Raw genomic sequence first — 115,343 nt, 5'->3', positions numbered from 1 at the left:
CCGAGCGGTTCAAGGGTGCGACGGGGTCCCGGACGGAATGCCTCGATACGCCCGGCCTCGTCCGTCGCGTAGAGCACTCCGTCCGATCCGGCGGCAAGGAACGAGGGTGAGGAGGTCGGTGTCGTATCGAGAACCTCGAGACCCGCGCCATCCGGATTCCAGCGGAGCAGCCCGATGCCAACGGCATCGCCGCCCATCGTGGCTGTATAGCCACCGACCCAGATATCGACGGTGGTCAATAGCCCGCTCGAGGGTCGACGACCCCGATGAAACGACCGTCGCCGACGAAAGCGGCAACGTTGTCGCGAATACGATCGGCGAGCAGTGGCGCGGTCATCGCTGGCGTGTCCGCACTGTGCGGAGTGATGAGGATGTTCGGCGCCGTCCAGAGCGGATGGCCATCCGGCAGCGGCTCCGGATCGGTGACGTCGAGGCCCGCACCCGCGATCTCTCCCGTCGCGAGCGCCGCGACCAGGGCATCAGAGTCGACAAGGTCACCGCGCGCGATGTTCACGAGCACGGACGACCGCTTCATCACCGCGAATTCCGTGCTGCTGAACATGCGACGGGTGCCCGCCGTGGATGCCGCGGCGATCACCACCACGTCGGCGTCCGGCAGCACCTCTCGCAGTCGGTCAGAGGTGACAGTCCGCTCTGCACCGGCGACTTCGCTGGCACTCCGACGCACGATCGTGACATGCGCTCCGAACGGCTCGAGCAGGCGAATGAGTTCCACCGCGATGCCGCCAGCTCCCACAATCACAATCGAGACCCCGAAAAGCGATGAGCCCGTCTTGGGTCCCATCGGCCAGCTCGTTGCCCGAGCCCGCTCGGGGATCACTCGAAGCAGAGCAAGTGTCAAAGTGAGGGCGTGCTCGGCAACAGGCTGGGAGTAGGCGCCTTTCGCGCTCGTCCAGAGCGGCAGCGGGCGATCCGCATAGGACGCCAGCAGTCCGGCGAATGCGTCGACGCCGGCATAGGGAAGCTGCACCCAGTCAATCGACGGGTGCGACTCGAGAGTGGCCGCGAGCGCATCAGCCCCACCGTAGGAGAGCCAGATGAGACCGCGAGTTCGCGGACCGAACGCTGCGAGTTCCGCCCCGCTCGAGAGAACCGCCTCGACAAAATCCGCTTCGGACGCGGTGTGCGTGGCGGTGGCCGGAACGATCGTGATCGGTCCGCGACGGGGTCGCCGATCCGCGCTGAGTGTGTTCGCGATCACAGCGTTGACACCTCGGTGCTGCGGAGTTGTCACGGGGTGTGGTCCGATCCCGGCAGTCGACTCGTCCGGTTGGGAGTATCGCCCAGCGCAGCGCGCGAGCGCGCCAGGCCCTTGAGATAGTCGTTTTCCGGTGCCCTCGTGAGCGAATCGATGTCTCCGAGACCCACGATGATTCCCTGTTGCATCACCGCGATCCTCGGCGCGATTCGTGTCAATACCGCGAGGTCGCTGCTGATAACGACCGCCGTGATTCCGCGATCTCTCTGCAGGTCTCGAATTGCTTCGAGCACCCCGTCGCGCACTGTCGCGTCGACACCCCGGGTGGGCTCGTCGGCCACCAGGAGGGTCGGTTCGAGCACGAGAGCCCGCGCGAGAGCCACGCGCTGGCGCTGACCACTGCTCAGTTGGTAGGGCAGCCGATTCATCAGGCTGAGAGGCAGGCGCACCGCATCGATGACGGTCGCCACGGCATCCGCTGCCTCGCTCACGCTGAACCGGCGGTCACGCTGGTAGATCGGCTCAGCCACATTCTCGGCAACCGTGAGCAGCGGGCTGAGCCGTTCGGCGGCATCCTGCCTCAGGAACCCCACCCGTAGGGTGAGTCGATCGCGGCTGCGGCGCCCGATACGGCGCACGCGCGTGCCGAGCACCTCGAGCTGTCCACCACAGATACGGGGTATCGCCTCGCCCCCACTTCCGGCGAGGCCGGCGATCGCGAGTGCAAGTGTGGACTTTCCTGACCCCGACTCCCCCGTGATACCGAGCAGGTCCCCCGCAGCCACCTCAAAACTAACTCCACGAACCGCCAGATACGGGCGTGCATGATTTGATCGATACATCATCGAGACATCCCGGGCGGAGATAACGAGGTCTGCCGAATTCGCTGAGGTCACGGTCACGCCTCGGCGCGGAGCATCCGCAGTTCTTCGCGGCGGGTCGCCTGCTCGGCCGGGTTCGGCACCGGCAGTGATGCGATCAGTCGGCGGGTATACGGATGCTTCGGAGCACCGAGCACTTCTGCTCCGCTGCCCTCTTCGTAACGCAGTCTCGACGGGCCATTCTGGTCAGCGATCAGTGCCTGGCGATCGAACGGAAAAGTCACATCGGAAGGGGTGAGCCTGTCGTCGTTGGCAGAGGTGAGCCCCTTCTTCAGCACCACGATGAACTGAGTCGGGGAGGCGACCTTCGCTGAATCTGCGATGGAGGAGGGGCCGTTGTCTAACGTTTCAGCCCGATTGAGCGAGGTCATCTCATCGATGACGCGGACCGTGAGTGTTGTCAGGGTTAAATCGCCGTTGATTGATCTGCCGCCAGCGTCACAGCCGGACACGGCCGGCATCGTGCTCACGGGGCCTCCCAGCACGGCAAGCGACCGCTTGCGAACCGTGGATACGGATGTCATATCCGTGTGCCTCTCTGTCGAGGAAAACGCGAGGATGACACGAAAGCGCTCGGGCTGCCTACTTTATCTGTCCTTGCTCGCACAAATGACCTATTCGGAACGAAGCGCCCGGCGTTCGGCCTCGATGCGCACCAGTTCGACCTGGAGGGCACGATATTTCTCCGGCTCGGCCGCCGCATCCGTACGCTGGGACTGGCCGAGCAGTTCGGCCTTGCGGCGCAACAGGTCGCGCGCGATCAGGTCGGTGGTGACGGCCTGGCAGTACAGGGTGAGCTCGCGGTTCTCGCGCTCGGGGAGAGGGGCGAGTCCCAGTTCTTTCACGAGCATCGCGAACGGAGCGGGCACCTCGTCGATCACGCGGGCCAGCCAGCCGACGGAGTCGAAATCGTCCATGCTCGCCATCACACCGTCGCGCACAACAGCGAGAGAGGCGTTCGCGAAGTCGACCTGGCTCGCGCGCTCCAGCAGACCGCGGCCGATGAGTGCTGGCTGCTGCAGCATGGCCATGAGGGCATCCCGTTCCAGGCGGGTCGACGGATCGATCGGCAGGTGCACGAGGGACGGCCCCTGCTCAACGGCGGGAACCGGAGTCTCCGGCTCGCCGAATGTGCGCACCTCCCGTGCGATTTCGGGCGTGCGGGCGCGGACGGCTCTGACCGCCCGTGTTACCTCTTCGGGGTCCATGCCGAGCCAGCCAGCGAGATTGCGCACGTAGCCGACGTTGAGGGCCTGGTCGCGGATACCGGCCACAACCGGTGCGGATGCCCGCAACGCGGCGACCCGGCCCTCGACAGTGTCGAGGTTGTGCCCGGCAAGCACACGGCGGATCATGAATTCAAACATCGGCTTCTTTGACTGGATGAGGCGCCGCACGGCGTCGTCGCCGCGCTCGAGTCGCAGGTCGCAGGGGTCGAGCCCATCGGGAGCAACTGCCACGAAGGTCTGTGCGGCAAAGCGCTGCTCCTCGGTGAAAGCGCGGCTCGCCGCTTTCTGGCCAGCCTCATCCGGGTCGAAAGTGAAGACAACCTCGCCGGTGCCGGTCGTATCGGAGTTTTCGACATCGCCGAGCACGCGACGCACGACCTTGATGTGGTCGACGCCGAAGGCGGTTCCACAGGTGGCGACCGCGGTGGTGACGCCGGCGAGGTGGCAGGCCATCACATCGGTGTACCCCTCGACGACCACGACCTGTCGGCCGCGGGAGATCTCCCGCTTGGCGAGGTCGAGCCCGTAGAGCACCTGCGACTTGTGATAAACGGCAGTCTCGGGGGTGTTGAGGTATTTGGGGCCCTGGTCGTCATCCAACAGCTTGCGGGCGCCGAAGCCGAGGGTCTGCCCGGTGACATCGCGGATCGGCCAGACCAGCCGCCCTCGGAAGCGGTCGTAGGTGCCGCGGTCGCCCTGGCCGACGAGACCGGATGCCACGAGCTCTGCTTCGCTGTAACCGAGGGCCCTGAGGTGTTTCGTCAGCCCGGCCTTCGGCGCGAACCCGACGCCGAAGCGCTGGGCTGCGGACGGGTCGAAACCGCGCTGGCCGAGGAACGCCCGCGCCGGTTCGGCATCGGGGGTGGTGAGCTGAGCGACGAAGTACTCGGCGGCGGCCTGGTTGGCGGCGAGGATGCGGGCGCGGTTGCCGTGGTCGCTGTTGGCTTGGCCTCCGTCTTCGTAGTGGAGTTCGTAGCCGACCCGCGCCGCCATCCGCTCCACCGCCTCGGTGAAGCTCGTGTGATCCATCTTCTGCAGGAAGCTGAAGACGTCTCCGTCTTCACCGCAGCCGAAGCAGTGGTATCGACCGACCTGGGGACGCACATGAAAACTCGGGCTGCGCTCGTCGTGGAAAGGGCAGAGGCCCTTGAGCGAACCGACGCCCGCGCCCTTGAGCGTCACGTAGTCTCCGACGATGTCGGCGATGTTGATGCGCGATCGCACCTCGTCGATGTCGTTTCGTCGTATGAGGCCGGGCACCTGACGATTCTACGGTCGCCCGCCGACGCACCTGCTGTCGTGGCTCGGTGGCGCGGCTCCGTGGCCCGGCTCGGCGGCGCGGCTCGGCACGGTGGCGCGGCTCGGCGGCGACACAACTGCGCGGCCGCGAGTGACACGCGCGCCCAAATGTTCGGGCGCGAGTGTCACCCAGAGGCGCGGAAGCTGGCACAAGTGGGGCGGCACCGCAGGGGCTCCGCGGCGCGGCTCCGTGGCCCGGCTCGGCGGCGCGGCTCGGCGGCGCGGTGGCGACACAACTGCGCGGCCGCGAGTGACACGCGTGCCCAAATGTTCGGGCGCGAGTGTCACCCAGAGGCGCGGAGGCACGGCACCGTGGCGCGGCACCGCAGGGGCTCGGTGGCGCGGCGCGGTGGCGCGGCACCGCAGGGGCTCGGTGGCGCGGCGCGGTGGCGCGGCACCGCAGGGGCTCGGTGGCGCGGCGCGGTGGCGACACAACTGCGCGGCTGCGAGTGACACGCGCGCCCAAATGTTCGGGCGCGAGTGTCACCCAGCGGCGCGGAGGCTGGCACCAGCGGCGCGGAGGCTGGCACCAGCGGCGCGGACGCTGGCACCAAGCGGCGCGGAAGCTGGCACCAGCGGCGCACAAGCCCGACTAACCGACGATGCGCTCGTGCCAGGCCATTGCGGACTGGTCGGTCAGGCTCGCCACCTGGTCGACAACCGCACGCTTCTGACCGGCATCTGTCGTCGCGGACCGCCAGTCCGCCGCAAATCCCGGATCGAGCGAGGCCGCGCCCCGGTGCATCAGCGTCGTGGCGAGTTCGGTGAGCACCGCGCGCTGCTGCGTGTAGATGGGCTGGCGGGTATTCTTCGACATCACGAAGGCGGCGACAATGCCCTTGAGCACGGCGATCTCCGCCCGGATTTCGCGCGGCACGATGATGTCAGCGCCGAAGCGGATGAGGCTCCCACCGTCCTGGGTGCGCGTGGCCTGCACCGCCGCGGCGGCGAATCGACCGATCAGCTGGCTGGTGAGGTTCTTGAGGCGACCCTGCGCCATGCGGCTGCCATCCCAGTCTTCCAGCCAGACGTCGAGGGAATCGAGACGGTCGAAAGCGGCAATGAGCTCGTCGTGGTCGAGCTCCCCGCCGATCCAGGCGAACATCGAATCGACGAGGGCATCGTGGTTGACCCGCGCTCCGAGCGCCTTCACGTCGATGTAGCCGCTCACCACGGCATCCTCGAAGTCGTGAACGGAATAGGCGATGTCATCGGAAAGATCCATCACCTGGGCCTCGATGCACAGGCGACGATTCGGGGCGCCGGCACGCAACCAGTGGAATGCCTCGACATCGTCCGCGTAGAAGCCGAACTTTGCCCGACCGCTCGGATCCCCCACCGAGGAGCTCTCGGGCCACGGATACTTGCAGCTCGCGTCGAGGCTCGCCCGGGTGAGGTTGAGGCCATAGGAGCGGCCGTCCGGGCCGAAGACCTTCGGTTCGATACGGGTGAGCAGGCGGAGGGTCTGCGCGTTACCCTCGAAACCGCCGATGTCGGCGGCCCAGGTATTGAGGGCACGCTCCCCGTTGTGGCCGAAGGGCGGATGCCCGAGGTCGTGGGCCAGACACGCCGTGTCGACGACATCCGGGTCCAGCCCGAGGCTCGTGGCAAGTTCGCGACCGACCTGGGCGACCTCGAGTGAATGGGTGAGCCGGTTTCGGGCGAAATCGAGTCCGGCGGCCGGGCTCAGTACCTGGGTCTTCGCGGCCAGTCGTCGCAGCGCACTCGAGTGCAGGAGGCGGGCACGGTCGCGGGCGAAGTCGCTTCGGCGGCTTGAGTGTTCTTCCGGAAACCAGCGCGCGGTGTCGTGCTCCGAGTAGGTCTCAACCACCGCTGTTGTGAATCTCTGCTTCGGCGACCTCGGCGCGCTGGGTGTCGGCAAGCTCTCGGCTGTCGAGCCATCCGTTCGGAAGCGAGGTGCGCTTCGGCGTTCCAGCCCGGCCACGCGGGCCTTCCGCATCGGCACCGGGATACGGCAGTGTCCAGTCGAGACGGCCGAGAAGGTCATCCATCTGCTGAAGGCTCTCCACCGTGGCGAGCGAGGAGCGGATATCGCCGCCCACCGGGTAGCCCTTGAAGTACCAGCCGATGTGCTTGCGGATGTCACGGCAGGCGTGGTCCTCGTCGCCATCGAAGAAGTCCACGAGGAGTTCGGTGTGGCGGCGCAGGGTCTCGGCAACGGTGCCGAGAGGGGGCTGGGGGATGTCGGATTCTCCGGCGAAGGCCGAGGCGAGTTCACCGAACAGCCATGGGCGACCGAGGCAGCCGCGGCCGACCACGACCCCGTCGCATCCGGTCTCGTCCATCATCCGGATCGCGTCGGCGCCCGACCAGATGTCGCCGTTGCCGAGGATCGGAACGCCGCCGATCGCCTCTTTCAATTGGGCGATCGCCGACCAGTCGGCGTGACCGCTGTAGAACTCTGATGCTGTGCGCGCGTGAAGGGCAATGCTCGCCACTCCGACGCCCTCGGCGATGCGCCCGGCCTCCAGGTAGGTGAGATGGGTGGAGTCGATGCCCTTTCGCATCTTGATGGTGAGCGGGAGTGCGCCGGCGGCTTTCACCGCACCCTCGACGATGTCCCGGAAGAGGTCGAGCTTCCACGGGAGCGCTGCTCCCCCGCCCTTGCGGGTGACCTTCGGAACGGGGCATCCGAAGTTCAGGTCGATGTGGTCGGCGCGGTCTTCGGCGACGAGCATGGTGACCGCTTCGGATACGGTCTTCGGGTCGACGCCGTAGAGCTGGATGCTGCGCGGCGTCTCGGACTCGTGGTGCCTGATGAGTCGCATCGAACCCTCCGTGCGCTCGACCAGGGCGCGGCTCGTAATCATCTCGGAGACGTAGAGACCGGCTCCGAATTCGCGGCAGAGCCGACGGAACGCGGTGTTGGTGATGCCAGCCATCGGAGCGAGCACGACCGGCACCGCGAGCGCGAGCGGCCCGATCTGCAGGCTCTTCTGTACGCTCTTTTCGGGAGCGGCTGTCATGGTCATCCCTCAATTCTCTCAGGCAAAGGGGAACCCGACGTAACTGCCCTCACCGGACGAGCACGAGTGCTGGCGGATGCCACGGCACGTGGCCTCGAAATCGAGATGGTCATGCGGCCCGCCGCCGACTCGGCGCTCGAGGCGACCGGATTCGAGCGCGGCACGATCACGCCGCTCGGCAGTTCTACCACCTGGCCCGTCTTCGCCGACGTCTCGATGGTCGGAGGGCGGGTCGCTATGGGGGCAGGAGAGGCCGGCTACAGCTCGTTCGTGGAGGCCGATGGACTCACCGCGGCCTCCGGCGCGACCGGCGCCGACATCACCGGTTGAGTGGCCCAAGCCCGCGTCATGTCCCCTGCCTGAAACGTCACGAACGGTCTTCTGCGTTCGGCGAGACAACAGTTTGTGACGGTTAGCTGCGGTCGACCGAGCCCCGAATAGGGGGCTCGCGAGCTTCGCTCACGTCTCTTTAGACTCAGGGAGATCCCAGCGAAAGGCAGTCCCGTGTCCGAGACAGTGACAATGGCAGGCGGGCCGGCGGCAGGCTGGTACCTCGATCCCGCGGGGTCCGGTGCACTTCGCTGGTGGTCAGGCGCCTCCTGGACAGAGCATTTCACTCCGGTGCCTGAGCAACCTGCGCTCATCGGCGACATAACCTCGACACCCGAGCGAGTCGGAAACCTCTTTGCTCCCATTGCTCCGCGGGTCCTCGAGGCGGCACCGCCGGCATATAGGGTTCAGCCAACGAACCCGAGCGCTCACACCTGGGGTGTGTGGCTGATCGCAAGCGTTGTCGCAGTTGCGGTCGGAGTGCGAACAGCCTCAGGCACGCTGCTCTCCATGGCTTCCCCGCTCGTTGCCCTGGTGACCTTTTTCGCACTCTTCGCGCTCGTGGCATGCCTCGCGATCTGGGACAGCACGGTGCTCCGGGCCCGGGGACTCAATGCTGCCTCCGCGTGGTGGATACTGCTGCTTCCTCCGATCGCCTATTTTGTCGCGCGCCGAGTGGTCCTGAAGAAGCAGGGTATTCGAGCGAATTCTCCCGGCAACGTCTATGTGCTTACGGCCTTCACGGCAGCGGCACTCACCTTCCTCGCGCTCACGCCGATCGCCAACGCCCGGATGGATACCGCGTCGCTCCGCCTGCTCGAACGGCAGGCATCCACCGAACTTCATCGGCAGACTTCGGTGTCTTGGACGGTCAGCTGTCCAGACGGAGCTCCGGTGACGATCGTCGGCTCGAGCTTCGACTGTGCCGCTAGCGACGCCACCGGCCGGGCGGTGCGGTTTACCGCGCACGTGCTGGAGCCGCGGCGGTTTGCGGTCGATGCCCCGGTGCAGCAATAGATGATCGCTCGGGCAGATTTCGCGCAGCCTCCACGCCGATAAATCGCTAGGAACGGACTACAACAGGTCTTCGTCGAGTCGGTGGTTCACCACGGCCTGCTCGTGGTGGCCGGGAACCGCACAGAAATCGCCCTCGCAGGCAGCGGCCGCCGGATCGCCAAGGGGGGTGAGCGGCATACGTGCGGGGATCGTCACTGGCGTGGTCACGGCATCCGTCACTTGATTGCCTCCCGTTCGGTTCGTACCTGTTCGAGCACCTTAGTGAAGGTTGCCGCATCCTGTGCCCCAGAGACCCCATAAGTGCCGTCGATCACAAAAAATGGCACGCCCTGGATGCCGTACGCGACTGCCTGGGCGACGTCGGCCTTCACATCCGCCAGATACGTTTCGTCGGTGAGCACCCGCACAACCTCGGAACGGTCGAGACCGATTTCGGCCGCGAGGTCTGCGAGATCCTCAATACGACCCACATGGCGGCCATCCACGAAGTATGCCTTGAGTAGCCGCTCCTTCATCTCGAGCTGCCGGCCCTCTGACTTCGCGTAATGAATCAGCTCGTGAGCCTTCACCGTGTTGGTCTGGTGCACATGGTCGTAGTCGTAGTCGAGCCCAACCGAAGCCGCAATCCCGGTGACGTTCGCGAGCATCAGGGTGACCTGCTCCACCGGCATGCCCTTGCGCTGGCTCAAGTAGTCGACCGGGCTGCCGTCGAAGTCGACGGGAGTGTCGGGAGCCAGCTCGAAGGAGTGGTACTCGATCTCGACCACACCACCAAAGGCGGCAGCACCCGCCTCGAATTTGCGCTTGCCGATGTAGCACCAGGGGCACTGCACGTCGGACCAGATATCGACCTTGATCGGGGAAGTGGATGCATGAGTCACGCTGGGTGCAACATCAGGCCGGGCGACCTATTCCTTCACCCGGTGAAAAATAAGCCCCCGGGTACCCGTACCCGGGGGCTCACAGCCATTGCTGGCAACGCAGGCAGGAGCGGTCGTCCCGAACGCCCGACCTCCGGCCAGTTCCGAACATATGGGCAGACAGGACCGTCTCTCGCATCAGACGCGCCGATAGATCGACGCTTTTTCTGGTGGCGGTGACTACGCCCCTACGAGTTGCTCGGCGAGATATGCCACGACACGGTCGAGTGAGATGCGCTCCTGGGCCATGGAATCCCGTTCGCGCACCGTAACCGCGTTGTCTTCGAGGGTGTCGAAGTCGATGGTGATGCAGAACGGGGTGCCGATTTCATCCTGGCGGCGATAGCGGCGCCCGATTGCGCCGGCGTCATCGAACTCGATATTCCAATACTTGCGCAGGTCGGCCGCAAGTGCGCGGGCGACGGGCGATAGCTGCTCGTTGCGCGACAGCGGGAGCACAGCGACCTTCACCGGAGAGAGTCGTCGATCGAGGCGTAAAACGGTGCGCTTGTCGACTCCGCCCTTCGTATTAGGCGCCTCGTCCTCGTGATACGCGTCGGCGAGGAAGGCCATGAGCGCGCGGGTGAGGCCAAAAGCCGGCTCGATCACGAAGGGAATCCAGCGCTCGTTCTTGGTCTGGTCGAAGTAGGACAGGTCGACCCCCGAGCCCTCGGAGTGTGTCTTGAGATCGAAGTCGGTTCGGTTGGCAACGCCCATGAGCTCGCCCCACTCGCTGCCGGCGAACCGGAAACGGTATTCGAGGTCGACGGTGCGCTTTGAATAGTGCGAGAGCTTCTCCTTCGGGTGCTCGAAGCGACGAATGTTGCCCGGGGTGATACCGAGGTCGGTGAACCACGCCTCGCAGGCGTCGATCCAGTACTCGAACCATTCGTCGTCGGTGCCGGGCTCGACGAAAAACTCCATCTCCATCTGCTCGAACTCGCGCGTGCGGAAGATGAAGTTTCCGGGGGTGATCTCGTTGCGGAAACTCTTGCCGACCTGCGCGATACCGAAGGGTGGCTTCAGGCGTGAGGTGGCGAGCACATTGGCGAAGTTGGTGAAGATCCCCTGGGCGGTCTCTGGGCGCAAATAGTGCATCCCCTCCTCGTTGTCGACCGGGCCGAGAAAAGTCTTGAGCAGTCCGGAGAAGTTCTGCGGCTCGGTCCACGAGCCCGGCTGCCCGGTGTCGGGATCTTTAATGTCGGCCAAGCCGTTGACCGGCGGGTGACCGTGCTTCTCCTCGTAGGCCTCGAGCAGGTGATCGGCACGGTAGCGCTTGTGCGTGTGTAGTGATTCCACCAGCGGGTCGCTGAACACGTCGACGTGACCGGAGACCTCCCACACGCGCCGGGGAAGGATGACGGCGGAGTCGAGCCCCACGATATCGTCCCGACCCTGCACCATGAACTGCCACCACTGGCGCTTGATGTTCTCTTTGAGCGCCGTACCGAGAGGCCCGTAGTCCCAGGCGGAACGCGATCCCCCATAGATCTCGCCCGACTGAAAGACGAATCCTCGACGCTTGGCGAGATTGATTACGGGATCGAGCGGGGAGGCGTTGGCCACAGGAAACTCCAAATCTCAGCCGCGCTGGATGCGCGGTCGCAGGGCAAAGCACAAGCCTAGTTTGTGCGGCCCGCTCCGACTGCGGCCACCGCGCGCGGCAACTCCCTCGCGACGACGGCCAAATCATCGATTCCGAGGGCCTCGGTGAAGCTGAAACGTACGGCCGTGTGGGCGACCTCCGGGGTGATTCCGATCGCGAGAAGCACTGCCGATGGTTCGTCGCTGCCGGCCGCGCAGGCGGACCCACTCGCACAGATGATGCCTCGCCGCTCGAGTTCGACCACGATCGACTCCCCACTGGTTCCCGCGAAGGTAAACGAGGCATTGCCCGGCAGCCGCGAGGAGGCCGAGCCGGTGAGCCGCGCGCTCGGAACCGCGCAGAGGATGTCGCGGATGAAGCGGTCGCGCGCTTCGGCGAGGCCGACAGTGTTCGCCATACGCGCCTGTTCCGCCAGCTCCAGCGCGACCGCGAGTCCGGCGGCGCCCGCCACATTCTCGGTGCCTGACCGCCGGCCACGTTCCTGTCCACCACCGCGGATGAGCGGTTCGATCGCGATCCGCGACGCGAGGAAGACCGCCCCGACACCCTTCGGGGCTCCGAACTTGTGACCGGAGATGCTGAGGGCATCGACGCCGAGTTTGCGCACATCGAGAGGGAGCGATCCGGGGGCCTGCACCGCATCGGTGTGCATCGCCGCTCCGACCGCGTGGGCGGCTCGCGCGACGGCGGCGATGGCTTGCACGGTGCCGATCTCGTTATTGGCATACATCACGCTCACGAGCGTGGTACCGCTCCGCAGCGCGTCGGTGAGCTCGCGCAGGTCGACCAGTCCGTCGCTGTGCACCGCGAGACGGGTGATCTCGAATGCGTGGAACCGCTCGAGGTAGTCGCAACTCTCAAGCACGGCCGGATGCTCAATCGCGGTCGTCACGATGTGGCGACCACGCGGAGTGGCGAGCGCGATTCCGGTGACCGCAAGATTCGCCCCCTCCGTGCCGCCCGAGGTAAACACGACCTCTGAGCCCCGGCAGCCGAGGACCGCCGCGACCCTGGCCCGGGCATCCGCGAGCGCTGCGGAGGCGGATACCCCTGGCTCGTTGTGACTCGAGGGGTTACCGAACTCCGCGGTGAGGTGGGGCCACATCGCCTCGAGCACCTCGCGGCGAACCGCCGTCGTCGCGGCGGAGTCGAGGTAGATCACGGCTGATCGGGCCAAGGGCCGACCGCGATATCGAGACCGAGATCGAGAGAGTGCACGCTGTGGGTGAGGGCTCCGACCGAGATGATGTCGACCCCACTGCGGGCGATCGCCCCGACGGTGTCAAGGTTCACCGAGCCGCTCGCCTCGATGAGCGCCCGACCAGCGATCAGGGTGACTCCCTCTCGCAGCTGCTCGAGGCTGAAATTGTCGAGCATGATGGTGTCGACGCCCGCGGCGAGCACCGACTCGATCTGGTCGAGACGATCCACTTCCACCTCGAGGTGAACGGTGTGCCCAAGGCGGGTGCGCACCTCGCGCAGAGCCTGGGTGAGATCCCGCCCACCAGCGGTGAGCACCGCAAGGTGATTGTCTTTCGCCATTACCGCGTCCGACAGCGAGAACCGGTGGTTGAATCCGCCGCCAGAGCGCACAGCGTGGCGTTCGAAGGCCCGGAGGCCCGGCGTGGTCTTGCGGGTGTCGACGATGCGCGCGGCCGTGCCGGCCGTCTCGGTGACGTAGCGAGCGGTGAGTGTGGCGATACCGGACATCCGCTGCACGAAATTGAGGCCGACCCGTTCGGCCTGCAGCACAGCGCGCGCCGGGCCGGTCACCGTAGCAAGCACCGCACCGGTTTCGAAGCGCGCGCCATCGTCGACCAATTCAGCCACTCGGATGCGAGCATCCGAGAGTCTCATTGCGGCCGTGAAGACTTCTCCCCCACTGAACACTCCCGGTTCACGCGCGATGAGGCTGGCCGTGGCAAGGGCGCCCTCCGGGATCAGTGACTCCGAGGTGATATCCCCCCACGGGGCATCCTCGGCGAGCGCCATCCGCACGACCGGTTCGATCTGGCTAGACGAGAGCATGACTGGTCTCCTTCGTTGCATGGGGTCCCGGGGCGATGGGGGTGACCTGCACGGTCGAGTGCCGGGCGAAGCGCGGATCCGCCTCTGGATAGTCGTCGCGGAAGTGGGCGCCTCGCGATTCCCGGCGGGCCAGCGCCGCCCCCACCAGGAGACCGGCGAGTTCGAGAAGGTTGCGGTCTTCCAGCGCGGCGAACGAGAGCCCGGATGGCGCGCTCCAGCCGGCGATGCGCGAGCGGGCGGATTCCAGCGCTGGCGCCGAGCGGAACATCCCGGCGGTGTCCCAGAGCAGATGCTGCAATTCGGCCCGCACGAACGGCTCGCCGTCGCTTCCGATCGGATCGCGCAGGACGGTGTCGGGCGCCGGGTGATCCTCTGGCCACGGCTGCCCCAAAGAGTCCACCGATCGCCAGGCGAATACGAGGGACTCGAGCAGCGAATTGGAGGCAAGGCGGTTGGCGCCGTGAACTCCCGTGCTGGCGACCTCGCCAACGGCATACAGGCCAGGCAGGGAACTGCGCCCCCGGAGATCGGTCTCGATACCGCCCATCCAGTAGTGGGCGGCGGGAGTGACCGGGATCGGCTCCCGTGACCAGTCAAACCCGTGGGCCCGACTCACGCGGTCGATGCCAGGGAAGCGCGCTTCGAGGAAGGCGGCACCGAGACCGGTGGCGTCGAGCAGCACTGGCGCACCGTCCTGGACGGCCACCTGGCGAGCGATGCCGCGGGCGACCACGTCCCGCGGCGCGAGTTCGGCATCCGGATGCCAGTCCGCCATGAACCGGCGTCCGGTCGCGTCGAGAAGCAGGGCGCCCTCGCCGCGCACCGCTTCGGACACGAGGAAGTTGCCTGGCACCGCCAGCGAGGTCGGATGGAACTGGTAGAACTCGACATCGGCAAGGCGGGCACCGGCCCGGAAGGCTGCGGCAGCACCATCGCCGGTGGCAACCGCTGGGTTGGTGGTGTGGGCGTAGAGCTGCCCGGCTCCCCCACTCGCCAGGATCACGGCATCCGCTTCGAGCCGACGAATCGCGCCCGCACTATCGACGGTCTCGACTCCGCGTACCTGCCCATCGACGACGAGAAGGTCGCGAACGAAGGTGAATTCGAGGACGCTCACGTTAGAAGCCCGGACGGCCCGCACCAGGGCGCTCTCGATGCCGGCGCCGGTCGCGTCTCCGCCCGCGTGCAGGACCCGCGCGCTCGAATGGGCAGCCTCCCGTCCCCGCGCGAGCAGGCCATTTTCATGGTCGAACTCCACCCCAAGTGCCACCAGGTCGCGGATGCGATCGGGCCCTTCGGCGCAGAGGATCTCGACCGCCTCCCGCGAGTTGAGCCCTGCCCCGGCCGCCAGCGTGTCGTCGATGTGCGCGCCGACACTGTCGTCCGGGAACATCACCGCCGCGATACCGCCTTGCGCATACCGGGTGTTGCTCTCCCCCAGCTCGGCCTTGGTCACGAGGGTCACCGTGTGGGTGCGGGCGGCCCGCAGGGCGGCGACCAGTCCAGCGATTCCGGTGCCGACCACAATTACTCGGGGCGTGACCATGTCAATCCCCGATCACGTCGGCCGGAACCACGGGCGCGCCGGGCTTGGCCGCGAGCATCCGCTCGAGGGCGATCCGGGCGGGGGCGGCTACCCGCTCCGGCACTGTGATCTGGTTGAGCACCTCTCCGCGCACGAGAGCCTCGAGCACCCAGGCCAGGTAACCGGGGTGGATCCGGTACATCGTCGAACACGGGCAGACGACCGGATCGAGGCTGAAGATCGTGTGCTGGGGATGCTGCGTTGCCAACCTGTTGACCATGTTGATCTCGGTACCGATCGCAAATGTCGTCGGTTCGGACGCGCCCGCGATGGCCTTGCCGATGAAGTCGGTCGAGCCGGCGGCATCCGCGGCGTCAACGACCTCCATCGGGCACTCGGGGTGCACGAGAACAGTCACCCCGGGAAACTCGGCGCGCGCCTTCTCGATCTGGCCGACGCTGAAGCGCTTGTGTACCGAACAGAAGCCGTGCCAGAGGATGACGCGGGCATCCGCCAGCTCGGCGCGGCTGTTGCCCCCCAGCGGTTTACGCGGGTTCCACATCGGCATGCGCGTAAGCGGCACGCCCATCGCCTTCGCGGTATTGCGACCGAGGTGCTGGTCGGGGAAGAAGAGCACCCGCTGGCCACGCTCGAAGGCCCACTCGAGCACGGTCGAAGCATTGGACGAGGTGCAGACGATGCCGCCGTGGTCTCCGCAGAATCCCTTGAGGGCGGCGGAGGAATTCATGTAGGTGACCGGGATGACCGGTGCGCGGCCGTCGGCATCCGGTTGCGTTCCGTAGAGCTCGGCGAGCTGCTCCCAGCATTCCTCGACCGAGTCGATATCGGCCATGTCGGCCATCGAGCACCCCGCGGCGAGGTTTGGCAGGATCACCGACTGGTGTGGGGAAGCGAGGATGTCCGCGGTCTCGGCCATGAAGTGCACGCCGCAGAAGACGATCGCCTCCGCAGCCGGGGTGGAACGGGCGGCGTTGGCGAGTTGGAAGGAGTCGCCAATGAAGTCGGCGAACTGCACCACCTCATCCCGCTGGTAGAAATGCCCGAGCACGACAACGCGGTTGCCGAGCGTCTGCTTCGCGGCGTGGATACGGGCGGCGAGCTCGTTGTTGGAAGCGGTGCGATACTCCGCGGGCAGCTGGCCCTGGCGCGGGCTGCCGACCGGGATGATGTCTCCCATCGACGAGCCGGGACCATAGCTCGGCTCGGGCTGGCGGTCGAACACCCACGGGCCGTCGGCGAGGTCTGGGCTGCAGACGGTGCCGGGAATCGCTCCGGTGCGGATGAGCTGGATGGTGGTGTCGACAGAGGACACGGTGGCTCCTTGGGTTCTGAATCGAGGTTTGCGGCTAGGAACGCGTCAACGGCCCGCGGTCGGTGAGTTCGACCGCGCCGTTGTAGCGGTAGAGCTTCGGCGGGCGATGACGCCCACCGGAGAGGTGTTCACCGGTGGCGATGATCGCCGGCGAGGATTCCATTTGGCGCCGGAAGTTGGCGGGGTCGATGGCGCGCCGCAGCACGGCTTCATGCACGTCGCGCAACTCGGCCAGGGTGAAGGTCTCGCCGAGAAAGGCATTCGCGATCCGGCTGTACTCCACCTTGGTGCGCAGCCGCCAGAGGGCGTATTCGACGATGGCGTTGTGGTCGAAAGCGAGCGGCGGGAGGTCATCGGCCGAGAACCAGCGCACGTTCTCACCCACGGCCGCAAGCTGCGCTTCCTCCGACCGCACGAGTGCCCAATAGACGATGGAGACGACCCGATCGCCCGGCGATCGATCGATCCCGCCGAAGGCATAGAGCTGCTCGAGGTAGGTGGGGCTGAGCGCCGTGGTGTCGAGCAAATGGCGCCCGGCCGCGCGTTCGAGGCCTTCGGTCGGGTCGATCGGTCCACCGGGTAACGCCCACCGGCCAGTAAACGGTTCGCGGATGCGACGCACCAGTGGTAGTCGAAGTGACGCCGTCTCGCCCGCGCTGTCAGCCTTGAGGGCGAAGATCACCGTGGAAACGGCGAGGGAGACGAGGGCCGCGTCGTGCTGGGGTGCCCTGGCGTTCATTGTTTTCCCGCTATCCGATTAGTAAGAGTCATTTTGACTCTAACACGCGAATTTGGCGCGATCGGAGCGGTGCACCTGAGTCACTCCTGGGAGTTCGACGCGCTGGTCTGTCGACGCGCGGAACGGGACCGCCATCCGGATGGATCGACCCGGGGGGTGGTGCGAGTTAGCCGGCTGGAGGTCGCACCTGTTCCCGCTCGAACTGGGCGAGGCTGCGCTCAGGCGCGGAGCGCGGCAATCACGGCCGCGACATCCGCCTCGTCGTTCCACAGGTGGAAGGCGGCGCGCAGTCGGCCGGCCCGGCCGGAGGCCCTGATACCGGCCGCGACGAGTTTGTGCAGATCGGAGGCATCCGGATCTGCCCAGGTCACGATCGCCTGGTGCTGCTGCGGGATGCCGAGACCGTCGCAGAGCGCATCGCCGAGACCGCTCGCGTACGCCCAGACCTCCTCGATGTCGAGCTCGGAGAACATGCGGATGGCCGGCTCCGCACCGACCCAGGCCGGCCAGGCCGGCGAGACGTCGAAGGCGCGGGCGTCGGTTGCCAGCGTCATGTGCGGTCCGTAACAGGACTGCCAGACCTGGTCCCCCGCGTACCAGCCGGCCTGGAGGGGGCGCAGCTTCGCCTGGAACCCCTCGCGCAGCGTGAGGAATGCGACCCCCCGGGGAGCGCACAGCCACTTGTAGGTGTGGCAGACGGTCGCGTCGAAGAGCGTGGCGTCCACCGGATGCACCCCGGCGGATTGGGTGGTGTCGCAGAACGTGTACGCGTCGTGGATTTTCGCCGCGGCGACGATGGCCGGGACATCCGCCACCACTCCGGTGGATGACTGGATGTGCGAGAACACGACAAGCCAGGTGTCGTCGGAGATGGACGCGGCGAGGTCCGCTAGCGCAACGGTGCGCACACGGATGCTCGGACGTTGCAGCAGCGGGAACACGATCGACGAGAAGTCGCCGTCCACACTGAGAACCTCGGCACCATCGGGCACGCCCGCCGCCACGAGGCTGGTGATCACCGAGGTCTGCGAGCCGGTGGCGACGCGATCCGGGGTGACTCCAACCAGCCGCGCATAGGACCGTCGCGTGCGCTCGACGATGGCGTCGTAGTCCATCGGATCGCGACGCGCAGCGCCCCAGAGGTCGAGATCGGCCTTCTGGGCGGCGACGGTCTCCCGGGTCGGGATGCCAATCGACGCGACGGCGAGAAACCCGCTCGACGGTTCGAAGTTCGCCCGTGCCCGCTGGAGTTCGGCGGAGAGAGCGGGTCGCGTGGCGGTCGTCATCATCCCAGCATGACGACGGATCAACTATGCGACAAGAGCATACTTTTGATGGAACCAATAACATCGAGTTATGACGCTCTCTTTCGATCCGCAACTCGACCTGCAGACGATCCGGATCGTGCGTGCCATCGCCGATGCCGGCACCATCACGGGAGCCGCTCGCCTGCTCGGCTACAGCCAGCCCGCCGTGAGCCAGCACGTGCAGCGAGCCGAAGCCCGCCTCAATCTGCCGCTGGTCACGCGCGTGGGTCGCTCGGTGCGCCTCACCGAAGCGGGTACGGTGCTCGCACGCCACGCCCTTACAATCGCCTCGGCCCTCGAGGCGGCATCCGGAGACCTCGCCGACCTTGCCGGGCTGCGCACGGGAACGGTGCGCCTGGCGGCCTTTCCGACCGCGTCTTCGACGATCGTGCCCCGCCTGCTCGCGGCCATGGCCGTTGAGCACCCCGGGGTGCGGGTCAACTACGTTGAGGCGCAGCCCCCGGAGGCCGTGGCGATGCTCCGGGAGGGCAGTATCGACCTCGCGATCACCTTCAGTTATCCCGGGGACCGTTCCGACCCGCACGTCGACAGCGCCAACGGGCTCGGATCCGAGACGCTGTTCACCGAAGACACGGTGGTGGTGCTCCCGACGGGGCATCCCCTGGGCGACCAGCACGTGGTGGACCTCGCCGGGCTCTCTGACGAACGCTGGATCGCCGGATGCCCGCGCTGTCGTGGGCATCTCCTCGCCGTGTGCGAACTCGCCGGCTTCGCCCCGGCGATCGCCTTCGAGACCGACAATGCCATCGCGGTGATCAACATGGTTGCGAGCGGCCTCGGCGTGGCCATGCTCCCGCGGCTTGCGCTGGTGGCCGCGGCGGTGCCGCCGGGTGCGGTGATCCGCTCCCACACGCCGGCCAGCGCGCGGAGCATCCACCTGATCGCGAACGAAGGCGCCCGGCGGGTGCCGAGTCTCGCGGCGACCAGCCGCGTGCTGCACGGACTCAACGGAAACGACTGGGGCTTGGTCGCCGTCTAGCTACCGACGCTCGCGGGTGAAGCCGTGGACGCCTTCGATGATCCGCAGAGTTTCGAGGGCGCCTCTTGGATCGACCGGCAGCGCTGCACCGTCGCGGATCGTGGCCGCCACACCGGCATAGAACCCCGCGTAGTGCCCCCGTTCGGTCGGCACTTTCGTCAGCGGGAACTCCCCCGAACCGGTGATTCCGACAGTGCCCCAGGTGTCTTCCGGCGCGGCCCCGAATCTCTCGTCGGTGGGTGATCCCCCGGCCATGAGAGCGGGCTCCTGGGTGTCGAGCCCGTAGATCGTGAAGGCGGATCGATCGCCGAGCACCCGAAAGCGCGGCCCGTTCTGCCCGGCGAAGCGGCTGATGGTGAGGTGGGATCGCGTCCCGGAGGCGTGGAGCAGCGAGATGAAGGACTCGTCGTCGCTGACGCCGCCCTTTCTCAGGATCGAGAGCTCGGCATCCGCAATGGTCGCCGGGCCGAAGAGAAGCAGCGCCTGGTCGATGAGGTGACTGCCAAGGTCGAAGGTGATGCCCGCCCCCTGCGCGCTCGTCGTGGTGTCCTGCCAGCGGTCGCGCAGGCCGGGAGACCAGCGCTCGAAGGTCGACTCGAAGCGGTGAACGGTGCCGAGCACGCCCTCGGTGAGAAGCTTCTGCACGGTGAGGAAGTCGCCATCCCAGCGGCGGTTCTGGAAGACCATCAGCGGTCGACCGGCGGCCTCCGCCGCCGCGATGAGCTGTTCGGCCTCGGCGACGGATGCGGCAAACGGCTTATCGACGACGACCGCGGATCCGGCAGCAAGCGCGGCGAGACCCTGCTCGAGGTGGGCGTGTCCCGGGGAGGCGAGCACCACGAGGTCGAGCCCGCGCTCGATGAGTTCGCCGGGGGTGTTGACGGTATCGATGGCCGGATGCTGCGACCGGGCCACCGCCTGGCGGCCGGCGTGGCTCGTGGCGACGACCTCGAGCGAAAACCGGGGGTTCGCGGCGATGAACGGCGCATGGAAGATGCGGCCGGAGAGCCCGTAGCCGATGATTCCGGTGCGGATGGGGGTCTGGTCGAGAGGTGGCGGGTCGATGGTGCTCATGAGCCCAGAATATCGGCCGCCGGGAATGCTCCAGACGGAGGCGGGCGCCGGAGGTGGGCGCCGGAGGCGGGCGCCGGAGGTGGGCGCCGGAGGTGGGCGCCGGAGGTGGGCGCCGGAGGCGGGCGACACATCGACGGCGCGGCGGGAGATCATCACCCGCGGTATCCAGCCCGCAGACGGGACCGATGCTCTCCTTCCGCGATCCGGTCCACTGCCCCGTGCGCGTTGTGGTCGCCGGCGTGACCGGGGTCGGCAAGTCGACCCTCGCCCGCCGGATCTCGGATGCCCTCGACCTGCCCTCCCCCATCGCCGTCTCCCGGGTAGTGCGCCGAACGATCATCCGCAGCCGCACGCAGCGTGAGCTGTGGAACGGAAATACCGAGCCGGGGCTATGGCATGCACTGGTGAACCGGGAGGGAATCATCCGCTTGGCCCTGGCACACCAGCGGTCGTATCTCCGCTCCGTGCCGCTCGCGGCTCGGGAGCATCCGCACCTTCAGGTCGTGAGGCTGCGGACCCAGCGTGCGGTCGAGGCGTGGCTCGCCGGGCCGCTCGCAAAATCCTGCTAACCCACTGCACTCCGAAAACGCAGGAGATCCGCCCCCAACTGCGGGGTTTCGGGGCGAAAGCGGCCGTTTCCTGGCGAATCTCCTGCGTTTTAGGTCACCAGCAACGCGAGGCGCGGCGAGGCGGCGTGCAGGGCGCGGGTCAGGCCGAGGGCGCGTCGATCGCCCCGCCGAAGCGACGGGTGCGCTGGGCGTAGAGCACAATCGCGTCCCACAGCTGCTCGCGGGTGAAGTCCGGCCAGAGCGTGTCGAGGAACACCATCTCGGCATAGGCGCTCTGCCAGAGCATGAAATTACTGGTGCGCTGCTCGCCGGAGCTGCGCACGAAGAGGTCGACATCCGGGAGCTCGGGCGCGTAGAGCCGCTTCTGGATGGTCTTCTCCGAGATGCCGGACGGTTTGAGTCGACCGGCGGCCACATCGTCGGCGATGCCGCGCACGGCATCCGCGATCTCGGTTCGCCCCCCGTAGTTGACGCACATCGTGAGGGTCAGCACCGAATTGCCGGCCGTCAGGCGTTCGGCGAACTGCAATTCATCGATGACGGATGCCCAGAGCCTGGGCTTCCGTCCCGCCCAGCGCACCCGAACGCCCCAGTCGTTCAGCTGGTCGCGTCGACGATGCAGCACATCGCGGTTGAAGCCCATCAGGAAGCGAACCTCGTCGGGCGAGCGCTTCCAGTTCTCGGTCGAGAAGGCATAGACGCTCAGGTGCTTCACCCCGATCTGGATGGCGCCGGCCACGACATCCAACAGCGAGGCTTCCCCCGCCTTGTGGCCTTCGACCCGGGTGAGGCCCTTGCCATTGGCCCAGCGTCCGTTGCCATCCATCACGATCGCGACATGCTCGGGAACGGCGTTCCTCGGGAGCTTCGGCGGATAGAGGCCGGTCCAGTCGACGGGGGTGAAGTCGACGGCGTCGCGATGCGTCTTGCGCACTGTCATGAGGTGACCCGCCGATCCACATGCTGGAGGGAGCGCAACCCCCGGTCGAGATGAAACTGCGTGTAAGCGGCAACGACGCCACTGGCCTGGGATCGGGTGCGGTCGTCCGCCTCATCCGCCGTTTCCCACTCACCGGTGAGCAGCGAGGAGAGCAGCAGGAGGGTCTTCGCATCGAGACGGGGCGCACCGGGCGGCGCGACGGCATCCGCGACCACCCCACCGAGCTGCACGACGAAGGCGGAGTGCGGGCCAGGCACGCCGGTGATGGCACAGTCATCGAAACTCGGGCTCCAGCCCGCGATCGACAGGGCGCGGAGCAGATAGGAGTCGAGGGTGAGGCTCGATCCGTGCTCGCGGCGGGCGAGCGAACGGAGCGCGCCGACCAACAACAGGTACTGCTGGAGGCTCGGTTCGCCCTCGGTGAGCTTGTCGGCCGTCTCGACCATGGCGCTCGCGGCGGTGTAACTTCCGTAGTCCGCGGTGATGTCCGCGCCATAGGAGCCGACGGATTCGGCCTGCGTGATGATGTCGAGACTGCGCCCTTCGTAGAGCTGCACATCGGCGACCATGAAGGGTTCGAGCCGCGCCCCGAACTTGGATGCCGTACGTCGCACGCCCTTGGCCACGGCGCGCACCTTGCCATGCTGGCGGGTCAGCATGGTGACGATACGGTCGGCCTCACCCAGTTTGTGGGTGCGCAGCACGACGGCTTCGTCACGATAAAGGGGCATCTGCCAATTATCGTCGTCGCGGCTGGGGAGACCCGCGTGCCGTGCCGTGGGAGCAATGACTGTGAACGCCAGCCCTGCGATCATTCCCCTCTGCGCCGATCTACTCTGCGCCGATTTACTCTGCGCCGATCTACTCTGCGCCGATCTGCCCTGCGCCGATCTACCCTGCGCCGATCTACTCGCCATCGCGGTCGGCGGAGTGCAGGGCGCCAAGTTCGCCGCGCAGTTCCGCGATCGCCGACTCGACCTGCTCCTCAGCCTGCTGATCGCCCCGATGCACGTCGGATCACTCTATGCAATCGCCTCTGTTTCGGGCGCCGGCACGCTGGTGACACCTGTCGCCCTTGATGCGCCGATATTCGTCACTGCGGTCGTCTGCACCGCGGTCACGTTCGGGGTGAGGGTGCTCGCCGTGCTCGTCAGATGGAGCCTGCCGGAGCAGTGACGCCTGGAGCGGATGCCGAGATGGCGACGACGCTCTGCTCGCCGGTGAAGGCGACGACCGCACGATCGATGAGGCGGCTGAGCAGCTCCGTATAGCTCACGCCGACGGCCTGCCACATGCGCGGATACTGGCTGAACGCGGTCAGTCCCGGCAGTGTGTTGACCTCGTTGATCGTGATCGTGCCGTCGGCCCCGAGGAAGAAATCCACGCGCGCGAGTCCCTCGCAGTCGAGGGTGCGGAAGGCCAGTATCGCGAGCTCCCTGAGCCGCTCGGTTGCAGCATCCGGGATCTGGGCTGGCACTTCGAGAGTCGCTCCTCCCCCGACCGTGTATTTGGCGGTGTAGTCGAAGAAGGCCGTGGAGTCCTCGGTGACGATGCGCAACGGTGCGCCGACGGCGAGGCTGCCGTCGAGCTGCTGGAGCACTCCGAGAGCCACTTCATCGCCAACGATTGTGGTCTGAATCAGAGCGGTCGAATCGTGTTCCAGCGCGAGAGCGACGGCAGCGGCCAGTGACTCGGCGGACTCGACTCGGCTGGCTCCAACGCTCGACCCCGAGCGGTTCGGCTTGACGAAGACGGGATACCCCAGCGCATCAGCGAGCGAGACCGCGTCGGCCACTGTGGCTCTCGTCACGGCAGAGGTTGGGATGGTCTGGATGCCGGCCAGCTCGAGCAATCGTTGGGCGAGGAGCTTGTCCATCGCGAGCGCACTCGAGAGCACTCCGCATCCCACATACGGGATGCGGGCGAGCTCGAGGAGGCCCTGCACCGTGCCGTCCTCGCCAAACCGGCCATGCAAAGCGGGAAAGACGACGTCCACCTGGTCGAGATCAGGAAAACGGGTTCCGTCGGTGGCATCGGCGAGAGCTTCCACGGATTCGAGGCGATGCCAGCTGCCCGCGCGGTCGATGCCAATGAGCACCGCTACGAATCGCAGCGGATCAAGGTGGGATGCCACGCTACGCGCGGAGCTGCACGACACTTCGTGCTCGCTGTTCGCCCCGCCGAAGATGATGCCAATGCGCTTCACAGGGAAGTCCTTTTCTCTGATTGGTGTGGCACCGGTCCATGCGGCCCGTGCGGGCAGGGGGTGGTGTCCGAAGCGGAGTACGGAGACTCCAACCGTGTCATGCTCCCAGAATACCGACGGGCGACGGCGACGGCCTTCGCCGCCGAATACGACCTCCTGGCCGGTTTACCTCTCTGGCTGGTACGTTCGACGGATATTCCGCCGCGCAATACCATCAGGTTCGATCCCAGAGCTCGAGGTAGTACTGCTGTCGAGCGGGGTCCGGCTCCACCCCGTAGGCCTCCAGAAACAGCCGCTCCCAACCCGGACCATAGTTGAGGGCCGTGTTGCGGGCAGCGACTGCGATATCCGACCACCGGTCTGCAACTCCGAGTCGTTGCAGGTCGACATGGGCGACGGCGATTCCGTCGTCGGAGAGCAGCGTATTGGGTGCACACGGGTCGCCGTGAGCGACCACCAACCGGTCCACCGAGGGGGATGACGCGAGGCCACCGACCCCGGAGAGGCCCCTGATCCGCGTGCCAGGAGACCAGTCGAACGGGCAGTCCGCCACCGGAAGGGCATCGTGCCAGTGACGCAGGCCGATCGCGAGTGCACGCACCGCACCGGCGGGATCGGCAATCCAGCGGGCGCTTACCGCGTTCGCCGCCTCGATTGCTCGCGTCACCAACGACTCGCCCTCGGGGGTTTCTTGGTAGTCGAGTACCACCGGCACCGGGGTGTGGGCGATCGCCCACAGCATCCGGTCCCGTTCTGCGGCGAGATCGAGTCCGAACCCGATGGGCGCCCATTTGACGAAAATGGATTCTGCGCCGATTCGCCCCCGGAAGGTCAGACCGCCGAGCTCATTGCGCCACACTGGCACAAGCGTCCCCAGTGCGGCGAGGGCGGGAGGTGGCGTGACGCAGTCGAATGGCCCCGCTTGCATGGTGTCAGCGTACACATCGCGCCGGCGTCTCTCGGCCGCACATCACCCGAGCCGCGCCGAGCACCCGAGCCGCGTTTCCTCGAATCACACCGCCACTCGGGCCACACCACCACTCTGCGCGCCCGCGAGTGACACCCGCGCCCGCATGTTTCGGCGCGGGTGTCACCCAGCGCAGCGGAGATACGCGCGCCCGCATGTTTCGGCGCGGGTGTCACCCAGCGCAGCGGAGACACGCGCGCCCGCACGTTTCGGCACGGGTGTCACCCAGCGCAGCGGAGACACCGGCGGCGAGCCCTACACCGAGGCCAGCTCCCGATCGCCCGACTCCGAGCGAACGGCCCGATTGACCGCCGAGACGACCGCCTTGAGGGATGCGGTGGAGATGTCCGCATCGATGCCGACGCCCCAGAGGCGCACGCCATTCACATTCAGGTCGACGTAGGCCGCAGCCAGGGCATCACCACCACCGCTGAGGGCATGCTCGACGTAGTCGTAAAGCTTGACCTCGACGCCCTGCTCGGTCAGCACGTTGAGGAAGGCCGCAATCGGACCGTTGCCGGTCGTATCGGTCGATACGAACTGCTCTCCAACCCGCAACTCGGTGTGAAGCGAAACAGTGCCAGACATGTCGCTCTGCGTGCGGGTGGAGGAAAGTTCGAACTGGCCCCACTTGTCCTCGGCCGACGCGGCCGGGAGGTATTCGTCCTGGAATATCTCCCAGATCTGGGCGCTGGTGACCTCGCCGCCCTCGGCATCCGTCTTGGCCTGAACGACACCGGAGAACTCGATCTGGAGCTTGCGAGGCAGGTCGAGAGCATGGTCGTTTTTGAGCAGGTAGGCGACGCCACCCTTGCCCGACTGCGAGTTGACGCGGATCACGGCCTCGTAGCTGCGCCCGAGGTCCTTGGGGTCGATCGGCAGGTACGGCACCGCCCAAACGAGGTCATCGACGGTGACGCCCTTGTCGGCAGCATCCGCGGCCATCGCCTCGAAGCCCTTCTTGATCGCATCCTGGTGGGAGCCGCTGAACGCGGTGTAAACCAGGTCACCGGCCCACGGATGACGCTCGGGTACCGGCAGTTGGTTCACGTATTCGACGGTGCGCTTGACCTCGTCGAGGTCGCTGAAGTCGATCTGCGGATCGATTCCCTGCGTGAACAGGTTGATTCCGAGCGCGACGATATCGACGTTACCGGTGCGCTCACCGTTGCCGAACAGGCAGCCTTCAATGCGGTCCGCTCCCGCGAGATAACCGAGCTCGGCGGCGGCCACCGCGGTACCACGGTCATTGTGCGGATGCAGCGAGAGGATGATGTTCTCCCGCTGGTCGAGGCGGCGCGACATCCACTCGATAGAGTCCGCATACACATTGGGGGTTGCCATCTCCACGGTGGCGGGCAGGTTGATGATGACCTTGCGCTCCGGGGTCGGCTCGAAGATCGCGATCACCCTGTTGCAGACCTCGAGCGCGAACTCGAGCTCGGTGCCGGTGTAGCTCTCCGGCGAATACTCGTAGAAGATCTCTGTGCCGGCAGTGATCAATTCGGCAGCCTTGCACAGCCGGGCGCCCTCGAGGGCGATGTTGATGATGCCCTGCTTGTCGGTGCGGAACACGACGTCCCGCTGCAGCACACTCGTGGAGTTGTAGAGGTGCACGATGGCCCGCTTTGCTCCGATGAGCGACTCGTAAGTTCGGGTGATCAGCGCGTCGCGGGCCTGGGTGAGCACCTGGATAGTGACGTCATCCGGAATCAGGTCGTCGTCGATCAGGCTGCGCACGAAGTCGAAATCCGTCTGGGATGCCGACGGGAAACCGACCTCGATCTCCTTGTAGCCCATGCGCACCAGGAGATCGAACATGATGCGTTTGCGCTCGGGGCTCATCGGGTCGATGAGGGCCTGGTTGCCATCACGCAGGTCGACAGCGCACCAGCGCGGTGCAACGGTGATGCGCTTGGACGGCCAGGTGCGGTCGGGCAAGTCCACGGTGAGGGTCTCGTGGTAGGCGCGGTACTTGTGGATCGGCATTGCAGAAGCCGACTGTGTGTTCTTCATTGTCTCGTTCTTTCGCTTGGTCTGAGATGGTCAGCCAACGGCGCTGTTGCAGCACCAGTCTCCGCGACGAGGGAGGCCTGGGTTAGGACTCGTCGCGGCAGCTAAGAAGGAGCAGACCGAACAGCACATCTCGAGGATAGCACCGCCCGCACCGGCAATCAGCTATCCCCGACCCCGCAGGAACCGCACCGTCTGAGGCACGCTCAGCGACGGAAGGTAGGCCCGGCCGAGCGCGGCGCCGATGGCCGGAAGGCGAAGCGGATCGGGGTAGGCCATGAGCATCGGCTTCAGTTCCGGCTTGAATTTCTGCTTGAAGTTGAAGAGCGACTGGAATCCGTAGACCGGCTCGAGGCTGCGCGCGAGGAAGTTCAGGAGACGATCCGTGCCGCCGGATTCCTCGGAGGTCGACTCTCGGCGTGCGAGCGGAGCGGCCGAGAGGCTCATGAACTCGATTCCGCGCTGTTGCATGATCAGCGCCGCAGAGGCGATGAGGAACTCCATCACCCCGTTCATGCTGCCGGGACGGCGCCGCATGAAATCCAGGGTCCAGCCCACGATCTCCCCGTCCCGGTAGCTGGGCATCCAACTCGTGACGGCTTCGACGACGTCGTCTTCGCCGATGGCAAGAAGTACCGCGACATCCGGATCGCGCAGTTCGTCCATACCTCCGAGGGTGAACCCGAGCTCTGGCAACTTCTTATCGGCCACCCAGGATTCGGAGATCGCCTCGATCTGCGCACTATGGGCAATGGAGAGCTTGCCCCAGGTGCCCCAGACGGCGTGAACCCCCAGTCGCTCGGCCCGGTTGATCGATGAGCGCACATCCTGCCAGCTTTTACCCTGGGTCGAGAAGGTAGCCGGATGCACGATGGTCTCTTCTGCGACCACCATTGTTGACCAGCCCATCGACTGGAATTGCGCATGAAAGACATTGTCGACGCTGTAGAAAACCGGGGTCCAGCCGTTGTCATCACAAAAAACCGAGAACTGCCGCACCGCTTCGGCTGCGAATTCGGGTCGGCCGAGCGGTCCGCCGATGGTGAGTGCCACACCGGAGACCACCCGGTACGCCAGCGCCGACTGACCGTCAGCGCTAAACCAATAATCGTTGCCGTCCCACAGCGCCATGTGCCCGATGGACCCACCACCCTCGAGCAACAGAATGCGAGCCCGATCCCGCTCCGCATAGCTGTAACGGATGCGTTCGGAGAAGAACAGCGGAACGGTCGCCGCGATGAGCACCAACCAAAATGTCGGTCCGATACCCTGGTAGAGCACGCGAGTAAGCGGTGCGACCGGGATGAAGGTCACCGTCTCAAGACGCAGGAAGCCCACCGGCACGAAGCGGTCCGGCAGGTCGAACAGCAGTTGCACCATGTCGGGTGCGGGGCGGAACTGCAGACGGTCGAGCCATCCGATCCCGAGGTAGAGCACACACAGGGCCACGAAGGTGCCAACGACGGTGAAAATAAACCGCACCATGGCGGCACGAGGGATACGCACCGTGAAGTGCCGGAGATTGGCTGCGATGAGCACCGCGACCGCGAGTGGCACAAGCACTGACACCGCAATGCGCGCCACCGGCTCGACGCCAGAGGCGTAGTCGGAGATCACCTCTGTGCTGCCCAATGCCGGGAGGAATCCGTAGTAGAACGCCGCGACGAGGGCGAGGAACAGGTTGACCGCAATGGCAATCAGAGCGGCGCTCCGACGCCCTCGCAGCATGCCGAGTGCCGCAACGATCAGCACCACGAGCGGCAGCGGCGCGAGCAACACCGTGCCGGGGCCGTTGATGCTCGCGAGATCGAGCTGGAGGCGGCATCCGGGTGACGTGACGTGTCCGAGGCAGTGATGCATGACCGTTTGCATGCGGGGCAACTGGTCGCGAAACAGCATGCCGAGCGGATGAAGCGGACCGTAGCTCGCCGGAGTGAAGATGCTGACGAATGGGCCGGCCGCGGTGATCATGAGCAACACGGCGGTGAGGCTTCGTGCCTCGTAGTGTGAGCTCCTCGCCCACCGGGCAGAGGGCCGAGTGTGCGCAAGCAGCATGCCGAGCAGGAGTCCCGCAACGGCGGCGATGATCCGGAACAGGTCGGAGGGCTGCCCGGAATACAGGAATACGATGCTGAGCGCGGCGAACCCCAGCAGGCGAACGCGGCGACGCCACAGTGGCCCGGCGAAGGCGCTTGCCGTGAGGAGCGTTCCCGAGATCGCGGTGAACGGGTCGAAGATCACTACCTCTTGGATCCGCACCGCCCAGATCTCGCGAGCGAGCAGCCCCGCAGCCTGGAGCAGCATGCCGACCCCCGCACCCACATAGGCGGTGACGACAAACGCCAGCAGCGTGCGCCACCAGCCCATCAGCCTCTCGGCCGCTCCGACGAGCACGACGAGTGCCGCCACTGAGAGGAGCAGTTCGAGGAGCCCCGAGGCAAAAAACACGGAAGTTATCGGAGAAAGAAAGTTATGAGTATCGAGGAAGGCGTCAAGCCCCGTCCCCAACTTCGGCCTCAGCGTCAATCGCGGCCCATGCAGCAGTGATCCTGTCACGAACGCAAGCGTCAACATGAGAGCCGCGAGCGAAAGGCTGGCTCGCCGCTTGGCGATCCATCGCGCCACTACAGTCCCCAGCGATCGCCCAGCAGAGGCATCGCTGTCCGGATCCCAAACTGCACCGTCTTCCAATCATGCGCGGTGCCCGGCGAGACCAAATGATGCATCGTCATCCCGGCAGCCTCTGCGGCTTTTGAGACAGCGGAGGATGCCACGCCGAACCGAGCATCATTTTGACCGATCACGAAAATCCCCAGGGTGTCCGTCCACGGCGCGCCCGAGGCAAGTAAAGACAGCGGCGTGGCGGCGTGGTACTGCGCAGCCGATCCGCCGAACGCACTGGCAATCGTGGCCGGAATCGAGCCGTGGTGCGGTGCGAGCTCGCCTGCGATGTCCAGGATGCTGCCAAAAAGCCCGCGATACTTCGTGCCGAGCTGGATCGAGCACGTACCACCCTGCGAGAAGCCGCCGATGGCCCAGTTGGCTCCGCTCGGTAGTACGTGCAGGTGGTGAGTGATCCAGTTAGTGACATCCACAGTGAGGTACGTCGCGGAATTACCGAGAACCGAATCAACGCACATCGGATTGAGCTGGGGAGATCCGAGTTGATCGGGGACCACCACGATCGGGGCTAACCCGCGATGTGCCGCTGCAAACCGATCGAGAATCGACGCCATAGCACCAGAGGTGATGAGATTTGACGGCCCCCCGGGCTGACCCGAAAGTAACTCGAGCATGGGGAGGCGCGGGGCGCCTGCCACGAGAGCCGCGGGCGGCAGATAGACCACGGCGCTGCGGGCGGCGAAGTGGGACACCGTCCCGGGGATGGTGACGTAGCCGACCGTTCCCACTTTGGGCAGGTCAGCCGGAGCGTGCCAGCTCTGTGCAAGGGACTCGGGAATCGTACTCGTGGGTGTCGACTGAGCCGCGGGTAGGGCGAGCTTGCCAATGGCATTAACCCCAAGAGCCGAGCCGAGTGTCGGGAACTCCGCGACATCCACATTCACCCCGATCGCCCCCGCGAAGGCGAAGATTATGACGGACGCGCTGCCGACGACCACTCGCCAGGCGCGGGCCCGCCAGAGGCCGGCGATGGCGAAGCCGATGCCGCCGACTCCGAGAGCGAACCACATCCGGGTGATCAGGGTAAGCGCCACCCCGAAGCTGTTCCAGACATCACTCACCAGCCACGCAAGAATGAGGCCGACGCCCGCGCCAGCGAGTGCACCGAGCAACTGGATGGGCAGCCAGCGACGCACGGGACGACGGGTCGCAAGCACCACCAGGATGACGGCGGCAAGTGCGTACACGATGATCGGGAATGGCCCTGTCTCAAGACGAAGGTCGAACAGTTGATGCGACATCGGGTTCCCCTTACACAGACGCAACAATTGCGCACACTCATTATGAGCACGTGACCGGGCGCGGAAACGGGCCTGACGGCCTAACTGTGAGACCCTTCAGGGAAGTCCTGCGGTTAGCTGGTCGACTGCTGTGACCGCTGCCGACGATGTCATGCTATTGCACCGCGAGGGCCGCGACCGGCACGACGCGGGTGGCCCGGCGCGACGGTGCGACGGATGCCACGAGCGTGAGCACCGCGGCCGCCCCCGCCAGGATCGCGAGGAGTCCCACCGGGACCGAAGGGAGCACGAGGCCGGGTGACCCGGTGATCGATCCGAGCAGTGACTGGGCACCGGCCCACCCGTAGAAAGTGCCGAGTACGAGCCCGACGAGCGTGGCCGCGATCGTTAATTGGGCGCTCTCGGCGAGGATCATCTCCCGCACCTGCCGAGCGGTGAAGCCGAGCGCCCGGAGAAAGCCGAGTTCCCGCGTGCGTTGCAAGACGCTCAGTGAGATGTTATTCACCATGCCGACGGCGGCGATGAGCGCGCTGAACCCCATGAGCACTGAGAACACGACCACGGTGACCCCCAGCATCTGGTCAACCCCCTGGTACACCTCGGGGTTGGTCTTCTGGGCTTCCCGGATGATCACCTGGTAGGTCTCGACACAGACCGCAAACATCGTGACAAGAGTGATGCCGATGACCAGTCCGATCGTGGTGCGTGAACTGCGCTCGGGATAGCGCACCGCGTTCTCCGCGGCGAGCCGTGCCGGGGCGCTGCGTCCGAACATCCGCCCGGTGAGTCTCAGCGCAACCGGCATCACCAGTTGCGACCCGAGCACGACCCCGGTGAAAGAGAACAGTCCGCCGACCACGCCGACGAGCACTCCGACGGGGTTCACCATGCCGATGATCATGCCGAGCACGAGTAGAGCGCCGCCGAACGCGAAGAACACGACGGCGACGACGTTGCGACCACGATTGCCGGCCGCCTCATCGAGTGACTTTTCTACCGCTCCTCCCGTCGCCTGTATCGGAGAGACGTGCAGCACGCGCCGTGAGCCGATCCACGACGCGAGCCAGGTCGTCAGCATCACCGCGACGATCGGCAGTGCGATCACCGGCTCGATGAAGCGGTAGTTCGCCGTCGGCATGAGCCCGGTCGCGACGGACACGCTGATGAGCGCGACAGTGGTGCCGGTGCCGATGAGAGCGCCGAGCAGGGATCCGACCGCTCCAACGGCCAGGCCCTCCCGAGCGACCGCCCGCCGCTGGGCCGCCGCACTCGAGCCGATCAGGCGGTAGAGCGCGATCGTTCGGGTGCGACCGGCGATGATCGTCGCGAAGGTATTGGCGGTCACGATCGCACCGACGTACACCGCGATCGCGATGAACACCGAAGCGACGATCTGAAGCATCACCGCGACGGTGTCGCTCGATCCGGTGACGCTGTCAGCCGAGATCAGCTCGGCGAGGACGCCCGTAGTCTCGAGTAGGCAGACCCCGAACGCCGCGCTGAGGGTGACGACGAGAATACTCGGGATGTGTTCGGAGAGTGGGCGGCTCATGCGGCCGTCTCCATCGAAAGCATAAAACGGGAGATCTCGTCGGCAGTGGAGCGCGCGCGATCGTCGACGACACGTCCGTCGGCGAGGAAGAGAATGCGATCGGCGTAGCTCGCGGCGATCGGGTCATGGGTGACCATCGCGATGCTCTGGCCGTATTCGACACTCGCCGCCCCGAGCAGGGCGAGCACCTCGCGTCCGGTGCGGGAGTCGAGGTTGCCGGTCGGCTCGTCGGCGAAGACCAGATCGGGCCGGGTGCCGAGCGCCCGGGCGATGGCGACACGCTGCTGCTGCCCGCCCGAGAGCTCATGGGGGCGGTGTTTCAGGCGGTCGCCGAGACCGAGCGAGTCGATCAACCTGCCGATCCAGGCCCACTCGTCGCGAGTGGGGCGCCGTCCGTCGAGTTCGAAGGGCAGCAGGATGTTGCCTCTCACGTCGAGCGTCGGAACGGGGTTGAACGACTGGAACACGAAGCCGACCCGCCGTCGTCTCAGGATGGTGAGATCGGAATCAGCCAGTCCGGTGATCTCGGTATCGCCGAGCCACGCCGTGCCTGACGTGGCCGTGTCGAGTCCGGCCATGATGTGCATCAGCGTGGATTTACCCGATCCACTCGGACCCATGATGGCGGTGAATTCGCCAGAGCGGATACCGATGGAGACATCGTCGAGCGCGGTGACCGTGTTGGAGGCCGATCCGTAGGACTTGGTGAGGTGGGAGACCCGGGCTACGAGCCCTGCTTCGGAATGGGGGAATGACATACTTCGACGCTAGTTTCGCTGCCCGGTGAGAGCATCGGGCGCAGGTCTCGACCGCTGTACATCGAGCGGATGATCTCGCCACTGCGCAGTCAGGTGTTCAACCCGTTCTCGAAGGCGAAGACCACGAGCTGAACCCGGTCGCGCAGACTGAGTTTGCCAAGGATGCGGCTGATGTGCGTCTTCACGGTCGCCTCACTCAGGTACTCCCCCGACGCGATTTCGGCATTGCTGAGTCCCCGTGCGGCGAGTTGGAAGATGTCCCGTTCCCGCGCGGTCAGCTGGTGGAAGACCGCCGGGGCCACCGGGCGAGCACCTGCGGGTGCGAAGTGCTCGAACAGCTCCCGGGTAGCGGATGCCGCGATCACGGCATTCCCCGCGTGCACCGTTCGGATCGCCGCGAGCAGAAACTCGGGGTCGGCGTCCTTCAGCACGAATCCGCTCGCTCCCCCTCGGATCGCGCGGGTCGCCGCTTCATCGAGATCGAAGGTGGTGAGCACGATGATGCGGGGAGGACTGTCGCCGAAGGCATCTGCTCGCTTGAGCACCTCAATGGTGGCGGCGATGCCATCCATCACCGGCATCCGGATGTCCATCAGGATCACATCGGGGCGAGCTTCGGCGGCCATCGCCACGGCCTCGATGCCGTTGCCGGCCTCTCCCACGACCTCGAGATCGGCCTGAGAATTGACAAGCATGCGCACGCCGGCGCGAAAGAGGGACTGGTCATCGACGAGCCCGACGCGGATGGCGCTCATCACGCGACCTCCTCGAGGCTCAGGGGAATCATTGCGGTGACGATCCACCGCCCGTCGTCGACCCCCGCGGAGAAAGTGCCGCCGACCAGTACCGTCCGCTCACGCATTCCCGCGAGACCGTGGCCGCCAGGGTTGGCATCTTCCGCGCCCAGCGAAACGCTGATCGCACTCGAAATGACGAGGCGGAGGGTGTCGATATTCCACGAAAAGATAAGCCGCACCTCCTGCTCGGTATCGCCATGACGCAGGGCATTCGTGAGAGCCTCCTGGGTGATCCGGTAGACCGCGAGCTGCTGAGCGGTGCCAAGCGGTCGATCCTCGCCGACGGTCTCCCGGCTCACTGAGAGACCCGAGCTGCGCAGCTGATCGACCAAAGCGTCGAGATCGGCGAGCATGGGCTGCGGAGTCTCACCCTGGGTGTGCCGCAGCTGCCCCAGAAGGATGCGCACGTCGCCGAGCGCTTCCCGTGCGGTCGTCGAGATGGTCGTCAGCGCCACATCCACCGTGTCCGGATCGGATTGCCGGGCGTATCGCGCCCCATCCGCCTGCGCGATCACCACCGCGAGCGAATGCGCGACAACATCGTGCATGTCCCGGGCGATACGGTTGCGCTCCTGCTCGACGATGACATCCCGTTCGGCGACTACCTGGGCCTCGCGACTCTGCCGGGATCGGCGCACCGCCCGGGCAAGGAGACCAAGGGTCCACGACAGCCCGAGGGTGGCGAGGCAGCCGAAGAGAAGAAGCACCCCGCTCGACAGCATCGACGGCAGGCTGGACAGGTTGACACCGAGAGGATTGCGTCCCGCGTTGAAGAACACCAGGTAGAACGTTGCGATAAACGAGCCGAGGATCGCGGACGCGAGTCCCACCCAGCGCAGGACAGGACCTCCATAGGAGGCGGTGGCGAAGAGGATCGCCAGCACAGCCAGGTCGAATGGCTGCGGCGCTTCGAGCGCGGAGGCTATTTGCAGGATGGCGCCTAGCCAGGCTCCACCGAGCGCGAGACCCGGACTCAGCCGCCGAAGAGCCAAAGCTGTTGAGAAGATGAGGAGAAGAAGCGCGGAGACGTAGCCGGTCCTGGTCGTGAATTGACTCGCGAACTGCACGAGGAGGAATACGGCAGCAATCGACAGGTCGGTGGCGACCTGGTAGCGGCGGAGCGTGCGAAACATCCCTCAACCGTAGGCGGATCGTGCGACCTCCGAGGCGCTCCGGCGGGAAATCATCCTCGAGGTGTAGCCTGCCTCGGCCTCGACGGCCGAGCGCTCAGAATCCGAGTCGCCCGAGCTGTTTCGGGTCGCGCTGCCAGTCCTTGGCCACCTTCACCCGGATCGACAGGAAGACCTGTTTCCCCACGAGCGGCTCGATCTCGGCTCGGGCGCGAGCGCCGACATCCGCGAGCCTCGAACCCTGGTGTCCGATGATGATGCCCTTCTGGCTGTCGCGCTCCACGAAGAGGTTGGCATAGATTTCCAGCAGATCCTTGTCGTCCCGCTCGATGATGTCGTCGATAGTGACCGCAATCGAGTGAGGAAGCTCGTCTTCGACGCCTTCGAGCACAGCCTCGCGCACCAGCTCGCTGATCCGCGATTCGAGGCCTTCCTCGGTTACCGTATCGGCCGGATACAGAGCCGCGGAGACGGGAAGCAGCTTGATCAGTTCGGCGGCCAGTGTGTCGAGCTGGATGCGGCTGGTTGCCGAGACCGGAATGATTGCCTCCCACTCGCGCAGTTCCGACACCGCGAGTAGCTGCGCCGCTACCTGGGGCCGCGAGGTGGCGTCGATCTTCGTGACGATGGCCACCTTTTTTGCGCGGGGAAAGGAATCGAGCTGTTCGTTGATGTAGCGATCCCCCGGTCCGATCTTCTCGTCGGCTGGCATGCAGAAGGCCACGACATCCACATCGCCAAGGGTGGTCTGCACGATACTGTTCAGGCGCTCCCCGAGCAGGGTGCGCGGGCGGTGCATCCCGGGAGTGTCCACGAGGATCAGCTGCCCGTTCGGGAAGTGAGCGATGCCCCGGATGGCGCGACGAGTGGTCTGCGGCTTTGAGGAGATGATCGCCACTTTCTCACCGACCAGCGCGTTCGTGAGCGTGGACTTGCCCACGTTGGGCCGCCCGACGAAAGACACAAAACCCGCTCGAAACTCCGAAGCACTGTCATTGGTCAGCGACACGCTCAATCACCATCTTCTCTGCTCTTGGCTTCTCTGGATTTGGTTTCCCGTGACCTGGCTTCTTTGGCCTTGGCTTCTTTGGACTTGGCTTCCTTGAAGGTGGGCAGCCTGAAGGCAGCCTGCGCATCGCTGAGAGCCTGGTCGCGCTCAACCAACACTGTGCTCAGGCGCTTGCGTCGACCTTCCGTGCGTTCGGCAGTGAGGATGAGTCCAGAGTGGGTTGCGACCGATCCGGGCAGCGGGAGTCGGCCGAGGGCCTTGGTGATGAGTCCACCGACGGAATCGACATCATCATCATCGAGGTCGATCTCGAATAGCTCGCCGAGTTCGTCGACCGGTAGGCGCGCGCTCACCCGGTAGCGACCATCTCCGAGATCCTCGTATTCGATGACCTCCTGGTCGTACTCATCCGAGATGTCCCCGACCAGCTCTTCGATCAGGTCTTCGAGTGTCACGAGCCCGGCGATTCCGCCGTACTCGTCGACGACCATCGCGAGATGGTTGGACTCCAGCTGCATCTGGCGCAACGTGTCATCGGCCTTTTTAGACTCGGGGATGAACTGGGCCGGGCGCACCAGGGATTCGAGAGTCACTGAGTCGAGACCCCGGGGTCGCTCGTAGGTAAGGCGTGCGACATCGCGCAGGTAGAGCACGCCTCTCACCTCGTCGACGTCGACGCCGATCACCGGCACGCGGGAGACACCACGACTGAGGAAGAGCCCCATCGCGGCGCCGATGGACTCGTCACTATCGATTGTCACCATGTCGGTGCGCGGTATCATCACCTCGCGCACGACCGTATCGCTGAATTCGAAGATGGAGTGGATGAGCGCGCGATCGTCTTCTTCGAGCACCTCGAGTTCGGTGGCCTCGTCCACCATGCTCAGCAGTTGCTCCTCAGAGGAAAAAGTCGCGGTGCGCCCCGGGGTGACCCGGTTTCCGATAGCCACGAGAGCCGCGGCAATCGGACCGAGGAGCACCCGGATGCCGTGCACACTCCACGCGCTCGCTCGCACCACGGCCCGGGCGTGTACCCGTCCGACACTTCGCGGGCTTGACCCCACGAGCACGAAGGAGGCCAGGGTCATGATGAAGGCGGACGCGAGCAGTGCCAACCACCACTGGGAGAACAGGTAAGCGAACGCGAGGGTCACAAGCACCGCGGCGGTGGTCTCGGCAACCACGCGCATGAAATTGACGGCGTTCACATGAGCGCCGACATCCGCCGCAATCGCCGTGAGAGATTTGCGAGCACGGGATGTCGACGCGATTTCGAGAAGGTCCGCGCGCGACAGCACACCGAGGGCGGCATCGGCTGCGGCGAGATACCCGGCGAAGACAACCAGAAGAACAGCCACGCCGACGAAGAGCGCAATCATCGGGAGACTATTTCGATCGACGTTCGGCGAGGGTGAAGCCGGTGAGGATCTCACGCTGGATGCCGAACATTTCTTTCTCCTCATCCGGTTCGGCATGGTCGAACCCCAGCAGGTGAAGGATGCCGTGGGTCGTCAGCAACAGCATCTCGTCAAGCGGGCTGTGGCCGGCGGCTTCCGCCTGCGATACAGCGACCTGCGGGCAGAGCACGATGTCACCGAGCAGTCCCGCCGGCGTCATCGACTCCTCGGTACCCGGGCGCAATTCGTCCATGGGGAAGCTGAGCACGTCGGTGGGCCCCGGCTCGTCCATCCACTGGAGGTGCAGCTGCTCCATAGCGCCCTCGTCCACGAGGACGATCGCGAGTTCGGCGTCCGGGTGCACGTGCAGGAAGTCCAGGGCGTAGGTGGAGAGTCGCTGCAGGGCGACCTCATCCACCGGAATAACGGACTCGTTGTTGATCTCGATGCTCACTGACGACCCCTGTTGTCGGAATTCTGGGCGGCCTCGCGGGTGCTCAACGTGTCGAAACGCGCGGCCTGCCGCTCTGCATCGTACTTGGTGTACGCGTCGACGATGCGCCCGACGAGGTTGTGGCGTACCACATCCTCGCTGGTCAGCCGGGCGAAATGGATCTCGTCGATCCCGTCGAGCACGCGTGTGACGAGTTGCAGGCCGCTGGACCCGGCGGGTAGGTCGATCTGGGTAATGTCGCCCGTGATCACCATTTTCGAGCCGTGACCGAGCCGGGTGAGAAACATCTTCATCTGTTCGGGCGTCGTGTTCTGGGCCTCGTCGAGCACGATATAGGCGTTGTTCAGCGTGCGGCCACGCATGTACGCCAGCGGAGCGACCTCGATCGTGCCGGCGGCGAGCAGCTTGGGTACGACCTCCGGATCCATCATCTCGTTGAGAGCGTCGTAAAGGGGACGCAAGTACGGGTCGATCTTGTCGGTGAGCGAGCCGGGGAGGTAGCCGAGGCGTTCGCCAGCTTCAACCGCAGGGCGAGTGAGGATGATCCGCTCGACTTCTTTGCGCTGCAGCGCCTGCACGGCCTTCGCCATGGCGAGATAGGTCTTACCGGTGCCTGCTGGTCCGATGCCGAACACGATCGTGTTTTCGTCGATCGCGTCGACGTATTCCTTTTGGCCGAGGGTTTTCGGCCGGATGCTCTTGCCGCGGCTGGTGAGGATGGCCTGGCTGAGCAACTCCGCTGGGCTCACTCGATGGTCGGTGGCGAGAATCTTTGCAGACTCCGTGACACTGCGCTCGTCCAGCACGTTCTCGCCGTGTTCATGGTCGCTGCGCACCATCATGACCAACTCCTCGATAAGCCGCACGGCGGCGGACAGTTGACGAGCGTCGCCGTCCAGGGTGATTTCGTTGCCGCGCACGAGCACGGAGACTTGCGGATACTGGTTTTCAATCGCCTTCAAAAGCCGATCCTGCGGACCGAGCAGTCGTACCATCGCAACTCCGTCAACACGAATGACGGCGTGTTGCGCGGAGTTAGCCTCGGGAGATCGGGCAGAGGTGGAATCGCTATTGGCCAAGGGTTCCTTCGGGAAGAGGCCCACCGAGCAGGTGGGCATGAACGTGGAAGACGGTCTGCCCGGCGAGCGGGCCGGTATTGAAAACGAGGCGGTACTGCCCGCCGCAGTGATCGTCGGCGAGCTGTTGCACGATCGCTACGAGCTCGGCGAGCAGCGCCGGGGCTGCAGCTGCCAGCTCCGTCACGTTGGCGAATTCCGCAGTCTTCGGCACCACGAGCAGATGCACGGGAGCCTTCGGTGCGATGTCCCGAAACGCGATGATGCGCTCGTTTTCGAAAACGATATCCGCCGGTATCTCGCGCGCGATTATGCGCGTGAAAAGGGAGGGCTCCACTGTTATCGCCATGCCTCAAGGGTACGGGACGCCGCCGACCCGCGACCGGAATTAGCTGGGAACACTGCGACAGCGCCGTGTGGTGAGCTGCTCGTTCTGCGCTTCTGGGTCCTGCGCTTCTGGGTTCCGCGCTTCTGGGTTCCGCGCGTCTGGGCTCCGCAGTAGTGCTGCGCATCTGCCGTCGCACGCTGCGCATCTCGAGTTCTGGGCGAGATCCACAAGCCGGCTCCCAACGGCGAGAAACCCTTCTTAGCCCGCGCGCGCGGGAGGGACTTTTCAACAATCGACGTGGAAAGGAGGGAGTTTTGAGCGGATTAACTATTTTCCCCTCCCGCGGGGGTCACGTGAACACGCAGGCGCATAGGACGGCGAACGCGCAGGACCGCAGGACCGCAGGACCGCAAGACCGCAAGACCGCAAGACCGCAAGACCGCAAGACCGCAAGACCGCAAGACCGCAAGACCGCAGGACCGCAGGACCGCAGGACCGCAGGACCGCAGGACCGCAGAGCGTAAGGACGCTACCAGCGCCCGAGTCGGGCGCTCAGTACTGCGACCGCTGCAGGCCCGGCAGTCGAGGTGCGAAGAATCGTGTCCCCAAGCCGTACCGCCGTGGCGCCGGCAGTCTCGAGTCGGCTGAGCTCCGACGGCGCGATACCGCCCTCCGGTCCAACGACGATCACCACATCACGATGATCGGGCTCGAGCGCACTCAGCGTGAGTTCTGCCGTCGGCTCGAGAAGGAGCATCCGTGTCACCTTCGCCAGGGCGACGAGCACGGAGAGGGATGCGAGATCGCCGACCTCTGGAACCCACGACCGCACCGACTGCTTGCTGGCCTCGCGCACGATTGCGCTCCAGCGATCGTGCCCCTTGCGCACCTTCGCGCCCTCCCACTTGACGATCGAGCGCTGGGCAGACCAGGGGATAACGCCGTCGATACCGAGCTCCGTGGCCTGCTGTACCGCCTGCTCGTCGCGGTCGCCCTTGGCGAGAGCCTGCACGAGCCACATGGCCGGCGAGGCCGGCGGAGTCTCGACGACGGTCTCGACCGCCACGACGAACTCGGTGTGCTCGGCCGAGACCACCGTGCCCGAGACCATCAGTCCCGCGCCGTTACCGATCGAAATCGGCTCCCCTGCGGCGATCCGGCTGACGGTCACCGCGTGCCGGGCTTCGGCCCCGCCGACGGTCAATCGCTCGCCGACCACCGCCGAAACCAACCCTTCGCTCAGGTAGAAATGCGCCATGCGATCAGATGTTGAGGAAGCGGTCACGCAGCTTCTGGAACAGCCCCTGCTGGAAGTGCGTGAGAGTGGGAGCCGCGCCCTTACGGGTGGTCGCGAACTGCTTGATGAGATCCTGCTCCTTGTGGTTGAGCTTCACCGGGGTCGTCACCTGCACGCCAATCTTGAGGTCTCCGCGACCGCTGCCGCGAAGATGAGTGACTCCGCGATCCTTGATCGTGATGACCTCTGCACTTTGCGTGCCCGGCCGGATCTCCACCGAAACGTCGCCATCGAGGGTCTTGAGCGTCGTCCTGGTACCAAGGATGGCATCCGTCATCTGCACTTCGAGGGTGGCGAGGATGTCGTCGCCGTTGCGGCTGAAAACGTCGTGGTGACGTACCTTGATCTCGAGGTACAGGTCACCGGCGGTGCCTCCCGCCGGGCCGACCTCTCCCTGGTTCGGCATCTGCAGGCGAAGTCCCGTGTCGACTCCGGCCGGGATATCGACCGGGATGCTGCGGCGCGCACGCACGCGGCCCTGGCCCTGGCAGGTGGGGCAAGGGTTCGGGATGACGGTGCCGTAGCCGCGGCAGGTGCCGCAGGGACTCGATGTCATGACATTGCCAAGGAGGCTGCGAACGGTGCGCTGGATCTGGCCGCTGCCGTGGCAGATATCACACGTGACCGGAGTCGTTCCCGGCGCACAGCACGAACCGTCGCAGGTCTCGCACAGCACGGCGGTGTCCACCTCAATGTCCCTCGTCGTGCCGAAGATGATCTCGTCGAGGTCGACCTCTACGCGCACCAGCGCGTCCTGGCCGCGTTCGCGACGCGAACGCGGTCCGCGGGTCTGGCCTCCCCCAAAGAAGGACTCGAAAATATCACCGAAGCCACCGAAGCCCGCTCCGCCCTGGCCGCCGAAGCCGGTCTGCGGGCCGAGGTCGTACTGCTGCCGTTGCTGCGCATCGGAGAGTACGTCGTAGGCATGCGTCACGAGCTTGAACTGCTCTGAGGCATCCGCTCCCGGGTTTACGTCGGGATGCAGCTCCCGGGCAAGGCGACGGTACGCCTTCTTGATCTCATCGGTCGTCGCACTGCGATCGACACCGAGTACTTCGTAGTGGTCAGCCACTCAATTTCCTTCTAGTCTTTAGTCCTCGCCGAGCAGGCGGGACAGGTAGCGGGCGACAGCTCTCACGGCCGCGATGTTGTTCGAATAGTCCATGCGGGTTGGCCCGATCACGCCCAAGCGTGATACCTCTCCACCGGAGCTCGCGTAGCCCGTTGTCAGCACCGAAGTCTCCCCGAGGCCGAACGACTCATTCTCCTTGCCGATCGACACCGAGAAGCCGTTGTGATCTGGCTCCATCTCTCCGAACAGCCGCAGCAGGGTCACCTGCTCCTCGATGGCCTCGAGAACAGGGTAGATGCTGCCGCTGAAGTCTTCCTCGGTGCGCACGAGATTCGCGGTTCCGGCCATGACCAGCCTGTCCTGGCGGTTCGCCAGTACCTGCTCGATCAGCGCGGAGGCGATGCGTCCGACGGCAGTTGCCTGGTCGGGCGGAAATTGCTCGGGAAACAATGCCAGTTTCTCGGCCGCTTCTGCGAGCCCGAGTCCTCCGAGCGTGGCGTTGAGGCGAGTTCCGAGGTCCCCGAGAAATGCCTGATCCAGCTCGGCGGACACGTCGAGCAGTCGTTGTTCCACGCGACCGGTGTCGGTGATGAGCACCGTCATGACTCGGGATGACGCCAATCGCACCAGTTCGACGTGACGGATGCGCGAGCGAGAAAGCGAGGGATACTGCACGAGCGCCACCTGGTGGGTGAGCTGGGAAAGCAGCCTCACGGTGCGACCGAGCACTTGGTCGAGGTCGGCGGACGCCCCGAGAAAGGTCTCGATGGCCGTGCGCTGGGCCGGACTGAGCGGACGGAGGTCGGCGAGCTGGTTGACAAACACGCGGTACCCCTTATCGGTGGGGATGCGGCCAGAAGACGTGTGCGGCGCCGCGATAAGTTCTTCCTCTTCGAGCAGCGCCATATCGTTGCGGATGGTTGCGGCTGACACACCAAACGAATGGCGGTCGACGATCGATTTCGATCCGACCGGCTCGCGCGAGGCGACATAGTCCTGCACGATGACGCGAAGCACATCGAGGCCTCGTTCTGACACCATCCCGACCACCCTGCTCTCTCCACAACGCCGATTCCGCGCAACGGGTGGCTGGCACTCGATGCTACAGACTGCCAATTGTACCGTGACACACTATGGCCGAGGCATTGCACGCACCGTGACGAGAGCGCTACCTTATGCATGTACTCGCGCACAGCTCTCGATCGGGGGTCGTGCGAGATCATGCAGGATGTCCGTCCTGTTAGCAACCAGGATCGACCCGCTTACCGAAAGGCTCTGCACATGACCGACCCCTCCTACCAGCCAGCCGCCCCGCAACCGGCGGCTCCCTTGACCGAAGCGGATGACCGTCAATGGGCTTCGTTCGCACATCTCGGCGGAATCATCGGTTTCCTTCCCTCGCTGATCATCTGGCTCGTTTTCAAGGACCGCGGCAGCTTCACCAATAGCGAGGCGAAGGAAGCACTGAACTTCCAGATCACCGCGGCGATCGCCCAGGTGGCGATCCAGATCGTCGCCACAATCCTCGGCGTGATCACTTTCGGAATCGGCTTCCTCTTCAGCGGCCTCGCTTGGGTGGTCATCATCCTCAGCATCGTCTTCTCGATCATTGCGTTCCTGAAGGCCAAGGACGGCTTCCCCTACCGCTACCCGTTCGCCCTTCGGCTCATCAAGTAACCGCCTCTTTCAGCACGCCCGGTCGCACACGCGACCGGGCATGTTGCTTTAATGGGCGGATGTCAGAAAACACGCCGAACCCCTACCAGACAACCCAACCGCTCAGCCCGAGCGACGAGAAACTCTGGGCGACGCTCGTGCACCTCGGCGCGATCTTCTTCCACTTCCTGCCAGCCCTGATCGGTTACTTTCTGCTTCGGGACCGCGGTCCGTTCATTCGGGAGCACACCCGCGCCGCTCTCAACTTTCAGCTCACCGTATTGCTCGGCTACGTCGTCGGGTTATTCACACTCTGGATCTTTATCGGCTCCCTCGTGCTGATCGCGGTCGTCGTACTCAACATCGTGTTCAGTATCATTGCCGCGATCGCCGCCAACCGCGGGGAGCTCTACACCTACCCGGTGGCACTCACGTTCATCGCGAGTTAGTCCGGTCGCAGGGGGCGAATCTATTCGAGCAGGCGTCGAACAACGGCATCTGCGAGCAAGCGACCGCGCAGGGTGAGTACCAGCGTTCCCCGGATCGCGGACGCCCCGTCGACCAAACCGTCGCCGATCAGGCCGGCGATGGACGTGCGTGCGCCAGCGGGCAGCGTTGAAATGACCAGCCCTTCACGGATGCGGGTTCCGAGAAGCACGCTCTCCACCCGACGGGTCTCGTCATCGAGGGTTTCCCGCCCGGCTGCCGGTGACAGGCCTTCACCGATGCGGTCGCCGTAGGCGGCGGGGTGTTTCACATTCCACCAGCGCACCCCCCCGATGTGGCTGTGTGCGCCTGGTCCGATTCCCCACCAGTCGTGTCCCTGCCAGTAGGCGAGATTATGCCGGGAGCGATGTTCCGCGAAGTCCGCGGACGACTCGCGCGACCAGTTGCTCACCTCGTACCAGTCGTAGCCGGCGGCGCCAAGCAACTCATCTGCCAGCTCGTACATATCGGCCTGCAGGTCTTCGTCGGGCTGCGCCACCTCGCCTCGCCGGATCTGCCTGGCGAGTTTCGTGCCGTCCTCCACGATGAGGGAATAGGCCGAAACATGATCGGGACGCTCTGCGATGGCGTATTCGAGCGACTCACGCCAATCGGCGAGGGATTCCCCTGGCGTTCCATAGATCAGGTCGAGACTCACGCCGAGGCCGGCGTCCCGAGCCCACTGCACCACGAGCGGCACGCGCTGGGGATCGTGAGTGCGCTCGAGAGTCGCAAGCACGTGCGGCACGGCCGACTGCATGCCGAACGACACGCGAGTGAAACCCGCGCGGGCGAGCGAACGGAGGTAGTCGGCATCCACTGAGTCGGGGTTAGCCTCGGTCGTGATCTCGGCCCCGTCCACCAGTCCCCAGGTGTCTACGACCGCCGCGAGCATCGCCGCAAGATCGCTGACAGGGAGCATCGTGGGAGTTCCGCCGCCGAAGAAAACCGTGGATGCGTGCCGGTCCGGCAACTCGGCACGACTCATCACCTGACGGGCAAAAGCGAGCTCCTCGATCGCCTGGCCGGCGAAATCCGTGCGCTTCGCTCCGCGCAACTCGTCTGAGGTGTAGGTGTTGAAGTCGCAGTATCCGCAGCGAACCCGGCAGAACGGCACGTGGAGGTAGACCCCAAAGTTGCGTTCGGCCGCACCGATGGTGACGGATGACGGCAGCGCGCCGTCCGGGGGTGCGGGATCAGCGAGCGGGAGGGCGCTCGGCATCAGGCTCCGGAGGCTGGCGGAAGTACACCGGAGAGCGACTCGAAATACCGACGCGTGTAATACAGCTGGGAGAGCCGGAGCACCGGGTAGACGATCCACCAGAGGGCATTCGCGGGGCGGGAGAAGGCGCTGATCTCCAGCCAAACCGAGCCGTCTTCCGTTTGCTCGACGATGAACGATTCTTCGCCACTCTCGGGATGCCCCGGAAGCGTGCCGTAGGCGAAACCCTTGCGATTCAGGTCGTCCACGACATAGACGACGCGCGCCGGGGCGGTGACGTGGAATGGGCCGAAGGGGATCCCGAGCAGGACCGAGTCCCCCGGCACGATGAAGGGGTCGCCGTCCGGCCCGAAGACGATCTCATCGGTAGCGAGTGCCGTGGCAATCGGAGCGCCCACCTCGTCGAAGGCGACGGGTACGTAGGTCTGGTCGCTGACTGCGGCCGGGACATCCGCGACGTCGATGTGGAATCCGCTATTGCGCTGGATACCCCACGACATCACCTCGTTCCAGGCATAGTCCCACCGTGCATCGCCGTGCCCGATCCGGGTGCGCTGTCGGAACGGACGATACCCGGCGGGAGGCTTGGCTAGGAGATCGGACGACTGGGTCGCACCCACGGTCGCGTAGGTGACTGCCCGCTCCCAGAGCGGCAACTTCGCGGACATCTAGGAACGACTGATCATCGGAACGGATGGCGCGGGCATGGCCCGATTCTACCGGCGCCGCGCCCGCCTTTTCGCTTCGATCAGGACTGACTGCTAGCCGAGAGAACGGCTCGGCACCCGACCCGAACCCGCAAGCTGGTCGGCGTCGAGGGCGAAGAGGTCGCGCGCTCCCCCGGTGGCAGCGCCAAATAGGCCGGCGGACTGGGGAAGAAGCTGCTCGGCATAAAACCTCGCGAGCACAAGCTGGGTGTCCGCCAGGTCGGCATCACCCGTTGACACGCCCGCGAGAGCCGAGCGTGCCATCAGCCAGCCACCCACGGTGAGTCCCCACATGCGCAGGTACGGTGACGAGCCGGCGAGCACGGCGTTCGGGTCGGACTGGCCGGTGCGAAGCATCCATCCGGTTGCTGCCTCGAGCGAGTCAAGCTGGGTGCGCAACTGCACGCGGATGCTGGCGAAGTCATCTCCAGCTGCGGCAAGCTCCGTATCGATCTCACGCATCGTCGCGATGAACTCAAGGAAGGATGCGCCGCGGCGCACAGCGAGCTTGCGGCCCACAAGGTCGGCGGCCTGGATGCCGTTAGTGCCTTCGTAGATCGGCGTGATCCGGACATCGCGGAAATGCTGGGCCGCACCCGTCTCTTCGATGTAGCCCATGCCGCCGTAGACCTGCACGGCGAGTGAGGTGAGCTCCACCCCGAGGTCGGTGCCGAACGACTTGCTGATCGGGGTGAGCAGTCCCACGATCTCGGCCGCCCGCACTCGCGCCGCTTCATCGGTGCTGTGGGTGCTGAGGTCGATCTGAACCGCGTTGAAGAGCACGAGACGACGCAGCGCAGAGAGATAGGCCTTCTGCGTCATGAGCATGCGACGAACGTCGGGGAAGTCGATGATGGGCGAGTCAACGGTTGCACCGATCGCCTTACCCTGTTTGCGCTCCGTGGCGTAAGCGAGGGAGCCTTGATAGGCGCGCTCCCCGATCGAGAGCCCCTGAGTGCCGACCGAGAGTCGCGCGCTATTCATCATGACGAACATGATGCGCATGCCGAGGTTCTCCTCGCCGATGAGGTAGCCGGTGGCGTCTTCGTAGGAGAGCACGCAGGTGGGAGCACCGTGGATACCGAGCTTGTGCTCGATCGATAGGCAGGAGACACCGTTGTGTTCGCCAAGCGAGCCGTCTTCGCGCACGGGGAACTTGGGCACGATGAAACAGGAGATGCCGCGGGTGCCGGCCGGGGCTCCCGGAGTGCGCGCCAGCACGAGGTGAACGATCTGCTCGGTGAGGTCGTGCTCACCATAGGTGATGTAGATCTTCTGCCCGGTGATGGCGTACGTGCCGTCACCTTTGGGGACGGCGCGGGTGGTCAAGGCCCCAACGTCCGAACCCGCCTGGGGTTCGGTGAGGTTCATCGTGCCGGTCCACTCGCCGCTGATCATCTTCGGCAGGTAGGTCTTTTTCTGGGCGTCGTCGCCGTAGTGGAGGAGGGCGTCGATCGCGCCCTGGGTGAGCAGCGGGCAGAGCGCAAACGCCATGTTGGACGAACCGAGCATCTCCTGGATGGCGAGCCCAACTGACCACGGGAATCCGCCACCGTCAAACTCTTCCGGGAACGGCACGCTGCCCCAGCCGGCGTCGACGTATTGCCGATAGGCAGACTTGAAGGCCGCCGGTGTGCGCACGGTGCCGTCAGCGTCGCGCTGCGCACCCTCAACATCCCCGGGCTGGTTGGTCGGAGCCACGACCTTCACCATGAAGTCGCCACAATCCTCGAGGAGCCCGACGACGGTGTCCAGATCGGCGTGCTCGTAGCCGGGAAGTGCGGCGACCTGCGGATACCCCACCACGTGCTCGAGGACGAAGGCGAGGTCGGAAACGGGGGGACGGTAATCGCTCATGTTCGTGACCCTAGTGCCCTGCCGTCGCACGCTCACGAACGTTGTGCCGACTCACAAAGGACGGTGGGCGGGCACTCGAGTTTGTTGTCCTTGGTCTCCGTGTCGGCCGCCCGCGAGGGATGCCCGCCGACCCCCGACGCGATCTCGCCGCGCGCCGCTCGCCGCGCAGAATCAGATGTACCGAGTCAGAGGAACCGAGTCAGAGGCACCGAGTCAGAGGGGTACCCTGGGGCTTGCTGCGAGTCGCATCGCGGGTGGGGTGGTGTATTCCCGTCCGGATGGGGAGGTCCAGGTGATGTTCCCGCCGGGGTGTTGGCCCATGGTCCAGTTTGTGTGATGTTTGACGTCGTGGTGTTTGGGGCACAGTGCGGCGAGGTTCGATTCTTCGCTCAGCCCGCCGTATTGGACGTCGATCGTGTGGTCGAGGTCGAATACCCTTGCGGGTTGGTTGCAGCCGACGAATCGGCAGGTTTCGTCTCTGACGTGCAGCCATCGTCGGAGTTCTTTCGGAATCTGTCGGGACTTACCGACTCCGAGCACGATTCCGGTGTGCGGGTCGGTGAGCAGGCGGATCATCGAGGGCGCGTGTGCGGTGAGTTGTTTCGCGGTCTCCACGTCGATGGGTCCGCAGCCTTCGAGCATGACCGGTTCGTTTTCGTGGCCAAGGAGGGTGAGCACGGGAACGGTGATCATGACCTTCGCGGTGATGCCGTGCCCGTATCCCTTGCGGAACCGTGGGGTGACGAGCATTCCGCGCTCGTCGACCATCGTGTCATCGACGTAGCTGTGGTCGACGACCCCATCGGTGAGCAGCCCGACGAGAATGTCCGCCTTCAACTTGGTGATGGTGCGGGGCTCTTCGCTGCCGTCGCCATGGGGGCCGTGTTCGGTGCGGGCGATGTCGGTGAGCCGGTTGATGATCGCCATCCCTTGCTCGGCTGGCAGGTAGGCGACGAGGTACGCCATTGCGTCGCATGCCGGGTCGAGGGTCACACATCGGTTCTCGGTCGCCTGCACCGTGCGGGCGTGGATGCTGTCGGGGTGGGTGCGTTCGCGCAGGATGCGGGCTTTACGGTCGAACTTCGTGGGAGTGAGGATGCGGGCGTAGGGCAGGGCTGCAGTTTCGAACGCGGGCAACGCCTCAGCGGGCAGCGCTTGGGCGTGAGCGACCAGGACTGTCGCATGCCGGCGGGAGATCTCTCCCACCTGCAGGGCGGCGAACGTGCCCGGCAGGAGGTGGACCAACATCCGGGCTTCTTCGATCAACCGCTCGGCGGTGCGTTCCGGCAGCCGAAGTGATGCCGCGACCTCGGTGACCAGGGTGCGGCGGGCGACCGCTGAATCGCTCCACCGGTGGGTGGTGGCCTGGTCGGGATGTAGAGCTTCTGACTGTTCGAAGTGGCGCCGCAAAGCATCCAGGATTGTGAGCTGCTGCGCCTCGATCGCGGCAGCCTGGCGACGGTTTTCCTCCAACCGGGTGAGCAACTTGTCGGTATATTTCCCTACCAGCCGAGCCCCATGCTCAGCCCAGGGCTCGGGCATTCCTCCAGCGATTCCAGAGCCTCCGAAAACGCCGGGCGAGGAAACCTCGACGGGTGTTTCTTCGAACACGGGAATGCTGTTCATGTACCTGATTCTGCCCGCGACCACCGACATTCCACGGCCCCAGCGGGTATCTCTGGAGAGGCAATTCTTGATAGTCGGGGGCACCATTTCTTGACTTTGTTCTCCGCGTCAGTGACACCAGTACAGAGTCGCTGGCACGTGCCCACATATATTGCTGACATCGGTCCGTCAGGGGTGCAGTCCGACCCGATCTGAACTACCTTTTCGTCTGGATCGCGCGCACCACACGCAGACCGCTTTCCGCCGGATACGAGCATCCCCACTGGCGGATCAACCGGCGGATCACTCACTGGTGCTTCGAGTGCATCCCGCTCCTTTTTGTCATCCAGCTACACAGTCACATTCACTTCGAATGCGGCAAGCTGAAAAACCGCCTCCTGGACAACGAACGCGAACGCATCGCGGAACGAGGGTAGCCGGCTGCTGGTGCGGCGAGCCGATACGCAAAGTCATACAGAGGTGATACCTCATACCTAATGGGGCGAGAGAGCTTCCCAAAACGGCGACGGACCAGCCTTACTTCTCTTTTTTGGTCTCCGTGTCGCCACTCAGCGCCGCGATGAACGCCTCCTGTGGAACCTCCACGCGGCCCACCATCTTCATGCGCTTCTTGCCCTCCTTCTGCTTCTCGAGGAGTTTGCGCTTGCGGGTGATGTCACCGCCATAGCACTTGGCGAGCACGTCTTTTCGCATTGCACTGATCGACTCGCGGGCGATGATCCTGGCACCGATTGCGGCCTGGATCGGCACTTCGAACTGCTGGCGCGGGATGAGCTTCTTGAGCCGCTCAGTCATGAGAACGCCATAGGCGTATGCCTTGTCGCGGTGCACGATAGCGCTGAACGCATCCACCGCCTCGCCCTGTAGCAGGATGTCGACCTTCACGAGGTCCGCATCCTGGTCACCGGTCGGCTCGTAGTCCAGGCTCGCGTAGCCGGCCGTACGGCTCTTGAGTTGATCAAAGAAGTCGAACACTATTTCGCCGAGCGGCATCGTGTAATGCAGTTCCACTCGATCCTCGCCGACGTATTCCATGCCCTGCATGGTGCCGCGGCGCCCCTGGCAGAGCTCCATCACGGTGCCGACGAAGTCCTTGGGGGTGAGGATGGATGCCTTCACCACCGGTTCACTCACCGACGCGATCTTGCCGCCGGGAAACTCGCTCGGGTTGGTGACAGTCACGGTCTTCTTGTCGTCCGTGGTCACCTGGTAGATCACACTGGGAGCCGTTGCGATGAGGTCGAGCCCGAATTCGCGCTCAAGCCGCTCAGTGACGATTTCGAGGTGCAGGAGGCCGAGGAATCCGCAGCGAAACCCGAATCCGAGGGCCACGGAGGTCTCGGGTTCGTAGACGAGTGCGGCATCCGAAAGTTTGAGTTTGTCGAGGGCTTCGCGCAGCACCGGGTAGTCCGATCCGTCGATCGGGTAGACGCCGGAGAAGACCATCGGCATTGGCTCGGAATAGCCCTTGAGGGCCACAGTGGCGGGCTTCAAAAAGCTCGTTACGGTGTCGCCGACCTTGCTGAGCCGCACATCCTTGACACCGGTGATCAGATAGCCGACCTCGCCAACCCCGAGGCCCTTCGTGAGAGTGGGCTCGGGGGCGCTCACGCCGATCTCCAGCACCTCATGGGCACTCTTCGTGCTCATCATCATGATCTTCTCGCGCGGCTTCAGCGACCCGTCGATCATGCGAACGTAAGTGATGACGCCGCGGTAAGAGTCGTACACGGAGTCGAAGATCATGGCGCGCGCCGGCGCCTTGGGGTCTCCGACCGGCGGCGGGATGAGACGGGTCGCCAGGTCGAGCAGCTCCGGCACGCCCACCCCGGTCTTGCCGGACACGAGCAGAATGTCCTCCGGCTTGCAGCCCAGCAGGCCGACGATCTCCTTGATGTACTTCTCGGGATCCGCGGCAGGCAGATCGATTTTGTTGAGCACCGGGATGATTGTCAGGTCATTGTCAAGGGCGAGGTACAGGTTCGCGAGCGTCTGGGCCTCGATACCCTGGGCGGCATCCACCAGCAGGATCGCGCCCTCGCAGGCGGCAAGCGAACGAGAGACCTCGTAGGTGAAGTCCACGTGGCCAGGCGTATCGATCATGTTCAGGGCATAGGTCTGCCCATCGAACTCCCACGGCATCCGCACGGCCTGGCTCTTAATGGTGATGCCGCGCTCGCGCTCGATGTCCATCCGGTCGAGATACTGGGCCCGCATGTCGCGATCGCTCACGACGCCGGTGATCTGCAGCATCCGGTCCGCCAGCGTCGACTTGCCATGATCGATGTGGGCGATGATGCAGAAATTGCGGATGAAGGCGGGGTCGGTCGAAGCCGGCTCGAGGGCCTTCAATGCTCTGGGGCTCACGCAAATCCTTCGTATCGGTGCAGTGGGGACGGCTAATTCTCCCACGGGAGCGAGGAAGGCAAGGCCGAAGACGAGCGCGATCACGATCACGATCACCCCTGCCTTGCCCGCAAAAAATCACGAAGGCGCCGGCAGCCGCCCGAGACCCTGGAGCAGCACCGACTGGTCAGCAGCGAGCGAAACGCGGATCCAGCCCTCACCCGATCGCCCAAACGCACTTCCAGGCGCCACCGCTACTCGATCATGCAGCAGGAAGTGCTCCGCCCAGGCCGCGACGTCCCCGCCACTTGCATGGGCGACATCCACCCACAGGTAGAACGCGCCGCCCGGTCTCTGGTATCGGATGCCTCGCCTCTCGAGCAGCGCACAGGCCGCCTCGAGGTTGGCGCGATAGTGCTCACGAGAGTCGGCCACGTGCTGGTGGTCGCCGGTGATCGCGGCGACGGCGGCGTACTGGTCCGGCATGCCGACGCAACTGATCGAGGCCTCCTGCACCGTTCGCATAATCGCGGCCAGCCCGGGCGGCGTCACCAGGTACCCGATGCGCGCGCCGGTCATGGCGTAGGTCTTCGACAGGGAGAAAACGCTGAATACGCGATCGTCGCTGTCGAGACTCGAGATGCTCACATGCGCGGCGCCGTAGGTGAAGTACTCGTAGACCTCGTCGCTGAGCACCCAGAGATCATGACGCCGGGCAAAGTCGAGCAGAACGCGCAACTGCTGCTCGTCGAAGACGACGCCGAGCGGGTTCGACGGTGAATTGACGATGATGACGCGGGTGCGATCCGTGACCAGCCGCTCGAGTTCGTCGAGGTCGGGGGCGAAACCGTGCTCGGGTCGTAATGAATAGGGCACCGGTACCGCCTCGAGCAGACGGGCATTCATCGTGAACGTGGTGTAACCAGGGTCGGGCACAAGCACCTCATCGCCGGTGGAGAGCAGCAGACGCATCGCCTGGAAGAGTCCCTGCGTTGCACCAAGGGTTACCCAGACCTGCTCTGCATCCACCTGAATGCCGTTCTCCCTGGCGAGCTTCTCCACGATGGCCGACCGGAGCGGCGGGATGCCTCCGTTGGCGGAGTAATTCGTCAGGTCGTCACGCCACGCCTGCGCACCCGCCGCGAGGATGTGCGCAGCAACCGGCCGATCGGGCTCCCCCACCGCGAGGGAGATCACGTCGTCGAGCTCGAGGGCAATCTCGAAGATGCGTCGAATGCCAGACGGTGGCACCGACGCGATGTGCGGGGAGAGAGACGGCATACTGTCAGGCTATTACGACAGGCCGAGCGGTTAGCATCCAACTGTGACTACCTGCGTCGTTCTCGTGCACGGCCTCCGCGGCTCAAGTGCCGAGTGGGAGACGCAGCGCAACGCGCTAGAGGCTCACGGACATCCCGTCGTCGTCGTCGAGCTTCCCGGCCATGGTTCCCGCATCGACGAGCCATTCTCCATCGGTGAATCGCTGGTAACGGTGGCGGATGCCGCGCGTTCGTTCGGCACCGCACCGGTGTTCATCGTCGGTCGCGGCCTCGGCGGTCATCTCGCAGTGGAATGCGGATCGCTCATCGAAACCGTGAGCGGCGTCGTGGCGGTGGGCTGCGGAACACAAGCCCTTAACTGGGTGCTGGATAGCTATCGCATCGCATCGATGAGCACCCATCACCTGCTGCCCGACCGCGGCGCGACGATGAGCAGCGCCGCCTCGTCCACCTTTGTGCGGGCGGGGTCTTCGGGAGGTGTCGCCCCGTCCGAGCATTTCGCTGACACACTTCGGCAACTCGACGAACTCGATACCAGGGCAGCGCTCTCCCGGCTGCAGGTGCCGGTCTGGCTCCTCAATGGTCAGCTTGACCGGTTCCGGATGCAGGAGAACGCGTTTCTCGGCGCCGCTCGCCAGTTCAGGCTCGTACGCCAACCCGGGGTACGGCTTGCCGCTCGATTCCGCCGACCGGCCGACACCGTGCGGTTGCTCCTCGGAATTCTCGGCGGACGGTACCCGACACGCTCCCGGCTCACATTGCCGGATCGCTGACGCACTGGTATCGTTGCTGGTTGGCTTGCGCGAGGCATTTGGTACCCGAATGATTTCGTGAATCGCAGCCCGGATCCCCAGTACTGGAACCGGTTCGCGGCTGCCCTCAACCGTTCGGACCACAGAGAAAGTTAGACATTGGCAAACATCAAGTCGCAGATCAAGCGCATCGGCACCAACAAGAAGTCCCAGGACCGCAACAAGGCCGTCAAGAGCGAGGTCCGTACCGCGGTGCGCTCTGCTCGGGAGGCCATTGTCGCTGGCGACACGGCCAAGGCCGCTGCGGCTCTCGCGCTTGCGTCGAAGAAACTCGACAAGGCCGCAAGCAAGGGCGTCATCCACAAGAACCAGGCCGCGAACCGCAAGTCGGCCATCGCCAAGCAGGTCGCCGCACTCTAGCCGCCACTCGTCACTGGTCCGTCACCGTCCGCGGTGGCGGACTTTTTGCGTTTCTCAGGCGTGCTGCCCCGCCGAAAACGCAGGAGATCCGCCATCAACCGTGGTGAAACATCGCCGAAGGGGCATCATGGTGGCGAATCTCCTGCGTTTTCGAAAGGGCAGGGGGTTTTCGGAAGCGCAGGGGGTTTTCGGAAGCGCAGGGGGAAGGCGGATGCCGCGAGCCGCGAGCCCGCGGCTAGGAGGTGCCCCGGGTGCTGATCACTCCGACCAGACGCTCGAGCACGAAAACCGGATCGCGTCCGGCACCCTTGATGGCGGCATCCGTCTCGGCAAGCAGTTCGATGCACCGACCGAGGCCGCGATCGTCCCAGCCCTGCAGGTCACGGCGAGCGCGATCCACCTGCCAGGGCGCTAGGCCGAACTGCTGGGCGAGCTGGCCGGATCCCCCGCGTGCACCAGAGATCTTGGCCATTGTGCGTATTTTGCTAGCGAATGCGGCCACGATCGGCACGGGGTCCGCCCCGGAGGCAAGCGCATGCCGGAGCAGGATCAGGGCGTCCCCCCGGCGGCCCGCGATCGCCACATCGGCAACCCGGAAGGCATTGGTCTCGACCCGACCCGAGTAGTACTTCTCGACCGTGACCTCGGTGATCTCCTCGCTTGCGTCCGCCATGAGCTGCTGGCAGGCGGCGGCGAGTTCGGCGAGGTCGTCGGAGAAGGCCCCGGTGAGGGCGCGGAGGGCGCCGCTCGTAATTCGCCGATTCTCGATCGCGAACTCCGCCGCTGCAAAGTCGAGCTTCTCGGAGTCCTTCTTGAGCTCGGTGCAGACAATCTCAATGCCGTTGCCGAGTCCGCCTCGGATCGCGTCGAGGAGTTTCTTGCCGCGCACTCCCCCGGCATGGCGGAGCACGACGTACGTGTCGTCAGCCGGTGATTCGAGATACTCCAGAGTCTCGGCAATGAAGGCGTCGGTGCTTTTTTCTACCCCGCTCACTCGGATCATCCGCGGCTCTCCAAACAGTGACGGGCTCGCGAGGGTGATGAGCTCACCCGGGCCGTAGGCATCCGCTTCAAGGTCGCTGATTTCGAGACTCGGGTCTTCGGCTTTGAGAATCTCCCGCAGCATGCGGATGGCTCGCTCAGCCAGGAGGTCTTCGGTCCCGGAGATGAGCACGATGTTGGCCGGCCGCACGCGATCCCAGCCGAGTTGCGGGATCGACACGACGACTTTTCCCGTCTTGGGTGCGGCTTTCGGTACTGCCCTGCCTGCCACTGGACTCCTTGAAGTGCTCAACCCGAAGTGCTAATGCTCCAGTTTATTGCGCCACCACCGACTCAATCGGACCGGTCTCGACCAGTCCCTAGTGCGAGAACGCCTTCCCTTTGGGCAGCGGATGCTCCGTCCAGACGGCCACGCCGCCGCCCGGTGTCGGCGACAGTAGCACCATCCCCTCAAGATCGGTGCGGGTCGGGAGTGTTCCGTTGGCGGCAAGGAAGCCGAGTAGCTTGTCGGTCGGATGCCCGTAGCCGTTGTCGAGACCCACCCCGATCACTCCGACGCTGGCTCGCACCGCTGCATACAGCTTCGGGTCCTGGTCGGCCGAGCCGTGGTGCGCGACCTTGACGACATCCACCGGACCGATGCGATTTGCGGCCATCATGAGAGCCTGCGGCCGATCGCCGAGGTCGCCGAGGAACAGCGACGACAGGCACCCCGAAACACACGCGCCGATCCCGGTGAACCGCAGCGTGACGCTCGCGTCATTGCCGGGCTCGACCGATCCGAGCCGCGTGCGCGGCCACAATACCTCCCAACCGAGCTCGCCCAGCTGGCCGGTGAGCCCCTGGCTGACCTGGCTGACCGCAGCCCCACTAGCGGCGAGCTCCCCGCCGATTGCCGCCGCCGGAGAGCCGTCGGTCGGTCCGATCATCGCCCGGGTGACGCGTCCAAGGATTGCGGAGGTGCCGCCGACATGATCCATGTCCCAGTGGGTGAGAACGAGCAGGTCGACACGATTGATGCCAAGCTCATTGAGACAGCGGCGCAAAAGTTTCGGGTCGCGACCCGTGTCGATCATCGCGATTCGGCCAAGGCTCCGCACCAGCACCGCGTCGCCCTGGCCGACGTCACACGCCGCGATCTGCCAATCGCCCGGTCGGGAGAGTTGCTGCCCCAGCGCGTTGCCCGCGGTGATTCCGCCCGCCGCGACCAGCGCGAGAGCGAGCGCGAGCGACGCAAACCGACGCACGTTGCGACCCCGTTGCACGAGGAGCACCATCAGAAGCAGTGTGGTGATGACGGCGACAGAGGTGACGCCGACCGCTCCCTGCGTCCACGGGATGGCAGCGCCCGGGAGCCCGGCGAAGAAGGTAGCCACGGCGGCGATCCATGCGGCCGGCAGCCAGGCGAGGCCAGCGATGACCTGGCCAACGGAGGGCAGAATCGGCAGGACCACGCAGGCGATGAGCCCAAGCACGGTGGCGATCGGGGCCGCGGGCTCCGCCAGCACATTCGCGAAAACACCGTAAGTCGGGATGCTCGGGTTGAGCAGGATGAGCACCGGCTGGCAGGCGAGCTGAGCGGCGAGCGGGATGGAGAGTACGGCGGCGAGCCAGAGCGGCATCGACCGGGATAGGACGCGAGTGAGCGGACCCGAAAGCACGAGAAGGCCGCCGGTGGCCAGCACGGAGAGGATGAAGCCATAGCTGCGCGAGAGCCACGGATCGTTCGTGAGCAGCACGAGACTCGCCAGTGCCAGGACGGGGACGCCGCGCACCGGTCGACCTCCGGCTATGGCCGCGAGCACGAGCGTCGCCATCACCGCCGCCCGGAGCACGCTCGGCTCGGGGGTCACGAGCACGACGAACCCGAGGAGGACAGCAACCGACAGGGCGATCCGCCAGGCTCGCGGCAGGCCGAGGGCTGCGCCGACCAGCATGACGAGGGCAATCACGACCGCGCAGTTCGCCCCGGACACCGCCGTGAGATGACTGAGTGACGTCGCCTTCATCGCGGCGTCAAGTGGAAGGCCGACGTCACTGGTGTCACCGATGGCGAGCCCGGGGAGCAGGTCGCCGCCGTCTCCCGGAAGCTTGCCCGCAGCATCCCGGAATCGGCTGCGGAGACCGTTCGCCCAGTCGAGGTACCACGGTGCAACGGACTCTACCCGTGCTCCGTGATCCGCGAACATGCGGAACGCGACAGCATCCGAGGGATCGGTTGCGGACAGTGTGCCCGCGAGTGACACGGTCGCCCCGATGCCGATCGTCACTGCAGGGCGATCGGCAAAGACGGTCACCGGGATGTCGACTGCTGTCGTGCTGCCCCCCATCCTGACCGAGCTGAGCGTCGCGGAGAAGATCGCCTGGCGCGCAGTTGTGCCCATTGCCAGAGCTGTCTCGTGAGCGGCCTTGTGAACGGTCTGTGTGACCATTGCGGTCGCTGTCACGAAGCGACCAGCGTTGGCCGCCTCGAGCATCGCAATCGGCTGGCGGTGCGGTGCCCGCGCCGCCGCGACGCTCACGAGAAGTGCAGTCGCGACGAGAGCGACCACCACGCCGGCGAGCACGGTGCGACCACGCCGGCGCACTGCGATCACCACACTCAGGAAGAGCACCGCAACAACCCACAGGACGACGGAAGCACCCGGCAACAGCCGGGGCATCGAAAGCAGGATTCCAACCGTCACCCACGCAACGACGACAGGCGCAGCCAGTCGGATATCGATGCTCACAGGGTCACGAGGCCCTTGAGCTGGTCGAAGGTCTTCTCTCCCACGCCGGTGACGCTCATCAGGTCTTCAACCGCCGTGAAATGACCGTTCTTAGTGCGCCAGTCGATAATGCGCTTCGCCATGGCTGGCCCCACGCGGGGCAAGGTCTCCAGAACGGTCTCGTCGGCCGTGTTGATGTTGACCTTGCCTCCTGGCGTTTGCGCGCCCGGAGCGCTTCCGGCAGCGGGCACTTCGCCGATCTCCGACACGAGGATCTGCTCGCCATCGACGAGGAGGCGGGCGAGGTTGACGCCCGACTGGTCGGCTGTCGCGGTGAATCCGCCGGCCGCGCCGACGGCATCAAGAACTCGCTCACCGTCGGTGAGGAGGTAGAGCCCCGGCCGCGCGACGGCGCCGAGAATGTGAATGTAGATTGTCGCCCCGCCCGGGCTCGATCGAGCTCCCCCGGTCGCGCCATTCGTCGCCGAAGCCGTGGGAGGGGCGATCGATTCGCTCGACCCGTGAGCTCCGAACGCACTCACCAGCACCGCGATGGCCAGCCCCGCCAGCACGAGCACGATGGCCGCTCCCACCCCGACCCTCGCACGCACCGGTCGGCGCGCGACGAGCAGGGCAGGCGGATCCATGCCAGAAGACTAAGAACTCTCCGCCGCCGAACTCACCTCGACGGTCACTGCTGGGGACAATCCAGCCAGCGCTATCCCGGCAGAGGACTGGACGGCTGCGCTACGGCTTCGTGGCGATATTCACGATCCGAGGGGCTCGCACGATCACCGTGACGATCGTGCGATCGCCAAGGGCACGCACTACACCGGCGGATGCCAGCGCCAGCTTCTCGAGTTCTGCCTGGTCAATTTTGGGGCTGACTTCGGCCTTGTCGCGCACCTTGCCGTCGACCTGAAAAACTGCGGTGATCGAGGTTTGCACCAGCAGGGTCTTGTCGGCCTTCCGCCACCCGTACAGCGCGACGGGGGGCGGGTATCCGAGCTGCTCCCACATCTCCTCGGCGGTGTACGGGGCGAACAGCGACAGCCCGAGGGCCACGGTCTCGGTCGCCTCCCGCACCGCGGCATCCGCTCCGCCCGCTCCGGAGTCGATGACCTTTCGCGTGGCATTGACGAGCTCCATGAGGCGGGCGACCACCACGTTGAACTTGAATGCTTCGATGAGGCCGGGTGCTTCGGCGAGGAAGTGGTGGGTGACCCGGCGCAGGGCTTGGTCGCCGGTGCGCCACTCGATCTCCGGCGCACTCGTGACATCCTGCGCCAGGCGCCACGCACGGGCGAGGAATTTGGCCGAACCGGCCGGCGAGACATCCTCCCAGTTGATGTCGTCTTCCGGCGGACCGGCGAACACCATGGTCAGGCGAATCGCGTCGACACCGTGAGCGGTGATTTCGTCGCCGAGGTTCACTCCCCCGCGACTCTTCGACATCTTCGATCCACCGGAGAGAACCATCCCCTGGTTGAGGAGAGCACTGAACGGCTCGGTGAAGTTGACGTAGCCGAGGTCAAACAGCACCTTGGTGATAAAACGCGCATAGAGCAGGTGCAGGATGGCGTGCTCGACGCCTCCGATGTACTGGTCGACCGGCGCCCACTTGTCGGCTTCCTTCGGGTCGAAGGCACGAGTGTCGTCCCGCGGGCTCAGGAAACGCAGGAAGTACCACGAGCTGTCGACAAAGGTGTCCATGGTGTCGGGGTCACGTCGCACGGCACGGCCGTCGGGCAGCGTGACATTAACCCAGTCGTCGGCCGCACCGAGCGGCGAGATTCCTTTGGGCTGCAGATCGAGGCCTTCGGTCGAGGGCAGTCGTACCGGCAACTGTTCCTCCGGCACCGGTACAAGTTCTCCGTCTTCCGCATGGAAGATCGGGATCGGAGTTCCCCAGAATCTCTGGCGGGAGATGAGCCAGTCGCGCAGGCGGTAGTTCTTTGATGCGCGGCCGTTGCCCGCGGCATCCAGCTGCTCGGTGATGCGTTTGATGGCGTTTGACTTGCTCAGTCCGTTGAGAGAACCGGAGTTGATCATGCGTCCATCGCCGGTGAGCGCCACTCCGGTGTGGGCGGGATCGAGCGGCGCAAGATCGTCGGGCAGCTCCGCCTCGCCGGTCTCCGGGTTGATCGGCAACACCGGAATCGCCCCGGTCACCGGCTGGTTCGTGTCAAGAACCACGCGCACCGGGAGACCGAATTTGCGCGCAAAGTCGAGGTCGCGCTGGTCGTGGGCCGGCACCGCCATGACCGCACCGTGACCGTAGTCGGCCAGCACGTAGTCCGCGGCCCAGATCGGAATGCGTTCGCCATTGATCGGGTTCACCGCGAACCGGTCGAGGAACACGCCGGTCTTCTCCCGGCTGGCATCCTGGCGCTCGATCTCCGTGGTCTTCTGCACCTGCACGAGATAGTCCGCGAAGTTGGTGCGCACGGCATCCGTCGAGCCATTGGCCAGTTCGGCCGCAAGGTCGGAATCGGGCGCGACGACCATGAAGGTCGCACCGTACAGGGTGTCAGGGCGAGTGGTGAAGACGGTGATCCTCTCCTCCCGTCCTTCGATCACGAAGTCGACGTCCGCGCCCTTGGAGCGCCCGATCCAGTTGCGCTGCATCGCGAGCACCTTGGGCGGCCACGAGCCCTCGAGCTGGTTGAGGTCGTCGAGCAGGCGGTCGGCATAGTCGGTGATCTTGAAATACCACTGGGTGAGCTTCTTCTTGACGACGACAGCACCGGAGCGATCGGAGGTGCCATCGGGGAGCACCTGCTCGTTCGCGAGCACGGTCTGGTCCACCGGATCCCAGTTGACCCAGGAATCCTTGCGGTAGGCGAGACCCTTTTCGTACATCTTGAGGAACAGCCACTGGTTCCACTTGTAATACTCCGGGTCGCTCGTGGCGATCTCCCGGTCCCAGTCCACCGAGGTGGCGTACTCCTTCATCGACGCGGACTGCTGCGCGATGTTTGCATAGGTCCACTCGCGGGGATCGACACCACGCTTGATCGCGGCGTTCTCGGCGGGAAGCCCAAAGGAGTCCCAGCCGATGGGGTGCAGCACGTTGAATCCCTGCTGGCGCCAGTAGCGAGCGAGTACATCGGCAAGGGCGAACGCCTCGGCATGACCCATGTGGAGGTCTCCGGACGGGTACGAGAACATGTCGAGGATGTACTTTCGCGGCCGCTTATCGGCGGGGTCGTCGGTGCGGAACGACTTCAGTTCGTCCCAGCGCGGAAGCCATTTCGCCTGGAGCGCCGCAGCGTCGTAGCGCGGACCGTGCTCGGCCGTCCGTTCGTCGGCGGCTCGTGCATCGGTGGCCCGTGCATCGGCGGAGCGGTCTTCTGCCACGAAAGTCTCAATTCATTTATTCACAGGAGGTCATTTATTCACAGGAGGCGGCCGGATCAAATCACAGCCAGTATTCAAGGTTACCGAACCCAGCCGTGCGCGATCACATTCGCCCAAGGGTGCGCACTCCCCTGTGCATAATTCCGCGTGCATAATCCGCGCAGTTTTGCCCGGTGTTCACATCCCACCTCCAAAAACCGGACGACCTCCCGGCAGGCCGGGACCGGTACGGGAGTTATGCGGACGGATCGACGCCCAACACGGCGAGCAGTGCCGCGGATTTGAGTTTCACCTCGGCGAGTTCCTCCGCGGGCACCGAGAGCGCGGTGATGCCGCCACCGGTTCCGATCGACGCGCCATCGGCATCCAGCAGGATGCTGCGGATCACCATCGACAGTTCGATGCGTCCGTCGAGACCGAAGTACCCGAACGCTCCGGCATACACCCCGCGGGCGCGGTATTCCAGCCGATCGAGGATGGTCACTGCGCTGTGCTTCGGAGCCCCGGTCATCGAACCGGCCGGAAAGCAGGCGCGCACGGCATCCACGCCCGTCAGTCCGGCAGCGAGACGACCGCGCACAGTGCTGACGAGCTGATGCACGTGAGCATAGGTCTCCACCGCGAGCAAACGCGGAACGGTCACTGATCCGACCTCACTCACCCGGCCGATGTCATTGCGCATCAGGTCGACGATCATCAAATTCTCTGCGCGTTCCTTGTCGCTTGCGAGAAGTTCGGCCGCAAGGGCGAGATCCGCCTCCTCGGTGTCACCGCGTCGTCGCGTGCCCTTGATCGGTTGCGACTCGATTGTGCCATCGGGCGCGACCGTGAGAAACACTTCGGGAGATGCGCTCAGCAGTGAGGTGTCCCCCGCCCGGAAGAAGGCCCCGTGATGGCTCGGACTCGCCGACCGCAGGGCGAGATAGGTCTCGAACGGATCGGGCGTCACCGCCACCCGCACCTCGGTGGTGAGACAGAGCTGATAGGCGTCGCCCGCGTCGATGGCGGCCTGGCACTCGGCGATCATCCGAAGGTAGCCCTCGTCGGACGCCGCCCAGACCGCCTCGGCCTTTTGGGGTCTGATGCCATGACCGGGCGCCGATGGGAAATCGTCCCGCCCGATCACCCGGGCGTTCAGTCCGTCGACGGAAGCGGCATCCAGGCCGATCACCGCCACCGTCCCCGCCGCATGATCGAACACGAGGGCGAGGTCGACGAAGAGGAGCGAGGCATCCGCAAATCGAGAGCGGTGGGCGGATGTCACCCCCATGGTCTGCGCGTGCAGCTCGTATCCCAGCCACCCCACCCAGCCGAGCGCGAAGCCGGAGCCTGTGGCCGGGTACAATCGGGCCATATCCTCGCCCAGGAAATCCCATACCTGCCCCGGTCGGCTCTGACCGTCGACAGTGATGGAGTTTTCGGCCACAGACGCGGTGAGTCTTCTCGTTCCGAAACCGAGGTAGCTCATGCCGTCCGCGGCATGCATCCCGGAGTCCAGCCAGACGGCATCACTCGCTCCCGCGAACAGCAAGGCGGCGAGCCGCGCCGGGTCGATCCAGCCGGGTAGCGAAGATTCGTAGACCGGGTGGCGCATACCCTAACTCTATGAGTGAGTCGTCGATCCACCGTTGGCACCAGGGCGAATTGCACCTGCTCGATTACCGCGACCTGACCGACCCGTCAATTGTCGCAGCGGACTCCTGGCTGGTCACCGATGGCTCCACGCTCGCACTCGACCTTCATCGCCAGCGCTTCTTCGATGCTGCGGGCGCGCTCATCGACGACCTCGACCGGTTCTGGAACGCGTCGATCGCCGCGATCCCCCGCACCGGCAACTGGTTCCCCCGGGTCGAAGTGCAGTTGCGAGGCGGCACTGCACTCGCGGTGTTCCGCCTGCGCGCCGCACCGGCGCTCTCGCGATCGGTTCGACTCGCAAGCCACCGCGACGCCGATCCGAGGACATCGCCCCGCACTAAGGGACCGGACACGGCGGCATTGTTGCGCATCCGCACGGAGGCCAAGGCGGCCGGCGCCGACGAGGCGGTGATCATCTCTCCCCACGGATTCGTCGTCGAGGGCGCCTACAGCGCGATCCTCTGGTGGCGGGGCGATGCGCTCTGCGCGCCCTCGCTCGACCTCGAGCGGGTATCCAGCGTGACAGCCCGGTCGGTGATCGCCCTCGCGACCGCTCTCGGCATCGAGGTCTTCTACGAGTCGATTGTTCCGGCCGAGCTCGAGAGCTGCGAGATCTGGGCTCTCAGCGCCCTGCACGGCATCCGCATCGTCACCGCCTGGGTCGATGGACCGGCCCCGGCCGAGCTGCCTGGCCGTCTCGCTACTTGGCGCTCGCGCCTCGATCGACTGCGACAGCCCCTCCCGTAGCGAAGAGAGGATAGCGGGGAGAAGATAGTGGGGAGAAGTTAGCATGTCGGCTGGCTAAGCTCACGAGCGTGAACGACACCCTCACCTGGATTCTCGACACGGTCCGCCATGTGGATCCCGTGCTGCGCGTGCTGATCGCGGGCATCGGGATGGTCCTCGAGACCTCGATCCTCGTGGGTCTTGTCGTGCCCGGTGACACGATCGTGCTCGTATCGGCAACGGGAATCGCCGACTTGCCACAGTACGTCGCACTCTTAGTGACCGTGATCATCGGGTCGCTCACCGGGGAGAGCATCGGCTTTGCGCTCGGGCGATTCTTCGGTCCGCGCATCCAGGCCTCGAAGGTGGGGCAGCGACTCGGCGAACGCAACTGGCTTCGAGCGGAGACCTATCTCGACCGGCGCGGGGGCATCGCGGTGTTCGTGTCGCGGTTTCTTCCGGTGATGCACGCGCTCATTCCGCTCACCGTGGGGATGAGCACCATGAGATACCGCAAGTTCCTGAGCTGGACCGCGCCGGCCTGCGTCCTCTGGGCCGCCGCCTACGTCTCGGTCGGCTGGCTGGCCGCAGGATCGTATCGAGAACTGTCAACCCAGCTGCATTCCGCAGGCTATTTCTTCGTCGGAATCATCGGGGTGTTCCTCGCGATCGTATTGCTGGTGAAGAAGGCCGTCACCCGCGCTGAGGCTGGCCACATGCACAGGGATAACCCCCGAACAGATGAGGTGCCCGAGCCCTAGCCCGGGCACCCCCTACTCTCCGTCGATCGGTACTACTTGAGCAGGCCGCTCTTGCTGAGCCAGGCCTTGGCGATGACCGCTGCAGACTTCTGGTTGGTCACGCTCTCGGAATTAAGGCTTACGAGATCAGACCGCGAGAGCTTAGCGTTCACCTTATTGAGGATGTCCGCCGCCTTCGACGTGACCTTCTTCGAGACGATCGGCGCCACGTTGTCCGGGAAGAAGAGGTTATCGGGATCCCTCAGCACCACCAGGTTGTCCGTCTTGATGAGCGGACTCGCGGTATAGATGTTGGCGAGCTGGATCTTGTTGTCGAGCAGCGCCTTCACCGTCAATGGTCCGCCGCTGTCTTCGATGGCAGTGAGACCGGCAGTGGTGACCCCGTATTTCGCCTTGAGTGCATCCGGGCCGTACGGACGGGTGGCGAGCTCGGAATTACCGCCAACCAGAATCGGCTCGGTCACCTTCTTGAGCGAGGCAATGTCGGTGAGGTTGTACTTCTTGGCGAAGGCCTCGGTCACGGTCCAGGAATTCTGGTCGGCGGCCTTCGCCTTGTCGAGTACTCGCAGGCCGGTCGGCAGCACGGACGCAAGGTCTTTCGCCACAGCGTCCGGCGAACCGCCTGCAGCCGTCTTGTTGAGCGCCTGGTCGAGGCTGCCGATGTACTCGGGGAAGACGTCGATCTTTCCCGATTTGAGCTCGGGTAGGTACACCTCGCGCTGGCCGATCTTGAACTGGCGATCGATGGAGAATCCGCCGTTCTCGAGTGCCTGTGCATAGATCTCGGCGACTATCTCGTTGGAGTAATAGTCCTGCGATCCGACCACGAGAGTCGTTTTCGCTGCCGAACCCGAGCCCCCGGAAATGGGGTTACTCGACGCACACCCTGAAAGGGCTATTGCTGCCCCAACCACGACTGCGCCAAGTGCGACCAGCCGGCCTTTTTTTGCTGTGAACATGTGACTGCTTCCTTACTGTGAGGGGAATTAACCCAGGGCCGTGCGAGATCGGGGTGACTTCACACGGACATCTTGAGGTCGTCCGGCGGTGACACCCGCGGGGATGACGAGCCGTTGAACGCTGCTGAACAGCACTTCTGAGAGGATGGCGAGGAGGATCACGATGATCGATCCGGCCAGCATCTGGGGATAGTCGTTGGTCTTCACTCCGGTAAAGATGAAGTGCCCAAGCCCGCCTCCTCCGACATAATCTGCAAGCGTGGCCGTGGCGATCACCTGGAGCGATGCGGTTCGCAACCCCCCGATGAGCAGGGGAAGACCCAGGGGTATCTCGACCCGACCGACGATTTGAAACTCCCGCATTCCCACGGCACGAGCCGCGTCGATGGCCCGCCGGTCCACCGCTTCGAAGCCCGAGTACGCCCCGGCAAGGATCGACGGGATGGCCAGCACCACGAGGGCGATGAAGGGGGCGAGCAGTCCGACATTCACGATGAGGGCGATGATGATCAGTAGCCCGAGAGTCGGAAGCGCGCGGATTGCTCCGGACGCCCCGATCGCCAGCGAACGCCCCCGGCCGGTGTGGCCGATGACATAGCCGAGAGGAATTGCGATGATCGACGCGACGACCAGCACACCGAGACTGATGAGCAGATGCTGCCCCATACGGGTGTCGATCCCGTCGACTCCCCCGTAGTGAGCCGGGTTCAGAACCCAGAGGATGCCCTCCACGAAGAGATTCACGCGGTCACCGGCCCGCGCGCCCGTCGAAGCTCGCGCCGAGCGACGCGACCAGAATTGACCGCGACCCACGGCATGAGAACCCGACCGAGGAGCACGAGGAGCCCATCGACGCTGAGTGCGATGATGATGGTGAGCACGATTCCCGTGAGGATCTCCGCGGCGATACCCCGCTGGAATCCGTCGGTGAAGAGTGCCCCCAGACTGTCTACCCCGATCACCGCCCCCACCGTCGTGAGGCTGATGGTGCTCACGGCGACGACCCGGATTCCCGCGAGGAGCACAGGCCCGGCTAGAGGAAGATCCACCCGGAAGAACTGCGACCTCTCCGAGAATCCCACCGCGGTGGCGGACTGGCGGATGCCCGGATCGACCGAGGCGAGACCGTCGGCGGTGGTACGCACCATCAGGGCGATCCCATAGAGGGTCAGCGCGACGACCAGATTGATCGAATCGCGCAGCCCAGTTCCCAGTACCAGCGGGAGGATGATGAACAGCGGAAGCGATGGAATGGCATAGAGCAGACCGAGCACCGTGAGCAGCGTGCCGCGGCTCCAGCGATACCGATTCGCCACCCAGCCGACTGGCACCGAAATCACGAAACTCAGGATGATTGGTGGGAGGGAAATCAGTAGGTGAGCCACCACCAACTGGCCAATCAATTCGCCGTTGTTGAGCAGCCAGGTCACCGCGCCACCACGTCAGTCTCGCCGACCAGCACTCCAGCGGGGCGGCCCTCGCTATCCACGAGAATGTCGCCGGTCGGCGTGTTTCGAATGCTCAATGCCCGCTTGCCCTTGTCTGCCCCGATGAATGTCGCGACAAACTCGTTGGCCGGAGCCGCAAGGATCTCGGCGGGAGAGCCGACCTGCGCGATGCGACCGCCCTTCTCGAGGATGACCACCTGGTCGCCGAGGAGGAATGCCTCGTCGATGTCGTGGGTCACGAATACCACTGTCTTATCGAGTTCGCGCTGCAGACGAATGAGCTCGGTCTGCAGCTCCGCGCGCACGATCGGGTCGACCGCTCCGAACGGCTCGTCCATGAGGAGGATGTTCGGGTCGGCAGCGAGACCCCGCGCGACGCCGACACGCTGCTGCTGTCCGCCGGAGAGTTGGCTCGGATATTTGTCAGCCAGCGCACGATCGAGACCGACCGTGTCCAACAGGCGCAGCGCATCCTCTCTCGCCTGTTTCTTCGGCACGCGGTTGAGAATGGGCACGGTAGCGACGTTGTCGATCACCTTGAGATGCGGCAGGAGACCGGAGTTCTGCATGACGTAACCGATGCGGCGGCGCAGAGCCACCGGCTCCAGATGGGAGGTGACTTCGCCATCGATTTCGATGTAGCCGGAGGACGGATCGACCATCCGGTTGATCATGCGGAGAAGAGTGGTCTTTCCCGATCCCGAAGACCCGACGAGCACCGTGGTCTTGCGGGAGGGAAGCACGAGACTGAAATCTTTGACCGCGAGAGTTCCGTCAGGGAACTGTTTTGTCACGCCACGGAACTCGATCATGGGGGCGGCTCATTCCTCGTGGTTCACACGAATCGACACTTGCCGGACTGTTCGCTGTCAACACTATTCTCGGCAACAGACGTTTTTGGCTGTTGGAGATTACGAATTGCTGACAGTGCGAGCGGTGAGCGCTTAGCGGATGAGCCGATGACGCGGAGCGCGAACGTACGTTCAAAAATCCACGCCGAAGAGGCCTGCAGGTCGCTTAGGAGCTGCGGGGATCTCCATAGAAGCCCGTCAGGTAGGCTCTCGAGATCATCATCGCCTCGTCGATGAGCTTCGAGTCTCCGTTCGAGTCATACGTGAATGCGCGCGAGAGCAGGGAGTCGGAGACAACAATGACCACCTCGAGACGGTGGGCCAGCTCTTCTATCGGAAGGCCGAATCGCTCCGAGATCGCCGTGGCGGCAGCCGCGGCAACCACGGTGCTTCCGGACTGCGCGGTCAGCGTGGGGCGCACATCGAGCACGTCACCAAGGCGAAGCGAGCGGAATCCCGGTAGGGAACGGAAGGCAGTGGTCATCGCGACGATGCAGGCCTCGAGTGCATCCAACCAGGTGGCATGAACCGAGTCGAGCACCGTCGCTCGCGTGCCCTCTACGAATTCCCCAAGCGAGCGAGCACTGAGGCTCTGAAGCACGACGATGCGGTCGGGGAAGTAGCGATAGACAGTGCCGATAGAGGCACCTGCCCGTTCGGCCACCATTGCAGTGGTCAGGCGCTCGTAACCAATTTCGTCGATGATCGCCGCCGCTGCATCGAGGAGGCTCGCGAGCCGCGCTGTACTGCGTGCCTGGACGGGCTCATTGCGCAACAACGCGATGCCGTCCGAGGCAAGGTCCGTGAGATTCTGATCAGACAATGCAACTCCTCGATTTATGTCAGTCCGAATACTATCGCGCCCCCGAGACGGGGGCGCGAAGTTTTTGCGATTAATTCAAGTATTGAGCGACTTGCCAGAAATGCCGAGTGTGTGAACTGCTCCGACCGTTCTGTGGACGGGAAGCCGTGCACTCAAACATGGAAGACTTGTCCTATGGCCAGTACCCGGAAAGCGTCAGTAGAAGGAGCAGAGCCGCTCCTCCACCTCGCGGCGCGTGCCGAAGATGCCATGCATGATTTCCGAGAAAAGCATGCCCGCCGTCGTGGACATATACCCACCGTAATCCCCTATGCCGGGTACGGCGCTCCTGGCTGGGCGCGCGTGCTCTGCCGGGTACTGCTCACGAAGCCGACCCCCGGCAACGATCCGCGCTATAAGAAAATCCGCGGATGGCGCAGTTTCACGAGCGTGCCCGTGAGCGACATTGCAGTGACGATCGAGATCGAGAAGGTCGAACAGCGCGTTGTCGCAGATCGCGGCGGCGTGGTCGACACGGTTCTCGAAGTCGACCTCGCGCCCGGCTGGCACACGATCACCATCCGAACCGACGAGACGGAGAGCGTGGATGCACCGATCTTCATCGTCGATCCTTCGGTCTCTGTCGGGATCATCTCCGATGTTGACGACACTGTGATGGTCACTGCGCTGCCCCGACCCTTCCTCGCGGCGTGGAACACCTTCGTGCTCGACGAACACGCGCGGCGACCAGTCCCCGGCATGGCGGTGTTGTACGAACGGCTGACGCGAGCGCATCCTGGCATGCCTGTCTTCTACCTCTCAACCGGGGCCTGGAACGTGGCACCGACACTGACACGGTTCCTCTCCCGCAATCTGTATCCGTCTGGTCCACTGCTGTTGACGGACTGGGGGCCCACCCACGATCGTTGGTTTCGCAGTGGTCGCAACCACAAGGTGGATACATTGAAGCGGCTCTCGAGGGAGTTCCCCGAGATGCGCTGGCTACTGGTCGGTGACGACGGGCAGCACGACGAGGAAATCTACGGCCAGTTCGCGGCGGATCATCCTCAGGCTGTGGAGGGCGTGGCGATCCGACAGCTCTCGAATAGCGAAGCAGTGCTCGCCGGGGGACGGAGCAAATCCGAAGCGCACTCGAGCCGGTCGGCGCCCTGGGTGTACGCCCCGGACGGAGCGGGCCTCGCCGAACGGTTAGCTGACGCCGGCCTGTTCTGAGAGAGGCCGATCCTGAATCTCCGGTGACCCTCGGCAGGCTTCCCCCGCAGGCCTGAATCATGCAAGAGTAACGGACGGATCGGCCCGCGACGCGAACTACTCCCAGATCGCGGTCGACTACGCGCTAGTCCGCCGGCCTGATCCATTGATCGCCTCGCTCCTCGGTGCCCTCGGTCACTCGGTTCCCCAGCCGATCGTCTGGAACCGCCCGCTCGGTAACCTAGTGCCAGGCTGTCGGCCCTGCCGAACCTGCACGGTAGGAATCAATCGGAACGGTGCTCTTTCGCCAAGCCGCGAGGATGGGCGCCACGATTCGCCAACACTCCTCTACCGCGTCCGCGCGCACCGACAGCGTCGTGTCGTCGGAGAGGATGCCGTGAAGTACTTCTCCATACGGACCGAGCTCCCCCTGTGCGAACTCCACGTCGAGACTCACCCGATCGAGGCTGAAAGGGTCGCCCTCGCCATTGATGTTTAGGTCGAGCTTGATGCTGTCCGGCGTCAATGACATCGTGAGCTTCGCCGGGCCGGGCTTACCGGTGAAGCCGTAGGGCCGATGCGGCACATCCTTGAAAGTCACGACGATCTGCTGGCGTTTCTCGGCGATCGCCTTACCCGAACGCAATCGGAACGGAACTCCGGCCCAGCGCCAGTTCTCAATGCCGACGATCACCTCGGCGAGCGTCTCGGTGTCGAGCTCCGGGTGCACCCCCGCTTCCTTCACGTATGCCGGGAGCTTGCGGCCGTCGATCGTGCCGGCGCTATAGCGTGCGCGTCGACCGGCGGAAATGGCGTCGCGCTTCCAAGCGTGCGTGGCGCGCAGCACCTGTGCCATCGACCCGCGCAGGTCGTCGGGATCGAGACTCGACGGCGGCTCCATCGTGGCGAGCGCCATCACGAGCAGCAGGTGGCTCTGGATCATGTCTACGAGCGCGCCCGCCTTGTCGTAATACCCGGCTCGGCCCTCGAGCCCGAGAGTCTCATCGAAGACGATGTCGACCCGTTCGATGTGTTCGGCACTCCACACCTGTTCGAAGATGCGGTTGGCGAAACGCAGACCGAGCAGGTTGAGCACCGTGGACTTGCCGAGGAAGTGATCGACCCGGTGGATGTGCTTCTCCGGAACGAGCTTCGCCAGCTGCCGATTGAGCGCCTGGGCGCTGCGCAGGTCTGTGCCGAACGGCTTCTCGAGTCCGAGGACCGTTCCCTTCGGCAGTCCCACCTTCTCGAGGGCCGCAATAGCGGCAATCGTTACGTGCGGCGGCAGCGCGAAATAGAGCGCGGGCGTGCCGACAGCGGCGGCGAGGATGCGGGTGAGGTCGGCTGGGCTGGTCACGTCGGCCTGGACGTAGATCGAATTCTTCGCCACTGTCGTCGCGCGCGTACTCGAAACGCCACCAGCGGCGAACGACTCGACGACACGAGAGTGCCACTCGGTCTCCGTCATCGGGTCGAATCCAACCCCGATCAGTCGCAGGTCGTACCCTCGCGAGCTGCCAAGGAGCTGGCCGAGACCCGGGAGCAGTAGACGCCTGGTGAGATCGCCTCCCGCTCCGAGGATGACGAGAGTTCCGATGTGGTCAACCATGTCCATAGGCTACCTCTGCAACAATGTGGGCATGGCTCTGCGCATTGAGGACTACGCCCTGATCGGAGACTGTCACACTGCGGCACTCGTCGGGTGCGACGGCAGCATCGACTGGCTCTGCTTTCCCCGGTTCGACTCCGCCTCGACCTTCGGTGCGCTGCTCGGCACGAAAGACCACGGCCGCTGGCTGCTGGCTCCCGCCACGGCGGTCCTGTCGACGACCAGACGGTATGAAGAAGATACCTTCATCCTCGTGACCCGCTGGATCACGGCCGACGGCGAGGTCGAGGTCACTGACTTCATGCCCCATGGTGATCGACGGGCCGACGTGATCCGACGGATAACGGGCATCCGGGGCAGTGTGCCGATGATGATGGACCTGCGCTTCCGTTTCGGTTACGCAGAGGCCCTTCCCTGGATGCGCCAAGCGCCCGACGAGCACGGTCCTGCGCTGGTCGCCGTCGCCGGTCCTGACGCCGTGATCACCCGCGGGCTGGAACTGCGCGCATCCGACCACACGCACGTCGCCGAGTTCACGGTAGCCGCCGGGCAGACGGTGGATGCCTCGATGACCTGGTACCCGTCTCATCGGCAACCGCCCACCCCCATCGTGGTGGATGACCGTCTCGCCGAGACCACCGCCTGGTGGAAAGACTGGGCCTCGCACTGTATCGCCGCGCCGATCTACCATGACGAGGTGCACCGCTCGCTGCTGGTGTTACGCGCCCTCACGCACGAAGATACCGGGGGCATTGTCGCAGCGGCCACGACGAGCCTTCCGGAAGAGTTCGGCGGACACCGCAACTGGGACTACCGCTACGTGTGGCTGCGCGACGCGTCGCTCACCCTGAACGTGTTGATCAGGCACGGTTTCCGCGATGAGGCGAACTCGTGGCGCGGCTGGCTGTTGCGCGCGGTGGCGGGCGACCCGGGCGATGTGCAAATTATGTACGGCCTCTCTGGTGAGCGTCGCCTCACCGAACGGGAGGTAGCGAGCCTGCCCGGGTATGACGGTGCATTGCCGGTGCGGGTCGGCAATGATGCCTGGCGTCAGTACCAGGGTGACATCTTCGGTGAGGTCATGATCGCCCTCCAGTCGGCGCGAGAGCTCGGAGTCGCCGAAGACGAGTTCTCCTGGCCCCTTCAGCGTGCCCTGATGACCTATGTGGAGGAAAACTGGCGCCGACCCGACAACGGTATCTGGGAGATTCGCGGGCCCCAGCGGGACTTCGTCTCGTCTCGAGCTATGATCTGGGCGGCCTTTGACTGCGCGATACGGGCGGTCACCGACTTCGGTCTCGACGGGCCGGTCGAGGTGTGGACTCGGCTGCGCGATGAGGTGCGTCTAGAGATTGAGTCGCGCGGATTCGATCACTCTCGCAACACCTACACCCAGTACTACGGCAGCACCGGGGTGGATGCCTCGCTGCTGCTGCTCTCGCAGATCGGCTACGTCGCCGCCGACGATTCTCGGATGCTCGGAACGGTCGCCGCCATCGAGGAGGAGCTCCTCCACGACGGTCTCCTGATGCGTTATCGAACAGAATCGGGGGTGGACGGGCTCCCCGCCGGCGAGCATCCGTTCCTCGCCTGTTCGTTCTGGCTCGTCGAGCAATATGCCAGAAGCGGACGGGTGGCCGACGCTCGAACCCTCATGGATCGACTCGTGAGTTTCTGCAACGACCTCGGTCTACTGAGCGAGGAGTACGACGTGGCCGAATCACGGCAGGTGGGTAATACCCCGCAGGCCCTGTCCCACCTCGCGCTCGTGCGGGCGGCAGACGCCATCGCAGCGGCGATGACGCGGCCAGCCGCCTAGACCTTCGTAGCGAGGTGCTCGGCAAAAAACGCGTCGATACGGTGCCAGGCATCAGTGGCAGCTTCGGGGTTCGGACCAGCGTCCAGGATCCGCTTCATGAGGAATCGCAGTGCCGGTGGCCCGCTCTCGGCATCGTTGAGAAAGGAATGTCCCGCGTCGGGGTACTCCTTGACGTCGTGGTCGATTCCGAGTCGCGTGAGGGAGTCGTCCAGTTTCTTCGCGGCCCCCTTGAGGGAGCTGTCTGATCCGCCATAGCTGCCGACAATGGGGCACGCTCCGGCGAGCGCCCGGTCGATCTCCTTGGGAAGCCGTCCGTAGTTGGCCGAGGCCACACCGAAGCCGAGGCTCGCCGCGGCAAGCGCGAAGCCGCCACCCATGCAGAAGCCGATGACGCCGACCTCCCCCGTGCAGTCTTGGCGCGCGATGAGGAGCTGGCGTGCCGACTCGATGTCGGCGAAAGAGCGTCCCGTGCCCGAGTTGAGTTCGCGGAAGGTTTGGCTCAGACATTTGCGGGCACCGCCCTCGGTGAAGAGATCAGGCATCAGGGCGATATAGCCGGCGCTGGCGAAGCGCTCTGCCTGTCGTCGCATCACGTCGTTGACGCCAAACGCCTCGTGCACGAGTACTACCCCCGGCCAGGGCCCCTCACCAGCGGGCAAGACGAATTCCCCGGTGAGCCCCACGCTCGCTCCCTCCAGGCCGGGGATGTCGATGGTTCGGGCAGCACGTGATGTGGACATTGGTTCTCCTGGCGCGTGGAAGGATTTCAGGCGGGAAAGATCAGACTGCTGCCGTCAACTCAGTGAATTCATCATCGGTCAATTCAAGATCGGCTGCAGCCACGTTGTCGGCAAGGTGATCGACGCTCGACGTACCGGGGATCGGCAACAGCACCGGAGAACGCTTGAGCAGCCAAGCAAGAGCCAGCTGGGACGGCGATACACCGCGCTTTGTCGCGAGTCCGTCGAGCGGTCCTCCGGCCTGCGCGAGCCTTCCCGTCGCGAGGGGGAACCACGGAATGAAGGCGATGTCGTTGGCGGTCGCGTAGTCGAGCAGGGGTTCGGCATCCCGGTGACCGAGGTTGAAGAGGTTTTGTACGGACACGATGGTCGCGAGCTTCTGCGCCGCGACGAGTTCTTCGACCGTGACCTCTGAGAGCCCCAAATGACGGATCTTGCCCTCGGTTTGAAGTGCTACGAGTTCCCCGAGCTGGTCCTCGAGCGCGACCTTCGGGTCGATGCGATGCAGTTGCAGCAGGTCGATGCGTTCCAGCCCCAGGTGTCGAAGGCTCAATTCCACCTGCTGGCGCAAGTATTCGGGGCGACCAACCGGAATCCACTCGTTGGGGCCCTGCCGCGTGAAGCCAACCTTCGTGGCGATCACGAGGTCGTCGGCGTAGGGGTGCAGAGCTTCCTTGATCAGGAGGTCCGCGACCTCCGGTCCGTAAGCATCCGCCGTATCGATCAGGGTCACGCCGAGCTCGACAGCCCGTCGGAGCACCCGCACCGCGTTCTGCGGATCGGGAGACTCGCCCCACACGCCAGCGCCGGGCAACTGCATCACCCCGTAGCCGAGACGGTTAACCGTCAGGTCGCCGCCGAGAGAAAATGTTCCGGATGCCGATGCAAGTTGTGTAGTCATCTGCTCCAAGGTACGCGCATGAGACCTCTCTCATCTTGGAAGTGGCTGGGTAACCATTCCTCGATAATGAGGGCATGTCTCGCCGCCGCCCGGTCACCGTCTCCGTGCGGGTGCGCATCCTCGCGGCTATGCTCATCGTTGCCGCCGCGGGAATGACCATCGCTGGTGGTTCGGCGTTCCTGGTGCAGCGCGAGCGGGTGCTCGCGCAGGTCGACCAGCGGCTGAATGACACCGCGACCCGCCTGCACTCGATCGCAACCGAAAAGCAGTACGGGAGCGTACGCGACCTTCTCACCGCCGCCATCCAGCAGATCACCCCCGACACCAATGAGGGCATTCTCGGAATCATCGACGGCAAGTCCGCGGTCGTGCCCGGCAGTCAAGTGGGAGTCTCCCTCCAGAAAGACTCGGCTCTCATTTCGCGGGTTAATCGTGAGACTCGGGCGGGGAGCGTCGTGCTCGGAACGGATGTCGGGTCCCGCGGCGCCTTCCGCTACCTTGCGGTGCCGGTAAGGGCTGGCGGTGACAGCGCGACCGGGGTTTACGTCGCCGCGTACAGTATCGACGCCGAGCTCTGGCCAATCGCTCAAGCCTTCCGCACTTTCCTCCTGGTGGCCGCGGCCGCGCTCCTGGCTGTTGGGCTGGTCGGCTGGTTTGTGGCCGGGCGCCTGCTGAGGCCGTTGCGGGTGCTGCGCGATACCGCCCGACGAATCACGGGATCGGACCTCGTCGAGCGCATCCCCGTCGCGGGAGGAGACGACGTGTCCGAACTAACGGTCACGGTCAACGAGATGCTCGACCGCCTGCAGGCCTCCCTCGAGGGGCAACGGCAACTCCTCGACGATGTGGGTCACGAATTGAAGACTCCGATCACGATTTTACGAGGCCAGCTCGAGCTGCTGGATGTCGAAGACCCGCAGCAGGTAGCTCAGATCCGCACGCTCGCAATCGACGAACTGGATCGTATGAACATGCTCGTCGCTGATATCTCGCTGCTCGCTTCCGTGCAGCGTCTCTCCGAGGTGACGATCGAGCCGACTGACGTGCGCAGCCTCACCGAGACGGTCTTTCGAAAGCTCTCAGCGATCCCAAAGCGGGACTGGAGGCTAGTGCAGACAGCGGACGCAGTGGCGAACCTCGATCCAGCCCGCATCACCCAGGCGTGGTTCCAGCTCGCCGCCAACGCCAACCGCCACGGGACGCCCGGGCTGCCGATCGAGATTGGCAGCCGCATCGTGGAGGACCTCGGCGGGGAATTCCTGGAGCTCTGGGTCACCGACTTCGGCCCGGGAATCCCGCCGGAGGCGCACGAGCGCATCTTTGAGAGATTCCGGCGCGAAGAGGAGGGGCGCGGCGAGAGTGGCGCCGGGCTCGGACTCGCAATCGTCACGACCATCATCCACGCCCACCGCGGTCTGGTGCGCCTGAAGAGCGCGCCTTCAATCGGATCGACCTTCACCCTCGAGCTTCCCCTCGGCCTCGCGCGTCACGACGTCGAATCGGAACGCCACGCATGAGCGGAATTCTCATCGCAGAGGACGAAGAACGCATCTCCTCGTTTATCGAGAAGGGCCTGCGAGCCGCGGGATACAGCTCTCACGTGGTGGCCAACGGGGGTGACGCACTCGACTTCGCCTCAACCGGGTCGTTCGACCTCCTTGTGCTCGACATCGGCCTACCCGGCCTGGACGGCTTCGAGGTGCTGCGCCGGTTGCGCTCGTCCGGCTCGACCATTCCGGTCATCATCCTCACGGCACGGGACTCGGGGGCGGATACCGTCGCTGGACTGGAGGGTGGCGCGAACGACTACATGTCAAAGCCGTTCCGGTTCGACGAACTGCTCGCCCGCATTCGACTGCGAGTGAAGGATGCTGGCCCGGCCGAGCGCACACTTCTCAGCTATGGCGACCTCAGCCTCGATACGCGCACCAGGCGAGCAACAATTGGGGCACGCACCGTCGACCTCTCCGCGCGGGAATTCGGCTTGGCTGAGGAGTTCCTGCGCCATCCCGACCAGGTGCTCAGTCGCGAGCAGCTCTTGAGCCGGGTATGGGGGTTCGATTTCGATCCGGGGTCGAACGTCGTGGACGTCTACGTGCGCTACCTGCGTGCCAAGTTCGGGGCGGAGCACATAGAAACGGTGCGCGGAATGGGCTACCGGTTGCGGTAGCTCCTGCCGCGCATCGGGTCGGCACGACTGCTGTCAGCGGTGTCCGCCGGTGTCGTCCGAACCGCCACCGGCACCGCTGCCACTCGGGGAACCGCTGTCGACTGAGGAGCCGCTGTCGCCCGAGCGTCCAGTTCCCGAAGTGGACCCCTCCGATTCGCCGGTGCCCGAACTCGAATCATGCGACGCGCCCGTGCCTTCGCCGAGGTCGTGGGCGACACCGTCATCGGTGCCACTTGGATGCGCGTCACCATGGTCGTCGACATACACCGGGTCGGCTGGCCTCACCGTGGTCGTACCGGTCGGATCCAGCGATTTATCATCGAGCACCGATGGACTCGGTGAGGGGTTGGTCATGCCGGTGGTCACCGGGGCGATCTTCTGCGTGGCACCGGTGCGGTCTTCGATGATGAGGGTATGCGCGACTGCTGCCGCTCCGGCCGAACCGAGCGCGAATACAGCGAGGGTAACGACACCAGTGAGCACGATCGTGCGCGAGATATTCAGGGGATCTGCCTTCCGCCAGTGCAGGGTGTGAATCCGTTGCCACCACGTTGAAGCGCCGCAACGACCCGATTCGGATGTGCGCGCGTCTTCTGCCTTTCTGACTCTTCATGTCGGCCATGAGATGAGTAAGAGATAAGGATGAGAGCCCTCTCATATCAGTTGGTGACCGCTGCCGTCACTCGCGCCAGACGAAGAGCACCCGATCGGACAGCATCACGGGGCAGAAAGCCGTTGTTTTGAGCAATACCGGCAAAATTCACCGCCACGCCCCCAAATTGGGGCACATAGCGGGTTGCCCCGCGAATGAGGGGCTGGTACGTTCTCTCATATCGGTCCGATGTCCCCCAAAAGACGGACAGACCGATACACAGTTCATGTACCCGACATGAACCGTTCCTTACCCGAAAGGAACAGCCAGCACATGAATGCTGCGCTTGCTGCCGCGTCCGCGGCGACCGATGCGATTACCCTGCCACTAGTGCTCACTGTCTCTCTTGCGACAGTCGCCCTCGTAGCCATCGCCGTTTTTGTGAGGCTTTCGCGCCGCGCTGGACGGCTGACCGGTGTGACCGCGGCAGCAAGCGGAGTTTCTGCAGCCGGAATCCTCGTGAGCGCACTGCTCGTGAGCGTTGCGCTCGGCGGATCTACAGTCGCGTCAGCCGCAGATGCATCCCCGTCCGGCATCCCCCAGCCGGGCATCACGGGGTCATCCTCGGTCATCGTGTCCCCCACTGTCGATCCGCCGACCACCGGCGACATCAGCGGCCCTCAGCTTCCGACCGAGTAGGCCGATCGAGCTGCCAGCTCGACTGCGCGTGCACGCGGTTCGCCCGCAGACCGACTCCCGACCTCGTGGGTCACACTGGCCGGATACTCTGGGTGGATGCGACTGATGGCCTCACTGCGCGCCTCGTCACGCAGTCCGCTTCTCCAGGTGATCAAGACCTCCGTCGCCGCCATCATCGCCTGGCTCCTCTGCACGGTGACCCTGGGCCAGCCGCTGCCGATCTTCGCGGCGATCGCGGCGCTGCTTGTCGTGCAGCCGAGCGTCAACCAGTCGCTCGCGAAGGGGATCGAGCGCAGTGTCGGTGTGATCTTTGGCGTGATCCTCGCCTATGCGGCTGGCATCCTCTTCGGACATTCGAGCGCGATCGTGCTCGGAATCATCGTTGTTTCACTGCTCATCGCGTGGGCACTCCGGCTCTCCCCTGGTTCCGCCACGCAAATTCCGATCAGCGCGATGCTCGTGATCGCGATCGGAACGAACACGCCGGGGTACGCGGTCAACCGCGTGATCGAAACCGTGATCGGGGCAGTGGTCGGGCTGGCGATCAACACCATCATCGTGCCGCCCGTGCTTCTCACTCCGGCCCACGCCGCAGTAGTTCGGCTTGCCGAACGGGTGGCCGATACGCTGTCGGCATTCGCGACGGCCCTGCGCACGCCGCTGACCGCCCCGGAACTCACCTCGATGCTCACTGCCGCCCGACAACTGCCGGGGCTGCGCAATTCCGCGAAGGATGCCCTGGTGCGGGCGGACGAGTCCCTCATGCTCAATCCGCGGCGTGGGCGCTATCGCGAGCGCCTCGAGCACGATCGGGATCTTCTCGACTCACTCGGCGTCCTGGTGACCCGCGTCACCGGGATGGCCCGTGCCCTGCACGACAATTACGACCCGCGGCTCACCGACGACTTTTTCGTCGCCTCGATAGCACTCGAACTCGATCGTGCTGCGCACGACCTGCGCCTGCTCGCCCGGGACGAGCCGACAGTCAATCCGATGCCGCTCACCGCCGAGCTCCCGGCTCTCACCGCGCCGCTCGTCATCGCGCTGCCCGATCCGGACAACTGGATCCTGGTCGGTTCGCTACTCGAAGATCTCCGCCGGGTGCGAGAAGTCATCATTGGCGAGGACGCAGGATGACCATCAAAACCCTCGAGAGCTACGCTCCGTTCGAGCTCATCTCGGATGCCGCCTCGCTCGGTCTCGCCACCACAACGGTTTCGAGCCCACTCGGCACCTGTGTCGCGAGACATCCGCCGCGACGCAGGTCCACTCGAGCAACCCTGTTCCTGCACGGCGCCGCCGGGTCGTGGACCACCTGGACACCTCTGGTGCAGGCCGCGGTCGCCGACCGCATCGACCTCGGCGACATCGTGATCTTCGACCTGCCGGGATGGGGCGACGCGCACCTCGCCGATGGGCCGCTTGACGACCCGGTGCTCGCCATCTGCTCTCTGGTCAAAGACATGGCCGAGGAGCTCGGTTACACCGAGTGGGATCTCGTCGGCCACTCCCTCGGCGGATTCATTGCCCTGCACATGGCTTCGATCTGGCCCCAGGCCGTGCTGTCGGTGGGGATGGTGTCGGGCACGACGTTCTCGATCATTCACTCTGTGGAGCACCCGGTACGGCGCTTCCGTGAGCTACCCGGATTCACAATGCTCTGGCGGGTCATGCAATTTCTCGCGACGCTCGGCCCGGTGGGCTCGGCTCTCGTGCGCGGAGTCGGCGCGATTGGGCTGCTTCGCCCGGCGACATTCCCACTCTTTCGACACTGGCGCGAGGTGCCGAGGACGCAGGGTCACGCCCTGGCGGTGGAGATTCGACCACGGTCATTCGCGACGGCAGCGAGGGTGACGCGGGGCTATGACGCGGATGCGCGCTGGGCCGCCATCGAATGTCCCGTGCGCGCGACAAAGGGCGATCGCGACGTATTTGTGACCCAAGAGGACCTCGACCATCTCGGACGTCTGCTGCCGTCGAGCGTTCGCACGGTCATCACAGACTGCGGCCACTTCGGAGTGGTCGAACGCCCTCGGTCCGTGCTCAGGGCGCTGGGCTACAGCGAGGCCTGAGCGCGGCATGCCCGCCGATTGACAGGAGGTACCGGTCAGTCCGCCAACTCGAGCCAGGTCAGGCTCGCGAATTCGCCCTGGGTCAGTCCAAGAGACTCGGAAAGTCCGGCGACCGCGGTGCGGAACGCGTGCGAATCGGTGCCGTCGCGCACGATGACGTCGACACCCGCGGGACTCAGGCGTGATTTGGTGAAACGGATGACCGCAATGTTCGAATCCTCCGTTGCCCCGATAACCGACCAGCGGCTCGTCATCAGAGAGCGAAGGCGGGTGCCGCGCCAGACGAAGCCATCGGCACGAAAGCGGTCCCTGCCGCAAATGATCCTCTCGACCCCGTCACCCCGCGTGTAGCTGACCACATCGTCGAAGACAAGCGGATCGGCGCTCTTCAGGTCATAGCGAAACCGCGGCCGAAGACGGTCACCACCCAGCCACATCGGGGAGTTCGTCGCGCCGACGCTCCACGTTCCCGGAAGGAGCGCGGCGAGGCCTGCAGCATCCGTTACGAGTGGCATGGCTTCCAACTTAGTTGCAGCGGCTGGGCGTAGCGTTCAATAATGCATGCCATCACTGTCCCCAATCCCGGGGGTACCGATTCCCTCGTCTTCGCGGAACTCCCCGACCCGACCGCCGGTCACGGTGAGGTGCTCATCGAGGTCGCGGCAGCGGGGGTCAACCGAGCCGACATCGGGCAGCGGGAGGGGCATTATCCCTCGCCGACCGGTGCCTCCCCGCTGATGGGAATGGAGGTTTCGGGCATCATTTCTTCGCTCGGCCCCGGTGTGAGCGGCTGGGCGGTGGGCGACCGCGTCTGTGCCCTGCTTCCGGGTGGCGGCTATGCCTCCCTCGCCCTCGCCGCCGAGGGCCAGCTGTTGCCGGTGCCCGACTCCCTCGACCTTGTGGATGCCGCCGGCCTTCCCGAGGCGATCGCGACGGTGTGGTCGAACGTCTTCCTCACCGCGGCGATCCGCGCGGGCGAGACGCTGCTCGTTCACGGTGGATCGAGCGGGATCGGCACTATCGCCATCCAGCTGGCCCGGGCATTCGGCAGCCTCGTTGCTGTGACGGCGGGGTCGACGGCCAAGCTTGCAGCCTGCGAACGACTGGGGGCTGCGATCCTCATCAACTACCGCACGGAGGACTTCGCCGAGCGGATTGCGGAAGCGACCGACGGCCGCGGTGTCGATGTGATCCTCGATTCGATCGGCGGAGGTTACCTCGAGCGCAACCTCGCCGTGCTCGCGCCGCACGGACGCCTCGTCAACATCGCGAATCTCAGCGGCGAGCCCGGCACGCTCGACCTCGGACTGATGATGCGCCGGTGGCTGTCAATCCACGGGTCTACCCTTCGCGCGCGATCCATTGCAGAGAAGGACGAGATCCTCGCGAGCGTGCGCGAGAACGTCTGGCCGCTCGTCACCACCGGTCAGGTAGTGCCGGTGATCGACAGCCGATTCAGCCTCGCTGATGCCGCCAGTGCGCACCAGCGACTTGAATCGTCCGAGCACATCGGCAAACTGCTGCTACTGCCGTAGCTCAGCTTCTGCCGTAGGTCAGGCCCGCACGAGAAGCGACTGCAGCGCATCGGCGAGGGCGGTGGCCCCCGCCTCCGCGTCATCCTGCTCCACGTGCTCCTCCGGCGAGTGCGAGACACCCGTTGGATTGCGCACGAAGAGCATGGCCGTCTCGACCCGGGAGCTCAACACACCCGCATCATGGCCGGCCCCGGTGTCGAGAAGAGGGGATCCCGGCAGGATGCCCGCAAGCCGGTCGCGCAGTCCGGTCCGGAAATGCATGGTTCCAGTCACTGACTCCTCCAGGATCCGCACGGCGCAGCGTTCTTCGGCGACAATACGGTCGGCGTCGGCGGTGATACGCCGCAGAACAGCGGCGGTGGTCGCATCATTCGGATGCCGCAGGTCCAGCCAGAGGTCGACGCTCGAGGCGATCACATTGGTACCGCCAGGCACCGGAGTGAGGCGGCCGACCGTTGCCCGGGACTGCGGGTGGGCCAGAGCAGCTTCGCGCACCGCCACGACGATCCGGGCCGCGGCGACCATCGGGTCGCGACGGTCGGCCATCAGTGTGGTTCCCGCATGGTTACCCTGGCCGGAAACGATGATGCGCCAGCGGCCATGACCGAGGATAGACCGCGCGATGCCCACCGGCTGCGCGAGGTCGACGAGGCCACGACCCTGCTCGACGTGCAGTTCGAGAAAGGTGGCGATCGAGGCGAGTGTTCCGTCGTCCTGCCCGATGAATCGAGGGTCGAGGCCGCTCGCTGCGGCAACTTCGGCGAAGCTCGCGCCATTCTCATCCACAAGACCGCGGGCCCGATCCGGATCGATCGCCCCGGCGAGCAGCCGCGATCCCAGGCAGGCGACGCCGAAGCGTGATCCCTCCTCCTCGGGAAAGACGGCGATCGCGAGCGGTCTCCCTGGAGTGATGCCGCGAGCCCTCAGCTTGTCCAGTGCAACAAGCGCGGAGCAGACACCGAGGGGACCATCGAAGGCACCCCCTCCCGGTACCGAATCGAGATGGCTCCCGGTGACGACGACATCCCCCGCCGAGGCGTCGCCCAGTATCGCCCAGAGGATGCCGTTCAGATCGGTGTGCACGTCGAGGTCGCGCCGCTCGGCATGCGCGGTGAACCAGACCCCGAGATCTCGCTCGGCCGTCGAGAATACCGGGCGGGAGTACCCTCCACGCTGGCGGTCCCGACCCACATCCGCAATCTCGGCGAGGAGTCCGGAGACCGTATCTGTCGAACGGGGCTCTGGCATGGTCCCCACGATAGTGCGAGGCCCCAAGGCTCACGGAAGTAACATGAGCGAATGCCTCGAATTCTCGCCGCGCTGGCCCTCTCGAGCCACCCGGGGCCGAGTGTCGCGGTGGGTGCGGTCGCGGTCGTGCTCGGGATCGCGGTTGGGCTTGATCCGCTGCACGTCGCGATCCTCGGCGTCGCAATCCTGCTCGGCCAGCTCTCGGTGGGGCTCTCCAACGACTGGATCGACGCCGAGCGGGATCGCGCCGTCGGGCGCACCGACAAGCCGGTGGCGGCGGGCCGGGTGAGTGTCGGCACGGTGCGGGCGGCTTCATTCGTCACGGCGGTGGCGGCGATCCTACTCACGTTGCCACTCGGGCTGCTTGCCACGCTCGCCCACACAGTCTTCATCCTCTCGGCCTGGAGCTACAACCTCGGCCTGAAGAACACCCCGGTGTCGGTGCTTCCCTACATTGTGAGCTTCGGGCTGCTGCCGATGATCGCGACACTCGCCCGGCCGGTGCCTGCGGCTGCCGCCGCGTGGGCGCTCGCGCTCGGCGCACTGCTCGGGGTCGCTGCACACTTCGCCAACGTGCTGCCCGATCTCGACGACGACGCCCGCACGGGTATCGCCGGGCTGCCGCATCGGATCGGACGCACCGCATCCGGAGTCGTGATCTGGACATCGCTCGCCGCCGGAGCTGCGGCGGCGTTCTTCGGTCCGGCGGGCGACAAGACCGCACTCCAGTGGATCGGGCTCGCGCTGACGCTGCTGCTCGCGGTGGCCATTGCCGTCGTGCTGAGACGCTCGCCGACCCGCCTGCTCTTTCAGTTGATCATCGCCGCCGCGCTCGTGAACGTCGTGCTGCTGTCGTTCAGTGGACCACGCCTACTCGCCTGACGCAACGCCCTCCGCACCTCGCACCGGTGCCTTCTCGACGAAGTTGCGGATGCCGATCCACGAGGTCGCCCCACCGAGCATGAGCAGGATCGCAGTGACGACCATCCCCCGCTGGAATCCCTCGACGCCGAGTTGCGGTCCGACGATGAGCCCGATGAAGGCGATCGCGACGAGCCCGGCGACCCGCGAGACCGCATTGTTGATCGCGGAGCCGATGCCGGCCTGGCGTTCGTCGATAGCCCCGAGGATGGCGCTGGTGAGAGGGGCGACGGTGATTGTCATCCCGATCCCAAAGAAAATGACGCCAGGCAGGATCTGCGTCCAGTAGTCGGGATGGGCCCCGGCAAACACGTAGAGGAAGAAGCCGACCGCGGCGATCAGCGGCCCGGCCGTCATGAACAGGCGCGGGCCTCGTTTGCCAGCCAGGGAACCGATTCGGCTGGAAAACAGGATGCTGATGATCGTGACCGGTAGCGTCGCCAGCCCGGCGAGAGTCGCCGGGTAGCCAGCCACCTGCTGCAAATACACCGCGAGGAGGAAGCCGCCGAGCGAGAGTGCGGCATAGACGAAAGTGGTGGTGACGTTGCCCCAGGCGAAGTTTCGCACTGTGAAGAGCGCGAGCGGCATCATCGGCTGCTTCGCCGTGCGCTCGCGCCAGAGGAAGGCGGCGAAGCACAGGATGCCGAAGCCCAACGGGAGAAAAATGACCGGGCTCCCCCAGCCGTAGTGTCCCTGCTCGATGAGGGCAAAGACCGGCAGGCCGAGCCCCAGCACTCCGAGCACGGCGCCGGGGTAGTCGATAGCGACGCCCTTCTCACGCTCGTCTTTCTGCTTCAGCACGGCCAGCAGAGCGAGAGTGACGGCGATCGGCAGCACATTGATCGCGAAAACGAGGCGCCAGCTGGCGAGATCGACGAAGAGGCCGCCGAGAAGCGGCCCGAGAATGAAGGCCGCGCTGGTGAATCCGGTCCATTGCCCGATGGCCTTCGCCTGTGCCGGCCCACGGAAATTGGAAAGGATGATCGCGAGCGAGCTCGGCACGAGCAGTGCTCCAGCCACTCCCTGCACTCCTCGCGCGATGATCAGGAATTCCGCGGTCGGGGCCACCGCACAGAGCAGCGAGCCCACGCCGAAGCCGATGAGCCCGGTGCGCAGGATGACGATGCGGCCGTAGAGGTCTGACAGCGATCCCGCGACGAGAATGAGCGATCCGAGGGAGATCAGGTAGGCGTCGACCACCCACTGCTGGGTGCTGATGCCGCCACCGAGATCTCGGATGATGGCGGGAAGCGCCACGGTGATGACCGAACCGTCGAGGAACGCGACGAACGAGGCGAGCACGGCAATGGCCAACACGAGTTTCTGGCGCTTCTCCACCGGCGCCATTCTTCTACCTGCCCAACGCGACGGCACGCTCGACCTCGGCAAAAAGGGCCGGGGATGCGAGCGGACGGAAATGCCCAACCATCGAGAGGCAGACGTTCGTCGCCCCTTCGAGCTCGCTGCCGCCGGGAATGAGCGGATCGAGACGGCTGTAGATGGAGGTGATGCGCACGTTCGCCGCGCGGTTGGCCGCGAGCGTCATCACCGTCTCGTCTCGCGGAGAGAACGCGCGGAGAGTACGCACCGGCGCCCAGTCGGCGAGCGTAGAGCCGCCAAAGGGAGAATTAATGGCGACAAGCCTGTCGATTCTGCCCGCGCGGTCATCCATCACCATCATGTGCTTGGCGATGAGACCGCCCTTGCTGTGCGCGACGATAACCACTCCGGTGAGATTTTTCTGGTCGAGGTAGCGCTGGGCGAGCTCGGCGGAGGCGACGATCGACAGTCGGTTATAGCCCAGTTCGCGCACCGTATGGATCGGATGCCCGAGGGCGTTGAGCCGATCCGCCACCGGCCGGAGGAACTGCCAGGTCTCATACACGCCAGGGAGCAGCAGCACGGGTGCGAGCTCTCCCCGGTAATAACTCGCGCTCGGCGCGCGCCTGACGAGGTTCTTCGCCTGCGCTCGTATCTGGTAGAGCCGGTCGGCGACAGCGGCTCCGGCATCCCGTGCCGTGATCATGGGAGACCAGTCATGCGGGCTCGTTAGCGATCAGTGACGCGAAACGCACCGGCGCGAAGAAACAGCGGATTCCGCACCGCACGAGGCAGCCAGTCACGAGGTTGTCAATCGCGAGGTTGAGAGGGGAGCGCGTCGACTCCATCGAGCTGCCCCTCACCAGCGCCGTCGCCGTCGTACTCTCGCGCCGGTCGGGCGGGTTCACGGTCGGCGCAATGAGCACGCGCCGGTCGCTGATCTCAGGCGAGTCGGACGCGAACTTCGTTACGACCGGGGTGCCAATCGAGTGCCCAGCGAGCATGGGGTTCCCGACACCCGCCCTCTGCGGGAAGGCGCAGAGCACATCCGCATTCAGCGGGATCGAGACATCCCGTTTCGGGCCCGGCGCCGCTCCCAAGCCTGGGAGATCGATGCGTACCACCTCGCCGCATTTCGTCGGCTGCTCGGCGAGGGGATGGACGTAGCGGGAGGACACCGCAATGCCCTGCACGAGAACGGAGGGGCGGGGGGTGACCGAGACTGCCGAGCCGGCAAGACGTGCGATGACCACACTGAAATCGTCGGAGAGCAGCGGGCTGGAGTGGTGACTGACCACACCCCGGTTCCGCATCCGTTCGCCAACGCGGAGGTCATTCGTGGTCACGGGGTCGACTCTACGCGGGCCGGGTGACCCACAACTGTGTCGTGCGCGAATCGGGCCGGTCGATGAGGAGCCCTGCCCGAGCGCGTCCGATTGCGGAGCTGGTGAATCTGCGCATGATCCGCAGCTTTTCAGAGCAATTGATGGGAGTACACCCGACTGCACCCGGATCGGCGCACGTATGCGGGTAGAGAGGGAATGCTCCCCCGGGAGAAAGTAGGCTCGTGACATCCCAATAAGTGAAGGTAGGCACCATGGGTCCGGCGACCATCAGCCAGGAGGCGGATGACTTCACGGTCGATTTCAACCGCCGCATCGGTGAACGATTGACCGCCGTGTTCGCCACCGAGCAAGCCCGGCTGCGCTCGGAGGGGATACCGGTCGTCTCGGTCGCTCTCGGAGCGAACCTCCCGAATGCACCACTGCTCGATGCGCACGGATCTCCGGCCTGGCTCTACGACGCGCTCGGGAGCGACGCCGCGGTTATCGTCTTCTACCGGGGGGCCTGGTGCCCGTACTGCAACCTCGCGCTCGCTCATTACCAGAGAGAGCTTCTGCCCCGCCTGCTCGAGCGCGGTCTCGGCCTTGTCGCGATCAGCCCCCAGACACCGACCTCATCGAACCTGTCGATCGCCGAGGGAGCCCTCGAATTCATGGTGCTCTCCGATCCGGCGAACTTTCTGGCCACTGCGCTCGGAATTCTCACGGAACCGACCCCGGAGGTTCGCATCGCCCAGACCGAACTCGGATTCGACCTTGCCGACAGCAATGCGGATGACACTGGCGGCATCCCCTTCCCCACCGTCCTGGTTGTCGACTCCGATCGCATCGTGCGGTTTGCCGACGTGCAGGTGGACTACACCAGGCGCACCGAGGTGCCAGACATCCTCGCGGCGGTCGACGCACTCGAACAGCGCAGAAGTTGAGTGAAAAGCAAGTTGCCTAGCGCAGAAGTCGGCCAAGAGACTCGATTTCGCCGGTGCTGAGGCCACTCTCCCGCAGGTAGGCCTCCACATCGAGAGACTCTAGCCAGGCGAGCAGGGCTGGCCGTCGGCTGGCGATGCGCTCCTCCATCACCTCGGCCGAATGGGCCGTCTCCGTGGTGAGGCCTGGCGCGACACCGAGCGCCGAATTGAAACGGATGGCGGCGGCAACGTAGTCGTCGGCGATCGCCTCCGGCGTGACTCTCGCCAGGCTCAGCAGCATTGATATCACCATTCCGGTGCGGTCTCGGCCAGCGGCGCAATGTACGAGAACGGCACCCTCTGCCTCCGCAATCTCGCGAAACACCTCGGCAAACTTCTCGGGATACAGCCCGATATTGTCGGCATAGGAGACCGGGTGATCGAGCCACGGGCCGCAGATTTCGATGAACTGTGGGTCGTCCGGATCTTCCGTGGGGCAGGAGACGAATCGGATGCCCGCCCTCGCGTCGGCATCAACGGCCGGTTTCTCGGTGTCACGAGCGGTTTCCCCCGGATTCCGCAGGTCGATTACTGTCCTGACGCCCGCGGCCCGCGCCCTACGCCAGCCGCCGGTCGTGATGTAATCCGGGCCGCCCGAGCGGAACACGCGACCCGGCCGGGTGACTCCCCCGTCGCGGAGGTCGAGGCCCCCGACATCCGCGAGATTGAAGGAGCCCTGCCACGTCGGTTGGTCGCGCCCGGTGAAGGTCGTCATGGGTGACGATCCTAACGAGGCGGTTTCGGTTGCACGACTCCGTCTCCCACCTTCCACTTTTGCGACCACCGCCGTGTTCTCACACGGAGGTGGTGAGAAAAACGGGAGGTAGTTGGGGAGGAACGGGGAGGACGGGAGGTGGTTGGGGAGGAACCGCAGTGGGCGCTACAGCATCCCGACCGCGGTGACCCGCACGACGGCCACCCCGGCGGCGTTGGATTCGGCGAGATCGACCGTGGCCGAGATTCCCCAGTCGTGGTCGCCGGCCGGATCCTCGAAGATCTGCCGGACGGTCCAGCCGGTGGATCCCTCATCCACCATGAGCATCGCAGAACTGCGGGCGTCACCGCCGGTGCCGAGGGTGTCGTGAGCGTCGAAGTAGGCGTCCATCGCGTCTGCCCAGGCATCGGCGTCGAAGCCCGACGCGGCATCCAGCTCGCCAAGCTGCTCATAATCCTCCCGGGCGGCGAGCTGCACCCGTCGGAACAACTCGTTGCGCACCAGGATGCGGAACGCGCGGATGTTCGTCGTGACGCCCTTCGGTGCCGGCGGCCGGACCGGGGCGGATGCCTCGATTGCCACTCCGTCAATAAGAACCGCGGGATTGATGAGCTGCTCCCACTCGTCGAGGAGGCTCGAGTCGACCTGGCGCACCAGTTCGCCGAGCCACTCGATCAGGTCGAGTAGTTCCTCCGTCTTGGCTTCGTCCGGGATGGTCTGGCGGGCCGCCCTGTACGCGTCAGAGAGATAGCGCAGCACCAGCCCTTCGGAGCGATTGAGTTTGTAGAAACCGATGTAGTCGTTGAAGGTCATCGCGCGTTCGTAGAGGTCGCGCACGACGGACTTTGGGCTGAGTTCGAAGTCGCCGACCCACGGTTGTGACGCACGATAGGTCTGGAAAGCGGCATCCAAAAGCTCCTCGAGCGGCTTCGGCCAGGTCACCTGTTCGAGCAGCTCCATGCGCTGGTCGTACTCGATTCCTTCACTTTTCATCGCCGCGACCGCTTCGCCGCGGGCCATGAACTGCTGCGCGGAGAGGATGGGTCGGGGGTCGTCGAGGGTGGCCTCGAGCACCGAGATGAGGTCGAGGGCGTAGGTGGGCGATGTCTGCACGGCGCCTTCTGCCGGCTGCAACAGGTCGAAGACGGCAAGCGCGAACGGTGAGAGCGGCTGGTTGAGCGCGAAGTTCTGCTGCAGGTCCACGGTGAGGCTGATCTCTCCCCCGGCCGACTGGTTCACGATCTCCGCGGTGCGCAGCGTGCGATAGATCGCCAGCGCCTGGCGGGCGAGTTCACGCTGTCGCGGCCTCGGCTCGTGGTTGTTCTCGATCAGCTCCCGCAGCTCGTCGAACGGCTTGCCGCCACGGCCGATCACGTTGAGCACCATCGAATGACTCACCTGCATGCTCGACGTCAGGGTCTCCGGTTGCGCTGCGACGAGACGGGCGAAGCTCGGCTCCCCCCATGACACGAATCCGTCGGGAGCCCGCTTGCGCACGATCTTCTTGATCTTCTTCGGGTCGTCCCCGGCCTTGGCGAGCAGCCGAGCATTCTCGGTCTCGTGATCCGGTGCCTGCACGATCACGGTTCCCGCCGTATCGAAGCCGGCGCGACCCGCGCGACCGGAGATCTGATGGAACTCCCTGGCACTGAGCTGGCGCATCTTCGTGCCGTCGAACTTGGTGAGCGCCGTGAGCAGCACGGTGCGGATGGGCACATTGATGCCAACCCCGAGGGTGTCCGTGCCGCAGATCACCTTGAGCAGTCCCTGCTGGGCAAGCTGCTCCACGAGCCGACGGTACTTCGGCAGCATCCCGGCATGGTGCACCCCGATACCGGAGCGGATGAGGCGGCTGAGGGTGCGCCCGAAGTTGGTCGTGAAGCGGAAATCGCCGATGGCATCTGCGATCTCGTCCCGTTGCTCGCGGGTTGCGATCTTGACGCTGGTGAGCGCCTGCGCACGCTCGAGGGCGGCCAGCTGGGAGAAGTGCACGATATAAATCGGCGCCTGCCCGGTGGCGAGCAGGTCTTCGACGGTTTCGTGCACCGGAGTGGTGGCGTAGGAGTAGTGCAGCGGAACGGGCCGGTCGACTCCGGTCACGACCGCGGTCTCGCGGCTGTTGCGCTTCGACAGGTCGGCCGCGAGCCACTCGACGTCCCCGAGCGTCGCCGACATCAGGATGAACTGCACGGCAGGCAGGGTGAGCAGCGGCACCTGCCAAGCCCAGCCGCGCTCCGGGTCGGAGTAAAAGTGGAACTCGTCCATCACCACCTGGTCGACCGGGGCATCCGTTCCGTGGCGCAGAGCGAGATTGGCCAGGATCTCGGCGGTGCAGCAGATGATCGGAGCCTCGGCGTTGACACTCGAATCCCCGGTGACCATGCCAACGTTCTCGGCGCCGAAGATGTCGACGAGGGCGAAGAACTTCTCGGAGACGAGGGCCTTGATCGGCGCCGTGTAGAACGTGCGCTGCCCCTGTGCGAGAGCAGCGAAATGGGCCGCGATCGCGACAAGCGACTTGCCCGTGCCGGTGGGGGTGCTGAGGATCAGGTTGGCGCCGGAGACGATCTCGATGAGCGCCTCGTCCTGGGCCGGGTAGAGGGTCAGACCTCGCCCGGTCACCCACTCCACGAACTGCTCGTAGACGGCATCCGGGTCGTAGGTCGCAGCGGCACGGACCGGGGCCAGCCGATCGAGGAGCCGGTCAGGCATGCTGCTCGGCGACCATCGAATAGATGTGCTCGACGTAGGCCCAAAAGCCCGGGACATCCAGGGTCACCGGCACGATGGCATTCGGGAAGGGCGAGTTGAAGTCGACAACAGTCATGCCGCTGGTGAACTCCCCGGTGGTCTCCACCTGCACACGGGCCGGCCGCGACGCGAAGAGGTCCGGTCGCGCGACGTGGGCGACAGCGCAGACGTCGTGCACGGCCTGACCATCCCCGATGCTGTCGTTCGCTCCGGCCTGATTCGCCCAGGCCTGATTCGCCCCGGCCCAAAAGGTGGCAAGAGGCAGGATGAGCTCGTGCGCGAGCACTCCCAATCGGCCAAGGCGCTCGACAACCGGGCCGGTGGCCGTGGCCTGAAGCGTGAGGTCGAGTCCGACCATGACCACCTGCCAATCGGCGTCGAACACCATCCGAGCGGCCGCCGGGTCGGCGTAGATGTTGAACTCGGCCGCGGGGGTGGCGTTGCCGCGGGTGAAGGATCCGCCCATGATCGTGAAGGAGGCGACCAAGCGAGCGATCGCCGGTTCTTTCTGGAGGGCGAGGGCGATGTTGGTGAGTGGGCCGGTCGCAACCAGGTGGACAGCTCCCGGCGTGGCCCGTACCGTCTCGATGATGAAGTCGACGGCGTGCCGGTCGTCCACGCCGAGGATCGGCTCCGGTAGCACGGTTCTGCCGAGTCCCGACTCTCCGTGCACGTGACTGGCGCTGCGCGTCTCGCCGCCCAGCGGCTGGCTGGAGCCGGCGGCAACGGGAACCTTCTCGAAGTGCAGGTATTCGCGCAGTGCCAGTGCATTCCGGGTCGTCAGCGGCAGTCCCACGTTGCCGCCGACGGTCGTGACACCCACCAGCTCGATGTTCGGATCCCCGTGCGCGAGCAGCAGGGCGAGCGCGTCATCGAGGCCCGGGTCGCAATCGAGCAGGATCTTCTTGGGCATGGGTCAACCGTGCCACATCTCTCCACGCCCTGCCGCAGCACGGAGCCGCACTACGGTTGGGCCATGGACATCGTGCTGCTCTTCGTTGTGTTGCTCGGGGCGATCGGTGTCACCGCTCTCGCCAAGCGGAAGGGGCTGCAGCCAGCCCTCATCATCGTGGTCGTTGGCTTCGGAGTCTCCTTCATCCCCGGTGTGCCGCGCCTTGCGGTGTCGAGCGAACTCATCCTCGGTGTGGTTTTGCCCCCGCTTCTCTACTCGGCGGCGCTCAACTTCTCGATGTTTCGCTTCCTGCGCAATCTCCGCCCGATCCTCGGCCTCGGGGTAAGCCTCGTGATCATCACCGCGATCGCGGTCGGTTTCGTCGCCTCCGCGATCGTGCCGGGACTCGCTTTGGGCACTGCCATCCTGCTCGGAGCGGTGGTGGCTCCCCCGGATGCCGTCACCGCGGCCGCGATCGGCAATAAACTCGGCCTGCCGCGCCGGGTGATGGACATCCTCACCGGTGAGAGCCTGGTGAACGACGCCGCCGCCCTCACGCTGTTCACCATCGCGGTCTCCGCGATCGCTGGCACGCACACCCTGTTCGCCAATCCGGTGCTTCTCTTCGCCTACGCGGCGATCGTCGGCGCCCTCCTCGGCGTGGCGCTCGGGGTGATGGCAAACATCCTGCGCCGCTTTCTTGGCAACGCCGGGCTGGAGACGGTGCTCGGGATTATGCTGCCATTCGCCGCCTACTTCATCGCCGAACAGCTCGAAGCCTCCGGGGTCCTTGCCGTGGTTTTTGCCGCATTCGCCGTCGGTGGAGCGAACAACCGGGTTGGGTACCAGACTCGACTGCAGGAGAAGCAAGTCTGGTCGTCGTTCGACGTGCTGCTCGAAGCCTTCGTCTTCGCCTACATGGGACTGCAGTTGCGATTCGTGGTGGGGGATGTCGTCGAGGCCAAGCTCCCCGTCGGGCTCGTCTTCGCCCTTGGCGGCGTCATCCTGCTGCTTGTGATGCTGGTGCGGCCGGTGTTCGTCTCCGCGCTCTACGCCCAGGGTGCCCTGCAGAAGCGCGGATTCGAGAAACGCCGAGCCGGCAGCAAACGCTTCCGGCAACGACTCGAACGCGCGGCAGCGACCCGACGCAACCGCGGCAGGCCCCCGCGACGAGACTTCGAGCCGATGACAGTGCCGGAGGCCGTCGTCGTCTCGTGGGCGGGGATGCGGGGTGTGGTCACGATCGCCGCCGCCGGCGCCATCCCGCTCAGCACCAACACCGGCGAGGCGTTCCTCGGCCGCGCCCTCATCCAGGCCGTCGCCTTCACTGTGGCAGTCGGCACCCTGATCATCCAGGGGGCGACCCTGCCCGCGCTGATCCGCCGTCTCCGCCTTCCCAGCGACGACGCCACGCGACGCGAGAATGACGCACGAGTGTTGGAGGTCGTGCGTGCCGCGTCCGGAAGGGTGGTGGCAGAGTTCACGAGCTCCCCTCCCCCGGGAATCGCTCCCGAGATGCTCGAGCAGTTCCGCATGATCGCAGAGCAGCGCACGAAAGCGGCCGCCCGGCAGGAGGGGCCGGATCTCGAGGGCTCCGCCGTGTTCGACACCCTGCTGCTGACTCTCCTCCGGGCCCAGCGTGAGGCAGTACTCGCCGAGCGCAACCGAGGCACACTCGATCCGAATGCCGTTGACACCCTGATCGAGAGGCTGGACTACCAGGAGGCAGCGGTAGCCTCCCGCATCGAGAACCGTCTGTAGTTGCGCTCACCCGGCGTCGCTGATGCGCGAATCGACGATTCTCGGAATGCGGCCGAACCACGGTGCTCCAATCACTGCGGCCGCCCCGATGAGCAGGATCACCAAGAGCAGGACATTTCCGCGACCCGCCACAGTCAGCCCGAGCACCAGTGCAAGTGACACCGGAACCCGCACCAGAAGCCCCCACACCCGCAGCCGCGGAACTGCGATTCGGTCGTAGCGACAGCTCGCGAGCTGCCGCTCGAACTTCTGCCAGAGCGCGGCGTTGATCCAGAGCAGGAGAGCAGTGGCCCCGGCGACGACGACGAAATAGGGCACCCAGGAGAAGGTGAACACCCCGGCCAGTGGGCTTTCGCCGGCCCTCACCTGCAGCAGCCACCTGAGCGCCGCGGTGACGATATCCGCCGGTCCCCGCGTAATCAGCCCGAAGAGATCGGCGAGTGTCGGCACGAAGAAGCAGAGAGCCGCGAGGGTGAGCACGAGCAGTCGATTGAGTCCGAGCTCCTTCACCGCACGCACATGGAGCCGATTCTGCTCCGCGCTCGCCGCCGCGAGAGGACGGACAGCGGCGCTCTCCGATGTCGGTGACGCGTCCAGAGTCTCGAGGCCGAGCACGATTCGGGCGAGCGGATCGATCACCTGCACGATGTTCGCCGAATACGACTGGTGGTCAGTGAAAGCGGACGCGGTGTTGTGCACGGGATGCTCCTCCGGCCCGAGCTCGGAAGATTCGGCGTATGGGTGAACGGCCGCGCCCGCCGACCGCACCGACGGCGTGTAGCTCGCCGCCCAGCGAGTGCGCCGAGCCGCTGGACCAGTGGATGTCGGGCCGGAGGGAATGACATCCCAGGTCGCGAAGAAATCCACCCAACGCGGGCGGATAGCCGCATCCATCCCGGCCCACGCCCGCACCGGATTGAGCTTCACCGATAATCCGGGCCCCGCGAGTTCACTCGGGGTCTGGCGGTGTGAGGTAAAGCTTGGTGCCCCGAGAAGCGACAGTGCACTGCCGAGGGTGGCGAAGGTATCCACTCGAAGCTCTGGGCTGTCGATGGCATCGCCGAAGAGCAGGTTCGCGGTGATCGCCGCGCCTTCGGAATGAGCAAGGACGATGACGCGATCGGAATCCTCCGCCCTGGTGCGTGCGGAGGACACCGCATCGGCGACGACTTGGCGCATGGCGGCCGCCCGCGTCGGGCGTTGGGTCCAGGCGGGCACGTCGCCGACGAAATCCACGAGGACATCCACCACCGGTTTGAGGAGTGTGCCGACGAAGGGAAACAGGAGCAGCGGTCCGGACACAGCGAGGAAGACCACGGCGACGAGGGTGAGAATGCCGACGACGATCCACAGCGCCGAGATCGCCACCACTGCCACCACCCTTCCGATACCCCAGAAGCCGCGCGAGGTCACCCAAAAGACGGTGCTGAGGTAACGGAGCAGCCGCCAGACTGCCCGAAAGACAAAATTCAGACCCCAGGTGAAGATCTGGGTGCGGGACAGCGGTAGAAACGCCTCCGACCAGCGGGCCTCGGTGATGTGCACTGTCACCCGGCGGAGGTGCGCTTCGAGATCGAGGAACTGGATGCTCGCAGTCACCTCGTCGCACTCGGTGCCAAGCACGACGGCGCCGAACTCGATCGTCGTCGGCTCGCCCTGAGAGTCATCGCCGGCTTCGGCGATCCCTGGCTCCGGAGCAGCGTGTATCCGCTCCACCGATGCGAGCAATGTGGACTCTTCCGCCATCTTCTGGGCCGCGGCCGAAGCCCCGTTCTCGGTCGGATTTCCCTTGGCTAGCCAATCCATCCTCTGCAGCACCGGTTCGGCCCACTCGAGCAAGGTCTGGCCGGCGATCTGTCGACCCATGCCGTGGACGACCACCAGTTCGACCCTGCTGACTTCGTGCGACGTCGCCCCGGTCGCAACCAGATCGGATTCAGAGTCGATCACGTGGTGTACCTCCGGTCGAAACGGGGAGCGAGTGCCGCACCCGTGGCAACGGGGTGTCCACACAGTAGTACCGCGACCCCGCTCGCAACCAGACCCCGCGCCTCGCCGACATCAACGGTCGCTTAGAATCTTGTGTGCCTTCGAACAGCAGTGCCGACTCGAGCGGTGCCATCGACCCGACCGAGCTGCAGGTGACCCTTCGCGTACTCGCCGCGATGGACGCCATCGACGAGGAACACCCCGACTTCGTAGCCGTGCGCCAGGCCACCGCGCGCATGTTCAAGTCGGTGAAGCGCAACCGACGGCTCGAGAAGCGAGCCGTCATCGCCGAGGCCGACCGGGCCGTAGTGGCCAGCACCGCAACCGGTGCCCCCGACCGTATCGACGACGAGACCCGCGGCATCCCGTTGGCCATCACGGTCGCGGCGCCCACCGCCGGCACCCTGCTCAAATCGCGCCCGTGTTACATCTGCAAGCAGCATTACACGCAGGTCGACGCCTTCTACCACCAGCTCTGCCCGGACTGCGCCGCGCTCAATCACGCCAGGCGGGATGCCCGAACGGATCTCACCGGAAAAACCGCTCTGCTCACCGGCGGCCGCGCAAAGATCGGCATGTACATCGCCCTTCGGCTGCTGCGGGATGGCGCGCACACCACGATCACGACGCGATTCCCCCGCGATGCCGTGCGTCGATTCGCATCCCTGCCGGATGCGAGCGAGTGGCTGCACCGCCTGCGCGTCGTCGGAATCGACCTGCGCGACCCGGCCCAGGTGATCGGACTCACCGACGCGATGATCGAGGCTGGCCCGCTCGACATCCTCATCAATAACGCGGCCCAGACGGTGCGACGCTCCCCCGGCTCCTACGCTCCGTTGGCGGATGCCGAAAACTCGCCGCTACCGGATGGCCCGCTCCCCGAGCTACTCACCTTCGGCCACACGAACGATGCCCACCCGCAGGCGCTCGCGGCATCGGTGGGCTCGCATCCGATCCTCGCCAACGCCGGTGGGCTCAGTGCTGCGGAGCTCACCGAACTGGCCCTGGCTGCCGGTTCCTCCTCCCTCGCCCGCCTGGCCGCTGGCACCGCGATCGATGCCGGTGGCCTCGTGCCCGACGAGCACGACCAGAACAGCTGGACCCAATTGGTGCACGAGGTTGACCCGCTCGAGATGCTCGAGGTGCAACTCGCCAACGTCACGGCGCCGTTCCTGCTGGTGTCCCGCCTGAGGCCGGCGATGGCGGCGTCGGCTGCCCGTCGAAAGTACATCGTCAATGTCTCGGCAATGGAGGGACAGTTCGGTCGGGGCTACAAGGGTCCGGGGCATCCGCACACCAACATGGCCAAGGCCTCGCTCAACATGCTCACGCGAACCAGCGCGAAGGAGATGCTGGAGACCGACGACATCCTGATGACGAGCGTCGACACGGGTTGGATCACCGACGAGCGGCCGCATTTCACCAAGATCCGGTTAGCGGAGGAGGGCTTCCACGCCCCTCTCGACCTCGTGGACGGCGCGGCACGCGTCTACGACCCGATCGTGCGCGGCGAGGCGGGCGAAGACCTCTCCGGGATCTTTCTGAAGGACTACGCGCCCGCCGCCTGGTAGCTTCCACGACAGCTGCGGACTTCTCAGCCTCACGCTTTCCTCGACAGTGATGTTCTTCTATCGGGTGGTCGAGCCGACCCTCTCTGACCGGTTCGCGGCCGGCGCGTGCCGCTCGAGAAACTCGAAGACCTCGGTGCTGTCGACGCCGGGAAACGCCCCGCTCGGCATCGCCGCAAGCAATGACGAGTTGAGGCGCGCACTCGGCCAGGAGTGTTTATCCCACTTGGTGGCGAGGACGCTCGGCGGCAGGCGACAGCACGAGGGGTCAGGGCAGGTCGAGGTGAATCGATTCTCGGTGTCGCGCCCTCGGAAGAACTTCGCCTGGGCAAATTGCGTGCCAACACTCACCGAGAATTGGCCGCCCGGTGCTGATTGGATGCGTGAAGTGCACCAGTACGTACCGGCCGGCTTGTCGGTGTACTGGTGATAGGGGCTGAAGCGGTCAGCCACGTCGAAGACGCGGCGCGCGCTCCAGAAACGGCAGACGACCTGTCCCTCTACCGCGCCGAGGGCATCCGTCGGCAGCGTCACGCTGTCATTCTCATAGGCCTTCGACACCGTGCCGCTTTCATGCACCTTGAGAAAATGCACCGGGATGCCGAGATGCTGGGTCGAAAGATTGGTGAAGCGGTGGGCTGCGGTCTCGTAGCTCACCCCGAAGGCGTCGCGGAGGTCTTCCACCGAGAGCTCGCGGGCGAGCTTCGCCCGGGTGAGGAGCTCGACGGCACTCTTCTCGGGCACAAGCAGGGCGGCCGCTAGATAGTTGGACTGCACGCGCTGGTCGAGGAAGTCGGCATAGTTACTTGGTTCCTCATGCCCGAGAACGTGGCTGGCGAGGGCCTGCAAGACAACCGACCGCGGATCGGCGTCCGCGCTCGCTCCCTGTGGCACGTAGATCCTGCCGTTATTGAGGTCGGTGATCGATCGCGTGGATCCGGGCAGGTCCGCAACAGAGTGAAGCGCAAAACCGAGGTGGGTACCCAGATCGGCTGCGACCCGCTGGGACAGCGGCCCACCGGTATGCCCGACGGCCGCGAGCAGCCCCCGTGCCACATCCTCGAGCTCGGCGAAGTAGTTGTTGCGTCGTCGCATGGCCTTCCGCAGCTCGGTGTTGGCGCGCCGGGCCTCCTCCGGCGTTGCCGCGCGCTCGCTGTGTACCCGCTCGAGTTCGCGGTAGAGACCGAGGATCGCCTCGATCGCCTCGTCGCTCATCGCCTTCCGCACCGCGAGCTTTGGCAGTCCGAGCGAAGCGTAGAGGGGTCCGCGCTGTACGCGTTCGAGAGCGATCTCGAGCGCCGCACGGCCGGTGGGCGGCTCAGAGCTCAGCAGCTGGTCGATCGACACGTCGAGAGCGCGGGCGAAACGTTGCAGTTCCCCGAGTTTGAGTTCGCGCCTGCCGTTCTCGATGACCGACACCTGGGAGGCCGCGCGCCCGATCGCGACCCCCATTTCGTCAAGGGTCATCCGCCGAGAAGTGCGCAGTTGCCGGATGCGTCGACCGATCGTCAGTGAATCGAGCATGTCTTCATCCTCGAGCGAGTCGAACGGCCGCGGTCCCATGGGCTCAGGATGACACGGGAACTTCTTGCCGTAAATAGAAGAAACACAGAATTTCTGCCATGAATTGTGGAACAGAGCACCCTGATTGGCCGCATCGTGGGTTTTACGAAGCCAACGAAGGAGCACGATGACCAGCCACCCGGGTGACCAAGACCAGACCGCCACCGAGCTCGAGACGCAGTGGAAGACCGACGCACGCTGGAACGGAGTCGAACGGGACTACACGGCGGAAGACGTGATCGCGCTACGGGGCAGCGTCCAGGAGGAGCACACCCTCGCCCGCCGCGGGTCGGAGCGGCTGTGGAGTCTTCTGCAGTCCGAGGAGTGGGTGCCCGCGCTCGGCGCCCTCACCGGCAACCAGGCCGTTCAGCAGGTGCGCGCCGGCCTCAAAGCCATCTATCTCAGCGGCTGGCAGGTTGCCGCCGATGCAAATCTCTCCGGACAGACCTACCCCGACCAGAGCCTCTATCCTGCCAACTCGGTGCCGAATGTCGTGCGACGCATCAACAACGCGCTGCTGCGCGCCGACCAGATTGAGACCTCGGAAGGTAATCGAACGACCGAGTGGCTCGCACCCATCGTCGCGGATGCCGAAGCCGGTTTCGGCGGCCCGCTGAATGCCTACGAGCTGATGAGCTCGATGATCGCGGCGGGAGCCGCTGGCGTGCACTGGGAGGACCAGCTCGCGAGCGAAAAGAAGTGCGGTCATATGGGCGGCAAGGTACTAATCCCCACTGGCCAGCACATCCGCACCCTCAATGCCGCGCGCCTCGCAGCCGACGTCGCGGGCGTACCGACGATCGTCATCGCCCGCACCGACTCACTCGCCGCCACCCTCGTCACCAGCGACGTCGACGAACGCGACCGCCCGTTCCTCGATGGCACGCGCACACCGGAGGGCTTCTATGGCACTCATCCCGGCATCGAGACCGTGCTTTCTCGCGGCCACGCCTACGCCCCCTATGCCGACCTGCTCTGGGTCGAGTCCTCGGAGCCCGACCTGAACCTTGCCCGCACCTTCGCCGAGAGCATCCACAAGGAATTCCCCGGCAAAAAACTCGCCTACAACTGCTCGCCGTCGTTCAACTGGAAGAGCCACCTCGATGACGCCCAGATCGCGACCTTCCAGCGCGAACTCGCGGCAATGGGCTACGCATTCCAGTTCATCACCCTCGCCGGGTTCCACGCCCTCAACCATTCCATGTACACGCTCGCCCGGGACTACAGCCAGCGTCACATGAGCGCCTACGTTCAGTTGCAGGAAGCCGAGTTCGCCTCCGAGGCCGACGGGTACACCGCAACCAAGCACCAGCGTGAAGTCGGCACCGGCTACTTCGACAGGATCTCCACGGTGCTCAATCCCGGGAGTGCGACCCTCGCGCTCGTCGGCTCCACCGAATCCGAACAGTTCCACTAAACCGCCAGCACGGAAAGGCATTCTCATGACCATCGACAGCCGTATGACCGTTCTCGGCAGCTCCGAGCCCGGGTTCGACACCATCCTCAGCCCCGAGGCTCTCACCTTCATCACGCGACTCCACGACCAGTTCGCGGGCCGCCGCCAGGAACGCCTGAACGCGCGAATGGTGCAGCGCAAGAATATCGAAAACGGCCGCAACCTCGGCTTCCTCTCCGAGACCGCCGCGATTCGGGCTGACTCCGGATGGCGCGTCGCCGGCGCCGGTCCCGGTCTCGAGGACCGCCGGGTTGAGATCACCGGACCAACCGACCGCAAGATGACGGTCAACGCGCTCAATTCCGGTGCGAAGGTCTGGCTCGCCGACCTCGAGGATGCCACCAGCCCCACCTGGTCGAACATCATCGGCGGGCAGCTGTCGCTCTACGACGCCATCCGTCACCAGGTCGATTTCACGAGCGAGGCCGGCAAGCAGTACACCGTTGGCGAAACGACTCCAACGATCGTGATGCGCCCGCGCGGCTGGCACCTCGTCGAAAAGCACCTGAGGTACACCGACCGGGCGGGGCTCGGCAAGGCGGCATCCGCGTCGCTCGTGGACTTCGGCCTGTATGCCTTTCACAATGCTGCGGCGCTCATTGCGGACGGTCGTGGACCGTACTTCTACCTTCCGAAGATCGAGAACCACCTCGAGGCACGGCTATGGGACGACATCTTCGCCTTCTCGGAGATCGCGCTCGGGCTCCAGCATGGCTCGATTCGCGCGACAGTTCTCATCGAGACGATCACGGCCGCGTTCGAGATGGACGAGATCCTCTACGAGTTGAAAGATCACTGCGCTGGCCTCAACGCCGGTCGCTGGGACTACATCTTCAGCCTGATCAAGAACTTCCGAGGTCGCGGCCGCCAGTTTGTGCTTCCCGACCGCGATCGCATCACGATGACCTCGCCGATGATGCACAACTACACCGAGCTGCTCGTCGCCACCTGCCATCGCCGGGGAGCTCATGCGATTGGCGGCATGAGTGCGTTCATCCCGAACCGTCGTGACCCCGAGATCACCGCGCAGGCGTTCACGAAGGTGCACGACGACAAGCGGCGCGAGGCCACCGATGGCTTCGACGGCACCTGGGTGGCGCATCCGGATCTCGTCGCCACCGCCCGCGAGGAGTTCGACGCAGTGCTCGGCGATCACCCCAACCAGGTCGACCGCCAGCGACCGGAGGTGGATGTCTCGGCCGCCGATCTGCTCGATGTGCGCTCGTTCGACCAGACGGTCACCACCGAGGGCGTGCGTCGCAACGTCTCTGTCGCGCTGCGATACATCGAAAGCTGGTTGCGTGGCGTCGGCGCGGCGGCGATCGACAATCTCATGGAGGACGCCGCCACCGCGGAGATCTCGCGCTCGCAACTCTGGCAGTGGATCGCCCAGCGGGTGATCACCGAACAGGGTGACCTCGTGACGCGAGACCTTGTCGAGGGGATGCTGCAGCGCGAGCTCGACGGCAGCGACCGGTCGACCGACGACCGATTCGATGATGCCGCCGCCATCGTGCGCCTGGTGACACTGCAGGATGACTTCCCGACCTTCCTCACGATCCCGGCCTACGCGCACTACCTGGTGGACACGGTCGCGGAGCGGGAGTCAGTCTCCGCCTGAACGCTGTCCCGGTGGCAGCCGTACCGAAGCTCCGCTCCCACGAGTGACACTCGCGCCCGAACGTTTGGGCGCGGGTGTCACTCACGGGCGCGCAGGCAGTTTCCCCGGCCGGACGGATAGACTACATACCGCCCGGTCGGTTTTCCGGTCGGTCGGCACACCCCACCAACAAAAGGCATCAATGGAGATCGTCGGCGCGGTCCTCGAGCGCATCGGGGCGAAACCGCCCTTTGCGGCATCCGTTCCCCTGTCGATCTCCCGGCTGGAACTGGATGCTCCGGGCCCCGGAGAGCTCCTGGTGCGCATCGAAGTGGCCGGCGTCTGCCACTCAGACCTGTCTGTCGTCGACGGCAGTCGGGTGCGGCCGACCCCGATGCTTCTCGGCCATGAGGCCGCCGGAATTGTCGAGCAACTGGGCGGTGAGATCACCGACCTCGTGCCCGGCGACCGAGTGGTGATGACCTTCCTCCCTCGCTGCGGCACGTGTGCGGGATGCGCCACCGGTGGTCGCCTCCCCTGCGAGGTCGGGAGCGCGGCCAACAGTGCGGGCACACTGCTCGGCGGAGCGATGCGGCTGCACCGGGACAGGCATCCGGTCTCCCACCATCTCGGAGTCTCCGCCTTCGCGACCCATGCGGTCGTTAGCCGCGCCTCGGTGGTGCGCGTGGATCCGGACGTTCCGGCGGATGTCGCGGCGCTGCTCGGCTGCGCGGTGCTGACCGGCGGCGGTGCGGTGCTCAACTCCGCCAAGCCCGAACCGGGCGAGACCGTGATGGTCGTGGGACTCGGCGGCGTCGGCATGGCCGCAGTTCTCGTCGCGCTCTCGCTCGGGCATCACGTGATCGGCGTCGATGGTGTCGAGCAGAAGCTCACGGCGGCCCGCGACTGCGGCGTAACCGAGACCTACACCCCCCAGCAGCTACTCGACGCCGGAGTGCGAGCGCCCGTGGTGATCGAGGCAGCGGGCAACGCGCGTGCCTTCGAGACCGCACTGGCCGCGACCGCCGCGGGGGGACGAACCGTGACGGTCGGCCTCCCGGCCCCGGACGCCCGCGCGTCGATCTCCCCGCTCTTGTTGACGGCCGAGGCGCGAACCATCATCGGTAGCTACCTCGGCTCTGCAGTGCCCTCTCGCGATATCCCGCTCTTCGCCCAGCTCTGGCGCGACGGACGACTGCCGGTCGAGAAACTCATCTCCCGACGCATCCGTCTCGACCAGCTGAACGAAGCGATGGATGCCCTGGCCGAGGGTCGCGCACTGCGCCAGCTGATCGTATTCGGGCCGGAAGACCATCTGAAGGAGACCGCATGACCGAGCAGCGCATCGCCATCGTCACGGGAGGCGCCCGAGGCATTGGAGCCGCCATCTCGAAGCGGCTCGCCACCGACGGGTATGCCATCGCCGTGATCGACCTGCGTGAGGAAGACACGGCGACCACCGTCGACGCGATCGTGGCGGGCGGCGGGCGCGCACTCGGCATCGGAGCAGATGTCTCAGACGCCGACGACGTGAAGCGCGCGGTCGCTCGCACCGTCGCCGAGCTCGGTGCTCCGACGATCCTGGTCAACAATGCGGGCATCCTGCGCGATAACCTGTTATTCAAGATGACCGAGGGCGACTGGGATGCCGTGATGGGCGTGCACCTCCGCGGAGCGTTCCTGATGAGCCGCGAGGTGCAGAAGCACCAGGTCGAGGCGAAATGGGGGCGTGTGGTCAACCTCTCGAGCACCTCCGCCCTCGGCAACCGCGGGCAGGCCAACTACTCCGCGGCGAAGGCCGGCCTGCAGGGCTTCACCAAGACACTCGCCATCGAACTCGGGCCGTTCGGCGTGACCGCCAATGCGATCGCACCCGGCTTCATCGCCACCGACATGTTGCGCGCCACCGCCGAACGAATGGGCATCACCTTCGATGCGTTTCTCGAGGGTGCCGCGAAGGAGATCCCGGTGCGCCGGGTCGGCCAGCCTGAGGACATCGCGGCGATGGCATCCTTCTTCTGCTCCGAGGAGGCCGGGTTCGTCTCCGGCCAGGTGGTCTACGTCTCCGGCGGACCGAAGGCCTGACCCGATGAAGATCTTCGCGACTCCCTCTGCACTTCTCGATGCCGTTGGGCACGACCTCGGCGCCACCGACTGGTTCGAGATCGACCAGGAACGCATCAATGCGTTTGCGATCGCGACCGGCGACGAACAGTGGATCCACGTCGACCCCGAACGTGCGGCCGCCGGTCCGTTCGGTGGCACCATCGCCCATGGCTACCTCACCCTCTCGCTTGTGCCGTTCTTCACCGCACAGCTCTTCGATGTCCGTGACGTGCAGATGGCGATCAACTACGGTCTCGACCGCGTGCGCTTCCTGCAGCCCGTTCGATCTGGATCGCGAGTTCGCGCATCCGGATCGATCAGTAGTGCCGAGGTGGCCGGCCGTGGCGTGCGCATCGGCGTGAAGATAACGATAGAGATCGACGGCGAGGCGAAACCCGCTCTCGTCGCAGACACCATCGCCCTGTTCGTGGGCGATATGCATGAGGAGCAGTCATGACCGAGGAGAGCCCATTGACCGAGAAGAACCTTATTGAGCTGTGGATTTCCGCCCGCTGGCACCTCATCGTGTCGCAGGTCGCGCCGACCGTTTTGCTGATTGTGACGATCGGCCTGCTCGATGCGGGGCTGACGACGGCGCCCGCCAGCGTGCGCCTCGGGGCCGCCGGCATCCTCCTCGCCTCCGGCATTCTAGGTGCGCTCGTGCAGATCTCGGTGACCGGCGAGGCCCTCGCGGTGATCGACGACCTCGACACGATCGTGTCGCCCTCGGCGGTGTCGAGCCGTATCATCGCCTCCCGCCGCTGGATCGCGGTGCCGCGCTTCGTCACCCCGGCGGTATTCATCCTCGTGTACCTCGCCCTGCTCGCGGCCCTCTTCCTCACCGCGCGATGACCACGCCTGTCGTCCCAACGGGTTACGGCTACGGCCGCGCCTTCCCCACCCGGTGGAACGACAACGACGTCTACGGGCACGTCAACAACACCATCCACTATGCCGCTATGGACACCACGATCACGAGTTGGCTGATCGAGGTCGCCGGGCTGCAGACCGGCGGTGAGCACGCGCTCGCCGTCGTAGTCTCCTCTGGCTGCACCTACCGGGAATCCGTCTCCTTTCCCGACACCCTCGTGATCGGCCTCCGTGCCGGTCGGATTGGTTCGACGAGCGTGACCTGGGAGCTCGGCATCTACCGCGAGAGCGACGGGTTGCTGGTGGCCACAGGACAGTTTGTGCACGTCTTCATCGGGGCGGAGTCACGACGTCCGGTGCCGATACCGGATGCTGTGCGAGAGGCGATCGAGCACGACCTTGTGGTCGCCGCATGAGCGGCGAACCCCGCGGACTCGTCACCTCAGCGTTGGAAGCGTGGCTGCGCGCGGAGCATCCGGAACTCGTGGGCGAAAGCGCGCTCGAAGCTAGCCTGATTACGGGCGGACGCAGCAACCTGACCTACCGCCTGGTTGGCGGACCTGCTCCGCTGGTGCTGCGTCGGCCGCCGCTCGGGCATGTGCTGGCGAGTGCGCACGACATGGCCAGGGAATTCCGGGTGATTTCGGCGCTCGGCGGCAGCACGGTGCCGGTTCCGGGAGCGGTGCTGTACCGGGATGACACCGACGGCACCGCCGGCGTTGGCACTCCTTTTTATTTGATGGGCTTCGTCGACGGCCAGGTGCTCTCCTCCCCCGCCGCGAACATTCCCTTCAGCCCGGCGCAACTTCGAGCGCTGAGCCTCGACCTCGTCGGGACATTGGCTGAGCTGCACTCCCTCGACCCTGCCGCTGTCGGGCTCGAGGACTTCGGTCGGGCGGCCGGATACCTCGAACGCCAGGTTCGCCGCTGGGGCGAGCAATACGACAGGTCCCGCAACCGTGAATTACCGGAGCTCAATGCGCTGCAGGCTGCGTTGCGTGAGGGCGTGCCAATCACCGTCAGTTCCTCTCTCGTTCACGGAGACTTCCGCCTCGACAACGCCATCGTGCGAGTGGATGCCGATGGCCGGCCGCGCATTGCGGCGATCCTGGACTGGGAGATGGCCACGATCGGTGACTCCTTCACCGACCTCGGCCTGCTCGGCCTCTACTGGGACATCCGCGGTATCAGTGCCGAGGCGGCTGCTGTCGCCGCGAGCGCCGTCGACCCGGATGCCGGATACCCGAGCTTCGCGGAGTTGCTCGACACTTACGCCGCCGCCCGCGGGACGCCCGTGCCCGAGCTCTCCTGGTATCTCGCGTTTGCGGCCTACAAGCTCGCGATAATCCTCGAGGGCATCCATTTCCGATTCCAGGCCGGCGAGACCGTCGGCCCCGGCTTCGACACGATCGGCGGGCTTGTCACGCCGCTCGCCCAGGCCGGGCTCCGCTTCCTGGTCGAGAGGACTCCCTGATGGACTTCGCCCCGGATGCCAGCACCGTCGAGATCGTCGCGCGGATGCAGGCCTTCCTCACCGAGTGTGTCTACCCCGCCGAGTCCGTGCTCGAGCGCCAGGTTGCGGAGACTCCGGATGACTGGAGCCTGCGTCCGATCGTGCGCGAGCTGCAGGCTGAGGCCCGAAAGCGCGGCCTCTGGAACCTGTTCCTGCCCGCAATGGGCCTCACCAACCTGCAGTACGCGGCCGTAGCGGAACTCACCGGCCGAAGCCCGAAACTCGCGCCAGTTGCACTCAATTGCGCCGCCCCCGACACCGGCAACATGGAGGTACTGTCTGAGTTCGGCACCGTCGCGCAGAAGCAACGCTGGCTCGAGCCGCTGCTCGAAGGGCACATCCGCTCGTCCTTCTGCATGACCGAACCGGAAGTGGCCTCCTCCGATGCCACCAACATCGCGACGCGCATCCGCCGCGACGGCGATGACTACGTGATCTCCGGTCGCAAGTGGTGGTCGACCGGGGCCATGAACCCCGAGGCCGAGATCTTCATCGTGATGGGCCGCACCGCGTCGCCGGAGTCGGATGCCCCGCGCCATCGCCAGCAGAGCATGGTCCTGGTGCCTCGCGACACGCCGGGGGTCACTATCGTGCGGCCGCTGACGGTGTTCGGCTACGACGACCGGGATCACGGCGGCCACGCCGAAGTGCTCTTCGACGGGGTGCGCGTGCCCGCGACCAACCTCATCGCCGGAGAGGGCGACGGGTTCGCAATCGCCCAGGCGCGTCTCGGCCCCGGACGCATCCACCACTGCATGAGACTGCTCGGCATGGCCGAGCGCACCATGGATCTCATGCGCGAGCGCGCGAAAAACCGTATCGCCTTCGGGAGGCCGCTGGCCGACCAGGGCGTGGTGCGTGAATGGCTCGCAGAGAGTCGCATCTCCATCGAATCGCTAAGGCTGCTGGTGCTCAAGACCGCCTGGCTGATGGACACCGTGGGCAATGCCGGTGCGATGACCGAGATCCAGGCGATCAAGATCGCCGTGCCGCGAGCAGTGCAACAGATTCTCGACCGCGCCATCCAGCTGCACGGGGGCGGTGGTCTCACCGCGGACGATCCGATCGCGGAGATGTTCGCCGGGGCCCGCGCACTTCGTCTCGCCGACGGACCGGATGAGGTGCACCTGTCATCGCTCGGCAAGGCCGAACTGCGACGCTGACACCCGTCAAGCGCGACGAGAACTTCTAGCGAAGTACCGAACTGAGCAGCAGGCTCGTCTCGCTGTTCACGATCCCTTCGATCGCGCGGATCTCCCCCAGGGTGCGGTCGAAGTCGGAGAGCGTCTCCGTGCGCAGCTCGGCTACGAGGTCCCAGCCGCCGTTCGTGGTGTGCAGTGCGCTGATCTCCGGCATTCCGCGCAACTGGCGGATCACATGATTGGTGGTGCGCCCCTCGACCTCGATGAAAGCGATGGCGTGGATGGTGAGCGGGTCCAGTTCGTCCCGCACGCGCACCGTGAATCCCACGACGGTTCCGGATGACACGAGCCTCTCCAGGCGGCTACTGATTGTCGCTCGAGCCACTCCAAGAGTGCGCGCGAGGAACGCGACGGATGCCCGGCCATCTTCGCGCAGGGCGGAGAGCAGCTTGCGATCGAGGTCATCGAGAATAGGCATGACCATAATGTATACCGCGTATTGACAGAGTTCGCGATTATGCATCATTAGATCAGCTTTTTGCTAATTCTATTTGCATATCGTCGCAATCTAGGCTTGTACCCTATCGAAATGGAGACGGCCGTGACGCGGTTTGTGGATGTTCGCAATATGGTGCGCTGGGCGACAACCACCGGCCCCGAAAGCATCATCGGCGGCATGATCGGCTACCTACGAGACGACTTCCGTCGCTGGGAGAGCTTCGACAAGACCGCGCGTGTCGCCAGCCATACTCCCCTCGGTGTGATCGAGCTGATGCCCACCAGCGACCTCGAGACCTACGCCTTCAAGTACGTCAACGGTCATCCCTCCAACCCAGCCCGCGGATTCCAAACTGTCACCGCCTTCGGCGTGCTCGCCGACGTGCACAACGGCTACCCAACGCTTCTGGCCGAAATGACCCTGCTCACCGCTTTCCGTACCGCCGCCACCTCGGCGATGGTCGCCCAAGAGCTGGCCCGCCCGGATTCCACCACCATGGCGATGATCGGGGCCGGCAGCCAGGCCGAATTCCAGGCCCTCGGATTCCGGGCTGCGCTCGGCATCGACCGACTGCGAATCTGGGACACCGATCCCGAAGCCCTGGAGAAGTTCGTGCGCAATCTCACACCGCTCGGATTCGACATCACCGTCGCCACGAGCGCTGCGGATGCCGTGACCAGCGCCGACATCATCACCACCTGCACCGCCGACAAGGCCCTTGCGACGGTGCTGACGAGTGACCTCGTCGCGCCGGGCGTGCACATCAATGCGATCGGCGGCGACTGCCCAGGCAAGACCGAGCTCGAGGCCGCAATCCTCGCTCGGGCATCCGTCTTCGTCGAATACCCGCCACAGACCCGCGTCGAAGGAGAGATCCAGCAGATGGCGTCCGACTTTCCCGTCACCGAACTCTGGAGGGTGATCGTCGGCACCGAGCCCGGCCGCACCTCCGCCGAACAGATCACACTCTTCGATTCCGTCGGATTCGCCATCGAGGACTTCTCCGCCCTGCGCTACCTGCGCGATTCCGTGGCCGACACCGACTTTTTCGATGAGATCGACCTTGTCGCGGCTCCGGAAAATCCGAAGGACCTCTTTGGCATGATCGGCGCACTCTCCCCCGTCGGCAGCTGAGCCCACCCGTGTCGATCCAGGCGCCCTCGGCGGTCGTGCTCGTGCGACCGCTCCACTTCCGACCCAATCCGCTCACGGCCAACGACAACGTCTTCCAGGCAACGGGAGCTTCGACGGAGTCTTCCCGAATCGCGACTGCGGCCTACGAGGAAGTGACGCGGGCGGCCGCGGCTCTCCACGCCGCCGGCATCCGTGTGCACCTCTTCGACGACGAGAGCCACGATCGACCAGACAGCGTGTTTCCCAATAACTGGCTGTCAACCCATCCGGGCGGGCACGTCGCGCTCTACCCGATGTTCGCCGTGAATCGACGCGGAGAGCGACGATCCGACGTGATCGAGATGCTGAAGAACGAGTACCGGGTGCAGGATGTGATCGACTATTCCGGGCTCGAGCTCGACGACGTGTTCCTCGAGGGAACCGGCGCGATCGTGCTCGATCACGTCTCGCGAATCGCCTACGTAGCCCGGTCGAATCGAGCCGATCCGATCGCGCTCGAGCGATTCTGCACGAACTTCGGCTACGAGCCGATGGTGTTCGATGCTGTCGATCCATCCGGCGTGCCGATCTATCACACGAACGTGATGATGGGGGTCGCCACGGACTTTGCGCTGGTCGGCTTGAACCTCATCCAGTCGCCCGCGCGTCGGGCCCAAGTGATGGACCGGCTCACCGCCCACGGTCGCATCCTCATCGATCTCGACTTCGAGCAGGTGTGCAACTTCGCCGGCAATGCGATCGAACTGCATGCGCCCAGTGGTTTTCAGGAGCACGGTGGCCGCATCCTCGCCCTCTCGCGCCGAGCGGCCAACAGCCTCCGGCCCGACCAGCTCGCGATCATCGAGCGGTCGTGCACGCTCCTGCCCCTCGACATTCCGACCATCGAGCTCGCCGGTGGGTCGGTGCGCTGCATGATCGCGGGCATCCACCTCGACCCGCGTCCCGTCGTAATAGCGGCCTGAAGCGGAGCGTCCCTCGCAAAGCCTCCCGCAGAGCATTCGGTTCGCGGAGCAGTGGAGCCCCACCCCCGCAGACTCGAGTTCTTCAGGACGAAGTCCTGCACAACGGCAAGGCTGCCAGCCCCCGCCAATAATACGCAGCACCCATTTTCACCGGAGTTGTCCAAGACGGAAGAATCCGATGCTCCCGACGGTCGCCGAAGCCAAATGATCGAGGCCGCAATCACTCACAATGTTGTGCCGACCATTAGAAACCGCCGTTCGTACCGACGCTTCCTTACGCGAAGAAGATGGACGCTTTTTTTAGAAACGCCCGATCCAGTTTCAGATCCGCGTTCTCTTTCCGCAGCCGGACCAGCTCGGCCCTCTCGGACTCCGTGACTTCAGTCTGTCCCGTCTCGTTGCGGGTCTTGAACGCAGTCACCCAACGGCCCAGACTTGCCTCGTTGATACCCAGCTCGCGGGCCACCGTCGCCACCGCCCTGCCAGTGGTGCTGACCAGCTTCACGGCCTCGTCTTTGTACTCAGGAGTGAACTCCCGACGTGATCTTGCCATAGCGAACATTCTCTCTTGTGAGGTGTCCACCACCCGGGGTCAAGGCCAGGGCGAGCACGTCGGCTCTGTATGGGTATGACTCGGTCAGCAGGTTGACGAGCGAGTGTTATCCGACCGCAGGTGGTAGCTGCACGAGCGCAGCACCGAAGACGTCATACAGCTACGACAGGGTTGGCAATCGTAAGGTCCAATCCGCCCGCACCGTTACCGGTTCAACGGCCAGCACTGTCTCGACCGCCTACACGTACGATGCCGCGGGTGAGTTGCTGTCCCAAGCAGTCGCCGGGGTACCGACCGTGACGAACACGTGGACTCCGAACGGGGCGTTGGCGACCTCGGCAACCCCTACCGGCACGAAGACGTTCACGACGGACCTGTCCCGTTGATAGTTCCTCTTCTGGCGCGATCGCGTAGCTGGGCTTCGTTGTAGGTTTACAACCGTGCGCTATGACGTTGATCGTGTAGTCGGTGAAATATCTGCGGCTGCTGACGAGTTTCTTCGGCCACGGTTTCGCTGTCTTGGGTTCCAAGATGTAAGAGAGAAATCTGCTGGCGAGGTCGTGACCGTCGCTGATGAAGAGTGTGAAGCTGAACTGGGACCCGCTCTAATGGCCTCCGTTCCGGGAAGCGTGCTTGTCGGCGAAGAGGCCGCCGCGCGCGATCCCGCCCTGATCAATCAACTATCCGGGACCGGGCCGGTATGGCTACTCGATCCGCTTGATGGCACGTCGGCTTTCATCAAGGGTTCACCGGATTACGCGATCATGGCCGCCCTCATCGTTGACGGCGTCACCGTCCTGTCGGTGATCCATCAACCAGAGCATGAGCTCACGTACGTTGCGGAACGTGGTTCGGGCGCTCACGAAACGCATACTGGGACGCGACTATTGGCTACGGATCGGAGCCCGAGCGAAGAGCTTCTTGGTTCGGTGATGAAGCGTTTTCTTCCTGACGATATTCGACGCATGATCGAACACCATGAGAGTAACTTCACCTCGCTCACACCGCACACAACATCAGCGGGTATCGAATACCCGGCAATCGCCTGCGGGGAGCGTGACTTTATTTTGTATTGGCGCTTACTCGCCTGGGACCATGCACCAGGGGTTCTCCTCCTTACCGAGTCGGGTGGGGTCGCAGCTCACCTCGACGGCCGTCCGTATCGCCCAACCAATCAATGCGAGGGACTCTTGGTTGCACGTTCCCCAGAGCGGTGGGAAGAAGCCCGTCTCAAGCTTGGATTGTGAATGACTTCTGCTGACCCGCCGCCCTAGGTTGATTTGGTGAACCTTCCCATCTGACGTCGGCTGGCCAGCTCGGCTACGCGGGTGATTCACATCAAAATTTGTCGTTTTGAGCAATGACAGTGATCCATCTCTCGATGGAGGTTGGCTGGGTTGATTCTTCAAGCCTGAGCGGGGTCCATCCCGCAGCCATAACGACGCGGTGTAGATCCTCTTCCTGCCAGTAGGTGAAATGCCGTGGCGCGTCGAGTTTCCGGTTAGACCATTCATCACCGTCTCCCTTTTTGAGCGAAGCGACCAACACCCCACCAACACGGGTCGCACGCTGTGCGACCGCCATGACGCCGCGCAAACGAGTACGAGCCACATGCAACAACACGGCGTTTGCAAACACGGCATCGAACGGACCACCGAAATCATCTGCGGTGACGTCTAGGGTGTGCGCTTCAAGCCCTCTCGAGTGAAAAAGCCTGACAAATGAGGCCGCTGCGTCGGTGCGGGTCACCACCAGGCCAGCCTCCTCTAACGCCGCAGCGTCGCGGCCAGGTCCACTTCCGAGTTCCAGAACCGACGAGCCTTGAGGCACTAACGCGATCAGGCCGTCGACCAGTTGAGATCTGATATTCGAGGTACGCGCAATGTATTGCTCGGCGTGCAGCTCATAAGCGGCCAAAGTGATGGCGCTTGAATCTCCGCTGGTGCTAGCCATCTGCCAATACTCTCGCGAATGCGCGCCCTGGCATACTGGCCGAATGGCGCAGATACCTCGCTCGCGAACTCTCTACGTCAGCGATCTTGATCGCACGCTGCTCACGTCCGCCAGCTCTGTCAGCGAGGCCTCGGTCACGATGCTGAATGCGGCGCTCGAAGCTGGCGCACTTTTCACCTACGCGACCGCGCGTTCCCACCTGAGTTCGCGAAGAGTGACTGCCGCTCTTCGGTTGAATTTGCCTGTCATCACCTACGGCGGAACGCTGACGGTGCAATCACAAAGCGGAGAGCATCTCGACCTGCGGCTCTTGGATCAGGCAGCCGTCGAGTCATCGCTTCAACAGGGCAACTCTCATCCGACCGCCGAACCTATCCTGCATACATTCGAGGACGGACACGAATGGCTACGGTGGCGGCCAACCCGGATGACCGCCGGAGTGACGGCATTTCTCGCCGCGCGTCCGAACGACCCGCGGCTTCGCCCGATCACGGTAAACGATCCGCTGAATACGGCCGCAGTGTTCTACATCGCGATCATTGGCGAAAATCTGGCACTCGTCAACGTGCGTCATGCACTGTTACCCGCGCTTGCCAACGCCGCGCATTTTCTCAGCCAGGACTCTAATACCCCCGGGCTGGACTGGCTCGAATTTCACCATGAAGAGGGAACGAAGGCGAAAGCAATCGTACGAGTGATGAAACAGCTCGGTGCTAATCGACTTGTGGTGTTCGGCGACAACAACAACGACCTGCCCATGTTCAGAATTGCCGACGAGTCGTACGCCGTCTCCAACGCAATACCGGCCGTGCTCGCTGCAGCGACTGGTGTCATTGGGAGCAATGACGACGACGCAGTTGCCCGCTGGGTTACCGACGACTTCAGCCGGAGTTGAAGACGCTCACGGCGATGATCCGCGAACCAACTACATTCCCCACGCAACGCAACCTGGACTCCGTCACCACAGTCAACAATGAACCCCGAAAGCAGCTGCACGTAGTCCCGCAACGGGTTCGGCTTGCGGGCCCACACAGGAGTATCCGCAATCGGCTGGGGCCCAATTGCCTCGCGCTGTGTTGGAGCCATCGTCAGGTATGGCCGGCCTCCAGATTCTCGGCGAGGATGGCGAGCAATCTGGCGAGGTCGGATATCTGGTCATCGGTCAGCGAGGAAAGCAGCCGCTGTTCGTTCGCGAGATAGGCGGCGATCAGTTCGTCGGCCAAGGTGACTCTTGCGGCGGTGAGAGTGATCCTGCGCCTGCGGCCGTCGGCGGCGGATACCTCCCGTGTGACGAGTCTCTTGTCCAGTTCGACACCATCCTCGCCAGAGCACCATCGGAAGCGGCGCCGAGGAACCATCTCCCCGGACACCGCTCCACCCTGCCTACTTGACTAAGCCAACGATCTGTTAGTGTCCTGCGCCTGAAATTCTCTGGTTAAGTTGTAGAATGGGGTATGCCGAGAACAGGACGCCCGAAGACCGAACTGACACTGAGCGAGGACGAGCGAGAGCAGCTGCTGCGCTGGTCCAGGCGGGCGAAGTCCTCACAGGCGTTGGCGTTGCGATCCCGGATCATCCTCGCCTGCGGCGAGGGCCTGGATAACAAGTCGGTGGCGGAGCGGGCGGGCTGCTCGACGAACACCGTCAGCAAATGGCGTGCCCGTTTCGTGCAGGACCGCCTGGACGGTCTGGTCGACGAACCGCGTCCGGGGCGGCCGCCGACGATCACGGCCGAACGGGTCGAGGAGGTCGTCGTAGCGACGCTGGAGTCGACGCCGAAGAACGCAACCCACTGGTCGAGGGCGAAGATGGCCGACCGCAGTGGCCTGTCGAGGTCAACGATCGGGCGGATCTGGAAGGCATTCGAGCTGAAACCACACCGGGAGGACGGCTTCAAGCTCTCCACCGATCCGCAGTTCGTGGAGAAGGTCTACGACGTCGTCGGCCTCTACCTGAACCCACCCGAGGCGGCCGTCGTGTACTGCGTGGACGAGAAGTCCCAGGTGCAGGCCCTGGCCCGCTCGCAGCCGGCGTTCCCGATGATGCCGGGCATGCCGGAGAAACGCACCCACGACTATGTGCGCCACGGCACGACCAGTCTCTTCGCCGCGTTCAACACCGCCGACGGCACCGTCATCTCCTCAATCCACCGACGGCACCGGGCCATCGAGTTCAAGAAGTTCCTGAACAAGATCGACGCCGAGGTCCCCGACGAGCTCGAGGTCCACCTCGTCTGCGACAACTACAGCACCCACAAGTCCCCCAGCATCGTCAAATGGGTGGAAGCGCACCCCCGATTCCACATGCACTTCACCCCGACATACTCGTCCTGGATCAACCAGGTCGAACGCTTCTTCGCCTACGTCACCGCCGACCTGCTCCAACGCAGCGACCACCGCAGCGTCCAGGCACTCGAAGCCGACATCCGCACATGGGTCAAAGGATGGAACGAGAACCCGAAACCATTCATCTGGACCAAGCCCGCAGGACAGATCCTCGAATCCCTCAGCCGACTTCTACAACGAACTACCGGCGCAGGACATTAGCTGGTTGGGGCGGTGAGAGTCCACACGATGGGCTG

At 65.0% G+C, this 115,343-nt stretch carries 108 protein-coding genes and 1 pseudogene (2 of these 109 cut by a window edge); 37 read left to right on the top strand and 72 right to left on the bottom strand.

Annotated features, from left to right (window positions below):
• The 7 genes and pseudogenes from RCH11_RS02195 to dusB form a co-directional block, all read right to left on the bottom strand.
• Positions 1–239, bottom strand: partial view of a lactonase family protein gene (locus RCH11_RS02195; protein ID WP_327055342.1) — the 5' portion only. 757 nt of this gene lie to the left of the window's left edge; 239 of the gene's 996 nt are visible here — the first part of the coding sequence; the start codon lies at positions 237–239; its stop codon lies beyond the left edge, outside the window.
• Positions 236–1,222, bottom strand: coding sequence for an NAD(P)-dependent oxidoreductase (locus RCH11_RS02190; RefSeq protein ID WP_327055341.1), 987 nt, complete (start codon positions 1,220–1,222; stop codon positions 236–238). The genes RCH11_RS02195 and RCH11_RS02190 overlap by 4 nt, the downstream gene beginning before the upstream one ends.
• A gap of 29 nt (positions 1,223–1,251) precedes the next feature.
• Positions 1,252–2,115, bottom strand: a complete 864-nt coding sequence (locus RCH11_RS02185; RefSeq protein ID WP_327055340.1) for a dipeptide/oligopeptide/nickel ABC transporter ATP-binding protein — start codon at positions 2,113–2,115, stop codon at positions 1,252–1,254.
• A 2-nt stretch (positions 2,116–2,117) separates the two neighbouring features.
• A pseudogene (locus tag RCH11_RS18125) lies at positions 2,118–2,258 on the bottom strand (ABC transporter ATP-binding protein); the annotation flags it as partial.
• Positions 2,259–2,714: 456 nt separating this feature from the next.
• A complete protein-coding gene (gene dnaG / locus RCH11_RS02175; RefSeq protein ID WP_327055339.1) occupies positions 2,715–4,589 on the bottom strand; it encodes a DNA primase in 1,875 nt (624 codons plus the stop codon).
• A gap of 631 nt (positions 4,590–5,220) precedes the next feature.
• On the bottom strand, positions 5,221–6,459 hold the full coding sequence (locus RCH11_RS02170) for a deoxyguanosinetriphosphate triphosphohydrolase (RefSeq protein WP_327055338.1): 1,239 nt from the start codon (positions 6,457–6,459) through the stop codon (positions 5,221–5,223).
• Positions 6,452–7,621 (bottom strand): tRNA dihydrouridine synthase DusB, encoded by a 1,170-nt coding sequence (dusB, locus tag RCH11_RS02165; RefSeq protein ID WP_327055337.1) that lies wholly within the window; start codon positions 7,619–7,621, stop codon positions 6,452–6,454. Before dusB ends, RCH11_RS02170 begins: the two co-directional genes overlap by 8 nt.
• 60 nt (positions 7,622–7,681) lie before the next feature.
• Between dusB and RCH11_RS02160 the strand changes: the two genes are divergently transcribed.
• Both RCH11_RS02160 and RCH11_RS02155 read left to right on the top strand, forming a co-directional pair.
• Complete coding sequence (locus RCH11_RS02160; protein ID WP_442788985.1) at positions 7,682–7,945, top strand: YbaK/EbsC family protein; 264 nt, start codon at positions 7,682–7,684, stop codon at positions 7,943–7,945.
• 174 nt (positions 7,946–8,119) lie between these two features.
• Complete coding sequence (locus RCH11_RS02155; protein ID WP_327055336.1) at positions 8,120–8,962, top strand: DUF2510 domain-containing protein; 843 nt, start codon at positions 8,120–8,122, stop codon at positions 8,960–8,962.
• Positions 8,963–9,019: 57 nt separating this feature from the next.
• Here RCH11_RS02155 and RCH11_RS02150 read toward each other — a convergent pair whose 3' ends face one another.
• From RCH11_RS02150 to RCH11_RS02110, 9 genes are all read right to left on the bottom strand, one after another.
• Positions 9,020–9,181, bottom strand: coding sequence for a hypothetical protein (locus tag RCH11_RS02150; RefSeq protein ID WP_327055335.1), 162 nt, complete (start codon positions 9,179–9,181; stop codon positions 9,020–9,022).
• Positions 9,178–9,843 (bottom strand): DsbA family oxidoreductase, encoded by a 666-nt coding sequence (locus RCH11_RS02145; RefSeq protein ID WP_327055334.1) that lies wholly within the window; start codon positions 9,841–9,843, stop codon positions 9,178–9,180. The genes RCH11_RS02150 and RCH11_RS02145 overlap by 4 nt, the downstream gene beginning before the upstream one ends.
• 219 nt (positions 9,844–10,062) lie before the next feature.
• Positions 10,063–11,448, bottom strand: a complete 1,386-nt coding sequence (locus tag RCH11_RS02140) for a glycine--tRNA ligase (RefSeq protein ID WP_327055333.1) — start codon at positions 11,446–11,448, stop codon at positions 10,063–10,065.
• 56 nt (positions 11,449–11,504) lie between these two features.
• Positions 11,505–12,650, bottom strand: a complete 1,146-nt coding sequence (locus RCH11_RS02135; RefSeq protein ID WP_327055394.1) for a cysteine desulfurase family protein — start codon at positions 12,648–12,650, stop codon at positions 11,505–11,507.
• Positions 12,647–13,516, bottom strand: a complete 870-nt coding sequence (gene nadC, locus RCH11_RS02130) for a carboxylating nicotinate-nucleotide diphosphorylase (RefSeq protein WP_327055332.1) — start codon at positions 13,514–13,516, stop codon at positions 12,647–12,649. Before nadC ends, RCH11_RS02135 begins: the two co-directional genes overlap by 4 nt.
• On the bottom strand, positions 13,503–15,062 hold the full coding sequence (gene nadB / locus RCH11_RS02125; protein ID WP_327055331.1) for an L-aspartate oxidase: 1,560 nt from the start codon (positions 15,060–15,062) through the stop codon (positions 13,503–13,505). The genes nadC and nadB overlap by 14 nt, the downstream gene beginning before the upstream one ends.
• Position 15,063: 1 nt before the next feature.
• A complete protein-coding gene (gene nadA, locus RCH11_RS02120; protein WP_327055330.1) occupies positions 15,064–16,374 on the bottom strand; it encodes a quinolinate synthase NadA in 1,311 nt (436 codons plus the stop codon).
• A gap of 34 nt (positions 16,375–16,408) precedes the next feature.
• Positions 16,409–17,113, bottom strand: coding sequence for an NUDIX hydrolase (locus tag RCH11_RS02115; RefSeq protein ID WP_327055329.1), 705 nt, complete (start codon positions 17,111–17,113; stop codon positions 16,409–16,411).
• Between the two features lie 218 nt (positions 17,114–17,331).
• Entirely contained in the window at positions 17,332–18,402 is a 1,071-nt protein-coding gene (locus RCH11_RS02110; protein ID WP_327055328.1) for an aminotransferase class V-fold PLP-dependent enzyme, read from the bottom strand.
• A 67-nt stretch (positions 18,403–18,469) separates the two neighbouring features.
• On the opposite strand from RCH11_RS02110, the gene RCH11_RS02105 reads away from it, so the two are divergent.
• Positions 18,470–19,420, top strand: a complete 951-nt coding sequence (locus RCH11_RS02105; protein WP_327055327.1) for a LysR family transcriptional regulator — start codon at positions 18,470–18,472, stop codon at positions 19,418–19,420.
• Here the strand turns inward: RCH11_RS02105 and RCH11_RS02100 are convergent, their stop codons facing one another.
• Positions 19,421–20,494, bottom strand: a complete 1,074-nt coding sequence (locus RCH11_RS02100; protein WP_327055326.1) for a Gfo/Idh/MocA family protein — start codon at positions 20,492–20,494, stop codon at positions 19,421–19,423.
• A 185-nt stretch (positions 20,495–20,679) separates the two neighbouring features.
• On the opposite strand from RCH11_RS02100, the gene RCH11_RS02095 reads away from it, so the two are divergent.
• Positions 20,680–21,063 carry a hypothetical protein gene (locus RCH11_RS02095; protein WP_327055325.1) on the top strand — a complete coding sequence of 128 codons (384 nt, stop codon included), beginning with the start codon at positions 20,680–20,682 and terminating at the stop codon, positions 21,061–21,063.
• A 139-nt stretch (positions 21,064–21,202) separates the two neighbouring features.
• Here RCH11_RS02095 and RCH11_RS02090 read toward each other — a convergent pair whose 3' ends face one another.
• Together RCH11_RS02090 and recO are read right to left on the bottom strand one after the other, a co-directional pair.
• The gene (locus RCH11_RS02090; protein WP_327055324.1) at positions 21,203–22,003 is read right to left on the bottom strand and encodes an isoprenyl transferase; all 801 of its coding nucleotides are present in this window, start codon (positions 22,001–22,003) and stop codon (positions 21,203–21,205) included.
• On the bottom strand, positions 22,000–22,734 hold the full coding sequence (gene recO, locus RCH11_RS02085; RefSeq protein WP_327055323.1) for a DNA repair protein RecO: 735 nt from the start codon (positions 22,732–22,734) through the stop codon (positions 22,000–22,002). Before recO ends, RCH11_RS02090 begins: the two co-directional genes overlap by 4 nt.
• A 55-nt stretch (positions 22,735–22,789) precedes the next feature.
• On the opposite strand from recO, the gene RCH11_RS02080 reads away from it, so the two are divergent.
• A complete protein-coding gene (locus RCH11_RS02080) occupies positions 22,790–23,179 on the top strand; it encodes a hypothetical protein (RefSeq protein WP_327055322.1) in 390 nt (129 codons plus the stop codon).
• Here RCH11_RS02080 and RCH11_RS02075 read toward each other — a convergent pair.
• From RCH11_RS02075 to hrcA, 17 genes are all read right to left on the bottom strand, one after another.
• Positions 23,154–24,209, bottom strand: coding sequence for a D-alanine--D-alanine ligase family protein (locus RCH11_RS02075; RefSeq protein WP_327055321.1), 1,056 nt, complete (start codon positions 24,207–24,209; stop codon positions 23,154–23,156). The genes RCH11_RS02080 and RCH11_RS02075 overlap by 26 nt on opposite strands.
• A gap of 214 nt (positions 24,210–24,423) precedes the next feature.
• Positions 24,424–25,137, bottom strand: a complete 714-nt coding sequence (locus tag RCH11_RS02070) for an aminoglycoside 3'-phosphotransferase (protein WP_327055320.1) — start codon at positions 25,135–25,137, stop codon at positions 24,424–24,426.
• 294 nt (positions 25,138–25,431) lie between these two features.
• Entirely contained in the window at positions 25,432–27,192 is a 1,761-nt protein-coding gene (gene leuA, locus RCH11_RS02065) for a 2-isopropylmalate synthase (RefSeq protein ID WP_327055319.1), read from the bottom strand.
• A 162-nt stretch (positions 27,193–27,354) separates the two neighbouring features.
• The gene (locus RCH11_RS02060) at positions 27,355–29,745 is read right to left on the bottom strand and encodes a bifunctional lysylphosphatidylglycerol flippase/synthetase MprF (protein WP_327055318.1); all 2,391 of its coding nucleotides are present in this window, start codon (positions 29,743–29,745) and stop codon (positions 27,355–27,357) included.
• Positions 29,746–29,813: 68 nt separating this feature from the next.
• Positions 29,814–31,112 (bottom strand): alpha/beta hydrolase, encoded by a 1,299-nt coding sequence (locus RCH11_RS02055; RefSeq protein WP_327055317.1) that lies wholly within the window; start codon positions 31,110–31,112, stop codon positions 29,814–29,816.
• Positions 31,113–31,266: 154 nt separating this feature from the next.
• Positions 31,267–32,664, bottom strand: coding sequence for an ABC transporter permease (locus tag RCH11_RS02050; RefSeq protein WP_327055316.1), 1,398 nt, complete (start codon positions 32,662–32,664; stop codon positions 31,267–31,269).
• Positions 32,661–33,422, bottom strand: coding sequence for an ABC transporter ATP-binding protein (locus tag RCH11_RS02045; RefSeq protein WP_327055315.1), 762 nt, complete (start codon positions 33,420–33,422; stop codon positions 32,661–32,663). The genes RCH11_RS02050 and RCH11_RS02045 overlap by 4 nt, the downstream gene beginning before the upstream one ends.
• An 89-nt stretch (positions 33,423–33,511) precedes the next feature.
• On the bottom strand, positions 33,512–34,177 hold the full coding sequence (locus tag RCH11_RS02040; protein ID WP_327055314.1) for a response regulator transcription factor: 666 nt from the start codon (positions 34,175–34,177) through the stop codon (positions 33,512–33,514).
• Complete coding sequence (locus RCH11_RS02035; RefSeq protein ID WP_327055313.1) at positions 34,177–35,352, bottom strand: sensor histidine kinase; 1,176 nt, start codon at positions 35,350–35,352, stop codon at positions 34,177–34,179. Before RCH11_RS02035 ends, RCH11_RS02040 begins: the two co-directional genes overlap by 1 nt.
• A 94-nt stretch (positions 35,353–35,446) precedes the next feature.
• Positions 35,447–36,364, bottom strand: coding sequence for a GTPase Era (era, locus tag RCH11_RS02030; protein WP_327055312.1), 918 nt, complete (start codon positions 36,362–36,364; stop codon positions 35,447–35,449).
• Positions 36,361–37,737 (bottom strand): hemolysin family protein, encoded by a 1,377-nt coding sequence (locus RCH11_RS02025; RefSeq protein WP_327055311.1) that lies wholly within the window; start codon positions 37,735–37,737, stop codon positions 36,361–36,363. The genes era and RCH11_RS02025 overlap by 4 nt, the downstream gene beginning before the upstream one ends.
• 7 nt (positions 37,738–37,744) lie before the next feature.
• The gene (ybeY, locus tag RCH11_RS02020; protein ID WP_327055310.1) at positions 37,745–38,209 is read right to left on the bottom strand and encodes an rRNA maturation RNase YbeY; all 465 of its coding nucleotides are present in this window, start codon (positions 38,207–38,209) and stop codon (positions 37,745–37,747) included.
• Entirely contained in the window at positions 38,206–39,288 is a 1,083-nt protein-coding gene (locus RCH11_RS02015) for a PhoH family protein (protein WP_442788984.1), read from the bottom strand. The genes ybeY and RCH11_RS02015 overlap by 4 nt, the downstream gene beginning before the upstream one ends.
• Positions 39,278–39,634, bottom strand: coding sequence for an HIT domain-containing protein (locus tag RCH11_RS02010; protein WP_327055309.1), 357 nt, complete (start codon positions 39,632–39,634; stop codon positions 39,278–39,280). Before RCH11_RS02010 ends, RCH11_RS02015 begins: the two co-directional genes overlap by 11 nt.
• 508 nt (positions 39,635–40,142) lie before the next feature.
• Positions 40,143–40,871, bottom strand: coding sequence for a 16S rRNA (uracil(1498)-N(3))-methyltransferase (locus tag RCH11_RS02005; RefSeq protein ID WP_327055308.1), 729 nt, complete (start codon positions 40,869–40,871; stop codon positions 40,143–40,145).
• A 4-nt stretch (positions 40,872–40,875) separates the two neighbouring features.
• Positions 40,876–41,982 carry a molecular chaperone DnaJ gene (gene dnaJ / locus RCH11_RS02000; protein WP_327055307.1) on the bottom strand — a complete coding sequence of 369 codons (1,107 nt, stop codon included), beginning with the start codon at positions 41,980–41,982 and terminating at the stop codon, positions 40,876–40,878.
• An 18-nt stretch (positions 41,983–42,000) separates the two neighbouring features.
• Positions 42,001–43,023: a heat-inducible transcriptional repressor HrcA gene (gene hrcA, locus RCH11_RS01995; protein WP_327055306.1), complete on the bottom strand. Its 1,023-nt coding sequence runs from the start codon at positions 43,021–43,023 to the stop codon at positions 42,001–42,003.
• A 240-nt stretch (positions 43,024–43,263) separates the two neighbouring features.
• Here hrcA and RCH11_RS01990 point away from each other — a divergent pair, with 240 nt between their 5' ends.
• Both RCH11_RS01990 and RCH11_RS01985 read left to right on the top strand, forming a co-directional pair.
• Positions 43,264–43,659: a DUF4870 domain-containing protein gene (locus RCH11_RS01990; protein ID WP_327055305.1), complete on the top strand. Its 396-nt coding sequence runs from the start codon at positions 43,264–43,266 to the stop codon at positions 43,657–43,659.
• Positions 43,660–43,718: 59 nt separating this feature from the next.
• Positions 43,719–44,087 (top strand): DUF4870 domain-containing protein, encoded by a 369-nt coding sequence (locus RCH11_RS01985; protein ID WP_327055304.1) that lies wholly within the window; start codon positions 43,719–43,721, stop codon positions 44,085–44,087.
• Positions 44,088–44,107: 20 nt separating this feature from the next.
• Here RCH11_RS01985 and hemW read toward each other — a convergent pair whose 3' ends face one another.
• The 6 genes from hemW to RCH11_RS01955 form a co-directional block, all read right to left on the bottom strand.
• The gene (gene hemW / locus RCH11_RS01980; protein WP_327055303.1) at positions 44,108–45,346 is read right to left on the bottom strand and encodes a radical SAM family heme chaperone HemW; all 1,239 of its coding nucleotides are present in this window, start codon (positions 45,344–45,346) and stop codon (positions 44,108–44,110) included.
• Positions 45,346–46,014: a DUF1990 family protein gene (locus tag RCH11_RS01975; protein WP_327055302.1), complete on the bottom strand. Its 669-nt coding sequence runs from the start codon at positions 46,012–46,014 to the stop codon at positions 45,346–45,348. Before RCH11_RS01975 ends, hemW begins: the two co-directional genes overlap by 1 nt.
• Positions 46,015–46,107: 93 nt before the next feature.
• Positions 46,108–47,910, bottom strand: coding sequence for an acyl-CoA dehydrogenase (locus RCH11_RS01970; RefSeq protein WP_327055301.1), 1,803 nt, complete (start codon positions 47,908–47,910; stop codon positions 46,108–46,110).
• Between the two features lie 213 nt (positions 47,911–48,123).
• On the bottom strand, positions 48,124–49,536 hold the full coding sequence (locus RCH11_RS01965; RefSeq protein WP_327055300.1) for an HNH endonuclease signature motif containing protein: 1,413 nt from the start codon (positions 49,534–49,536) through the stop codon (positions 48,124–48,126).
• A gap of 516 nt (positions 49,537–50,052) precedes the next feature.
• Positions 50,053–51,903 (bottom strand): translation elongation factor 4, encoded by a 1,851-nt coding sequence (gene lepA / locus RCH11_RS01960; protein WP_327055299.1) that lies wholly within the window; start codon positions 51,901–51,903, stop codon positions 50,053–50,055.
• 117 nt (positions 51,904–52,020) lie between these two features.
• Positions 52,021–53,163, bottom strand: a complete 1,143-nt coding sequence (locus RCH11_RS01955; RefSeq protein ID WP_327055298.1) for a pyridoxal phosphate-dependent aminotransferase — start codon at positions 53,161–53,163, stop codon at positions 52,021–52,023.
• 43 nt (positions 53,164–53,206) lie between these two features.
• Between RCH11_RS01955 and RCH11_RS01950 the strand changes: the two genes are divergently transcribed.
• Positions 53,207–53,935 carry an alpha/beta fold hydrolase gene (locus RCH11_RS01950; protein WP_327055297.1) on the top strand — a complete coding sequence of 243 codons (729 nt, stop codon included), beginning with the start codon at positions 53,207–53,209 and terminating at the stop codon, positions 53,933–53,935.
• Positions 53,936–54,073: 138 nt separating this feature from the next.
• On the top strand, positions 54,074–54,334 hold the full coding sequence (rpsT, locus tag RCH11_RS01945; protein ID WP_327055296.1) for a 30S ribosomal protein S20: 261 nt from the start codon (positions 54,074–54,076) through the stop codon (positions 54,332–54,334).
• A gap of 235 nt (positions 54,335–54,569) precedes the next feature.
• Here the strand turns inward: rpsT and holA are convergent, their stop codons facing one another.
• From holA to RCH11_RS01920, 5 genes are all read right to left on the bottom strand, one after another.
• Positions 54,570–55,607, bottom strand: coding sequence for a DNA polymerase III subunit delta (gene holA, locus RCH11_RS01940; protein WP_327055295.1), 1,038 nt, complete (start codon positions 55,605–55,607; stop codon positions 54,570–54,572).
• Positions 55,608–55,695: 88 nt separating this feature from the next.
• Positions 55,696–58,068, bottom strand: a complete 2,373-nt coding sequence (locus RCH11_RS01935) for a ComEC/Rec2 family competence protein (RefSeq protein ID WP_327055294.1) — start codon at positions 58,066–58,068, stop codon at positions 55,696–55,698.
• Positions 58,065–58,694 (bottom strand): ComEA family DNA-binding protein, encoded by a 630-nt coding sequence (locus tag RCH11_RS01930; protein ID WP_327055293.1) that lies wholly within the window; start codon positions 58,692–58,694, stop codon positions 58,065–58,067. Before RCH11_RS01930 ends, RCH11_RS01935 begins: the two co-directional genes overlap by 4 nt.
• Before the next feature lie 100 nt (positions 58,695–58,794).
• Positions 58,795–61,407 (bottom strand): leucine--tRNA ligase, encoded by a 2,613-nt coding sequence (gene leuS / locus RCH11_RS01925; RefSeq protein WP_327055292.1) that lies wholly within the window; start codon positions 61,405–61,407, stop codon positions 58,795–58,797.
• Between the two features lie 235 nt (positions 61,408–61,642).
• Positions 61,643–63,001, bottom strand: coding sequence for an anthranilate synthase component I family protein (locus tag RCH11_RS01920; protein WP_327055291.1), 1,359 nt, complete (start codon positions 62,999–63,001; stop codon positions 61,643–61,645).
• Positions 63,002–63,012: 11 nt separating this feature from the next.
• On the opposite strand from RCH11_RS01920, the gene RCH11_RS01915 reads away from it, so the two are divergent.
• Positions 63,013–63,789 (top strand): aminotransferase class IV, encoded by a 777-nt coding sequence (locus tag RCH11_RS01915; protein ID WP_327055290.1) that lies wholly within the window; start codon positions 63,013–63,015, stop codon positions 63,787–63,789.
• Positions 63,790–63,857: 68 nt separating this feature from the next.
• Positions 63,858–64,529 carry a DedA family protein gene (locus RCH11_RS01910; protein WP_327055289.1) on the top strand — a complete coding sequence of 224 codons (672 nt, stop codon included), beginning with the start codon at positions 63,858–63,860 and terminating at the stop codon, positions 64,527–64,529.
• A gap of 32 nt (positions 64,530–64,561) precedes the next feature.
• Here RCH11_RS01910 and RCH11_RS01905 read toward each other — a convergent pair whose 3' ends face one another.
• The 5 genes from RCH11_RS01905 to RCH11_RS01885 form a co-directional block, all read right to left on the bottom strand.
• On the bottom strand, positions 64,562–65,488 hold the full coding sequence (locus RCH11_RS01905; protein ID WP_327055288.1) for an ABC transporter substrate-binding protein: 927 nt from the start codon (positions 65,486–65,488) through the stop codon (positions 64,562–64,564).
• Positions 65,489–65,515: 27 nt separating this feature from the next.
• On the bottom strand, positions 65,516–66,232 hold the full coding sequence (locus RCH11_RS01900; RefSeq protein WP_327055287.1) for an ABC transporter permease: 717 nt from the start codon (positions 66,230–66,232) through the stop codon (positions 65,516–65,518).
• Positions 66,229–66,918: an ABC transporter permease gene (locus RCH11_RS01895; RefSeq protein ID WP_327055286.1), complete on the bottom strand. Its 690-nt coding sequence runs from the start codon at positions 66,916–66,918 to the stop codon at positions 66,229–66,231. Before RCH11_RS01895 ends, RCH11_RS01900 begins: the two co-directional genes overlap by 4 nt.
• Positions 66,915–67,748 carry an ABC transporter ATP-binding protein gene (locus RCH11_RS01890; RefSeq protein ID WP_327055285.1) on the bottom strand — a complete coding sequence of 278 codons (834 nt, stop codon included), beginning with the start codon at positions 67,746–67,748 and terminating at the stop codon, positions 66,915–66,917. The genes RCH11_RS01895 and RCH11_RS01890 overlap by 4 nt, the downstream gene beginning before the upstream one ends.
• A 205-nt stretch (positions 67,749–67,953) precedes the next feature.
• On the bottom strand, positions 67,954–68,610 hold the full coding sequence (locus RCH11_RS01885; RefSeq protein WP_327055284.1) for a TetR/AcrR family transcriptional regulator: 657 nt from the start codon (positions 68,608–68,610) through the stop codon (positions 67,954–67,956).
• 174 nt (positions 68,611–68,784) lie between these two features.
• Here RCH11_RS01885 and RCH11_RS01880 point away from each other — a divergent pair, with 174 nt between their 5' ends.
• The gene (locus tag RCH11_RS01880) at positions 68,785–69,822 is read left to right on the top strand and encodes an App1 family protein (protein ID WP_327055283.1); all 1,038 of its coding nucleotides are present in this window, start codon (positions 68,785–68,787) and stop codon (positions 69,820–69,822) included.
• A 220-nt stretch (positions 69,823–70,042) separates the two neighbouring features.
• Here RCH11_RS01880 and RCH11_RS01875 read toward each other — a convergent pair whose 3' ends face one another.
• A complete protein-coding gene (locus RCH11_RS01875) occupies positions 70,043–71,410 on the bottom strand; it encodes a glucose-6-phosphate dehydrogenase (protein ID WP_327055282.1) in 1,368 nt (455 codons plus the stop codon).
• Between the two features lie 31 nt (positions 71,411–71,441).
• Between RCH11_RS01875 and RCH11_RS01870 the strand changes: the two genes are divergently transcribed.
• Positions 71,442–73,229 carry a glycoside hydrolase family 15 protein gene (locus tag RCH11_RS01870; RefSeq protein WP_327055281.1) on the top strand — a complete coding sequence of 596 codons (1,788 nt, stop codon included), beginning with the start codon at positions 71,442–71,444 and terminating at the stop codon, positions 73,227–73,229.
• On the opposite strand, the gene RCH11_RS01865 is transcribed toward RCH11_RS01870, so the two are convergent.
• Positions 73,226–73,969 (bottom strand): dienelactone hydrolase family protein, encoded by a 744-nt coding sequence (locus RCH11_RS01865; protein WP_327055280.1) that lies wholly within the window; start codon positions 73,967–73,969, stop codon positions 73,226–73,228. The genes RCH11_RS01870 and RCH11_RS01865 overlap by 4 nt on opposite strands.
• A 40-nt stretch (positions 73,970–74,009) precedes the next feature.
• Complete coding sequence (locus RCH11_RS01860) at positions 74,010–74,870, bottom strand: aldo/keto reductase (protein WP_327055279.1); 861 nt, start codon at positions 74,868–74,870, stop codon at positions 74,010–74,012.
• Between the two features lie 74 nt (positions 74,871–74,944).
• Here RCH11_RS01860 and RCH11_RS01855 point away from each other — a divergent pair, with 74 nt between their 5' ends.
• Both RCH11_RS01855 and RCH11_RS01850 read left to right on the top strand, forming a co-directional pair.
• Entirely contained in the window at positions 74,945–76,387 is a 1,443-nt protein-coding gene (locus tag RCH11_RS01855) for a sensor histidine kinase (protein ID WP_327055278.1), read from the top strand.
• Positions 76,384–77,040 carry a response regulator transcription factor gene (locus RCH11_RS01850; protein WP_327055277.1) on the top strand — a complete coding sequence of 219 codons (657 nt, stop codon included), beginning with the start codon at positions 76,384–76,386 and terminating at the stop codon, positions 77,038–77,040. The genes RCH11_RS01855 and RCH11_RS01850 overlap by 4 nt, the downstream gene beginning before the upstream one ends.
• 33 nt (positions 77,041–77,073) lie before the next feature.
• Here the strand turns inward: RCH11_RS01850 and RCH11_RS01845 are convergent, their stop codons facing one another.
• On the bottom strand, positions 77,074–77,523 hold the full coding sequence (locus RCH11_RS01845; protein ID WP_327055276.1) for a hypothetical protein: 450 nt from the start codon (positions 77,521–77,523) through the stop codon (positions 77,074–77,076).
• Positions 77,524–77,965: 442 nt separating this feature from the next.
• On the opposite strand from RCH11_RS01845, the gene RCH11_RS01840 reads away from it, so the two are divergent.
• The 3 genes from RCH11_RS01840 to RCH11_RS01830 all read left to right on the top strand — a co-directional run bounded on the left by RCH11_RS01840 (position 77,966) and on the right by RCH11_RS01830 (position 80,403).
• Positions 77,966–78,331, top strand: a complete 366-nt coding sequence (locus RCH11_RS01840; protein ID WP_327055275.1) for a hypothetical protein — start codon at positions 77,966–77,968, stop codon at positions 78,329–78,331.
• A gap of 105 nt (positions 78,332–78,436) precedes the next feature.
• The gene (locus RCH11_RS01835) at positions 78,437–79,468 is read left to right on the top strand and encodes an FUSC family protein (protein WP_327055274.1); all 1,032 of its coding nucleotides are present in this window, start codon (positions 78,437–78,439) and stop codon (positions 79,466–79,468) included.
• Positions 79,465–80,403, top strand: a complete 939-nt coding sequence (locus RCH11_RS01830) for an alpha/beta fold hydrolase (protein WP_327055273.1) — start codon at positions 79,465–79,467, stop codon at positions 80,401–80,403. The genes RCH11_RS01835 and RCH11_RS01830 overlap by 4 nt, the downstream gene beginning before the upstream one ends.
• Before the next feature lie 35 nt (positions 80,404–80,438).
• On the opposite strand, the gene RCH11_RS01825 is transcribed toward RCH11_RS01830, so the two are convergent.
• On the bottom strand, positions 80,439–80,918 hold the full coding sequence (locus RCH11_RS01825) for a hypothetical protein (RefSeq protein ID WP_327055272.1): 480 nt from the start codon (positions 80,916–80,918) through the stop codon (positions 80,439–80,441).
• Positions 80,919–80,960: 42 nt separating this feature from the next.
• On the opposite strand from RCH11_RS01825, the gene RCH11_RS01820 reads away from it, so the two are divergent.
• Positions 80,961–81,938, top strand: coding sequence for an NAD(P)H-quinone oxidoreductase (locus RCH11_RS01820; RefSeq protein ID WP_327055271.1), 978 nt, complete (start codon positions 80,961–80,963; stop codon positions 81,936–81,938).
• An 18-nt stretch (positions 81,939–81,956) separates the two neighbouring features.
• Here RCH11_RS01820 and RCH11_RS01815 read toward each other — a convergent pair whose 3' ends face one another.
• Entirely contained in the window at positions 81,957–83,186 is a 1,230-nt protein-coding gene (locus RCH11_RS01815; protein WP_327055270.1) for an allantoate amidohydrolase, read from the bottom strand.
• A 51-nt stretch (positions 83,187–83,237) separates the two neighbouring features.
• Between RCH11_RS01815 and RCH11_RS01810 the strand changes: the two genes are divergently transcribed.
• Entirely contained in the window at positions 83,238–84,068 is an 831-nt protein-coding gene (locus RCH11_RS01810) for a UbiA family prenyltransferase (protein WP_327055269.1), read from the top strand.
• On the opposite strand, the gene RCH11_RS01805 is transcribed toward RCH11_RS01810, so the two are convergent.
• Genes RCH11_RS01805 through RCH11_RS01795 form a run of 3 tightly spaced genes read right to left on the bottom strand, consistent with a single transcriptional unit; the run spans position 84,057 to position 86,773 of the window.
• Positions 84,057–85,454 carry an MFS transporter gene (locus tag RCH11_RS01805; RefSeq protein ID WP_327055268.1) on the bottom strand — a complete coding sequence of 466 codons (1,398 nt, stop codon included), beginning with the start codon at positions 85,452–85,454 and terminating at the stop codon, positions 84,057–84,059. The two genes, RCH11_RS01810 and RCH11_RS01805, sit on opposite strands and share 12 nt — an antisense overlap.
• 4 nt (positions 85,455–85,458) lie before the next feature.
• Positions 85,459–86,133: an esterase/lipase family protein gene (locus RCH11_RS01800; RefSeq protein ID WP_327055267.1), complete on the bottom strand. Its 675-nt coding sequence runs from the start codon at positions 86,131–86,133 to the stop codon at positions 85,459–85,461.
• Between the two features lie 10 nt (positions 86,134–86,143).
• Positions 86,144–86,773, bottom strand: coding sequence for an alpha/beta fold hydrolase (locus tag RCH11_RS01795; RefSeq protein WP_327055266.1), 630 nt, complete (start codon positions 86,771–86,773; stop codon positions 86,144–86,146).
• Between the two features lie 251 nt (positions 86,774–87,024).
• Between RCH11_RS01795 and RCH11_RS01790 the strand changes: the two genes are divergently transcribed.
• Positions 87,025–87,696, top strand: a complete 672-nt coding sequence (locus RCH11_RS01790; RefSeq protein ID WP_327055265.1) for a peroxiredoxin-like family protein — start codon at positions 87,025–87,027, stop codon at positions 87,694–87,696.
• 16 nt (positions 87,697–87,712) lie between these two features.
• Here RCH11_RS01790 and RCH11_RS01785 read toward each other — a convergent pair whose 3' ends face one another.
• The 3 genes from RCH11_RS01785 to RCH11_RS01775 form a co-directional block, all read right to left on the bottom strand.
• On the bottom strand, positions 87,713–88,450 hold the full coding sequence (locus RCH11_RS01785; RefSeq protein WP_327055264.1) for a tyrosine-protein phosphatase: 738 nt from the start codon (positions 88,448–88,450) through the stop codon (positions 87,713–87,715).
• A gap of 165 nt (positions 88,451–88,615) precedes the next feature.
• A complete protein-coding gene (locus RCH11_RS01780; RefSeq protein WP_327055263.1) occupies positions 88,616–91,162 on the bottom strand; it encodes a DEAD/DEAH box helicase in 2,547 nt (848 codons plus the stop codon).
• Positions 91,155–92,114 (bottom strand): nucleoside hydrolase, encoded by a 960-nt coding sequence (locus tag RCH11_RS01775; RefSeq protein ID WP_327055262.1) that lies wholly within the window; start codon positions 92,112–92,114, stop codon positions 91,155–91,157. Before RCH11_RS01775 ends, RCH11_RS01780 begins: the two co-directional genes overlap by 8 nt.
• Before the next feature lie 63 nt (positions 92,115–92,177).
• Here RCH11_RS01775 and RCH11_RS01770 point away from each other — a divergent pair, with 63 nt between their 5' ends.
• Positions 92,178–93,854: a cation:proton antiporter gene (locus RCH11_RS01770; RefSeq protein ID WP_327055261.1), complete on the top strand. Its 1,677-nt coding sequence runs from the start codon at positions 92,178–92,180 to the stop codon at positions 93,852–93,854.
• Positions 93,855–93,860: 6 nt separating this feature from the next.
• On the opposite strand, the gene RCH11_RS01765 is transcribed toward RCH11_RS01770, so the two are convergent.
• A complete protein-coding gene (locus RCH11_RS01765) occupies positions 93,861–95,804 on the bottom strand; it encodes a hypothetical protein (protein ID WP_327055260.1) in 1,944 nt (647 codons plus the stop codon).
• Between the two features lie 134 nt (positions 95,805–95,938).
• Here RCH11_RS01765 and RCH11_RS01760 point away from each other — a divergent pair, with 134 nt between their 5' ends.
• Positions 95,939–97,414, top strand: a complete 1,476-nt coding sequence (locus RCH11_RS01760) for an SDR family NAD(P)-dependent oxidoreductase (protein WP_327055259.1) — start codon at positions 95,939–95,941, stop codon at positions 97,412–97,414.
• Between the two features lie 57 nt (positions 97,415–97,471).
• Here RCH11_RS01760 and RCH11_RS01755 read toward each other — a convergent pair whose 3' ends face one another.
• Entirely contained in the window at positions 97,472–98,935 is a 1,464-nt protein-coding gene (locus tag RCH11_RS01755; protein WP_327055258.1) for a helix-turn-helix domain-containing protein, read from the bottom strand.
• 166 nt (positions 98,936–99,101) lie between these two features.
• Between RCH11_RS01755 and aceA the strand changes: the two genes are divergently transcribed.
• From aceA to RCH11_RS01710, 9 genes are all read left to right on the top strand, one after another.
• Entirely contained in the window at positions 99,102–100,391 is a 1,290-nt protein-coding gene (gene aceA, locus RCH11_RS01750; protein WP_327055257.1) for an isocitrate lyase, read from the top strand.
• 25 nt (positions 100,392–100,416) lie between these two features.
• Entirely contained in the window at positions 100,417–102,051 is a 1,635-nt protein-coding gene (gene aceB / locus RCH11_RS01745; RefSeq protein ID WP_327055256.1) for a malate synthase A, read from the top strand.
• A gap of 181 nt (positions 102,052–102,232) precedes the next feature.
• On the top strand, positions 102,233–103,363 hold the full coding sequence (locus RCH11_RS01740; RefSeq protein ID WP_327055255.1) for an alcohol dehydrogenase catalytic domain-containing protein: 1,131 nt from the start codon (positions 102,233–102,235) through the stop codon (positions 103,361–103,363).
• Complete coding sequence (gene fabG / locus RCH11_RS01735; protein ID WP_327055254.1) at positions 103,360–104,115, top strand: 3-oxoacyl-ACP reductase FabG; 756 nt, start codon at positions 103,360–103,362, stop codon at positions 104,113–104,115. Before RCH11_RS01740 ends, fabG begins: the two co-directional genes overlap by 4 nt.
• Before the next feature lie 4 nt (positions 104,116–104,119).
• Complete coding sequence (locus RCH11_RS01730) at positions 104,120–104,593, top strand: MaoC family dehydratase (protein ID WP_327055253.1); 474 nt, start codon at positions 104,120–104,122, stop codon at positions 104,591–104,593.
• Positions 104,590–104,988, top strand: coding sequence for a hypothetical protein (locus tag RCH11_RS01725; protein WP_327055252.1), 399 nt, complete (start codon positions 104,590–104,592; stop codon positions 104,986–104,988). The genes RCH11_RS01730 and RCH11_RS01725 overlap by 4 nt, the downstream gene beginning before the upstream one ends.
• Positions 104,985–105,422, top strand: coding sequence for an acyl-CoA thioesterase (locus RCH11_RS01720; protein ID WP_327055251.1), 438 nt, complete (start codon positions 104,985–104,987; stop codon positions 105,420–105,422). Before RCH11_RS01725 ends, RCH11_RS01720 begins: the two co-directional genes overlap by 4 nt.
• Positions 105,419–106,480: a phosphotransferase family protein gene (locus RCH11_RS01715; RefSeq protein ID WP_327055250.1), complete on the top strand. Its 1,062-nt coding sequence runs from the start codon at positions 105,419–105,421 to the stop codon at positions 106,478–106,480. Before RCH11_RS01720 ends, RCH11_RS01715 begins: the two co-directional genes overlap by 4 nt.
• Entirely contained in the window at positions 106,480–107,682 is a 1,203-nt protein-coding gene (locus RCH11_RS01710; protein WP_327055249.1) for an acyl-CoA dehydrogenase family protein, read from the top strand. Before RCH11_RS01715 ends, RCH11_RS01710 begins: the two co-directional genes overlap by 1 nt.
• A 25-nt stretch (positions 107,683–107,707) precedes the next feature.
• Here the strand turns inward: RCH11_RS01710 and RCH11_RS01705 are convergent, their stop codons facing one another.
• Entirely contained in the window at positions 107,708–108,139 is a 432-nt protein-coding gene (locus RCH11_RS01705; RefSeq protein WP_327055248.1) for an Lrp/AsnC family transcriptional regulator, read from the bottom strand.
• A gap of 111 nt (positions 108,140–108,250) precedes the next feature.
• On the opposite strand from RCH11_RS01705, the gene RCH11_RS01700 reads away from it, so the two are divergent.
• Together RCH11_RS01700 and ctlX are read left to right on the top strand one after the other, a co-directional pair.
• A complete protein-coding gene (locus RCH11_RS01700; RefSeq protein WP_327055247.1) occupies positions 108,251–109,294 on the top strand; it encodes an ornithine cyclodeaminase in 1,044 nt (347 codons plus the stop codon).
• Positions 109,295–109,302: 8 nt separating this feature from the next.
• Positions 109,303–110,256 carry a citrulline utilization hydrolase CtlX gene (gene ctlX / locus RCH11_RS01695; RefSeq protein ID WP_327055246.1) on the top strand — a complete coding sequence of 318 codons (954 nt, stop codon included), beginning with the start codon at positions 109,303–109,305 and terminating at the stop codon, positions 110,254–110,256.
• A gap of 274 nt (positions 110,257–110,530) precedes the next feature.
• Here ctlX and RCH11_RS01690 read toward each other — a convergent pair whose 3' ends face one another.
• Both RCH11_RS01690 and RCH11_RS01685 read right to left on the bottom strand, forming a co-directional pair.
• Complete coding sequence (locus RCH11_RS01690; protein WP_327055245.1) at positions 110,531–110,809, bottom strand: transposase; 279 nt, start codon at positions 110,807–110,809, stop codon at positions 110,531–110,533.
• A 238-nt stretch (positions 110,810–111,047) separates the two neighbouring features.
• Entirely contained in the window at positions 111,048–111,176 is a 129-nt protein-coding gene (locus RCH11_RS01685) for a hypothetical protein (protein ID WP_327055244.1), read from the bottom strand.
• A gap of 73 nt (positions 111,177–111,249) precedes the next feature.
• Between RCH11_RS01685 and RCH11_RS01680 the strand changes: the two genes are divergently transcribed.
• Positions 111,250–112,056 (top strand): inositol monophosphatase family protein, encoded by an 807-nt coding sequence (locus tag RCH11_RS01680; protein WP_327055243.1) that lies wholly within the window; start codon positions 111,250–111,252, stop codon positions 112,054–112,056.
• A 91-nt stretch (positions 112,057–112,147) separates the two neighbouring features.
• Here the strand turns inward: RCH11_RS01680 and RCH11_RS01675 are convergent, their stop codons facing one another.
• Positions 112,148–112,762, bottom strand: coding sequence for a class I SAM-dependent methyltransferase (locus RCH11_RS01675; protein WP_327055242.1), 615 nt, complete (start codon positions 112,760–112,762; stop codon positions 112,148–112,150).
• 43 nt (positions 112,763–112,805) lie between these two features.
• Here RCH11_RS01675 and RCH11_RS01670 point away from each other — a divergent pair, with 43 nt between their 5' ends.
• On the top strand, positions 112,806–113,657 hold the full coding sequence (locus tag RCH11_RS01670) for an HAD family hydrolase (protein WP_327055241.1): 852 nt from the start codon (positions 112,806–112,808) through the stop codon (positions 113,655–113,657).
• Positions 113,658–113,850: 193 nt separating this feature from the next.
• On the opposite strand, the gene RCH11_RS01665 is transcribed toward RCH11_RS01670, so the two are convergent.
• Positions 113,851–113,985 (bottom strand): hypothetical protein, encoded by a 135-nt coding sequence (locus RCH11_RS01665; RefSeq protein WP_327055240.1) that lies wholly within the window; start codon positions 113,983–113,985, stop codon positions 113,851–113,853.
• Between the two features lie 231 nt (positions 113,986–114,216).
• Here RCH11_RS01665 and RCH11_RS01660 point away from each other — a divergent pair, with 231 nt between their 5' ends.
• Positions 114,217–115,308: an IS630 family transposase gene (locus RCH11_RS01660; protein WP_327055239.1), complete on the top strand. Its 1,092-nt coding sequence runs from the start codon at positions 114,217–114,219 to the stop codon at positions 115,306–115,308.
• Here the strand turns inward: RCH11_RS01660 and RCH11_RS01655 are convergent.
• A protein-coding gene (locus RCH11_RS01655) for a hypothetical protein (RefSeq protein ID WP_327055238.1) crosses the window boundary here: on the bottom strand, positions 115,305–115,343 show its final stretch. 447 nt of this gene lie beyond the right edge of the window; 39 of the gene's 486 nt are visible here — the last part of the coding sequence; the start codon falls outside the window, past its right edge; the stop codon is at positions 115,305–115,307. The two genes, RCH11_RS01660 and RCH11_RS01655, sit on opposite strands and share 4 nt — an antisense overlap.

The sequence above is a fragment of the Glaciihabitans sp. GrIS 2.15 genome, assembly GCF_035984695.1.
Classification (GTDB): Bacteria; Actinomycetota; Actinomycetes; order Actinomycetales; family Microbacteriaceae; genus Lacisediminihabitans.
The sequence above is the reverse complement of the archived record's forward strand: the minus strand, read 5'-3'. Positions and strand labels throughout refer to the sequence as shown.

What these genes read in the sequence shown, in the direction of transcription:
- dusB (WP_327055337.1), bottom strand. Translation starts at nt 7,621, where the DNA reads ATGACCATGACAGCCGCTCCCGAAAAGAGCGTACAGAAGAGCCTGCAG.
- nadC (WP_327055332.1), bottom strand. Translation starts at nt 13,516, where the DNA reads ATGCTCTCGTCTAGCCAGATCGAACCGGTCGTGCGGATGGCGCTCGCC.
- nadB (WP_327055331.1), bottom strand. Translation starts at nt 15,062, where the DNA reads ATGGTCACGCCCCGAGTAATTGTGGTCGGCACCGGAATCGCTGGACTG.
- RCH11_RS02115 (WP_327055329.1), bottom strand. Translation starts at nt 17,113, where the DNA reads ATGAACGCCAGGGCACCCCAGCACGACGCGGCCCTCGTCTCCCTCGCC.
- RCH11_RS02110 (WP_327055328.1), bottom strand. Translation starts at nt 18,402, where the DNA reads ATGATGACGACCGCCACGCGACCCGCTCTCTCCGCCGAACTCCAGCGG.
- RCH11_RS02105 (WP_327055327.1), top strand. Translation starts at nt 18,470, where the DNA reads ATGACGCTCTCTTTCGATCCGCAACTCGACCTGCAGACGATCCGGATC.
- RCH11_RS02100 (WP_327055326.1), bottom strand. Translation starts at nt 20,494, where the DNA reads ATGAGCACCATCGACCCGCCACCTCTCGACCAGACCCCCATCCGCACC.
- RCH11_RS02095 (WP_327055325.1), top strand. Translation starts at nt 20,680, where the DNA reads ATGCTCTCCTTCCGCGATCCGGTCCACTGCCCCGTGCGCGTTGTGGTC.
- RCH11_RS02090 (WP_327055324.1), bottom strand. Translation starts at nt 22,003, where the DNA reads ATGACAGTGCGCAAGACGCATCGCGACGCCGTCGACTTCACCCCCGTC.
- recO (WP_327055323.1), bottom strand. Translation starts at nt 22,734, where the DNA reads ATGCCCCTTTATCGTGACGAAGCCGTCGTGCTGCGCACCCACAAACTG.
- RCH11_RS02080 (WP_327055322.1), top strand. Translation starts at nt 22,790, where the DNA reads ATGACTGTGAACGCCAGCCCTGCGATCATTCCCCTCTGCGCCGATCTA.
- RCH11_RS02070 (WP_327055320.1), bottom strand. Translation starts at nt 25,137, where the DNA reads ATGCAAGCGGGGCCATTCGACTGCGTCACGCCACCTCCCGCCCTCGCC.
- leuA (WP_327055319.1), bottom strand. Translation starts at nt 27,192, where the DNA reads ATGAAGAACACACAGTCGGCTTCTGCAATGCCGATCCACAAGTACCGC.
- RCH11_RS02055 (WP_327055317.1), bottom strand. Translation starts at nt 31,112, where the DNA reads ATGTCGCATCAACTGTTCGACCTTCGTCTTGAGACAGGGCCATTCCCG.
- RCH11_RS02050 (WP_327055316.1), bottom strand. Translation starts at nt 32,664, where the DNA reads ATGAGCCGCCCACTCTCCGAACACATCCCGAGTATTCTCGTCGTCACC.
- RCH11_RS02045 (WP_327055315.1), bottom strand. Translation starts at nt 33,422, where the DNA reads ATGTCATTCCCCCATTCCGAAGCAGGGCTCGTAGCCCGGGTCTCCCAC.
- RCH11_RS02040 (WP_327055314.1), bottom strand. Translation starts at nt 34,177, where the DNA reads ATGAGCGCCATCCGCGTCGGGCTCGTCGATGACCAGTCCCTCTTTCGC.
- RCH11_RS02035 (WP_327055313.1), bottom strand. Translation starts at nt 35,352, where the DNA reads ATGTTTCGCACGCTCCGCCGCTACCAGGTCGCCACCGACCTGTCGATT.
- RCH11_RS02025 (WP_327055311.1), bottom strand. Translation starts at nt 37,737, where the DNA reads ATGATTGCGCTCTTCGTCGGCGTGGCTGTTCTTCTGGTTGTCTTCGCC.
- RCH11_RS02010 (WP_327055309.1), bottom strand. Translation starts at nt 39,634, where the DNA reads ATGGCGATAACAGTGGAGCCCTCCCTTTTCACGCGCATAATCGCGCGC.
- RCH11_RS02005 (WP_327055308.1), bottom strand. Translation starts at nt 40,871, where the DNA reads ATGGCGCATTTCTACCTGAGCGAAGGGTTGGTTTCGGCGGTGGTCGGC.
- hrcA (WP_327055306.1), bottom strand. Translation starts at nt 43,023, where the DNA reads ATGGTGTCAGAACGAGGCCTCGATGTGCTTCGCGTCATCGTGCAGGAC.
- RCH11_RS01990 (WP_327055305.1), top strand. Translation starts at nt 43,264, where the DNA reads ATGACCGACCCCTCCTACCAGCCAGCCGCCCCGCAACCGGCGGCTCCC.
- RCH11_RS01985 (WP_327055304.1), top strand. Translation starts at nt 43,719, where the DNA reads ATGTCAGAAAACACGCCGAACCCCTACCAGACAACCCAACCGCTCAGC.
- hemW (WP_327055303.1), bottom strand. Translation starts at nt 45,346, where the DNA reads ATGCCGAGCGCCCTCCCGCTCGCTGATCCCGCACCCCCGGACGGCGCG.
- RCH11_RS01975 (WP_327055302.1), bottom strand. Translation starts at nt 46,014, where the DNA reads ATGTCCGCGAAGTTGCCGCTCTGGGAGCGGGCAGTCACCTACGCGACC.
- RCH11_RS01970 (WP_327055301.1), bottom strand. Translation starts at nt 47,910, where the DNA reads ATGAGCGATTACCGTCCCCCCGTTTCCGACCTCGCCTTCGTCCTCGAG.
- RCH11_RS01965 (WP_327055300.1), bottom strand. Translation starts at nt 49,536, where the DNA reads ATGAACAGCATTCCCGTGTTCGAAGAAACACCCGTCGAGGTTTCCTCG.
- RCH11_RS01955 (WP_327055298.1), bottom strand. Translation starts at nt 53,163, where the DNA reads ATGCCGTCTCTCTCCCCGCACATCGCGTCGGTGCCACCGTCTGGCATT.
- RCH11_RS01930 (WP_327055293.1), bottom strand. Translation starts at nt 58,694, where the DNA reads ATGGATCCGCCTGCCCTGCTCGTCGCGCGCCGACCGGTGCGTGCGAGG.
- RCH11_RS01920 (WP_327055291.1), bottom strand. Translation starts at nt 63,001, where the DNA reads ATGCGCCACCCGGTCTACGAATCTTCGCTACCCGGCTGGATCGACCCG.
- RCH11_RS01915 (WP_327055290.1), top strand. Translation starts at nt 63,013, where the DNA reads ATGAGTGAGTCGTCGATCCACCGTTGGCACCAGGGCGAATTGCACCTG.
- RCH11_RS01905 (WP_327055288.1), bottom strand. Translation starts at nt 65,488, where the DNA reads ATGTTCACAGCAAAAAAAGGCCGGCTGGTCGCACTTGGCGCAGTCGTG.
- RCH11_RS01890 (WP_327055285.1), bottom strand. Translation starts at nt 67,748, where the DNA reads ATGATCGAGTTCCGTGGCGTGACAAAACAGTTCCCTGACGGAACTCTC.
- RCH11_RS01880 (WP_327055283.1), top strand. Translation starts at nt 68,785, where the DNA reads ATGGCCAGTACCCGGAAAGCGTCAGTAGAAGGAGCAGAGCCGCTCCTC.
- RCH11_RS01875 (WP_327055282.1), bottom strand. Translation starts at nt 71,410, where the DNA reads ATGGTTGACCACATCGGAACTCTCGTCATCCTCGGAGCGGGAGGCGAT.
- RCH11_RS01870 (WP_327055281.1), top strand. Translation starts at nt 71,442, where the DNA reads ATGGCTCTGCGCATTGAGGACTACGCCCTGATCGGAGACTGTCACACT.
- RCH11_RS01865 (WP_327055280.1), bottom strand. Translation starts at nt 73,969, where the DNA reads ATGTCCACATCACGTGCTGCCCGAACCATCGACATCCCCGGCCTGGAG.
- RCH11_RS01860 (WP_327055279.1), bottom strand. Translation starts at nt 74,870, where the DNA reads ATGACTACACAACTTGCATCGGCATCCGGAACATTTTCTCTCGGCGGC.
- RCH11_RS01855 (WP_327055278.1), top strand. Translation starts at nt 74,945, where the DNA reads ATGTCTCGCCGCCGCCCGGTCACCGTCTCCGTGCGGGTGCGCATCCTC.
- RCH11_RS01850 (WP_327055277.1), top strand. Translation starts at nt 76,384, where the DNA reads ATGAGCGGAATTCTCATCGCAGAGGACGAAGAACGCATCTCCTCGTTT.
- RCH11_RS01840 (WP_327055275.1), top strand. Translation starts at nt 77,966, where the DNA reads ATGAATGCTGCGCTTGCTGCCGCGTCCGCGGCGACCGATGCGATTACC.
- RCH11_RS01835 (WP_327055274.1), top strand. Translation starts at nt 78,437, where the DNA reads ATGGCCTCACTGCGCGCCTCGTCACGCAGTCCGCTTCTCCAGGTGATC.
- RCH11_RS01830 (WP_327055273.1), top strand. Translation starts at nt 79,465, where the DNA reads ATGACCATCAAAACCCTCGAGAGCTACGCTCCGTTCGAGCTCATCTCG.
- RCH11_RS01825 (WP_327055272.1), bottom strand. Translation starts at nt 80,918, where the DNA reads ATGCCACTCGTAACGGATGCTGCAGGCCTCGCCGCGCTCCTTCCGGGA.
- RCH11_RS01820 (WP_327055271.1), top strand. Translation starts at nt 80,961, where the DNA reads ATGCATGCCATCACTGTCCCCAATCCCGGGGGTACCGATTCCCTCGTC.
- RCH11_RS01815 (WP_327055270.1), bottom strand. Translation starts at nt 83,186, where the DNA reads ATGCCAGAGCCCCGTTCGACAGATACGGTCTCCGGACTCCTCGCCGAG.
- RCH11_RS01810 (WP_327055269.1), top strand. Translation starts at nt 83,238, where the DNA reads ATGCCTCGAATTCTCGCCGCGCTGGCCCTCTCGAGCCACCCGGGGCCG.
- RCH11_RS01805 (WP_327055268.1), bottom strand. Translation starts at nt 85,454, where the DNA reads ATGGCGCCGGTGGAGAAGCGCCAGAAACTCGTGTTGGCCATTGCCGTG.
- RCH11_RS01800 (WP_327055267.1), bottom strand. Translation starts at nt 86,133, where the DNA reads ATGATCACGGCACGGGATGCCGGAGCCGCTGTCGCCGACCGGCTCTAC.
- RCH11_RS01790 (WP_327055265.1), top strand. Translation starts at nt 87,025, where the DNA reads ATGGGTCCGGCGACCATCAGCCAGGAGGCGGATGACTTCACGGTCGAT.
- RCH11_RS01785 (WP_327055264.1), bottom strand. Translation starts at nt 88,450, where the DNA reads ATGACGACCTTCACCGGGCGCGACCAACCGACGTGGCAGGGCTCCTTC.
- RCH11_RS01780 (WP_327055263.1), bottom strand. Translation starts at nt 91,162, where the DNA reads ATGCCTGACCGGCTCCTCGATCGGCTGGCCCCGGTCCGTGCCGCTGCG.
- RCH11_RS01775 (WP_327055262.1), bottom strand. Translation starts at nt 92,114, where the DNA reads ATGCCCAAGAAGATCCTGCTCGATTGCGACCCGGGCCTCGATGACGCG.
- RCH11_RS01770 (WP_327055261.1), top strand. Translation starts at nt 92,178, where the DNA reads ATGGACATCGTGCTGCTCTTCGTTGTGTTGCTCGGGGCGATCGGTGTC.
- RCH11_RS01755 (WP_327055258.1), bottom strand. Translation starts at nt 98,935, where the DNA reads ATGCTCGATTCACTGACGATCGGTCGACGCATCCGGCAACTGCGCACT.
- aceA (WP_327055257.1), top strand. Translation starts at nt 99,102, where the DNA reads ATGACCAGCCACCCGGGTGACCAAGACCAGACCGCCACCGAGCTCGAG.
- aceB (WP_327055256.1), top strand. Translation starts at nt 100,417, where the DNA reads ATGACCATCGACAGCCGTATGACCGTTCTCGGCAGCTCCGAGCCCGGG.
- RCH11_RS01740 (WP_327055255.1), top strand. Translation starts at nt 102,233, where the DNA reads ATGGAGATCGTCGGCGCGGTCCTCGAGCGCATCGGGGCGAAACCGCCC.
- fabG (WP_327055254.1), top strand. Translation starts at nt 103,360, where the DNA reads ATGACCGAGCAGCGCATCGCCATCGTCACGGGAGGCGCCCGAGGCATT.
- RCH11_RS01730 (WP_327055253.1), top strand. Translation starts at nt 104,120, where the DNA reads ATGAAGATCTTCGCGACTCCCTCTGCACTTCTCGATGCCGTTGGGCAC.
- RCH11_RS01725 (WP_327055252.1), top strand. Translation starts at nt 104,590, where the DNA reads ATGACCGAGGAGAGCCCATTGACCGAGAAGAACCTTATTGAGCTGTGG.
- RCH11_RS01720 (WP_327055251.1), top strand. Translation starts at nt 104,985, where the DNA reads ATGACCACGCCTGTCGTCCCAACGGGTTACGGCTACGGCCGCGCCTTC.
- RCH11_RS01715 (WP_327055250.1), top strand. Translation starts at nt 105,419, where the DNA reads ATGAGCGGCGAACCCCGCGGACTCGTCACCTCAGCGTTGGAAGCGTGG.
- RCH11_RS01710 (WP_327055249.1), top strand. Translation starts at nt 106,480, where the DNA reads ATGGACTTCGCCCCGGATGCCAGCACCGTCGAGATCGTCGCGCGGATG.
- RCH11_RS01705 (WP_327055248.1), bottom strand. Translation starts at nt 108,139, where the DNA reads ATGCCTATTCTCGATGACCTCGATCGCAAGCTGCTCTCCGCCCTGCGC.
- RCH11_RS01700 (WP_327055247.1), top strand. Translation starts at nt 108,251, where the DNA reads ATGGAGACGGCCGTGACGCGGTTTGTGGATGTTCGCAATATGGTGCGC.
- RCH11_RS01690 (WP_327055245.1), bottom strand. Translation starts at nt 110,809, where the DNA reads ATGGCAAGATCACGTCGGGAGTTCACTCCTGAGTACAAAGACGAGGCC.
- RCH11_RS01675 (WP_327055242.1), bottom strand. Translation starts at nt 112,762, where the DNA reads ATGGCTAGCACCAGCGGAGATTCAAGCGCCATCACTTTGGCCGCTTAT.
- RCH11_RS01670 (WP_327055241.1), top strand. Translation starts at nt 112,806, where the DNA reads ATGGCGCAGATACCTCGCTCGCGAACTCTCTACGTCAGCGATCTTGAT.
- RCH11_RS01660 (WP_327055239.1), top strand. Translation starts at nt 114,217, where the DNA reads ATGCCGAGAACAGGACGCCCGAAGACCGAACTGACACTGAGCGAGGAC.